Below are 115343 nucleotides of genomic sequence, written 5' to 3' on the forward strand. Positions count from 1 at the left end.
TTGCAAACTAAATTTTTATTACACTAAAAAAATTGCCAGATGCTAAAACGATTCTGAACCGTTTTAGATCTGGCAACTTTTTTATCTATTCTTACTTCTCAACTTCTCAATCGCCTCTTTATTCATATTGGTTACTTTGGTAATCAAGTCATCTGGTAAGCCCTCTTTCAACATCTCTAATACAACTTTTTCTATACCTTTTTCTATACCTTTCCTTTCTCCCTCTTCTCTTATCCGTGTAAAAACGGCTTCCATGGTTGGGGATAGGTCTTCATTGTTAAATTGAACCATCTGCTTAACCTCCTTTTCTATAATCGGAACCATTGTATCGTAAAACTGTTCCGTCAACTCTTTCGGCAGGCGCAATAAATAGTCGATAAAGTAGAATACAGCTAAAATCTCCGTATGCGAATAGCGATCACTTTGCAAAATTTCCCGCATCAATTTCATTTTAAACGTATATCGTTTGTCCGCATCTTCCCGCGTATCGTTCATATATTTTGCTGCAAGGACAACTTTGCTGAAGAGCTTATCCGATTTCTCCAGCTCTTCATTGTCATAATCGCTAAGCTTACAATTAGTATACGCGTAGTGCAACTCCGTGCCAAAATAAGAATAGTGGAATTGAGTCGGGAATGTACTTTGATGCGGTGATGTCATGACGGCGATTGCGACAATCTCCTTATGATAGCGATCATAAATCCGATAAAAGTATTGAAACATGCGCTCAGCAAAGTCCTTTTCATTGTCACTTTGCACTTCCACATGAATCAAAACCCACTTTTCCTCGCCGTCTTTCAAATGCACTTTGACAAGTTGATCCGCCCATTGACGTCCTTTTTTCTTATCCATGATTTTTTGAAAAAGCTCTTGTTGCAAATGCATATACACTTCGATAATGGAGTTTTATCATTTGAAAAGGAGGCAAATTCAAGATTTCCCCCTATAAACGGACCAAATATTTTTTTTGCGCTTATTCAGCTTCGATACATATAGATTAACCTATGAAAATCGCCTACCATCAAAAAAACCACTCCATCGAAAGAAAACCGGAGTGGCATAAATTGTTACTTTATTATACTGGTCCCCAGTTAATCAACACTGCTATACAGAGGACGATTATCGAAATGACAACCCAGATTAAGAAAAGAGGAAGCATCCACTTTGCCCATTTCACATAAGGAACACCTGCAACCGCTAAGCAGGCCATCAAGGTACCTGATGTCGGGAAGATGCTGTTTGTCAATCCATCCCCGAACTGGAATGCTTGGACCGCAACTTGGCGAGTCAACCCAAGCATGTCAGCGAGCGGTGTTAGAATCGGCATGGCGATCATCGCTTGACCACTTCCGGAGGGAACTAAAAAGTTTAGCGCCATATTGGCGACGAACATGCCAATGGCGGCAAGAATCGGTGGTAAATTTTCAAGTGGAAGAGCAATCGCGTAGACGAATGTATCCAGAATATGTGCGTTTTCCATAACAATTAAGATCGCGCGTGCCACACCGATGATCAAAGCTCCGTAGACGAGATTTTTACAGCCCTCCAAAAATGTTAAAGTAATTTTGTTATAGTTCATGCCGGCTAAGATACCAGAACCAATTCCGATGACGATGAAAAATGCCGCCATATGATTGATAGACCAACTGAACTTAATCGTCGCATACACGAAGAAAAGAAGCGCTAGCCCAACAAACAACAAAATCAGTTTATGTCGAGTTGTAAAAGGTTCTTGCAGAGCTTCTTCCGAATTTTCATTCGTTTGCATGTCCAAAATACCGACAAGACTTTTCGTAGGATCATTTAGTATTTTTTTTGCATATAACCATGTATATAAAATCGTAACGCCCACGATGATGACAAAGACAATGACGCGTAATAACATCCCCGAGAAGATCGGTACTTCGGCAATGGTTTGAGCGATTCCAACTGTGTAAGGATTGAGGAAACCGACGTTGAAGCCTGCGAAAGTGGCCCCAAATGTGATGGCAACCGCAATGAGGGCATCCAAGCGAAGTGCTCTTGCGATGATAAGGCCAATCGCGACAAATGGAATGACCGAGTTGGCGACAGCCCCGACCGCCCCACCAAGCGCAAACAATACAGAAATAATGACGATAAGCCAAAACTCTTTCCCTTGCGTTTTGGCGACAGCGCGCATGATCCCGCCTTTGATGGCGCCCGATCTTTCCACAATTTCAAAAGCGCCTCCAGCAAATAATACTAAGAAAATAATACCTCCGGATTCCACCATTCCGTTCTGTAAGGCAAGGAAAAGATCCATAAAGCCTGTTCCATCATTTTCGGCTTTGCTATATGTATTAGGGACGACCCGTTCTACCCCGTCAACGACTTCCCTTTCAAACGAACCGGCTGGAACAAAATAAGTAGCCGCTGCAGCCAATAATAATACGATGAATAAAATAACATATGTATCTGGCATTTCCAGTTTCCATCTTTTCAGATTGCTGTCTTTCATAGTTTCTGTCTCCTCCTAGGTGTATTAATATGACGAAAGATGAATAAATACTCATATTTGAATTTAAATAGAAGTATAATTGTTTTTGAAACATAAATCAAACCCAATTTTAATTCTTTCACTAGAAGCTATATTTAGAACCATTTAGCGTAACAATAATAATTGAATGGAAGCAAACAGGTAACTGGAAATCGAAAAAGGGCCAAGTAATCCGTCAACGATTACTTGGCCCTTTCTTCTAATTTATTTCGTTTGAGAGACAAGCTACGAACTTACAGGCGTCATCGAGTAAAATATCACCACATTCAACAAGCCAATGAATTGAATGGTAATGCCAACAATGCTACAGGTTAAACCCGCAGTCGCCAATCCTCTGCCCTCTTCTTTTGTTTGGGAAATTTCCTTTACTGCTTTCCTTGAAAATATCACCCCGATCACACCAAGAGCTACTCCAATGATGGGGACTAGAATAGAAAGAATACCCAATATTAAAGAAATGATCGCAGGACTATTGGTTTTCGTTTGATTCATCATTCATTTTCCCCTTTGTACATTCGTCTTCTCGATCGTTTCAATTGCTTCATTCATGACTTTCCTCGATTTTCATCTTCAGTAAAAGCACCCGGCTATCTTCTTTGATCATCTGCTTGACTGCCTCTTCATCTTGAAAATCATACGTCCTTATTGCATTACCAGCGGATTGTCTATAGACGGCGAGCAATTTCGTTTCTCCTAATGATAATGCCACTTTTTCATCACCGATCGCATAATCCCATGCACTAAAGCGATTTGGGACATTCAAACTTTCAATTTTAACCGGTGATGTGGATACACTTGGCGCATACAGAAAAAGTATAGACTCCTCTGTGGTCGAATTGATGATGCCAAATCCTAAATGACCTTCTGTCACTTGTTGAGGACTTGACCCGTAGGCTATTTGAGTGAGGGGATCCGGCTCCTTTTCACCATCTTGATAACCTTCTACCCAAATCGTGACCATTCTTTTATCCGCATCAGGCAATCGAAAATTAAAATCAAAAAGAATGCCCAGATTCAAATCTTTAAAGGTATGTATATATTCCGAATCAGCATTAGCTGAAATTGTAGCTGTCTCCTTATTTGGCTTCGTACAGCCCGAAATTAACAAGAAGATAAGTACTGCGATAAAAATTAGTTTAATCTTCTTCAAACAATCTTCTCCCATCTTTAAGGTTTTCGCATCATCATTTCACATGATAAAAATAAGGTCCGCACATAGATTCATGAGTATGTATATAAGTCCAAGTGAAATGCTTATCAAAAATATAAATATCTTGCTGCGAATCAAAATCAGCGGCAATGACTTTATGTGCATGGCTACATTGCATCACATAAGGTGAATTTTGATACATCACATAGAGTTCATCCTTAGATACAGCATCAAAAGCTTTCCGTGCTGCCGTTTCCTTGAAACAATCTTGTTTTTCATAGCTAAAAATATGCCATTTGAATTGGTCGTAATGAATGGATTCCCGCATTTCTTCATTAACATTCTTTGCAAATGTACTATCCCATAAGTCTTTAATTTCTTCTGCTTCTCCAAATAATTCTTCGATCATTACACCTTTGTCCAATAAACTCTTCTTGAACAAGTAGCCCTCATGAATAAATTTGATTGACCAATAGACACTTTCCAACTCTTCTTCTGGTAAATCTTCTAAGATTCCCTCAATTTGAGCCCTGATCATTTGTAGACCTCCTTATCAAAAGATACCTATGTCCGAAACAACCATGAAAGATAATACGTTCATATCGTTTCTTTAAACTCGTTATAAAAATATTTGTAACGATCAAATGTGTCAACGAAAGACATGTGTAAATTATGATATCGCCTTTTTAATGATGCCCTTGAACTGTATTTAGCATTTTTTAATTCCACTATGCTTTCTTCAAGTGCTAAACAGTGTCGCAGTGTGTCTTTTAGGTACTCTTTTGTTTCTGTTGAATATGTTTCATGGAAGGCTAGTTCAATGAGGTGTTCCCTTTTATTTTTCACTTGTACAAGTATTTCTTCAAGGTCTGCTTTCCGCATCGATGTTCCATTTTCATTCAATAACCAATCCTGCTCAAACATATCCATGATATAAGCTGTACGGTTGAAGATTAAATGATCCGTTGAGCCAATTTCTTCATTTGTTTTAAAGGATTGAAGATCTTGCTGGTACTGTTCTACAAAAATAGCATCAGGTTTATAGGTCACTGATTTATCCACACTAAAGAAAGCATATGGGAATACCCAGCTCAGGATGATGACAAGAATAACTCCTCCACCAAGTTGGAACATTGTTTTCCGTTTCATAATTTACCCTCATTTATATAAAGCAATATTTTCCTAAATAGCATCACTCATTCACTAATAAATAACCTCTTTATTATGTCTTACTTTATCTATAAGCTTGATAGAAAAAATGTCAAAGTTTTCTTGTTCGATCTCCCGACTTAATGATAATGGAGACAAATCTTGCATTTCCCCATTCTATGTGGTTTTCCATCTGGGATACGTCAATATCCGTTTCAATGATCACTCGTTTCCGTTCTTTTCCACTTAACGTCACTGCATATGGTGCTCCGTTATTCATGAGTGATTCCATTTGGATATTATCTTCGAATGGATAGCGTTCATAAAATTCAATGTTAAATTGGGTAGTCTTGCTACTGAAATTTTCAAAAGGAAGTTCACATTTTCCATGCAGTGTTGCCTCATTTTTCATCTCGAAGGTACAAACACTTTTATCACTCTCATAGGAAATGGCGTAAATGCCGGTTGCAATCGTTTTTTGAAATAGATTCACTAAGAATAGAGGTGCAAAAACAGCTACCAATATGGCCATCATTACAGAACGAACACGATACTTTTTTAGTGATTTTACGAGTAAATAGAGGCTTACAATTAGCAACAACAATGACAACACGCCAATATAATGAAAGCCATTTACGGTTTTGATCGGTATATTGAACGCTGAAACAACCGCTTCTCCATAAGGGTTTTTATGTGGGAATGGAAAGCTTAACGCCATCGACAGCAAAAAAGGAATGAAGGCGAAATAGAGAAGTTTCTTATTCTTTATCAAGAAAATCCCCCTAACTTTTTAGTAATGTAAAACAATTTATCAGTAAAAATAGTTAGTCCTGATCATAAGCTTATCATGGTTCACTCGACAATTGGATAAATTTAGTGAAAAGAATGAATATCAAATGATCTTTTCAAATTTAAAATGCATGAAAATAGTGTACGGAGTATGTTATCGTAAATCATCGACAACAAAAGACGAGTAGACACATTTAAAAGAAGTGGTGAGGGGTATTTCAATTTTACGTTCAATCCGAAAAATTTATCAGCTTATTGTAGATAAACCTTTTAAAGAAGGGACAATTTTGCACGAACGCTATAAGGTTCTGAAGGTGATAGGGTCTGGAAGTTATGGAATTGTTTATCTATGTAAAGATTTAAAATCACAAGAGAACCGAGTCGTTAAACAGCTTCGTCCAAGTAAACGTCGTCACAGAAAAGAAGTCGAGCTATTTAAAAGTGAAATTGCTCTTTTGCATACCCTGAACCATAAAAAAATGCCAAAGTTATATGAAACCTTTTCAACGGACGGCTATTTCTTTTATGTCATGAGCTTTATTAATGGAGACAATTTGGAAGATCTTATTTTTTATAGCAAGAAAACGTTCAACGAGCAAGAATCCCTACTAATTCTTCATCAACTGCTTGGATTAGTCGATTATCTTCATACAAAAAATATTTACCATCAAGATTTACGAATTCCAAACATTTTACTAAAAAATAATGAGCTCTTTTTGATTGATTTCGGTTTATCACAACAACAAATTCTGAGTGCCCCATCTCAATTATCATCCGGCTCTTTACAGAACAACCAAGAAGATACCCAGGAAATGAAACAACAGGACTACTATGATTTGGGAGAAATACTTTTATATTTGCTCTATACGACGTACCCTTCAAAAAATAAAAAAGCTCTTCCTTGGACAGAAGAACTTTCTTTAATGAAGGAAACCGTTTATTTACTAAAAAGACTCTTACAGATCAAAGAACCTTATTCATCTGTTCGCGAAATTTCAACGGATCTTCATGCTGCACTTAGAGCGAATGAAAGAGAACATTGACCGCAGCGGTACAGGTTAGCTGCTGCTTCGCCCCCTGCGCTTGTAGCGGTCACTTCCACTAAACGGTGACCGGTTGTATCCCCGGTTACTACTACTTCCTTGGCGATAATAACGATTTCTTCGGTCACTACTATCTCGGCGATAGTGGCCATGTCTTCGCTCGCTGCTGCCTTGGGAAAGCTGCTTGATTTGTTTCATTATTTTTTTAAACATTTTCTTCCTCTTTTCATCATTTTTTAGAGCTTGTTCTTTTCCTTTATTTATAATCAATTTTCTAAATGACATTATATTTTTCTTTAAGGGATTGTGGAGCTATTTTTATCATTCTCCCGAGAACAAAACTCGCAACAGCAACATCATCAATGATTCCAATAAAAGTCAGGAAGTCTGGAATCAAATCAAAAGGAAAGAAGGCGTAGGTGAGAATCAGGAAAACCCCAAATACTTTTTTATGAACTTGCACATCCTCTGATACAAAAAACTCTTTTAAAAAAGGGATGAATTTCCAAAACTTCAATATAAATTTAATTCGTTGTAAATACCTGAACAACATGATCACCCTTTTCTAATTATTAACTAGAATTTTCATCCTAAACCTATCATTGGATAATTTGAATGATGTCTTGATTCCTACTCCCAACACCTTTGTCAAAAGTGAGCCTCGTTTTAAAATGATACGATACTTCCTCTGTTGAAACTGGACCAGAAGCTGGCAATTGAAAAGTAAATGGAACTTTATACAATTCCTCTGGTTGAATACGTATTGATGTTAAAATTGTTGTTGAATCGATTACTTTTTCTACATGGACAGTTTGATCATTTAAAACCAAATCACAGTCAATTCGTTTGATCTGTTGTTCGATGCTGCCGCCTTTGATCGAAAAATACCCATGAACAGAATCACCTAGCTTATACATTTTCTTTTGCAAGATAAGATTGATTTGTGCTGAACCTATTCCTAAAAGAGACATGTATTTCCTCAGTATCAACAGGCACCCTCCTGGATTACTTCTCTAAATTTATTATTTTTTCTTCTACGCGCTTCTCAATTTTTTCAATCAATGCCTTATCCTTTAGAATTTCCTCTTTGTTTTCTCTGATTAACTCCGACAAGGATACTATTTTCTTTTTCATGATATGATCACCTCTCTTTGTTGATATAGCTTCGTCCTATTTGTTATCGTGCAAAAAGTTCTGCATTTCCGATGATCCATCGCACGGAGAAAACATCGATTATTCCCAACAAAAAAACCTTTACCAATTTGTATGGTAAAGGTTTTCAAGTGTATAAAAAGGCCCTTACCAATCGGTAAAGGTCTCGCTAACAACGTTACGTTGCCAACAAAGCCGAGAGTGTTAATCCCTGTAATGACGACTTTGCTATAAAAGCTACTCCCCTTTAGGAGAAACTATTCAACTTTAATGAACTAAGCATAAATAATTTTGATAGGTTTGTCAATCGATTCGATTTTCTTTTGTTTCTTTACCTATTCTTCCTCACGATAGCGATGTTAAGGTTTGGTAAATTTCTATAGAATGACTTGGGACATTAGAGCAAAGGTATTATACTCGTGTTGTAGAAAATCAATACTGAGAATCAATATCGGTTTCTGATATTTAGAATTGAGGTGGCAGCTTGGAAGATAAAGTATTACGGAAACTTTTCTCGGTTTTATACACATCCATATTTTACATCACGCAAAATAACATCCCATTTTAGGTATAAGGATGTTGGAAGTGCTAAAGGGACATGGATATAACATTAGCTCAGGTACCCTCTATCCGATCGTTCATTCAATGGAGGCTGATGGACTTCTGATCAGAGAAGATCGAAATGTAAAAGGGTAAATTAGAAAGTATTATACAACGACCGAAAAAGGAAATCTTGTCCTGATTGAAGCTCAAAAAAAGACTATGAGCACTTCAAACAAATAAAAGACTAATAAAAAGGAGTTAATGATGAATCAGAAAAACTCGCAAAGTGGATTAAAAAGACTTCTGGAAATCTTGCTCGTCTCGACTCGACTTGGATTGACATCGTTTGGCGGACCGACAGCCCATTTAGGGTATTTTCATGAAGAGTATGTTCGTAGAAGAAAATGGATGGATGAAAAAAGCTATGCTGATTTAGTTGCTTTAGCACAATTCCTGCCTGGTCCAGCGAGTAGTCAAGTAGGAATCGGGATAGGAGTGATGCGAGCAGGCGTATTAGGTGGGCTTGTATCGTTTATCGGGTTTACACTTCCTTCGGTTATTGCACTTATCCTGTTTGCCTTGCTACTTGAAGGTTTTGATATTGGAAATGCCGGATGGATACACGGGTTGAAAATTGTGGCCGTTGTAGTAGTTGCCCATGCTATTCTCGGGATGTCAAAAAACTTGACCCCTGACTTAAAAAGAAAGACCATTGCTCTATTTGCACTCGTAAGTACGCTTCTTTGGCAGACAGCCTTTACACAAGTCGGTGTCATTTTGATTGCTGCTCTCTTTGGATTCCTTCTATATAAACAACACAAAGAAAACGCGGAATGGAGTTCGACGTTTCCAATTGCTAAAAGTGTTTCAATAATATGTCTGCTGTTGTTTTTCGCCTTGCTTTTCCTTTTACCGATTATTAGAGAAGTCACTGGATCATACTGGGTGGCTCTGTTCGATAGTTTTTATCGATCCGGTTCTTTAGTGTTCGGTGGGGGGCATGTCGTTTTGCCTTTACTGGAACAGGAACTAGTGCCAAATGGATGGGTCAGCGAAGAGGCATTCTTAGCCGGATATGGAGCTACCCAAGCGGTACCCGGTCCCCTGTTTACCTTCGCTGCCTATTTAGGAGCCGTTATGAAAGGATGGCAAGGTGGTTTAGTTGCAACAATCGCCGTATTTTTACCTGCCTTCCTTTTGATACTCGGTGCATTACCTTTTTGGGATGCTTTACGAAGCAATCCGAAAATTAAAGGCGCGATCATGGGCGTAAATGCAGCAGTCGTCGGTATCTTGATCTCCGCACTCTATCACCCAATTTGGACAAGTTCCATCTTAGCACCCGCCGATTTCGCGTTAGCCGCAATTCTGTTTAGTATGCTTGTCTATTGGAAGCTTCCACCTTGGATGATTGTCGTTTCTGGGGCAATAGGCGGTACACTTTTGACATTTCTGTAATTGTCATTCTCTTCGCAATAATATAGAGTCCAAAAGCGCATAAAATCTTTGCGTTTAAGGCGCTTTTGTGTTGTTGTGGATTTAAAATAAAGTCGCGACGTTTATAAAAATGTTGTGCTGTTTTTCTCCCTTAATAATCTTTGTCTAAGAATATTTTTATAGAAATGAAAAGGAATCGATTTTTTTTTACATTCGATCCTTTTCACCCTGTAATCAAGGTTATCTAGATCCATCCTATCTATTTTATATTAATTAGATAGAATAGTGGCGACATCCTTTATTGCCTTTCTGGCCGCTGGACTGATGCCTGCAAGCTGAAAGAAACCGTGGTTAACCCCCAGGTATCGTCGGCATTGTACTTCTACACCTAATTCTAATAAACGACGGAATAATGATTCACCCTCATCGACAAGAGCATCAAATTCAGCGGTTAAAATATGGGTTTCCGGAAGGCCAGCGAAATCATCCCTATATAAAGGACTCGCTTCTGGATGATCGGGATCTACATTGGATAAATAAGCCTCGAATCCACTTAGGAGCGCATCTCGAGTAATAATATAATCATCACCAAATATTTTATAACTATCACTTGAAGCTGTCGCATCTAGCATTGGATAAATGAGAATTTGGCGCTTAGGCATCCATTTCCCTTGTTTTTTGAGTCGCAGACATGTAACTAGAGCAAGATGTCCACCAGCACTGTCACCTGCGATTGTAATGTCGGCGGGATTTCCGCCCCACAATTTGGCGTGCTCTCGGACGATATGTGCGGATTTGAATGCATCATCATGTGCAGCAGGATAAACATGCTCAGGTGCTAATCGATAATCAACGGCAACTACTATACAATTTCCTAAATTAGCCAACATTCTCAATTGACGATCATGAGTGTCGAAATCACCGCTTACAAAGCAGCCTCCATGATAATAAATCAAAATAGGAAGGTTCATTTGATTCGATGATTTATAAATACGAAGTGGTAAGCCATCAATTGTTTGATCAAAAATATCCCATACAGGAACCTCATCTCCAGCAAGGTCGATTGAGTTTAAATATCCCTGCCGACGCTCTTGAATGCTCTGCTTTCTTGCTGATGGACGCCCGGCTTCTATAAACTGCGCAACCAATTTTCGAATACCTGGCTCTAGTTGGTTTAAATGTAACATTTATAAATCCCTCTCAGTTTAATAAATATTTGCTTGATTCAGTACCAATTATAAAGTAATTCTATGTGGGTAACGTTATTTTTCTAAACAGCGAACTTTTTCCATTAAAAGGTTGAAATTATAGCCCGTTTTTTTCCATGACCGCTCAACAATGAGCATCTCTTTTTTCCGTAATGAATAGAGCCATTTTCGGATTTGTCGCGTGCCACATGCTAAATGTGTAGCCAATTCCTCTTCGGATACGTGAAATGTCCATTCATCTGCTTCATATGTAAAAATTGCACAAATGACCCCCCACTCGCCATGAGTGATGCCCAGCTTTCGATAATGACGGGCCAATACCTCCAAGGTCTCAAATGGTGCTACATTCCTTGGCTTCGAAGTGATGGTAGCAGAACCTGCTATGGCCAACTCCATTGGTTGCGTAGTGATCGTTTCCCCTACTCCTCGTTGCAATAAATCCGGCAAGTGATCAGGCTCTAAATAGTCAGAATCAGTCATGACTATGATCCGCTCAATAATATTCCGTAGTTCTCGTATATTACCGGGCCAACTATAGGAATAAAAATAGGTAATCGTCTCTGGAGAAAACACTTTCGTTTTTAAAAACTTTCGATTGAATTCTTCCGTAAAATGCAAAACCAGTGGTAAGATATCTTCCTTACGTTCTCTTAAGGGAGGAATATGGATCGGCACCACATTGAGACGATAGTACAAATCTTCTCGGAATCTCTTTTGTTGAACCTCTTCTGAAAGGTTACGATTGGTTGCCGTAATGACACGCACATCAATTTTGATTGGGGAGGTCTCGCCAATTCTTGTTACTTCTTGTTCCTGTAATACACGCAATAGCTTGACTTGAAGGGCGGGAGGCATTTCTCCAATCTCATCCAAGAAAATCGTTCCACCATTAGCCGCTTCGAATAATCCTTTCTTTCCTTCTCTTAAAGCGCCAGTAAATGCGCCTTTCGAATAGCCGAATAGTTCGGATTCGAGTAAGTTTTCCGGAATGGATCCACAGTTAATTTTAATAAATGGCTTATTAGCACGATTTCCCCATTTATGAATATAGTTAGCAATCACTTCCTTTCCTACTCCAGACTCTCCTGCGATGAGGACGGTAGAATCCACGTCAGCTATTTTGAACACTTTTTGTAACACATTGTTCATATCCTCACTGTTCACAACGATCGATGCAGAAGTCTCGTCATATAAACGCGCATTCAACTGCTCGTTTTTCACCTTTTCACTATTCAATTCTTTCTGCAATGAACTGATTTCGGTGATATCTTCCGAGATGCTGACAATCCGCTGAATCTCTCCAGCGTCGTTCAGAATGGGGATGCCCGTGACCATTAATGTTCTTCCTGTATTGGTCTGTTGGACAATCTGCACGAGTTCTTTTCTCTCTGACACCAACCTTGTAGCCGACCGAGAGATAACACCTTCTTTTTCAACTTGAAAGACACCTTTATCGAAAAAGTCTTTTCCTTCCTTTTCCCATAATGGCTTCCATGACGAGCTCACTCGTAAAGCTTTTCCGCTTGTATCCGAAACAAAAATCACTTCCCGACAATTGTCTAGAATCGTTTTCAAGTCCAATTCCATATTTGTATACTCGGGGAACTGTTTTAATAAAGACAGCGTGGCTCCTTTTGGGAATACAAATGTCGCTGTATATTCCTTGTCTGCCGCCTTGAATGAGGTGGCATGCATTACAAAAGCATCCGAGTCGATAACGGGTTCCTTTTCGGATGACGATTCAACAATATGCACATCTATCTGTAAACTTTTAAGTGCTAGCTCCAGTAAATTCTGCTTATTCAGATCCACGCCCATTACACAGCACCCCTATCGTTTAATAACTTCATCATACCACCCCCGCTTCCTCACTAAAAATGCATCCCCGATGCATCGTACTAAAAAACGAATCGGGGATGCAGAAAAAATACTTAGTCCTTCATTGTGGCTTGTTCAAAAGCATAAGCGATACGATACAAAAGGCTTTCATTCAAAGCGCGGCCCGTCAACTGAAATCCGAGCGGAAGCCCATTGCTGGAAAAGCCACATGGGACGGATATACATGGCAGACCCGTTAAATTAGAAGGGCTCGTTAATTTGTTCAGCACTGAAAAGATATGCGTTTTCTGTTGATCGACCTCCACTTCCCGTTCATATATATCGGATGGTAATACGGGCGTATTGGGAGTAAGGAGCACATCCACTTGTTCAAACACTTTGTTGAATGACTGAATGGCTCGTTTTTTTATTTCCAGTGCTTCCAAGTATTCAAAAGCTTTAACAGCTTCACCCGTTTGGATGCGATTTTTCACCTCAGTTGTCCAACCTTCCTTGTCAAGGTGGAATCTATGTGTTGCATACGCTTCACAGCTCAACACCGTGCGCTGTGCCTGTAATATGCTGTCCATCTGTTCGAGATCCACTGGGCGAACAGAAGCTCCTATACGTTGATAGATAGAAAGGACCTGTTCGATTCTCGCTGCAATCTCATCGTCAATCTGTTCAAAAAAGAAAGTGGAAGGTACACCTATGACGTAACCTTGCAAACCCTCTTCAAGCGTCAGCGTAAAATCTTCTGGTTCCAGATTGACTGAAGAGGGATCTTTTTCATCATAGCCCGCAAGTACATTCAACATAATTGCATTGTCCCGTACTGTTTTTGTCATCGGACCGACATGATCAAGCGTAGGAGACAACGGGTATACACCCCATTTGCTGACTCTACCGAATGTTGGCTTCATACCGACGATGCCGCAAAATGAAGCGGGCACACGGATAGAGCCTCCTGTATCCGTACCAAGGGCTCCATAGCAGAGATGGGCAGCTACAGCTGCGCCCGACCCGCTACTGGATCCGCCCGTTATTTTGGCCGGATTATACGGATTGTGCACGGGGCCAAAAAATGACGTATCGCCTGTCGTGCCGTAAGCGAACTCATGCGTATTTAGTTTTCCAACAATCACCGCGCCCGCCTGCTGTAATTTGGTGACGACTGTCGCGTCATAACTGGGCAGAAAATCTTTATACATATGGGAACCCATCGTCGTCCGGATACCTTTCGTGTAGATCAAATCTTTTAAGCCAATAGGAACACCATGGAGTGGACTTTTGATAACCTCTTGCATAATGGATTTTTCCGCTTCTGCAGCAGCCATCATCGCTTGTTCAGACATTATTGTGATAAATGAGTTCAAATTTGGATCTACTGTTTCAATACGTTCAAGCAGCACTTTAGTCAGTTCCGTCGGCGATAGCTGACGGGAGTGAAGTGCTTGGGATAATGTAGCCAAATCCCATTTCAACACTTCATCCCACCCAAGATTCCCCTTTTCTTTTTGTTCTAGTTGCATAACGACTTCCCCTCCCAATCTTTTTAATAGAATAGACCTCATGATGATTCGTACAAATCAGTTACTCAGACACGATAGCTTGGCTTAGATCTTTTCTGTCTGTTCTGTTCGTCTTATCCGGATTTACACAGAACATCGTCACCATGCCAATCATAACGGCAACAGCCGCTGCCACAAACATAGACGAATAACCGTAATATGTGACGAGAAAACCAGTTAAAGTTGGTGCGATAATCGTAGCAAAATTTGCCACAAAATGAGTCATTCCTCCATATGTGCCCGCTTTGTCAGGCTCGATATCCAAGACAACAGACCAATACACCGTGTTTGGCAACGAATTAAAAGCATTCCCGATTGTCATAAGCGCGAGTACCGCCACAGCGCTACTAGCCGTCGGTATCAATAAGAAACAGGTAGCTGTAAAAGCCAAGCAGACGATTGTAAAATAGGATCGTGCAATTCGTAATTTGCCCGTTTTCCGTCTTAGCAAGTCTGAAATCTTTCCACCTAGAAGAACTGTTATACAAGCACCTGTCCAAGGTATCATTCCGATATACCAGAGTGAAGAAAGCTGGTATCCAAATTCATCCATTAAATACTTAGGCGTCCACGTTAAGAGAAGGAAATTGACATACATATACGAAAAGTAACTAATCGCGTTGAAAACTAGTGCCCGATGCTTGAAAAAGTCATACCATTTAATTGTGTCTTTACTCTCCCCAACCATTTTTTCACCGGGAAGTAAATCTTCTTTCGATCTAATTTTCTCCAGCTCTTCTTTAGATACTTTCAAATTATCTTCCGGCATATTTGTAAATGCTTTTCGAAAAAGCAGTACCCAGACAATCCCCAACAAACCAAGCGCTATAAACATAACTCTCCAGTTGGTGATACTGAGTATCCCAACAATGATCGGCGCTGTTAACAAGGCTCCTAACGGGGTTCCTAAAATCCCCAACCCCACAGCCATACCTCGTTCCTTCGGGGCAGCCCAATTGGCATTTGTCTTATTGATTGTTGAAAAGGCAGGTCCTTCCGCTAAACCGAAGAAAATACGAATGACAGCAAAACCTGTCAAGGCCGAACCCCCGAATAAAGCTAAACCGATTTCCCCTGCAAAAGCAGTCAAAATTACAAAAACAGACCACCCAATACCGACTAACGTGAATACGAATTTAGGTCCTTTTTTATCTGCCAAAATCCCACCAAAAAGTGAACCGATAATATATCCGTATCCGAAATATCCAAGGACCATTCCCCAAGCCATATTATCAAAACCAAATTCCTTTACAATTTCCTCTTGCGCATAGGATATTGCTCCCCGATCAACGTAATTGATGATTGCCAATATCAACATCATGAACATTACTTTGTATCTGTAATTGTTTGCTAGCATACGCCCACCCCTTATCAATTTTCAATGTGGTGAAATCATTTGTTCCGCTGTAATTGGTGAGATAGATTTCACTTAATCCATCTTCCATGGACACAAGTCTCTGTTCCCGCATTCCGTGCATCCCCAAAAAGAATGCGTTTTCAAAAAGCAGCCAAACGAAAAAGAAAGACTCTTCTAAATCAAGAAACTCCTCACAAACCATTCACCATAATTGTGTAATTCAGAAAATTAAACCGACACCTCTCTCTGGAAAAAATGCAATCGGTAAATTCCCCTTTTGCACGTTTTTTTATTTTAAATCTCCCTCTACTTAGCTATTTGCAATTTGTATGCCAACATAAAAAATGGTGAATAACGCTTTAAACTACACTTTACGTGTATTATTTAAATACTATTCTAGGAGTACATGTGCTTAAAAAGAGCAAAAAGGAACTTTTTGGTCCAAAAAACACCTTTAATAAGTGAATTTAAAAAGCCGATTTACTCAACTTGTTGGTTCAAGGATTCACCAGAGGCTTTACCTTGCCGTTGAGTAATATCGGCTATGTTTAAAAATGTATTTCCAGACAATCTTTCCATGCATATCAGGAGAGGCAAGTCCACTTAAAATCATCATTCGAAAAGCGCCTTGTTGGCCCCCCTGAATTTGTATTCGGTATCTTCATGAGGATACAGCCGCAACCAACTGGATTTCAACCGGTGCGTTGCCGGGCAAAGATGCAACGCCAATTGCAGCCCGACTTCCAATCCCTTTGTTTCCTAACTTTTCAAATAAATACTCAGATGCAAAGTCTGCTAAGTTCGCATGGGTTTGAAAGGATTCTTCCGCATTCACATACACAGTGAGTGTTAATATCTGCTCCAGCCGTTCTTGTTCTTCAAGTGTACTGATGGCTGCAGTCAACGCGTTTGCAGCCGCTTGACGAACTGCTTCTTTATAAGATGACACCGGCTCTGCTGTAAGCACTTTTCCACTTTGAATAAGTACACCATTTTTTCTAGGTGTCATCCCAGCAGTATAGATGATATTCCCAAAACGTGATGCCGGAACATAATTGCCCTGCGGAATCGGATTGTTTTGATCACTTAGCGTACTCATTGCGATACGCCTCCACGACTTGGATGACACGGCCAATTGCGTCAACTGCCGCACGATGATCTTGTGAAAAATTGACACGGAAGCTCTCCGTAAACTGCGGGCCGAATTCAGTGCCAGGCGTTACAATGACACCAGCCTGGAGTCGCAGTACTTTCACGAATTCTGTGATTGAAATATCTAATTTAGGAATTCTCGGGAAGAGATAGCTTCCCGCTTCTGTCGCTCGTACTTGAAATCCGTCAGCGGCTCGCAGTTTTGCAACTAAATCATCCCGGATCGCTTGGTGTTGAGCAATTCGCTCGGTCATCCAACCTTCCGGCTCCGAAAACCAAGATTTCAAAACCGCTTGGCTATAACCACCTGCACGAAGAGAAACAATCGCCTGCAATTTTTCCATCCGATCAATAATTTTGGACGATCCGAATGCGACACCTAATCGATATCCACTCAGTGACTCCGTTTTCGACGGCCCCATAATCGTAATGACATTTTCAGGATCTACAATATTTTGCGCGCATAAATGCGTATACGTCCGCCCTTCGAAAATCTGGCGTGAATACAATTCATCAACGATTACAGTCGCCCCGTACTGCTGGGCAAGTTTCGCAATGTCACGGATTTCATCTTTCGAATAAATGACTCCTGTCGGATTATTTGGGTTCGAGAATAAAAAGAGTTTAACTCCCGCTTTAAATGCGTCTTCCAACTGCGTTAAATCCAAACCTGCCAAAGTATCGTTCTTATAATAGTCCAACTGGACCGGAACGACTTCTCCCTCAAAAAATTCGACTAGTTTTCGGTTTGCAAAATAATCCGGTACGACAATCGCAACTTTATCGCCTCTCGAGATAGTCGAGCCCATTGCCAGGAATAGAGCACCTTGCGTTCCAGGCGTAATAATGAAATTCTGATCTGCGTTAATCGTGGAACCTGTAAATGTAGAAAGCTTTTTCGCTACATTCTCACGGATATCAATGCTTCCCCGATACTCCGTGTAGGCCTGCTTCCCGCCAAGGCGAACCCCTTCGTTGAAAACATCCAAAGAACCTGGAATCGGCTCAAAAGCATCTACATCCCCATGTGAAAAATCAACCGGTGTACCTGGTATTTTCTCAAAGCGCAATCCCACTTCATTTGTATCTTGTCGTACTTCTTGTCCAGGTGCATATTCGGCACCAAGCCTTAAAAACTTCTTCTCTAGTGAGCCCATCTTCATCACCCTTTTTTTTTAACTTTGCTTAATTTTTTGTTATTCCTTATAGTATTAATAGTAGTTCTTATCACTCTCCAACTCCAATACGAAAATGTTTATAACGATATATAGTTTTCTTTATACTAAATAAAAGAGGGTTTTCTATGTTAAAAAATATGGAATATGTGTATGCGGTTCATACCAATAAAAGCTTTTCTAAAGCAGCCGAAGAACTCTATATTTCGCAACCTGCTCTTAGTGCAACGATCAAAAAGGTAGAAGAAGAAATCGGTCTTCCGATTTTCGACCGGAGCAGTAACCCGATTCAATTAACAGCGGCAGGCGAATACTATATTCAAAATATAGAAAACATCATGAACGTAGAAAAAGAAATGAGAGCCTATTTCAATAGCTTGTTGGACAGTAACCGGGGGTCTATAAATGTCGGGGGATCTTCTTTCTTTTGCACTTCCATTTTGCCAACGATAGCGCAAAAATTTAAGATGGAATATCCGGATTATACGGTAAACCTTTTGGAGGCGAATGCAGATGATTTGATGAAGTGTCTGCGTACAGACATCGTCGACATCATTATTGATGTTGAAAAAAGGGATCCTAAACTTTTTGAAACTGTTGTGTGGGGAGAAGAACATATTTTGCTGGCGGTTCCGGTATCTTATGAAGTGAATAATCACCTCGAGAGCTATCGCCTAACTTTCGATGAGGCAGCCAGCGGTCAATATTTGAGTGACACATATCCGAAAATAAGTCTGAAAGAGTTTGAAAATGAAAATTTCCTCTTATTGAAAAAAGGAAATGATATGTACCAGAGAAGCCTGAAGATGTGTAGAAAAGCAGGATTTACCCCCACTGTATCCATGTATCTTGATCAGTTGCTAACTTCCTATTATGTTGCTTGCAATGGGAAAGGCGTTGCTTTCGTAAGAGCTGGTGTCACACAATTCTTAGAAGCGACCGATAAATTGTTCTTTTACAAAATAGATGATGAAAATGCATATCGAAATATCATGCTGTATTATAAAAAGTCACATCCACTATCACAAGTCGGTTTGGATTTCATTCAATTTTTAAATGAGAATAAGCTCGTTGGACTTTAACGTAAATCATGAAGTTAAGATAGACAATTTGCCGGGAATCAAAAAATGAACACTCACCAACAACTGCGTGAGTGTTCATCTCCCTTTATTCAACCATTGACCCTTGCTGCAATACTTTGCGTAACTTTCAAAAATTCTTCTATCTCTTCTACCGTATTACAGTGTAAGGGTGATATTCTTACTGCGCCTTCCATTCCAAATGACTCCAACATCCTTTTCGAGTAAATACTTGTTGCAACCCGATCATAGACAAGAACATTTTCATTTCCATATTGACGAACCGCTTCTTGAAAATCTAAATGCTCTATACGCATCGCAATGATCAGATCCCTTTTGGACAAATCTTCATAATCCAGATAGACCGTGACGCCTGGAATCTCTCGTAACCCTTTGACGTTCTCCGTACCGTTCAGCATGGCTTCAAGAAGTGCTTGTTCATGCAAACCAATCCGAGTTATTCCTTCCACATATAATTCCCTTCTATCTTGCTTGTCGGAAAATTGGCTTCCTATCCAACATACATAATTTACAATTTCACTGATGGAAGCAAAATGACCTGGTGCTGGACTGCCAAGTTGTAAATTATCATCTTCCTTTCCAAATAAGCGATGATGTGGAAGTTTTGCAACTCTTTCAGAAAGATAAGCAATCCCAAAGCCTCTTACGCCAAAAAATTTATAGGGGGCTATGTTCATGACATCTACAGGAGTCTTTTCGATATCGATGATGCCATGCGGAGCATGCTGCACAGCATCCACAATGATATATAAATCCGGTTTTATTTTTCTTGCTTCTTTGACAATTGTCTCAATATCCAAAATGGCACCGGAAATATTAGATGCGTAAATTACACTTAACAGACAAGTGTCACTGTCAATCAGCTTTGTGATTTCTTCAACATCAACTCCACCAGTTATAAGATTTGTTGGAGCCACGCGAAGTTCCTTACCTAACTTATTCGCATAAAAAGTTGCTGCGTCAAAAGCGGATGGATGTTCCAATGCAGTCGTCACAATATTGGTGCCTTCAATATTTTCTGCAATCACACCCGTCATTTCAAACATAGCCTGAGAAGCAGTAAGATACGTTGCAATTTTCCCTTGTTTTGCATTAAAAATCGTTCGTATATCGTCAATTCCTTGTTGTTCCACTTCATGTAACAATTTTGCAGTTTCATGGTCGCGTTGAGGATGATCTGGAATCAAGTCAAACTGCGCAAACTTTTCGTTAGCAGTTTTTAACCGATAAGATCCCCCCGCATTGTCAAAAAACAGCCGCTTCTTCCCCGTAAGCGGATCCGTATCAACAAACGCAAATTTCTCCCGAATTTCACTTAGTAATGCATTGCTAAATAATGTTTCATTCTTCAGTTGCACCATTCTTAAAACCCCCGTCTTTAATCGTGATAGAAATGAAACGCATTCCCCTTTACCATTAATTGTTCAATATAGTCCCAATAATAGTACTTATCATTCTTAAACGCCAATACGAAAAAGTTTATAACGATATATAGTTTTCTTTATACAAATCAAAAAAGCGCCAAATCCTGCAGACTCGTTAACAGGTCTACATGATTTGACGCCATCATTTCTACTAATTACCCACCGATTCTTATCTTCTGGCCAATCCTTTCTAACGTCCCTAAAATACTCATAGCGGCTAAATAGCTTGTCTTCGGATTTTCCGGAAGCGGATTATTGGTAATGGAAAATGTCGCTTCACCAAAATCACCGATCACTTCCACATGATGCATGTTTTTATCAATATGCGGATCGGCTACGAGGCGCACACTCGTCTTCTCTATTCCGATCCCTGCCAAGGACAGCACAATGGAGACATTCATGTTTTTTGGAAATTGCCGGATGGCTTCCATCGCTGTCCCTTCAAATACCGTTTTCGCTTCATCGATGTCTTCCTCGATGAGCGAACGGGCAGGTTTCCGAGTTGTCAACGACACGCTTGTCACCGTGCCCAAGGCGTGTGCGTTTTGCAATAAGTCCAGACCACCGATAGCCCCAGACGGCAAATGCACGTTATGCTTGTACGCATGAGCCAGATCACTGATTTCTGTCAACAACGCTTCATCTGCCAATGCCCCCACACTGATTAACACGGCGTCCTTTTTCTTCAGAACAGAGGGCAGCAAAGTTTTCACCGCATCGATATTCGCTGTCTCCACGACTAGATCGATGTCAGAATCGAGAAATTTTTCAAGGTCCGTATACAACGACACCCCATAAGCCGATTCCAACAATCGATACTTTTCCTTGTTCCGTACAAAAACACTTGAAATTCGTAAATTTTCATGCCTATGACGATTTATTTTTTCCAATAAAAAATGCGCAATCGCCCCTGCACCGATTATCCCAATATTCATTGTTACCTCCCCATAGTGCTTCAGCAGTCTATTGATCTCACTTCCTCATATCGTAGCCGCTTTAACCCTATATATCAATTTCTTCAATTAACCGCAGTGATAAACTATTAATCCCCTAAATCTAGTTGTTTACTGTCAGTCACCCTGATAGGATAAAGCGGATACTTATAACAATTTGAAAATCCAACTCATCAAACATTTTACTCAGGATAGATTCTACTGTTTTTCACTCATTTATGTTCTTTATATATTCTTAATAAACAGTATTAAAAAACTGAATATTACTTTGTGAGTATAGTGAATAACTTAAAACTATTTTGATTTTAATCAACTACACAGAAATAAATAGTATTTCGGAATAGAGATGTTAATATTATTTAAAGTGAAAGTTTTACACCACAAGGATAAGGCTAAAATGTATAGAACTTAGAATAGCAATATTTGAAGGGGTAAAACTTTTTCTAAGCAAAGAATGGACAACAGACATGTCCATAATTTTTTAGGGGTGGAACAGTGAAAAAAGGGAATCCATGGGCGTTGATCCCATTTGTTGTTTTTTTGATTTTATTTATTGGTTCAGGGATTATTACAGGTGATTTTTATGCCTTTCCTGTCATTGTAGCCATTACCATTTCAGGCGCTGTGGCTCTGGCGATGAATCGAAAAGTATCGTTTGCGCGAAAGGTTGATATTTTTTGCCAAGGCGCAGGAAATTTAAATGTCATGCTGATGGTTGTTATTTTTCTCTTGGCTGGGGCCTTTTCAGAGGTAGCAAAAGGCATGGGGGCAGTGGACTCCACCGTTAACTTTGCTTTATCGGTCGTTCCGCCAAACCTGATTGTCGTAGGCCTGTTCATCATTGCCTGCTTTATCTCCTTGTCAATGGGTACATCAGTGGGAACGATTGTGGCACTGGCGCCAATTGGTGTTGGGATAAGCCAGCATACCGATTTTTCCATGGCTTTAGTAATGGGGGCAATTGTTGGCGGCTCGATGTTTGGCGATAATTTATCCTTTATTTCAGATACAACCATTACTGCCACTCGTTCACAAGGCGCAGAAATGAAGGATAAATTCAAGGTGAATTTTTGGATTGTGTTGCCGGCAGCTATTGTAACGGGCATTATTTTAGGGGCTATTACAATGGGTGAAACGGCACAAGTGGAGCATTTAAGCTATAGTTGGGTAAAAATTGTTCCCTATGTTCTGGTTATTATTTTTGCGTTAGCTGGAATGAATGTTTTCCTTGTTCTAGCATCAGGGATTATCCTCGCCGGGGCTGTCGGCTTAGCTGATGGCAGCTATCAATTAATGGGCCTTTTTGAAAATATAGGCGGAGGAATGGCAGGCATGTATGAAATGGCCTTTCTTGCGATATTAATAGCTGGAATGGTAGAGGTTATTAAATTTAACGGTGGAGTTGACTTTCTGCTTCACCTTGCGACACGAAGGATTAAATCGAAAAAGGGTGCTGAATTTGGAATTGCCGGACTTGTAGGCCTAACTAATTTATCGACGGCCAATAATACGATTGCTATTTTAATCGCCGGTCCTCTTGCAAAAAATATTGCTGATCAGTATGGGATTGAGCCGCGAAAGTCCGCAAGTATATTAGATATATTCTCCTGTACGATTCAAGGCCTTCTACCATACGGAGCCCAATTCTTAGTAGCCGCAAGCGTAGCTGGAATATCGCCAGTGAGCATACTTCAATACTCTTTTTATCCAATCCTCATAGGAATCTGCGGAATTATTGCTATCCTCGTCGGATACCCGGCAAAAAAGAAAGCTTGAACTTCACCATTTTAAAGAAGACGCAACTTATGTTTTTTTAAAACATAAGTTGCGTCTTCTTTAGTGTTGCCATTTTTGCGAAGTTGGAAGTTTAATATTCATGGGAGTTGGATTTAATCCCTGCCCCACAAAGCGGAATAATGATTTTTTCATCTGGTGCTTTCTCATACTTGAGATAACCCGCGTAGTTCACCGCTGAAGTCACTTCCACATAAAATCCTTTTTCGCTCAGTTGTTCCCGCGCACTTACAATCTCATTTTCTTCAATTTCAATAAACGTGCCATCCGTATGACGCACAGCTTCTAAAATTTGTTTGGAACGCGCGGGTGCTGCAATCGCAATTCCTTCCGCTAATGTCCCTCTATTCGTAAATGCTTGTGCCGATTTGTCCCCGGCTTGGTAGGCATTTACAAGCGGTGCACAATTTGCGGCTTGAATAGCAACGATTTTCGGCATTTTTTCAATCAATCCATTTTCCAGTAACTCTTTAAAGCCATAATATGCACCTAGAAGAAGCGTACCGTTTCCAACCGGGATGATCAACGTATCAGGCGCGCCTTTTAATTGTTCATAAATTTCATAGGCGTATGTTTTCGTGCCTTCATAGAAATAAGGATTATACACATGGCTGGCGTAAAAAACATTTTCTTCCTCCACCGCTTGTTGAGCGGCGGTAGCAATTTCTTCACGTGTCCCGTGAATTTGTTTAATTGTTGCACCATGCGCTTTAACTTGTGCAATCTTTTTTAACGAAGTATCATCGCTAAGATAAATATCGCATGCGATATTGCAACGCGCCGCATAAGCTGCAATTGCCGTGCCTGCATTCCCACTACTATCCGCAATGACTTTGGAAACCCCTAATTCTTTCGCTTTCGTCATTAACACAGCGGCCCCTCGATCTTTAAAAGATAGGGTCGGCATCATATAATCCACTTTTACATATGTATTGGGTTCTTCAGCATCCAGCACGATGAGCGGCGTCTGCCCTTCTCCCATTGTGACATGTTCCCATGTCTTCGAATCAGCTGCAAATGGCATTGTCTCCACATAACGCCATAATGTGTTTGGATAGTTATTCCAAGCTGTCACATCTATTTTGGGTGTATCTTTCACTAAATCAAAGACACCGCCACACGCGCATCGCCATACGGTTGGTGTAATCGCCTGTTCTTCTCCACAATCATTGCAACGATATTGTTTCATCAGTGATCCCCCTCCAACTATCTTTTTATCGAAAACAAGACTCTTTCTACCATGATATCACTTCTACATATAGTATCCTCTTTACCCTCTATATCTTTTTTTGAATAATCGCAGTTCTTCACGAATAGTCTCCCAAAATCTGGTTGATTGCTAGCAGACGCTTTGATACGATGAACTTACTACTTATCCCAAAGGGGTGAACACTTATGTTGCTAGCGCCTTTATTCGAAAATGATGTACCAGCAGCACTCTCCCGCTCTTAATGGAGAGATAACTGCTTCTCTCCGTTAAGGCGTAATTAGCCAAACTAAAACGGAGGGTATAAAATGAAAAATACATTGATCGGTTCTTTATTTTTAATCTTGGCTTCAAGTATCTGGGGAGGCATGTATGTGGTCGTGAAGGTCGTAGTGGCCGTCATCCCCCCATTGGAACTTGTATGGATGCGTTATTTCATCGCACTCATTGCACTCGTCATCATCGGACTGGTGACGAGACAAAATTGGAGAATTCAAAGGCATCACTTTGGCATCATTTTTGCCATTTCACTAATCGGGTACGTCATTTCCATTGTTACGCAAGAAACAGGTACAATGCTCTCCACTGCACAAATGGGTGCGATCATCACTTCGACAACACCCGCATTCATGGTTTTGTTTGCTAGTTTAATTCTCAAAGAACGTTTAACGTTAAAGAAAGCGATTTCCGTTAGTTTAGCCACAATCGGTGTGATCACCATTGTTGGCATTGACGATATTAACATGACCAGCATGCTTGGGGGAATCTCACTGATCATTGCGGCATTAACATGGGCGTTAATGTCTGTACTCATCAAACGAGTCCCGAGCGATTATTCACAAATCGTCGTGACCACCTATGCCACTTTCATCGCTTTTGTTGTGTTAACTCCATTTGTCATCCCAAGATTACCGCAAATCGATCCGAACGATTTGATGGATCCGACCATTTGGGGAGGGTTACTGTATTTGGGGATCATCTCGACATCCATCGCATTTCTATTATGGAATCGCGGATTACAAATGCTAAATGCCTCAAGTGGAGGAATTTTCTTTTTCTTCCAACCCGTCGTTGGAACATTATTAGGATGGCTCATACTAGGTGAAACGATCAGTATCACCTTTTGGATCGGTTCCATTTTAATTCTGCTAGGGGTTTTAATTGTTATAAATGATAGACCAGAAGAACCAAACCATTCTTTCGCTTAATAAAGATGAACACAAGTGGCATCACTCTGCCACTTGTGTTTTTGTTTTCTATGAATAATCATTTACTACAAATAATGGCGTCTCAAGGTAGCCGTAAACTAATATAAATAAATTGTTTCAATATAGTATAATCGAGAGAAAGTTTGTGAAAATGAGGTGGAATTCTTGCAGATTGAATCGATTTTAATAAAAAATTTTATGATGATGTCTTTCGACGAATGGACGGTTGTGTCTAGAGAAGAAATCTTCAAAGAAACAGCTATCATTCTCGTTAACGACTCACATGGCCAAGTGATTGGAGGCATAACTGCGGATAACCCCGAAGAAATTCTAGCGGTTGGAGTTATACCGATTGACCGACTGTATGCGGGAGAGAAGGATTGGGAAGATTACAGTATGATTCTTGCCACAGATGAACATGAAAGAATCATAGGATGCCTCAAACGGGAAGAGCTTGCTTTTGCACTTTATCGTCATTTCAAGGAAGAGGCTTTTTATTTTAAATCGGTTTTATCTTCCCTTCCACTTGAAGTCTCTATGATTGATGAATCCGGAAAAACATGTTTTTTGAATGACCAAGCCTTGAAGATTCACGGTATAAACAGGGAAGATGCCGTCGATTATGATCTGAAGGATTTATATCACAGCTGTCAACTTAACACACTTCTCAATGAAACGGATAAAAAAGTCGTCATGAAAGTGACGGAGGATCGTAAAGGCGCGTATATCCAAACCAATGTTTTGCAAGGGGATCGACTCATAGGGGCCGTTCAACTCTATTGGAAAGCGGAGGAAATCGAAAAGATTGCGATAAATTTGGATCGGTTTATGAATCTGTCGACTGATTTCCAAGCGATTGTTGATGCTTCTTACGATGTGATTTACGTGTCTGACGGAAACGGTATGACCTTACATGCTAGCTCGGCATGCGAAGATCTTTGGGGATATAAATCGGAGGAACTTGTCGGAAAAAGTATTTATAAACTTGAAGAAATGGGCGTTTTTTATCCCTCTGTCACACGACAAGTATTGGAGAAAAAACAAAAAGTACAAGTATTCCAGACGACCAAAAAAGGGCGAAGGCTCGTTTGTATCGGGACTCCGATCAAGGATGAAAAAGGAAATATTATTCGTGTGGTCAACGCATCACGTGACATTACTGAGGAAAATCATCTACGCATGGAATTAGAGGAAATGAGGCTGCTGACAGAAGGTTACAAGCAGCAACTCAGTCAGTTAAAGGGATTGGAAATGGAAAGTGAGTCACTCATCTTAAAAAGCGAACGGATGGAGGGAGTCATGACGCTTGCTAGAAAAGTCGCGGAAGTAGACTCTACCATTCTTATTCAAGGAGAATCCGGTGTAGGTAAAGAAGTGATTGCATCCTATATTCATCGAAAAAGTGAAAGGAAAGACGAACCTTTCATCAAAGTAAATTGTGGTGCAATCCCCGAAAATTTGCTGGAATCTGAGCTATTTGGTTATGAGAAGGGTGCTTTCACGGGGGCTTCCAAAACAGGCAAGCCAGGTTTATTCGAATTGGCCAATAAGGGAACGATTTTCCTCGATGAGATTGGCGAGATCCCTCTTGCCCTTCAAGTGAAATTGCTACGAGTTTTGCAAGAAATGGAATTCACACGCATTGGTGGGACGAAGCCAATATCGGTTAATGTACGCATTATTGCAGCGACTAATCGAAATCTGCAAGAAGAAATGAAAAAAGGAAATTTCCGGGAGGATTTGTATTATCGTCTGAATGTGGTCCCCCTCTTCATCCCTCCTTTGCGGGAAAGAAAAGACGATATTTTAGCACTCACACTCCACTTCATACAGGATTTCAATGAAAAATTTCAAACTTGCAAAACCTTTTCCCCAGCTGTACTTGATCTATTTCAAACGTATGATTGGGCTGGAAATGTTAGAGAACTCCAAAATATGATCGAACGGCTTATTGTGACTGCAGATGCTCCCATCATAGACATTGAGCATCTTCCAGATTCACTTATGGAAGGCAAGAATTTACCTGTGGTCCATGTTACGGACATCATACCGATTAAGGAAGCAATCCATTTAGTTGAATCTCAGTTATTAATGTTGGCTAAAAAGAAATACGGAACAACCGTAAAAATCGCCGAGGCCTTGGAAGTCAATCAATCTACGGTGAGTAGAAAGCTGAAAAAGGTTTGTACCTAATCACACGAATCTCATTATGCATTTCCGCATATTCGTTATGCCGAATTGCAAAACATCCATATAATTCACTATTTCGAGGTAAATTAGGCTGCTCTTTATTGATATCGCATGCGTTTCCCCTACAAAATTATGCGCATCTGCATAATTCATTTTCAAGAGATCAAAGCAAAAAGTGTGTTTACGAGAGTATATTTGCCGAAGAACAGGGAAATATACTCTTTTTTTATTTTTGGCATGGTTTTTGCAATTAAGATAATAGGGCTGTCAATTGAGTGGGGGGAAAGAGTTAAATGATGCTTGTGTCTAGATGAATTGCGCACTAGAGGAGAATGTGAATAGGTTCGCCATTACGACGGCGGTAATCGGAGCATAAAAAGCATTCTCCAAATTATTTAAAAGTGAGTGGAAGGGTTAGGTGTTCAATATGAAGAAAAATTATCGTTATCAAATTATGTTAATGATGGTGCTGATGGTCATCATTAACTATATCGATAGGGGTGCCATTTCGTACGCACAACAAGACATAATCGGCGAGTATGGATTCGATGCGATTTCTTGGGGAGCCGTACTTGGTTATTTTGGATTTGGTTATTTATTTGGTTCACTCTTTGGAGGTATGCTAGCAGATAAAAAAGGGCCGAAATTTGTTTGGATCATTATCGGGATTGGCTGGTCCGTTTTTGTCATTGCTACTGCTTTTGCCGGGGATATCGGTTTGGCACTATTTGGAGGTTCTGCGCTGACTGGATTTGCTGTCATCCGTATTTTATTCGGCTTTGCAGAAGGTCCCACTTTCTCCACCATCAATAAAACAAATGCAAACTGGGCTACACCGAAAGAGCGCGGATTTGCTGTATCTATGGGGCTTTTAGGAACGCCTCTCGGTGCCTTGTTAACGGCTCCAGTAGCGGTAGCACTTTTGTCTGTAACGAGCTGGAAAGTTATGTTTATTATTCTTGGTAGCTTAGGAATCGTATGGGTCATTATATGGTCAAGAATGTTTACAGATTTACCAGAACAAAATCCAAAAGTCTCAAAAGAAGAACTTGAAAAAATCCGTTCTGTTAAGGATTTATTGCCAAATGAAAAAGTGGTTAGTGGACATGATGATTCTATAAAATGGTATCACTTCTTCCAAAACCCAACACTTATTTTTAATGCGCTAGGTTATTTTGCTTTTCAATACATTAACTTCTTATTACTCACGTGGACACCTAAATACTTACAAGATCAATTCGGCTTTCAATTATCTTCTCTCTGGTATTTAGGAATGATTCCTTGGGTCGGGGCTTGTTTCACCGTATTGCTTGGCGGAAAAATTTCGGACTATTTACGAATGAAAACAGGAAGTCTTCGTATCGCAAGATCAGGACTAGCTGTCGTTTCATTGTTATTAACAGCTACATGCTTTATGTTAATCCCGACTGCAGATACGATTGTCGGAGTTATGGTCTTAATGTGTATCGGGAATGCCTTTAATTCACTGCCAAACTCTGTCTATTGGTCCGTCATCATTGATACAGAACCTAGTCGTGCAGGTACATTTGGCGGGATTACACATTTTATCACGAATACAGCAACCATTATCGCACCTATTTTAACTGGATTCTTGGTGATAAGCTTTGGCTACTCTTCGATGTTTGTCGCAGCAGCGATTGCGGCGATTGTTGGTATGGTAGCGATGATCTTTGTAAAACCGGGTCAACGGCAATCTAAAAATAAATTGAATGAAGTGAGTGCTTAAACGGATGGTTTACCCCATTCAGTAAATGACTTTGCACGGAAAGCGAAACGACAGTTTTAGAAGACTCCCACCTCTATGTTCGCGAAAGAGTATGGTCATTTCACGCACTTTTATTTACAAACTATTATCTTTCAAGGAGGCCAAAATCGGCTTCCTTCTCGGATTTTTTAGAAATGAGGGTATTAGATATGAAAAAAATTATTTTATTAACGACTGGTGGAACGATTGCTAGTAAGCCGAATCCTGACACGGGATTGCTTTCTTCAGGTGCATTGACAGGTGAAGAACTTGCAAGCATGTGCAAACTGCCAAGTGCAATCGATTTGACGGTTGAATCCATTTTTCAAGTCCCCAGCAATCAAATGGATGCAGAGAGATTATCGCAGTTGAAAGACAGGATTGAAGCTCTATTAGCTGATCAACATGTCGACGGAGTGGTTGTCACCCATGGTACAGATACGTTGGAAGAGACGGCTTATTATTTGGATCTGGCCATTGCCAATGAGAAACCGGTAATCATAACAGGATCGCAAAGAGGGCCTTTTGAGCTCGGCACCGATGCAATGGTGAATATTCGTCAGTCTATAATAGCTGCTACAAGCGAAAAGCTTAAAGGCTTTGGAACGGTAGTCCTGTTTAATGAGCGCCTTTTTCCAGCTAGATATGTAAAGAAATTCCACGCTTCTAATGTAGATGGATTTACTTCCGAAGGATACGGATATTTCGGTACGGTGGATCAGGATATGGTGACAGTGTACCAAAAACCACTCGATCGGGAGGTGTATTCACTAAAGGAAGGTTTGCCAGTTGTTGATATCATTCCATTTCACCTCGGCGCAGATGATCGATTCATCAAAACTTCCATTTCAACCGGAGCAAAAGGGATCGTTTTGGAAGGTTCCGGAAGAGGCCATATGTCACCTCAAATGGCTGGAGCGATTGCGGAAGCTTGCCATCAAGGTATAATTGTCGTCTTAACAACTAGAGCAGGCGAAGGAGAAGTCCGCCATGTCTATGACTTCCCAGGTAGTGTTTTCGATTTAACGAATAAAGGTGTACTTATCGGCAAAGATTATGACAGTAAAAAAGCTAGAATCAAATTAGCCATTTTGTTGGCGACTGGTGCTACAAAACAAGAGATTGAACAAGCATTTTTAAACTAATAGAAGATACATGAACGTTTCTTCTATCATCTTGAGGAGGAGTAAAATGAAAAAGTGGGAGATATCCGTTATTCCAGGGGATGGCATAGGCACCGAGGTCATGCCAGAAACAATCAGAGTTTTAGACACGCTCGCTGAGATTCATGGCGGCCTTACGTTTAACTATAAAGAATATCCATGGAGTTGTGAGTATTATCTTGAACATGGTGTAATGATGCCCGAAGACGGGCTAAAGCAATTAGCGCAAAGTGATGCCGTTTTTCTAGGGGCTGTCGGAAATCCGAAGCTTGTTCCGGATCACGTGTCTCTTTGGGGTCTGCTCGTGAATATCCGGAGAGGATTCGAACAAGTGATCAACGTTCGGCCTGCAAAACAAATGAAAGGCATTGCCTCTCCACTTGTCAATCCGAACGAATTTGATTTCATCGTAGTTAGGGAAAATAGTGAAGGAGAATATAGTGAAGTCGGAGGGAGAATTCATTCGGGTGAAGATGAAATGGCGATTCAAAACGCCGTATTCACAAAAAAAGGGACTACCCGTGCGATGGAGTATGCGTTTGAATTAGCCAAAACAAGAAGTGGTCTTGTCACGAGTGCCACAAAGTCAAATGGAATTGTCCATTCAATGCCTTTCTGGGACGAAGTATTTCAAGAAACCGCAAAACAATATGGAGATATTCAAACCCAGTCCATACATATTGATGCGCTAAGTGCCTTCCTCGTTTCAAAGCCTCATATGCTTGATGTAATTGTCGCAAGTAATTTATTTGGGGATATTTTAACAGATATCGGAGCAGCCATTATGGGTAGCATCGGAATTGCCCCTGCTGCAAACATTAATATTAATGGGAAATTCCCATCCATGTTCGAGCCGGTCCACGGTTCTGCTCCAGATATTGTCGGCAAAGGGATTGCTAATCCGATTGGCCAAATATGGACAGGTAAAATGATGCTTGATCATTTAGGAGAAGGAGAACTTGGAACGTTATTATTGGATTCCATTGAAGAAGTACTGCAAAATGGGGTTAAGACGCCAGACATCGGTGGTACCGCTTCAACCATAGAAGTAACAAATGAAATTATTAAGCGATTGAAATTGCGGGCTTAATAAGTAGACAAAAAAGCACAACTAGCGAAGTATGGCTAGTTGTGCCCAGCTGATAGGCAAAGTCATTTTTGGCTTTGCCTATTTTACACTTCAAATTCCTTGATCTTTGCATTCGGACTTAATATTTCTTCCGGCTTAAACACTGCCAATGGCTCACCTTTTTTAACTTTATCAACCCAATCATGGTTAGCCAAGGCCCCTTTTCCTAGAGTGACCATATCGGCTTCTCCGTCCGCGATGATTTGATTCGCTTTTTCGGGATCCTCTAAATGACCATTGGCAATGACCGGTATTTTCCCATATTTCTTTGCAAGAGAAGCTAATGATGGGCCATTTGTTTCGAACGCAGGCTTCCATGCTTCATATTCCGTCACATGGATAAAATCAAGACCGGCTTGCCCTAGTCGGCCAAAGATGATTTCAGCATCTCGTTCTTTCCCTACCCACTTATGTTCGAAATCATTCACCTTTCCTTGCGAAATCCGAATCCCGATCGTGAAGTTCTCCCCCACCGCTTCCCGAATCGCTTGGGACACTTTCACCATTAAACGGACCCGATTTTCCGTAGAACCGCCATATTCATCTGTACGCTGATTTGCATAATCTGTCAGAAAACCATCAAGTAAATAACCATTGGCCCCATGAATTTCAATCCCATCAAACCCGACTGCTTGCGCCCGCTTTGCCGCATTCGCAAAGCTTGCAACAATATCTGTAAGCTCTTCTTTCGTTGCTTCTCTTGGAATTTGGTATGGGCCTTCCCCAAAATACATAGCCAGTTGTTCCCCTTTTGGTCGAATAGCGGAAGGGCCAAGTGTCTCTTGCTTAAAGCGGTTTCCTTGAGAAAGAAAACCAGAATGCTGTAACTGCATAAAGATTTTCGCTCCTGCGTGATGAACAGAATCGACTACTTCTTTCCACGCTTCGGCTTGTTCATCATAAACGATACCCGGTTGATCCAGATAGGTTTGGCTATATTGATCATCAATATAGGTTCCTTCTGTAATGATCAGCCCGAACCCGCCTTGGGCAAATGATGTGTAATACGATACCATCTGATCAGTTACCAATCCTTCAGCTGTGGCACTGACGCGTGTCATAGGGGCAACCCCTACCCGATTATTTAATGTTGTATTCCCTACAGTTACAGTCTCAAATAATGATCTTATGTTTGTCATTGTCAAAACGCCTCTTTCCTAATCATTTGTCTTCGTTTCTCCATCAAACTTACTCTATTTCACAACCGTCGATACCACACATCATTCCTTCAGCAATATCCGGTGTTTGTCTCTTCATCTCATCGTCAATCAATTGTTCAAATGTCTCTTTGGAATGCATGCCAGCCACTTTTGTTTCTCCAATGACAAAAGTAGGCACCGAAGTGATTTTCGCTTCTTCGTAGGCATGTTTTAGTGCTTGCTGATGCACTTCTTTGTATTTTCTCGTTTCGAGCGCATCCCGAAATTCTTTTTCGTCTAAACCAATTTCACCTGCTAATTTCGTTAATGTCCCGATATCGCCAATGTCTTGTTCTTCTTGAAAGAATGCACGCAGCATCCGATCATTATAGTCATTGCCCTTCCCTTGTTCTTTTGCATATTGATAACCTTCGAAAGCCAAATGTGTATAAGGTTGAGGCGATACACACGGCAGGACGATATCAATACCCATCCGTTCGGCCATCGGATAGACGGACTGCTTCCATGTACTTTGTAAATAATGACCCTCAGGCTTTAACGTTTCATTTGGATAAGGACGCAACTCGAATGGCATCCATTCCACTTCTACGTCTTTTCCTTTTATCGCTTGTTCCAAAGGTTGTTCAGCAAGAAAACAAAATGGACACACATAATCTGAGTAAACTTTTATTTTTAATGTCATCGCGATGACCTCCTATTGTATTCCGTATACTCTTTTATTGTAATTTCACAGGATTGTTTTGTAAAATAGATATATCCGAACGGTTAGTTCACTAAAATCGAACGAAGGAAGTGTCAATATCGATGGAACTTCGTCATCTGATCACACTGAAGACAATTGTAGAAAGAGGAGGTTTTAAAAAGGCTGCTGAACATCTTGGCTATGCACAATCCTCTGTTACCACACATATTCAAGAATTGGAAGAGGAAGTAGGAAAACCCTTATTTGATCGACTTGGCAAGAAAGTCGTGTTAACGCATTACGGTGAGCGACTTCTTTCCTATGCCGTGAAGATCATTGAATTGCATGCACAAGCGCTCAACACGGATGATGAACCGACAGGCGATCTTGTGATTGGCATATCGGAATCACTGACGATTGGTCGCGTTCCACCTATCCTTCTGGATTATAAAAAGTCTTACCCTAAAGTGAATCTTTCATTAAAATCCATTGAAAATTATCATATTACCTCACAACTTCAAAGTGGCGATATCGATTTAGCATTGGCATTGGAAAGAGAAAATTGGTCCCTGCCAGAAATTTATTGTGAAAAACTGAAAAGAGAAAAGATGGTTTTAATCAGTCCACCAGAGGAAGATGATCATCGAACCGTTCTTTATACGGAAAGATTATGTAGTTATAAATCGGTGTTTGATGAGTATTTAAGATCTAAGCAGATAGATGTGAAGGAAAGTTTGGACTTTCAAAGTATCGAGGCGATTAAGCAATGCGTGAGAAGTGGTTTAGGGATTTCGATGGTCCCTTACTTTTCGGTGAAGGAAGAATTGGAAAGCCATAAACTAAAAGGGGAGGAAGTCGCACCGGAACATCCGGCAATTGCTACATTTCTGGCTTATCATAAGGATAAATGGCTTTCTCCGTCTATGACTAGCATGATTACCTTGATAAGAAGCCATGCAGAAAATTGGATTTGATGTTTTCTTCAATAAGGAGATCATATAATGTTTATATTAAATATTCTTGATTATTCACCTATAGATGAAGGAGCCACTGCGCACGAAGCATTACTGCACACAACAGAATTGGCGAAGCGAGCGGAAGAACTTGGGTATCACCGATTTTGGGTAGCGGAACATCACCATGTATTATCAGTCGCAAGTAGTAGCCCTGAAATGCTGATGATGCATTTAGCTACATCCACTAAGCTTATCCGGATTGGTTCAGGCGGGGTCATGCTTCCTCATTACAGTCCCTATAAGGTGGCAGAAAATTTCCGGATGCTAGAAGCACTGCACCCGAATCGCATTGACTTAGGTCTAGGCCGATCCCCTAGTTATCAAATCGTGAATCGTGCGTTGAACGAAACAAAAGGTAAACGATTATCCTATGAACAACAAGTGCAGGATCTTTATCAATTTCTATCCGATCAGCCTTCTGAAAATCATCGTTTCAACGGCTTGATCGCAACACCAGTTATCGAGACGACACCAGAAATATGGATGTTAGGCAGCAGCTTAGGTAGCGCCCAAATCGCTGCAGAAAATGGAGCGGCCTATGCCTTTGCGCATTTCGGTAAGCCATCTAGCGCAGGGGTGGAAGCTATAGCGCATTACCGAAAACAGTTTAAGCCTTCTCAATTTCTTGAGAAACCGAAAGTCATGATCGCCGTTTTTGCGATTATTGCAGAAACCGCAGAAAAAGCGGAAGCACTCGCGAAAGCTTTTGATCTTTGGTTATTGTTCGTTGAATCGAGCACCCCGCCCCCTTATTATCCATCCATACAAACCGCAATCAAACGAGGCATTAGTTCTAGCGAAAAAGAAAAAGTGATGCAAAACCGGAAACGTATGATTATCGGAACCGCAGAGCAAGTCAAAGAGAAAATTATGCGTACAGCCGATCAGTATCAAGCAGACGAAGTTACCATTATTCCTAACTTCTACGGAGCGAATAATCGAATGGAAGGGATTGCATTATTGGCGAAGGCTTTTGGATTGCAACGATAATCTTGCAACACAATTAGCCTAAATCCCACTGGCATCAGTAGATTTAGGCTATTTGTGCATTTCGTAAATTCGAGACTACGAAATTTTGATCAACTGCCTGTTTTTCTTATTGACCCGTTTCTGCGAAGCGTTCAATTCTTGCACCGATTTCATCGCGTATACGTTGGAAAAATGCCCATTTTTCTTCATCCGTTCCTTCTGCTTTTGCAGGGTCATCAAATCCCCAATGTGCACGTTTTACATGCGACGGTGTCATCGGGCATTTGTCAGCCGCATCCCCACAAAGTGTGACAACAAAATCTGCATGATTCAGGATTTGTGGATCAATGATATCCGATGTTTGATTCGAAATGTCAATGCCTGCCTCATTCATCGCTTTAATGGCATTCGGATTGACCCCATGGGCTTCAATGCCCGCACTGAGCACTTGCCATTCTTTTCCGAGAATATTTTTTCCCCACCCTTCAGCCATTTGACTACGGCATGAGTTACCTGTACATAAGAAATATAATGTCTTTTTTGACATAGTGAAATTCTCCTCTTTTGTGTTTTTCAGACTATCAACAACCATAAATAAAGACCGATTAATGTAATTAAAAGTGTAGGTATTGTGAGAATGATACCGGTTTTAAAATAAGTACCCCAAGATATTTTCACACCTTTTTGCGAGAGGACATGCAGCCATAATAAAGTGGCCAAAGAACCGATCGGTGTGATTTTCGGACCCAAATCCGAACCGATGACATTCGCATAAATCAAAGCCTCCCGGATCGTCCCTGTCGTATTCGTATCCGCAATTGCCAAGGCATTGATCATGACGGTAGGCATATTGTTCATAATTGATGATAAAATCGCTGCGATAAAGCCCATTGCAATCGTCCCTATAAACAGGCCTTGATTTGCAGCCAATTGAATGAGATCGCCAAGCACACTTGTCAGCCCAACATTCCGCAAGCCATAGACAACGACATACATTCCGATAGAAAAGAACACAATAGCCCAAGGCGCCCCTCTCAGCACCTGCCTCGTTTGAACAGCCGGACTTTTCTGTGCCATCACCATAAAGAATATCGCCATGATCCCAGCCACAATCGATACCGGCAACCCTGTAAACTCACTAGAAAAATATCCGATCAGCAATATACTTAACACGACCCAAGAAAGACGAAACATCTTGCCATCTTTTAAAACGTCTTTCGGTTCTTTTAAATCTGCAACGTTATAGTTTTTCGGGATACTTTTACGAAAAAATAAAAACAGGACTATAATACTCGCAACTAAGGCAAATAAGTTCGGTACAATCATGCGAGACGCATATTCGACAAAGCCGATACCAAAATAGTCAGCTGAAACAATATTGACTAAGTTACTTACGACTAACGGCAACGAGGTCGTATCTGCAATAAAACCACTGGCAATGATAAATGGGAAAATCATTTTTTCACTGAAATTCAAATTCCGTACCATCGCTAACACAATCGGCGTTAATATGAGCGCAGCCCCATCGTTTGCGAACAAGGCAGCTACGATCGCTCCCAGAAGACTGACATACACAAACATGCGGATTCCGCTGCCTTTTGCTAATCTTGCCATATGTAACGCAGCCCACTCGAAGAATCCGATCTCGTCTAAAATCAATGAAATAATGATGATGGCGATGAAAGCAAGCGTAGCATTCCACACAATCCCTGTAACGTCGATAACGTCCTGAAAATTAACGATTCCTACTAACAACGCGATGATTGCGCCAATACAGGCAGACCAGCCAATTGACAAATTTCTAGGCTGCCAAATAACAAAAATAAGCGTTACAATAAATATCAATGATGCCGCAATTACTGAACTCAACAAACTTCCTCCTCTTTATTCACAACAAATACGCAAGCCTTGTGCTTCGAGTTCAGTAACTAATCCGTCTTGCCCTGGAAGCTGTTCAAGGATAGCTTGTATAAATGGATAGTCTTCATGATCTACATTGACCGAGTAGAAAACCCACTTTCCTTTGCGCGTTTCTGTTACCAACTCGATATCTCTTAGTTTCCGCAAATGCTGGCTAATTGCTGGTTGACTCATGTTGAAAATCTCCACAAATTCACAGACGCAGCAATCATGTGACTGGAGCAATTTCATCATTGTCAAACGCGTTTGATCCCCAAGCAGCTTTAAGAGCTGTGATGCCCTTTGCATATCTGTCTTCACAGTATGATTCATAGGCCTTCCCTCCATTTCTACACCATCATATAATGATATGCTTATATGAGCAAGTGTTTTTATGATAGTGCAATTGCCATTTGAATGCTGACACAACCAACAATCAAATCAACAGACTGTCAAAAAGCGCCTACAACCGTTATGGTCGTAGGCGCTTTTGTATTGATCAATTACGCCTCGGCGTAATTGCGTCCAGATTTTGAATCGAGCTTGCTCGATTAACTCCTTTCAAAATCTGTGACATCCGCCAGAGGCTTGGGCCAACAGGATGTTGGTCACTCAGGCGTTGTCGCAGGACGCGGCGAACTTAGCCTGAGTTCCTCTAATCAGCAGGGAGTTTGTACTCCCCCTAATTGAAATGCCTTCTGGCATTCATCCCGCCACTTATGGAAGTGGGGGACTTCTGCTGAATCAAGTTAAACGTTCTAAGTAACCTCATTAATCAAAGCAAAATGTGCGGGTACCTCTCAAGAGAATTACGCATGCCCCTGCCTTTGCGGAAAAAAACCTCTTAGTACAATCATTCTTTAGCCGAAAGTTCACTTTCCGTTACCCATTTATGATTGATCACTTCTTCACCGCCAGTAATCGGTGTGTAATTGATCATATAGACAGTCGTTTTTTCGGATGAGACAATTTCAGCTAGAGCCCCCTTCATTCCTTTCATATGATCTGCCTCTATCGTAACTTCAGTTCCGGGTTCAAATTTTTTGTCATCTACATCCTTCATCTCTTCCTGGATCACCCATTTATGATTTTCCACTCTTTCTTCTCCAGTTACTGGGGTATAGGAGATAACATACGCTGTCGTGTCATAAGCACCCACAATCGTTGCAATAGCACCCTTCATCCCCTTCATGTGATCCGCTTTAATAATGGCTTCACTGCCGACTTTGAAGGATGGATTTACTGCTTCTATCAAGTTTACAGGGACTTTACCTACAGTGGAATTCGGATCTATTTTCATGTCTTCCAGTTTAGGTTCGTCCATGTCGTTCATACTATTTTCGTTGCTCTTTTCAGTTCCGCAGCCACTTAAACCGATCAACATGGCGGAACCTACAAGAAATAGTTGCTTCCTCATTTGAATAACACACCCTTCATTTTTCGGAACAACTTCATTGAGTATTACATTTTTTTCATATAGTTTAAGCTACCATTTGACGGCATGCTTCCGCACATTTTCGACAAGATTCAGCACAGCGTTGACAATGATCGTGATCATGTTTTGCACACTCTTCGCCGCATCGTTCGCACACTGCAGCACAAAGTTCTAAAATTTGATTGGTAAATGGGCTATTTCGCGTCATCGCTTGCGCAGCGAATGCACAAATGTCCGCACATTCTCGGTCCAGACGTATACAATCAGCCATCATCTTCAAATCTTCCTCATTTAAGCACGCTGCAAAACAGCTGTTACAGGCTTCCAAACATTCGAGACACGCTTTCAGACATTCTTCATATTTCTGATTCATAGACTCACCTCCAGAAATTTGCACTCGGTAATAATTTTCCCTTTAGCGATGGCCCTAAACTTAAAAAGAGGAAAGCCTTAAAAGTCCTTATTTTCAGTTCTCTTATATTAGAAACGATCCGCCTGTCTGTGCGTACTTACACACACTGACAATGAATGAAATTATTTATGCTTCTACGTTCATTTTCAGTTCCCTTTTGGTCATTATCGTTTCACATCCCACGCCCAATCAGAACCTCTTCTTGATTCGATTGGACAATTGTCTATTGCTGATCATTTTTTAAGCATATGTTAAACAAGTTGTTCAAATAAATATCAGAGGAGTTTGTTGATGTGTGACATGGATATGGATTTAAATCCATCTAATCTCTGCAATGAATTTGCAAGAATTCTTGACTCTACTCCCGGAGTTATCAATGGTGTCTGTATAGCCACTCGATCGAGAACCAATCTACATCCCATTGTATTAGGCAGAAGAGCAGAGGCCTTTATGTTTGTTCCCCAAGCCTTTTCGTTTGAAAATATCGATAGTGAAGGCAGAGGGCTATGCTTAGGTGAGACCGTTCTCCTACAAGAGGAAATCAATCCGTTTATGAGTGTGCTTCGTGAACATGGCATTATTGTGACAGCCGTTCACAATCATTGGCTTTTTGACGATCCGCGCCTCATGTATATGCATTTTGAGTCGATTGACCGTCCCCTTACTTTTGCCAGAAAAGTACGGGATGCCATGCAAGTCCTGATTTCACACGATGTGTTTGGAGTGGAAAATTCGCGTCATGACAGATTCAGTCATAATGATGACCTAAGAGTATTTGCACCTGGATTTACGAATCACGCCAATAAGTCTAACATTTGTGATGAATTCAATCGAATTCTAGGCGGTACAATGCACACATTTGAAAATGGTCAATGTACCGTCATGAAATCCCGTTTAAATATTAAGCCTGAAGTACTTGGTAGACGCGGACGTTCTTTCCTGCTCATTCCACAGATGTTTAGTTTTGAATCCATGACGAGTGATGGTCGTGCACTTTGTAGCGGGGAAACCGTTATTCTTCAAGAGGAAATTAACCCCTTCATTAGTGCACTTCGTCAACATGGGATTATTGTGACAGCTGTCCATAATCATTGGTTATTTGAAAATCCAAGGTTGATGTTCATGCATTGGGAATCGATTGATAAACCGCTCTCCTTTGCAAGAAAAGTGCGAGATGCGTTAAGTGTTCTTACGACTAGGGAAGTTAGAGTAAGAAGGTAATATTGTCCTTTTTCATATCTACATTGGCAAAGGCTTTTGGATTACATTAATAATATTGGAGCACAATTAGCCTAAACCCAACTAGCATCTTTGGGTTTAGGCTTTGATTTGTGCGTTTACTCTTATATAAAAGATTCTAAGTATAATTCAGAGTTCAATAAGATTTCCCCTTGACGCTTCTCTCCGACATATGTATAATTCTAAATCGTAACCATTACTATTTATAAAAAGGAGTGTACGTATGAAAATTTCATTTGCAAAAGGGGTAAGTGTACTGGCTATCAGTTCTTTACTCGTCGCGTGTCAGCCTACAGATTCTTCCGAGGGCGAGTCTACTGATCAATCACCTGTTACTGAAAACTCGGCTACAACACAAGAACAAGTAGCTGAAAGTGAACATAATCATGATCACGATCATAGTCATGCGCATGATGAAGAAACCGAACAAATTTATGCCGGCTATTTTGAAGACAGCCAAGTGAAGGATCGTTCATTGGAAGATTGGCAAGGAGACTGGCAATCGGTCTATCCCTATCTTCAAGATGGGACACTTGACGAAGTATTTACTCACAAAGCAGAGAAAAATAAGGATATGACAGAAGAAGAATATAAAGCGTATTACGAAAAAGGATACATAACAGACGTTGAACGGATTGTGTTTCAAGGGGATACGGTGACTTTCTTTAAAAATGGAGAAGAAAATTCGGGTAAGTATAGCTATGATGGGTACGAAATCCTTACGTATGAAAAGGGAAATAGAGGCGTCAGGTACATCTTTAAACTAGAAGAAGGGGAAGGACTTCCTCAATATATTCAATTTAGCGATCACAATATCTATCCAACTGAATCCGATCACTATCACCTGTACTGGGGTGACGATCGCGAAGCTTTGTTGGATGAAGTGAGTCACTGGCCGACTTATTATCCATCCGAAATAGACGGGCATACGATTGCTCATGAGATGATTGCACATTAAATTAGACGTTTTGTGATGCATGCTAATTTGAGATTGGCTATCTAACTGGTTAAGTTTGATGTAATCTATACTCCCCCTCATTTTCAGTTACTAAAGCGGAATTATATAATAATGATATTGATTTGAGGGGGATTTATTTTGTTAGTAATTGTGGTGTTCTTCGAATAAGATAGCGACTATTACTTTTTAAACTCCGTTTTCAACAGATACGCAACATCGTATTTTTTCAACTCATCTATATGGCTTTCTACGTCTTTGTAAAAATCAGTGGTCAAACTACTCATCATGCCTTCGCTTGAATAACAGATACTCGCCAATACTACTTCTCCTTCAACGATTGAATGGCTTGCTTCTTGAAAGTGGCTCCACACACTGGACATCTCACCCAAATCCCTTGGATCGGAATCGAAACCACGAATAGAACTTGTGCTGCCCTTACTGCTAACCCCGATATTGAATGATGGATACTTCTGATTGCCATCCCTATTTGAATTGGCAAAAACAATAGTGCCGCTTTCCTCTACCGATGAGGTCATAAAGCTGATTTGATCATCCACCAATTTACCCGATTCATATTTTTCAATCCACACCGAGACTTCATCTAAATCATTGTCCACATTGAAATAAAACACAAAGGATTGATCTGAAGTCGTCGAAAGTATGGCGTTTTCCCTCTCGGTTAATTCAGCAACAGAAATCGTATTTGATATTGCATCGTTACTCTTACAGGCACTTAAAACAAAGACCAGTGGAACAAGTATTGCAAACAACTTTTTCAATTTATCATCCCCCTTCCCATAGTGTACTTAAAAACTCGGATTCAACAACCTACTTTGCCATTCTACGGCGATAAATCAGTAGCGTAATCGCATTCAAGAGAATGGTGACGATCAGGAGAGTGGAGACAGCATACGTTACGGCACCCGACGTGTCCATAAGAGCAGACCAGTCCTCAATGTTGACGAGATGATTGTTATAGATTATCTGGAAACTTAGCGAAATCGCACAAGCCATGAGGCTCATCATAGAAAATACGACCCAATTTCGATTATCGTGATTTTTAGATTGCATAAGATTCACAACAGGTAACAGCCAAGCAATCAGTCCAAGTACGAGGCTACCAAGATTCAGTAAACCAATCACATTTCTTTCCCCTTCCAATAAAGTAGTCATACTATTAGGACGTTATCGGCGTGCCTTTAGTTGCATTTACTGGAAATCAATAACTCTCTCCGCTTCCTTTACTTACTGCTACTTTTTGCAAATTCACTAATTCAATAGATAAAGTCCCCCTAGAATTGTAAGGAGAATTTATCATTTTTCAATATAATAACTGCTTCTTCCTTTAGCATCTAATTCATCTATACAACCTAGTAACATTCTTAATTGAAGCGGGTAGCCCATTTGTTAACCTTCTTACATTATTACAGAACAAAATATGTATATTACACTAAAAACAATCGTACTATACATTTGAGCGAATTCTTTCCTCGATGCGTTAGTATGGCCGGAATAGCTCTTTAAGCACCTTTTCCCCGCTGCATTAGCAGGGCTGAGGTGCTTTTGTTATTCCAAAAATCAAAGTGAATAAAGGCACAGACCCAATGTCCATGCCTTTCAGATCCACAGGAGTTCCTCACCTTTTCACACTGCTCGAAACGAGGATCGAACCAATAATGACAATGATGGCACCGACAATAAATTGCAAATTCACCGGTGTGCCGATAATGACAATTTCGGTTACAATCGCCCAAAACACATACGTATTATTGAGTGATTGTCCCCTCGCAGCGCCGATTAAATCGATGGACGAATAATATAACGAGTAATTCGCAGTTCCTAATAATCCTGCGATGACAAGAAGCCAGACAATATTGGATGTCGCTGCTTCGAATACTAAAGGATAACCTTGAAAGAGTGGGACGAGGATAATCCCATAACTGAGAGCGGAAGTGATTTGCCTAATGTTAATCGCATAGAGCGGAATAACTTCCCTACCTCTCATTCCCCAAGCACCGATCACGCCTTCAAGTCCCCAAAAGATCGCGGCCCCTAACGAAAATAAGATACCGATAAAAAAGTTGCTCTCGGCCTCAAACTTCGTTGGTACATAAGCTAATACAATGACCCCGATTATACTTAATACAACGCCAGACCAAGACTTTTTGTTCATTTTTTCCTTCAAGAAAAAATAAGCAAGCACCGCCCCGATGCCCGGAAATATAGAAGCAATACTCGCGGCATAAGTGACGCCTGCATTTTGAATCCCGAGAAAATAAAAGCTCATTGCCAACGGTCCGCCCGATAGCGCCCCTAAGATTAAAATTGCACCACTTTTTGTTTTAAAAATCTTTAAGACATTGATAAATTCACCTTTGAAGATCATCAGCAAGGAAATCCAAATCGAAGAAAAAAAGTCATGCATAAACGCGGCGATAATGGGAGCGAGCATAACAGCTTCTTTGAATGGTGTACTCGCGATAATGAAGCCAATCAGTACGGTATCGACACCCCATGCGATAGCGGAAGTAGCCCCTAAGCCAATCCCTTTTTTAGCCCTTTTAACACTATTTTTAGTCATCGACTTTACCTCTTCTCCCAAAAGTCAACTGTCCGGTATGTCGCACCCAAAATCGCCTGGTGATTTGGTTGCTTAACATTTATATAACCGATAATCAATCTACATAAACGCTATAACGGACCATTCACTAATAATTACAAGTAAAAAAAATTATCAGGAATACATTTCGCAACTTTTTCATGCTGCCATACGTGCTTCTTAATTTGTCTCTTTGGGAAAAGATTATACGCCCTAACCAAAACAGGTTAGGGCGTACACTTTTGGATATGAAGAGTTCTTTTTTGGAGATTGTGCAAATCACTTTATGCTACTGGCTATAAACATCGAGGCATCCCGCTTCATAAAAATATCCTGTCCATGATAAAATGTCTTCATTTCAGTTGAGTTGAATCCAACTTCGGCTAATTTGTTTCTCAGTTCTTCATGTGCAAAACCGTTATGCACTTTCGGATGATTGATGTTTTCGTTTTTGTCAAAATCAATAATAATCAGCTTGCCGCCCTCATTTAACATGCTGAACAAAGTTTGTAAAATTTTCTCCGTGTCCGGAATATGCAGGAGGACTAGAGATATTAAGATGATGTCTGCCTTCAGTTCAGGCGTTTCTCGAGTAAAATCCGCATACAGTACTGTTGCATTGCTAATGCCTCTGTGTGAAATTTTAGCTTGTGCAACTTCCAGCATTTGTTCGGATGAATCGACCAAGAGAATCGAATCCACTATGTCTGATAACTCCAAACTCACCAGACCCGTACCGCTTCCATAATCAATGAGCGATTTTGTTTTACTATCTCCTAATTCTTCCCTTACTGCCTTCACGATCACTTTAGCCAATTCCATTCTCTCTTCTGTATCATATCTTTTTGCCATCTGCTCAAAAACGTTATTGTCCATACTCCAGTCTCCCCTTCATTCAAAATAAAAGCTGCATCGTGTGTCAAATTTTCCAATCGATGACACTTCGTTCATCCTTTAAACACATGCCTCTTATGCCATTTGAAATAAGGCTTATTCTGTTCAGTTCGGGCGATTTTCATTTTTGAACGGATGCTGTATTTTTCATAATCCGCTTCTGGAATCCTTGCTGCAATATGCAGTCTACCCTGTCCATCAAATGCGAGCAATCCATTCTCATAGAGCGCATGATGATTGCAACAAAGCAGGACGCCGTTATACGGATCGACTCGTTCAAGGTCTGTACCATCTTTCCAAGGCTTAGAATAGCTCGCGCGCAGCAATTCGGGTAGCTCAATGTCACAAAGCGCACATTTTTGAGCCCATAGCGGTAGTAAAGCGCGTCTAAATTTTTGTTTCCCTAAGCGGATTTTGGTTTTCACTTCGGTTTCCGTTTCCGTCAGCATCGGAATGAAAGGGTTATGCTCCGTTTGACGGACCGGGCTCATGGCCAACTCCAGTTGTTCGTCATCGATTTGATAAATGTTCGCGTCACTAATGAGTTCCACCAATTTGATGGCTAATTCCTCATTGCACGGATATAAATAGCCTTGATTTCCATTCCCGTCTGCTTGAAACGGGGAATATTTGATGGGCAAGTGTGGCAACAAAACATCGATTTTCGAACGTATATGTATAGGCACTTCCAGTTCATGATAGTCTAATTCCACTAAATAGCCAAGATTCTCCTGCTGCTCGTGAGCGGACGGTCTCTGCGCTATCTGGGATGCGGTTTTAGCCACGCTAATCGCCACAATATTTCCTTTGACATAATGAAAGACGCGGTCCCCTTCTTTCACTTCCTTCACCCGTAGCCATGAATGCGGTAAATTGTCACCGTTACCTTCTTTTCGTGACCAAATCATTCCTAATTCTTTTTCTTCTTGATACGTTTGGCCTTGCATTACAATGAAGCATTGCATCGATCGAACACTCCCTTAGATCTTCTATTATTATCATAACCGCTTCTTGATTTGTTTGCCTGTAATTAGTATGACTAGAAAAGTTTTCTGTCGTTTTAACCCCCACTGATTAAGGGAAGAATAAGGATAGTCTCACTTGTAAACCTTCTAATACTTGTTTTGGCAGCCTTAGATTTCAATATCTTTGCAATATTTTAAACAAAAAGAGGAGGATTCCATGGGACGATTAATTCATTTCTGAATTCACTTAGATGTTACGGAACGAGCGAAGCAATTTTATAGGGAAGTATTCAGATGGTCATTTCAAGATTGGAGTGATTATGCGGGAATGCCTTATTTGAGTGCCGTTACGGGCGATGACAAGGAAATTGGGATCAACGGGGCCTTAATGCAACGACAAAGTGGACTACCTGAAGCAGGTCAAACTTTAAACGGATTTGCTTGTCCAATGGGTATGGAAAACTACGACGCAACGGAAGAGAAAATTTTAGCGAACGGCGAGACCGTCGCCAAACCTAAACATCCCCTCCCCGGCATAGCGTGACAAGACTATTATCTAGATACGGAAGGCAATGTTTTGGCATCCATCAACCTGATGAGAATGCTAAATAGTGTTGATTGTCAAAAGAGGTTGGTCACAGAAATTGATTCTGATTTCTGTGACCAACCTTTTCTTTCCCCTTCATTATTCAAAACTATACTGATTTCCCCTAAAATCGTGGTTAGTTATAGCAGGAGCGGGTAATTATGCACCTAAAACTCTTCATACACAACTGGATCTTGATTTTTGTTTCTTCCATCGGGACGAGTCAGTTCTGAAATTATGCTCATTTCCGTTTCGTCAAGGTTGAAGTCAAAAATTGAGATATTTTCCAGTTGTCGTTCAGGCGATGACGATTTGGGAATTGAAATAGCTCCAAGTTGATAATGCCAACGTAAAATCACTTGCGAAATGGACTTGTCATGATCATCGGCAATCTTTTGAATCGTATTATTTTGTAAGACAGTATTTGCGCGAGCTAATGGACTCCAGGATTGTGTTGCAATGTTATTCTCTACATGCCACTTTCTTAGCTCTGCTTGGTTAAAAAAAGGGTGTAATTCAATTTGGTTTAAGCTCGGTTTCACACCAGTTTCTTTTTCGAGCCGTTCCATATGTTTTGGTAAGAAATTACACACGCCGATTGAACGAACATACCCCCGCTTTCTCGCCTCAATCAATGCTTCCCATGCTTCCACATAATTATCTTGCTGTGGATTCGGCCAATGAATAAGGTATAGGTCATAATAATTCAGATTTGCTCGATATAAGGATTCTTGAATAGTTGGCAACGCTTTATCATAAGTTTGGTAACGCCCTGGTAATTTGGAGGTGATGCGTAAGTCTTCCCGTGGAATCGAACTGCGTCGAACGGCCTCTCCCACAGTCCCTTCGTTTTCATAATTATAGGCGGTATCAATGAACCGATAGCCACTATCAATGGCATTTTTAATGATTTTAGCCCCTTCATCTCCATTTAGAAGATAGGTGCCAAAACCGATAGCTGGTACATTAACTCCATCATTCAGTATAATCTCCGGAATTGAATTATTCAAAATCAGTCATTCCCTTTCATAAAGTGAAACTTCAATCAGTGGGGGTTTTCCTCATCCCCCACTGATTGAGGGGAACACAAGCTAAAAGCGTCACGTCCTGTGACAACGCTTGTGTGACCAACATCGTGTTGGCCCGAACCAATCAGGCTTTTACGGGCAGTTGATCTCCCACCCATCCTTATCGTTTTACTTAAGTCTTGAGGTGGGAGTCTTACTGCCCGTTAAAGCGGGATAAACCTTTAATCGACCTACTTGGTAACCATTTGCTTATCCATAATGATGTTCTGTTTTTCTTCTGCCGACCTTTTAATTGCACTAATTACTTTTAAGGTTTCCAATGCATCTTCACCCGTTACATAAGGTTTTTCCTCTTGGCGAAGTATCGCAGAAAAATGTACAAGTTCTTCTCTGGCAGGATCGTTATCTGTAATATACAAATGTTCTTCTTTAATATGAGAGAGCCAACCAAGCTCTTCTTGCTCGTATCTGTACAGTTTCATACTCGGAAACGTTACACTTCCTTTCGTACCGAAAACTTGGTAACAATCACCATTGAATTGTGTATATTTCGCAATTTCCCAAGCGTTCAAATCATACGCCCATGGAGACGGTGTTCCATCGGATATAAAATAATTCACGAGAATGCCTTGATCCATTTCAAAAGTGACCGAGGCAGTATCTTCAACTTTATTACCTCTAATTCTATTATTCGTAACAGCATAAACTGATTTGATTTCAGAACCGGTAATGTATCTTAATGTATCCACTTCATGAATACCATTTATTAAAAGCGGACCTCCGCCCTTTTCTAACCTCCAAGGCTCTGAAAAGTAGTCATGGTTTTTAGCAAGCGTACACAACATATTGACGCCTACAATATCTCCCAACACTCCTGAGTCAATTACTTCTTTCAGCCTTCTGACTTTACTTGAGAATCTTCTATGGTGTCCGACCAAAAGTTCCACATTATGCTTCTTACACTGTTCAATAATCTCTTGTCCATCCTCTATCGTGGAAGCTATCGGCTTTTCTACGAGTACATGAATACCTTTAGCAGCACATAATTTCACTGCATCTAGATGCAATTCATTGGGTAATGTAATGATGATCCCATCTACATGACAATTATGAATTAGATCTTTGTAATCATTAAATAGTTGAACACCTAATTCCCTTGCTCTTTCCTCTGCTTGTTCACCAAATCCGGCTACCGCAACTAACTCTACATCCGGCATCGTCATAGCATCAACCGCAAACTTATACCCTTGATTAAGACCTAAAATAGCAATTTTCACTTTTTTCATAGTTACCTCCAGATTTTCATATAGTAGTATTATAAATTTCCATCCTGAATTTTCCGATTAGTCTGAATTCTAATTCGATAAAACTTTATCGCCGTATACCTTACTTGAAACTTCTTCTTCGTAATGATTACTTGAATTTTGTCTTCCCGCAACTTCTTCCCAGTAATCTGCGCCCTTAATTCCTAATTTTACCGGATCAAATGTCATTACTTCAACTTTATTTCGTTTTTGAGTCTTATAATCCTGCAAAGTTTTTAAAGCTGGTTTTAGTAAGAGCATTAGCACGATTACGTTTACATATGCCATACTACCGATCGCTAAATCTCCAAAAGCCCAAGCCGTTTCCATTGTAATAATCGTTCCCACAAATGCAAAGATCAGAATGATAAATTGAACGATTAATCTAAAAGTACTTGTATCTCCTAAATTCAAGTCTTCTTTAATATAAGCAAAGCAAGTTTCCGTCTTGTAATAATAAGCCGTCATTGTTGTAAAGCAAAAGAAAAATAGTGTAATCGCTAGGAAAATAGCTCCGAACCCTGTAAACTTCGATTCAAAAGCCAATTGCACAAACTCTGCACCCGCTCCTACTCCTGGTATATTGGCAACGCCAGCACCTTCAACATTATACATCCCTGTGATTAAAATCATAAAAGCAGTTGCCGAACAAACTACCCACGTATCAATATAAACTGCAAAAGCATTCACTAACCCTTGCTCAGCCGGGTGGTTTACTTCAGCTGCAGATCCTTCGAATGTTTCCATACCATGTCCAGCCCCATTGGAAAACACGCCTCGTTGAACTCCCCAAGATACTGCAGAACCAATAAGCCCTCCAAATGTAGCCTCTAGACCAAACGCACTTTTAATAATTAATAAAAACACATCATCCACATAACTCCAGTTAAGCGCTAACAATATAGCACATATGACAATATAAAGTACTCCACTTACAGGAACTAAGATTTCTGAAGCTTTCGCAATTCGTTTAACTCCTCCGATAATGATTACACCAAAGAGCGTAGCTATAAAAATCCCTGTCAGTATTGGAGAAACACCTAAAGCACTCGTCCAAGCGACTGATATCGTATTTGACTGAATCGTCATTAAAAAGAAACCGTTTCCAATAATTGTTGCAAACGCTACAACTAAGCCCAATTTCCTTAATCCCAAGCCTTTTTTAATATAAAACGGCATTCCACCACGATACTCTCCATCGACTTTACTTTTATAAATCTGCCCTAACGAATTCTCGATGTAAGCGGTTGCACTTCCAAGGAAAGCTGTAACCCACATCCAAAATACTGCGCCTGGTCCCCCTAATGCAATTGCAGTTGCAACTCCCGCCACATTACCTGTACCAATCCTTCCAGCTAAAGACATTGAGATAGCCTGAAATGAAGAAATACCACTATCTGTTGCCTTACTACTAAATAGTAACTTCAACATATCTTTGAAGTGTGCAATTTGAACAAAACGTGTAAGTATAGTAAAAACAGCACCCATGGCTAAGAAAAAATAGATAAAATAGATATTCCAAATCATGCCGTTAATTTTTTGCAGAAATTCAATCAACATATACATTGTCCCCCATTCAAATTGCAAGCTCGGTTTTGTGGATGATCCTAGTTTTCAAACTACTCAATTATCACGATCTTTTATTTTCTTAAATTTAAGCATTCTGTTCTACTTTCAAAAAGAATGACATAAAGGAAAAACAAATCGGTCATGGGAAATCTATTTATTCTACCAACTTGTTTTCCTTATATGATCAAACCTTAAATAATTCGTTAAATACAACGGCCACCATCAACTTCCAATTCGACTCCTGTAATAAGGCTTGCCTCGTCAGAAGCAAGAAAAGCAACGGCTTTAGCTGTATCCATCGGTTGAGCGATACGCCCTAGCGGAATGATTTTTTCATCCTCATAAAATTTAATATCTTCAGCAGTTGCCAGAGGCGTATTCGTGATTGCTGGATGAACGACATTCACCCTAATTCCAAACGGTGCCAATTCAAGAGCTATCGATTTTGAAAAAGTCGTTACAGCTCCTTTTGTGGCACCATACACCCCGTTTTCCGGACGTGCACGGACGGCCGCAGTAGATCCCGTTGATATAATGACACCTTTTCCTGCTTTTTTCATGTACGGTGCAACGGCTCTTGTTCCTAGAAAAACCCCTTTCAAATTAACAGCCATTAATCGATCATAATACTCGTCTGTCACTTCTTCTATTGGCGTTGCTTTCGTACCCAAACCAGCATTATTATACATAATATCAATTTTCCCAAAAGTCTTAAAGGTCTCTTCTGCAAGATTATTCATTTGCTCTGCTTTAGTCACATCACAAGCGATAAATTTAGCACGTCCGCCAGATGCCTCGATCTCTCTAGCAACCTCTAACCCTGGGGATGTAGGTAGATCTGCGATTACCACGGTAGCTCCTTCCTTGCTGAACTGTTCTGCAGTAGCTTTTCCAATCCCTGATGCAGCGCCTGTAATAATCGCTACTTTATCTAATAATTTCATTGTAGTTCCTCCATTTCTCAAAATTTTTGAACAGATATTCTATGATTCGGATAATGGATGAACAATCTCTTGTTCATCAATCGGACATGCTTCGTCTTCAACCTCGATAATTATTACACTTCTATTCCACGATAATCATACATTTCCAGTCTATCTAATTCACAAACTATACGTTCTTCTGCTTGATCTTTAATGTAATATTCATCTTCATGGATTTTTTCAATCTGGGAATTGTGAATAAATCCACCTTTCAATATATTTTTTGATGCTAAATAAGTTATAACAGGTTTTAAAGCATAATCTAGCATGAGAACATGTGCATTTGTTCCACCCATTGCAAAAGGAAGAACCGTTTTTCCGTGAAAAATTTTCTCAGGCAACAAATCTAAATACGTTTTTAAAATCCCGCTAAAAGATGATTTATATACGGGTGTAATAATTATTACCATCTCTGCATCTTCGACTTTCTTATGTGCATTTAGAATTTCACGGTCTTCAAAGTTACCTTTAATAAGCGCATCAGAAGGTAAATCACATACAAAGATAGAATGATGTTCATAATGATTGTCTACTAAATATTGATCCACTCTTTTGTATAGACCATACAATCTTGAATTTTTACTATTTCCGCCGTATATCGTTACGACCTTTTTCAAAGTAATCACTGCCTTTCCTCAGGACTTAATGAGTACTTTTAAAACATTCTGTCCAGATTTCATAATAGTAAGGGCTTCATTGGCATTATCTACGTCAACAATATGAGAGATGATCTTCTCTAGACTCTTCTCTAATTTAATAGACAAAGGAATTGAACTTTTAAATTCATGTCGTGTGTATGAACGTGAAGTCAACAATGTAATTTCTTTGTATTGCATCGTACTTAAATCTAGTAACGGTGGCTCCTTAAAGAGTCCGACCAATATAACTTTCCCTTGTTCTTTTACAACTGTAGTCATTTGTTGAGCAGTAATGGGTGATCCTGCAGCCTCAAACACGACATCTACTTTCCCATCAAAGTTATCCATTAAGTACTCGCCTATGTTCTTAATCTTTGTACCATCAATCGTTTTAAAACCAAATTCTTTTGCTATTTTTAACCTATGAGGATTAACTTCTGAAAGAAAAACATCTTTCACTCCCTTTTCTTTAGCGATAAGCCCAAGCATTAATCCAATAGGTCCTCCCCCTAAAATAAGAACGCTGCTATTTTCCTGTAAATCCGCTTTGTTCACTGCTCTATGCGTTACTGATAACGGCTCTATTAGGCATGCTAACTTATCAGAGAGATTATCGGGAACCTTGTGGATATTCTCAAATGGTATAGCGACATATTCTGCAAAAGACCCATTATATTCTATACCAAGTACTTTTAAATTCGTACAAACCTGATGTTGATTATTTTTGCAGGAAATACAATTTCCACAACTGTAAAGAGGGTCTACCACTACTCGATCACCTATCGCTAAATCAGTTTCACCATTAAGCTGCTCTACAACGCCTGAAAATTCATGTCCCATTATAAGCGGGTAGTTAATTCGGTGTTTTAGCCCACCATACGATATCGATAAGTCCGTTCCACAAACACCACTATACTTTACTTTAATAAGTGCATAACCTTCCTCGACCTCTGGTATATTAGCTTCTGAAATATTAATATTTAAGTTCTCATCAATCAGTACCGCTCTCATACAACACCTCATCCTGTAAAAATAGCTTCTTAAAATTTTTCATTTCAAAGTTAGGTGCTTACAACTTCACATTCATTTGTAAGCACCTAACTCATTTAGATTTTCAGAAAAGCCTTATTCATTTATCCGAATGGAAATAAATTTTGTTTCTAAGAATTCTTCAATACCATGTCCACCTTCACGGCCGACACCACTCTCTTTCACCCCGCCGAATGGGGATTCGACAATCGAAGTACTTGAGTCATTGACACCAACAATTCCGTATTCCAATTGTTCCGAAACTCTATATACACGAGAAAGGTCATTTGTATAGAAGTAACTTGCCAATCCATACTCGGTATTATTAGCTTTTTGAAGAACTTCTTCTTCTGAGTGGAAGCGCATTAAAGGTGCAACCGGTCCAAACGTCTCTTCATGAACAATTTTCATATCTTCAGTGACATCAGATAATACGGTAGGGCAATAATAAGAGCCTTTTGCATATTCCCCATCGTTTAAACGATGTCCGCCGTACAACACTTTTGCTCCTTTTTGTACAGCATCATCCACTTGATCTTGAATACCGGAAATTGCTCGCTCGTTTATGACAGGTCCGATTATACTTTCTTCATCTAGACCTAAACCGACTTTTAGCTCCGATACTTTTTGAACGAAAAGACGCTCAAATTCATCATAAATGCTATCATGTATATAAAATCTATTGGCACATACGCATACTTGACCAGCTTGGCGATATTTCAAATAAACGGCATTTTCTACTGCGAGTTCTAGATCGGCATCCTCAAACACGATAAAAGGTGCATGGCCTCCCAGTTCCAAAGAAACCCGCTTAATACTATCTGCTGCGCCTCTCATCAAGTGCTTACCAACTTCTGTAGAACCTGTGAATGTTATTTTTCGTACTTTATTGTTTTCTAGTATCACATTGGAGATTTCATTTGCGTTTCCAATGACCAGATTCGCAACCCCTGTCGGCAATTCACATTCGTCAAAGATTCGAAATAGCTCGACTGCAATACATGGTGATTCCGATGAAGGACGAACGACAACTGTACAGCCTGCTGCCAAAGCCGTTGCAACTTTTCTAGCCATCATCAGAAGTGGGAAGTTCCAAGGTGTAATGACCGCCACGACACCGACTGGTTGCTTAATGGCCATCAAACGCTTATTTGTAATTGGAGATGTGATCGTCTCCCCGTACACACGTCTGGCTTCTTCCGCAAACCATTTGAAGTATTCGCCTGATTTTTTCACTTCTCCCCTAGAGAGCGTAATCGGTTTACCTGTTTCACTCGAAATAACTTGGGCAAGCTCCTCTTGCTTTTCTAGTATTTTGCTTGCAATTCGTTCGAGTACCTCCGCTCGATTAATCGCCGGGATTTTCGACCATTTCACAAATGCTTGATGTGCCGCTTCAATCGCTTGATTTGTTTCTTCTTTTCCTACTGTTTCAACACGTCGAAACAGTTCACCAGTTCCCGGGTGTTTTACCTCAATTGTTTCTTTCGTAGCACTCCATCCGCCATTGATATACATATTTAAAACCTCCATTTGTATAATTTATATTGCTTTTACCATTGGCTCTATTTTCCCTATTCGGGTCAGACACCAACTTTATTGTGCTGTTTTAGTTTTGGAAGCACTTCTTCCTTAAGCAATCTCATTGATTTGTTCCATATTGCTTTGTTATCACCGTAATCGTATCCAGAGATTAGTAGAGTTCCAAAGCCGCCTGCACCGTCATAAAGCTTGTCAATTTGTTTGGCTACCGTTTCAGGTGATCCGACAAACCAGTTGTGCGTTGCCAAATATTCAGCTGTAACATCCTCATCTGGATAATCATCCCGATGCTTGAATCTGTGCATCATTTTCCCTCTCGTATATAACGGAATGAACCATTTCGTCCACGCTTCTCCCATTGCACCGTTGATTGCAAGATCTAGCGCTTCCTCATCCGTATCGGCAACGAGCACATGATGCACGATTCTCCAGTCATCGCGGTTAGGCGTTTTCCCGCTCTCGGCTGCCCCTTCCACAACAGATTCCCAGTGAGAAGGTGCCGTTCTTGCATTCACCCCAAGGCTCATCGGGAGGAATCCATACTTTCCAGCTAGTTTTAACGTACTAGAGTTCGGAGTGGACCCTGCTACGCCAATCGGCGGATACGGCTTTTGGAATGGTTTAATATGCAAGCGTATTGCACCATCAAACATCGTTTCTGGCGTTTTTGCACTCCAATATTTCCCTTTATATTCAAATGGATTTTCTTCTGTCCATAGCTTGAACATGATTTCAAGCGATTCCGCTGTCATTTCCCGATGCTGTCCCGCTTTTCCATCTACACCAAAGAGGTCCCAGTCAGTAGGAACTGCTCCTGGCGCAACCCCTAGCATTAATCTTCCTTGTGCCAGATGATCGAGATAAGCCACACGATGCGCTAATTCAACAGGATGGTGATACGGCAACAAATGCGCTCCTGCCGCTAGTTTAATATTTTTCGTTTGCTGCAATGCTTGGGCAATAACGATATCAGGTGATGGAATCGGTTCCCAAGCAGCTGTATAATGTTCACCAATCCAAGCTTCGGCGTAGTCCAATTCATCCGCATACTGAATCATTTCTAGTGCTGTTTGTGTTGCTTCATATAGTGATTTCTCGGGAGAAACCGTTGGCATTAAGAAAAGTCCTAATTTCATATCTATTTCCTCCTAAATGATTGATAGTTCGTAATTTAATAAACGCAATATTCAGTCTTATTAATACGCTTTTGACAATGATTTTTTCTTGTTCTTTGCTACTATTTTTTGTTGATCAACCCAGTCATTATCCTGACGAAGACGAGCATTTAATTTTTCAAGCTGTTTCTTTACCTCTACAGGTGCCGGCCCACCACTCGTGCTTCTAGACCCTACATTAGCGATTGGATCTAACGCATTTTGAATGGCTTTATTGGATAAACTAATTTCCTTACCAACGATTAACTTTGAAATTTCTTTTATTTTATCGGAATCGATTTGAGTAACCGATTTCTTTTCTTCAATCATTTGACTTACTAGATGCCCTACGATTTGATGGGCTTCTCGAAACGATAGATTTGCATCGCGAACGATTGTATTAGCCAATTCCGTAACTGTTGAAAAGTTCTCTAACGTGCGGAGGAACATTTTCTCTTCGTTAAACTTCAATGTCTTCACTGTCGCCGTCATAAGATGAAGACTCGCTTCCACTTCGGCAAATGCATCCCAAAGATATTTAAAACTTTCAGTAGCATCTCGGCTATGGCCATATGAAGTATTCTTTAAACAGCTTGTTGCTGATACTAATGCGCCCATGACATGTCCCGATTTAGCTTTAATATGCTCCAATGTGATCGGGTTTTTCTTCTGAGGCATAATACTACTACAAGCAGCGACGGAGTCACCCACTTCGACAATGCCAAATTCATCAGTGGCCCATATATATAAATCATGGCTAAAGCGACTTAAATTGTTCATGAGTATATTCATTGATGAAAGTGCTTCTAATACGTAATCCCTGGAAGCAATACTGTCAATCGAGTTGCCCATTGCAGCATTGAACCCTAATAGGTCAGCTGTTTCATGACGATTAATATTAAAAGACGTCGATGCCGTCGCCCCGGCTCCTAATGGAGAAATGTTAATCTGATTGAAGGTTTGTATAAACCGCTCATAGTCTCGTTCTAATGCCGAAAGAATTGCAGATAGGTAGTGAGCAAGTGTGACCGGTTCTGCTGGTTGCAGATGTGTATAGCTTGTCATCACGACGTAAAGTGATTTTTCGGCTATACTTAACAATTCTTTCCTTAGCACGATGATTTGTTCAGCGATATTCAGTAAAAATTTACGGCTATTCATCCTTGCAACCGTTGCATACAAATCATTTCGACTTCTTGCTGTATGCAGTTGACCCCCGATTTCTACTCCAACCTTACGGATAAGGGCTGCTTCTATATTAAAATACAATTCTTCCTTATTCGGATCTAACTCTAAATTCTCTGCACCTTCTTCGATTAATTCATCCAATGCGGTCATAATTTTTTGCCCTATATCATCCGTAATAATTCCTTGTGACATAAGCATCGTCAAATGGGCTTTGTTTACATCCATTATGCTTTCAAAGGAACGGTTCCGTTCAGCCACAAGTGCAGGTGCGAAAATGTATTGAATCACTTCACTGGATATATCAGATTTAAGACGTTCTCTCAAAATTCCCACTCCCTTTACACATTTAATTGGTTTGTTTCTGTCTATAGAAATTTTCAGGTATTGGACCAAATTCTCTACGATGATAAAGCATCGGTTCCTTCTCCTGATTTACTTGAAGATCAATAACTTTCCCGATCAAAACAGTATGGTCGCCCGCTTCAATCGCTTGGAACGTTTTACATTCAAAGACTCCAAATGCACCGTCAATAAGCGGTAATCCATTTTCCGAAACCTGCCAATCACATGTGCTGAATCGATCTTCGACTTTACTTGCGAACGTTTTACAAAGTTCTTGTTGCTCGCCAGCTAACACATGTACCGCGAATTTCCCACCTTCCGTAAACGCTTTCAACGATGATACGCGGTGATCGATGGACCAAAGTAACAGAAGTGGATCAAGTGACACAGAAGCAAATGAATTCACCGTCAACCCGACCGGTTTTCCATCCTTCCCTATCGTTGTAACAATCGTTACGCCTGTAGGATAATTGCCCATTACTTGTTTGAAGAGTTCTTGTTTTTCTGTTATTCGCATGTTTATCGCTCCCTTCTTGAAAGTTCAGTCAATAGTTATTGGTGAAAGTTCCACTTTTACCCCTTACTCAATATTTCAGAAGTCAAAACACTGAAGTTTCACTCTTGTCTGAAACCAGGACCTTGTATCAAAGTATCAATGAAACGTTACTAAAAGTAAAATGAATATTCTTGATACAAATCATTAGTTTTACTTATGAAACTAATTCATCAAGATTCCAGGAACAAAAAAAGACACTCACCTATAATCCTTAGTGAATGTCGATAATTCCTATTCTCCCGGTGGCTTACAACAATTCTCCAGCAAAGACATTATGCATTCTCTTCTACCCACGTTTTCACCATCTCAATAAACTTTTTAGTCGCTGGCGAGACCGTAGAAGTTGTTGCTAATCCAATTAATCGATGACTTGCAACTTCTAATTCCAAGACGGAAATCACTTCGGAATATCCACTTAAAGCCATTTCTGAAAGGATACTAATCCCTAAATCATCCCTGACCATTGAAATGATTGCTTTATCTTGGTCTAACTCATACTTAATCGTCGGTCTAATGTGATGTTGATTAAAAATCCTCATTACATCAATATCTCCGCCTTCACTCAGAATGATGAATGGCTCCTTTTCAATCTGGCTGAATAAGATTTTTTTTTGTTTATGTAATGGATTTTCTTTAGATACAATGCAAAGCATCGAATCTTCCTTCAATGGCATCACATTTAGCGTTTTTGACAATGTTGGGAGAGCTATAATTCCACAATCGATTTCATTGTTCAATAGAGCATTTTCAATCTCCTGGTGACTCCCTAGTAATAACTTTATATCAATATTTGGATTTTCATTCTGAAATAATTTAATGATCTTAGGAAGCCAATGAGATGCTACACTTGTAAAAGTTCCCACCTTAACCGTTCCCACTTCCAAACCTTTTATCGCAGCAACTTCCTGCTCAATTTCTTCATGGATCCGAAGCAAATCACGAATATACCAAATAATCCTTTCCCCGTCGCTTGTTAATTGAATATCTGAACGAGATCTTGTGATTAAAGGTATTCCCCATTCTGTTTCAAGACTTTTAATGGCATGGCTAATCCCCGGTTGCGTTAAACTCAAAGCATCCGCCGCTTTTGTAAAACTTTTCAACTCGATTACCTTATCAAATATTTCATATCGGGAAATTGTCATCCTTCCACCTCATTCATTATTTAGTCTTATGCTGTTCATTATAATCATTCATTTTACTTATGTAAATCAGTGCTTATAATAAAACTAACAATATTAGGAATGATGGAGATTCAACTAAAAATTATTGAAAAAAAGGGGTGTCATTCAATGCATACCATCTTAACGTCCTTTAGTGGAAAAGTTATTCCCGGAAAACAAATAGGTCAAACAATCGGCTTCCAAACTGCAAATTTACAGATTACATCTGGAGTTCCAAAGCTGAGTCACGGAGTATATGCAGTGATGGTTAACTGGCAAGATCATTCATATGTAGGACTTATGAATATTGGAACACAACCAACATTTAAAGATAATTCCAAAACAAGTTATGAAATTCACATACTTGATTTCAATAAAAATATTTATCATGAAACACTTCACGTCAAAATCTATTTTCAAATAAGAAAAGAGGGATCATTTACCAGCATTTCTGGACTTGTTAAACAAATTCACAAAGATATCATTCATGTAAGAAAAGCATTAGCACCTTTATCACAGCAAAACCACAATCAGTTGCCACCTACAAAATCCGAAAACAAGCGTGTAAAATACGATATAAATTCACTCATCCACTTACCTGATTTATCATTTGTACAATGGTTTGACACTGAGTTCGGCATTAATCGTGGAGTTTTCAACACCATTGATGCTTGGTTTTATCAAAAGGGAGTAAAACAGATTACAAAACGTCGGAGATACATCTTGAAATTTATCCTGAATTTGGATCGACACAACGGAAAAAAGCCCAAAGTTACATTTGGGGATGGTGGATTAATCCCAAGCTTGACGAACTTTTGGGAAATTACTACAGAGGACAAATTGAAACAACATGCCTGATCGACTTGATCAAACAATACTGTAGGCATTCTTAAATGGACAATTATTAAAAGTGAATATGCGAAGAGCAAAACTCCTGATAAAACAGCACATCGGGAGTTTTTTTATCTTCCTTACTAAATCGGCCACCACGAAAATCCTACCGTTTACATTGTTATATCCCCACACTATTTTTCGAAAGCAAAATCGGTTTTTAACGAAAGATGTGAGCTACTAGAAACGTTCGATGAGTAGCAAGTTCTTTTATCATCCGGAATTCAGTTAGAACCTATTTTCGTCACTTTCCCTGCAAGTTAACATACATATTGGCAAAGAACCTCCTGCTGCTCGTGAGCGGACGGTCTCTGCGCTATCCGGGATGCGGTTTTAGCCACGCTAATCGCCACAATATTTCCTTTGACATAATGAAAGACGCGGTCCCCTTTTTTCACTTCCTTCACCCGTAGCCATGAATGCGGTAAATTGTCACCGTTACCTTCTTTTCGTGACCAAATCATTCCTAATTCTTTTTCTTCTTGATACGTTTGGCCTTGCATTACAATGAAGCATTGCATCGATCGAACACTCCCTTAGATCTTCTATTATTATCATAACCGCTTCTTGGGTTGTTTGCCTGTAATTCGTATGACTTGAAAAGTTTTCTGTCGTTTTAACCCCCACTGATTAAGGGAAGAATAAGGATAGTCTCACTTGTAAACCTTCTAATACTTGTTCTGGTATTTCCTTGACCTTGATATCCCCACCTAAGAATAGGAGCCAATTGGAGATCTCGGTCAATTCTTCAGGAAGGTGCACATTGATAAACATCTTTAGAATGGCTGTCGTTTGAAAAGGATTCGTATAGGAAATAGACACTGTAAATGGATGATATTTTTTATACTGGGAAATAGCCTTTGGACCAAGTTCAACGACCAAATTGACCGCTTCTTCCTGCTTACTCAGTTTTTCTAAAACTTTTTTCTTACTCAATCGTTTTTTTACTGGGTATAGTTGGACATCGGTGAGATTATCTACAGGAAAAACCCGCCTTTGTTCATCCTTGATATCAAAGCCTTCAATGAGCCAAAAGCCTTTTTCATGGTACAAGTGCAAGAGATAAATCTGATAACAGTTTATCGCCTTCTCTTCGTTAACCGTAATCGATAAATGGCGATCCAATAGAAGGAGTTGGATGAGTTTTTCTAATATGGGATGGGGAAGGTCTGACAGATCAAGTAGGTCGGGATTATCAGGATTAGTTCCTTCAAAAAGCAGGAGTTGATTCAACAGCACAAGGTCATCTTGCTGATTTTCAGAAATGAGGCCCAGTAACTTTTCAGCTAAAGATTGACGGCTCTTTAAATAAGGGAGTTGGTTATTTCTGGTAGCCATAAAGGCGATAAAAAGCGCTTTGATCTCCGTATCGGTAAAGCGGACAGCTGGGAGGACCGAGTTGTTCATCACAAAATAACCGCCATCCCTTCCGACTTCAGCGACAAGGGGCATCCCCATCGCTTCGATTTCTCGTATATCCCGAATAGCGGTTGAACGGGATATATTAAATTCCCGCATGATTTCAGAAATGGTAAAGCGGGCACGGTTGTTGATATACCGCATAATGACATTAATCCGTTCAACTTTTTTCATCGGGGCCTCCTAAACAGTTTCATTTTTTGACATGGTTTAACGTTATTATAAACTCATCGAATGAAAAGACAATTCATTTGATTAATATCTGAAAAGGAAGGTTTTAAATATGGCAGATTATACAATAGAAGAAAAAGATGGCTTTACGGTTTTAGGATTTGGAACGGAGCTAAAAAGCGATTACACAGACTTCGCGGGAATAACGAAGGAAAAGGCCGACTTTTGGCAATCCGCTAGCCAAGACGGGACACTCGATCGTTTAAAAGCCGTTGCGACAAATGACTATATTTTTGCTGTGAATGAAGCGGTGAATAATAAGATGATGCATTATGCTGGCGTCATGACAGAAGAGACATTACCAGAAGCCACCAGAGTCATTCAATTTCCGAAGGGGGAATATGTAGTCGTTAAAGGGGAAGCAAAAACAGCTGAGGAATTGAGTAATACGTTGACTGGTATGGCCTTTGGTCAAGTTTTGCCAGAAGCAACGAATGTTGCCTATGTTGGTGGACCGAATGCAACGGTCGAGATGGGTCAGCGAAACGGCGTCGTTTTTGGTGAAATGTGGATTCCTGTCGTTAGGAAATAAGAGATTCATGACGCCCAGAGCACCAAGCATTCACTTTCCATGTGCGATCAACCAGTAGGTGGTATAATGAACTTCTACGGAATGAATAACCACAATATTCTAAACATAAATAGGAGGACGTTATGGGACGATTGATTCATTTCGAAATTCACGTAGATGAAATGGAACGGGCAAAGCGGTTTTATGGTGAAGTATTCGGATGGTCATTTCAAGATTGGAGTGATTATGCGGGAATGCCTTATTTTGGTGCCGTTACGGGCGATGACAAGGAACTCGGGATCAACGGGGCCTTGATGCAGCGGCAAAGTGCGCCCCCTGAAACAGGACAAGCTTTAAATGGATTCGCTTGTACAATGGGCGTGGAAAACTACGACGCAACGGAAGAGAAAATTTTAGCAAACGGCGGGACAATTGCCAAGCCTAAACATCCCCTTCCTGGCATGGCGTGGCAAGGGTATTATCTGGACACAGAAGGCAATGTTTTTGGAATCCATCAGCCTGATGAAAATGCAAAATAGTGTTGATTGTCAAAAGACGGCGGTCCCAGAAATCAGTGCTGATTTCTGGACCGCCTTTTCTTTCAACCTTTACTCTTCTATCAAAATTCTTTACTCCACTCATTTTCCTCTAATAGTTCACCAGTTTCAGCGACATACCCCACAATAAGCTTGCCTTGTTGCAATTTATCTTCGCTTTTTAGAAAAGAAATGAACTCATTAAAGAGTCGTTCATCTTCGTCACTCTTTTTTCGAGGAATCGTAAGACGAATAGTAGGTGCTACGTCAAAGTCTTTATAACTCCTTGAATCAGTCCAATCAATCCCTAATTCTTTCCCTATTTTATCATCAAAGTACACGTACAAATCCGTTTTTTCTCCAATGTTTTCCCGAATGAAAGGACGTATTTCACTTTCTAAATCACTTCTCCATTTTTCAGCAATATACGTATCCATCATTTGGTTTGTTTGATCGTCCTCATAAACCAAAAACTGAATACCGCTTGATTTGTCTCTAACCTTTGCAGCATATTCAAATCCAAAGTTCCCCATATTATCATACAAAGTATCGTATATCTCGAAGCGATCACTGAAATGATCCTTTAAGTATTCCTCCGCTTGGGCTTTCACCTGTTCTTCTTTTTCTTTATCGGGCTTCATCTCCTGAAGAAAAATAATGACAAGTAGAACGATGCCTACTAGTAACACTCCGAAAACAATAAGCGTCACTTTTAAAATTTTATTCACATAATTCCTCCATTCCTAATAACTTTAGCCACTTTCATTCGTTAATCGAACAATAGTCATAATATTAGGACGTCTATATTGAATTATAAGTTTCTTTTTCAATAAATAGGCAACATTATCGTGCAACCTTACAACGTTATTGCTCGACTAAGATTATCTGAATATAATTCGGTATCTATAACTTAACGGATGTTTTAATGACAAATGATAAGTGTTTGTTATAGGATAATGGAGATACTTGATGGATAAAAGGAGGATGGCCAGACGATGAATGCAGAAACGGTGATGCAGGAGCTTGAAGCACTTGGCAAGGAACGAACGAAAAAAATGTACATGTCCAATGGCGCGCATGAGCCCCTTTTTGGCGTAGCAACGGGGGCGATGAAGCCCATTGCTAAGAAAATAGGGATCAACCAAGCGTTAGCGGAAGACCTCTATGCGACAGGAAATTATGACGCCATGTACTTTGCCGGCATTATTGCAGATCCAAAAGCAATGACTGCTGCAGATTTTGATCGTTGGATGGACTCTGCCTATTTCTATATGCTTTCTGATTATGTCGTAGCTGTCACCTTAGCGGAAACAGCTATTGCACAAGAAGTTGCGGATAAATGGATTGCAAGTGGTGAAGAGTTGCGCATGTCAGCAGGCTGGAGCTGCTATTGTTGGCTGTTAGGGAATCGGGCAGACATTGAATTTTCCGAGAGCAAAATTGCCGGCATGCTGGACGTCGTAAAAAATACCATTCACGATTCGCCAGAACGGACGAAATCCGCCATGAACAATTTTCTATACACAGTCGGCTTTTCCTTTTTACCACTTCATGAAAAAGCAATCGAAACAGCAAAGGCAGTCGGTCCGGTAGAAATCAAACGGGACAAGAAAAAAAGTAGCTTGCTGAATGCTTATGAAAGTATTCAAAAGGAAGTGGATCGGGGCAAAATTGGTTTTAAACGAAAATATGTGAGATGTTGAAAAATGCTGGGTGGGCAACAGGTTCTAATATAATCCGTAATTCAATTGGAACCTGTTTTCCTCACTTTTGCTAGATGATATACATATTCGAATGGAGGCACTCTACATGCAATATGATGTATTTTTATTTGACTTGGACGACACGCTGATGGATTTTAGTGCAGGTGAAAAAAATGCTTTTTCACTTTCCTTTGAATCGAACGGCTACCCGAACGGTTTAAGCGACTACAGAAAGAGCTATCGGGAAATCAGTACAGTGCTTTGGGATGACTTGGAACAAGGGCGTATCACCACAGGAGAACTGAAAACGGAACGGTTCAAGCGTTTGTTCGAACTACATGGCTTGGAAATGGACGCCGCTGTGTTCGGGCAAACATACCTGGATTACTTAGGCAAAGAAGCGCATCTGATTGAAGGCGTTGTAGAAATGCTCGGCGGCCTTGCTGACTATCGATTGGCGATTGTCACAAACGGCTTCAAAGAAGTACAGCATTCAAGAATTGGAAGATCCGTGCTGAACAACACATTCGAAGCAATCATTACTTCCGAAGAAGCCAATTGTCAAAAGCCGAAAGCGGACATTTTCGAATATGCATGCAAGCTCCTGAATGTGACGGATAAGTCCCGCATCCTCATGATCGGTGACTCCCTTTCATCGGATATTTTAGGCGGCAATAACTTCGGAATCGATACGTGCTGGTATAATCCACAACGCAAGGAAAACAACAGCTCGGCAAAACCGACGTATGAAATTCACGATTGGAAGGAATTTAGTTTTGGGCCAGTTGGTGCGATATAATACACTATGGTGAGTGAACGCACAAAACCTTGCTGTTTTAAAATTGCTGTTGGAATCGAAAACGCCTCGGAAGGAAATTTTTCCTTCTGAGGCGTTTTCGATTTTGTTGCTATTTTCAATGATTCCTTTTATACATTTGTATTTTTCATATATTCCACTAGATACCTAGCATCAAAACCTACTCCCTGAAGTAAGGAAGACCCTCTACGTGATTGCCACGGTAAACCTAAAAAGTAAACACCTTTTACTGGGCTAATTCCCCTATTGTGAAGTATCTTTTTTTCTTGATCAAATACACCATCCACTTTTAGCCATTCATATTCTTGTTGGAACCCAGTTGCCCAAATAATATTTTTCACTTTAAGAGCGGTCGAATCTTCAAATGTTACACGATCATACTCCCCATTCACCGCTCTTCCTTTTAACATAACCTTGCACTCTTCAACAGCTTCTTTCAATTCATTCCCGAAGATAGGATCAGCTCTTTTTTGCAGCAAATTTCCGATGAAGGAAGTGTTTGTTGCTTTTAATATTCCCAATTTGTCCAACCACCAAAAAACACTCCGCCCACCGATCGTTAACGGGAAATAGTTTGGCTCTTTACTGATAGACAAATAAGTATCTTTCTCTTCCGATAACTCAACTGCTATTTGGGCGCCACTATTCCCACCCCCAACGACAAGTACATTCCCTGGTAAAAGCTGTTTAGGGTTCTTATACTCAGATGAATGGAGCTGTAGAATATCTTTGTGAAGGGAAGTAGAAAATCTAGGAATCCGCTTCTTTTGAAAGGGTCCTGTAGCAATCACAACATTCTTCGTACTAAAAGTTCCTTTTGTTGTTTCTACGCAAAAACCTTCTTCATTTTTTGTTACAGACAGTACCTCAGTATCAAGTTCAACAGGTAATGCAAACGTTTCTGTATAATGCTTTATGTAATTTGCAATTTCATCTTTTGAAGGAAACCCCTGTGGTTCTCCATCTAGGATAAGGCCAGGCAATGAACTATACATCCTTGGCGTAAATAACTTTAAGGAATCATATCTATTTATCCATACTTCACCTAATGCCTGTCCTTTGTCTACTATTAAAAAACGTTTGTTGTGTTGTTTTAAATAATAGCCCATTGCCAATCCGGCTTGACCGGCCCCTATAACAATTGTCTCATATTGCATATGCTTCTCCCCCTTTACAAGAGTTTTTATTGGGCTCTTTGATTTCTAATTTTATAGCGCTTATAGTTAGGACTGGTATATATAATGAAAGGGGAATAACTACAAATGATCGCCAGAGAAAAACTAGAAAATAATCAAATTTGGCTATATGTCATTGTACTCGTGATCGCAGCCGGATTTGGACTAATCGTTCCAAACGTCGCAGGACAATTCGATATAACGATTTCTGCTGTTATCGCTATTTTGATGTATAGTATGTTTTCGCAAATTCCCTTTACTTCTTTAAAGGAATGGGTTGTGAATCGACGTTTTATCTGGGCTCTCTTAACGGTTAACTACATAGCAGTGCCGATTGTGGTATGGCTTCTATCAAAGTTATTACCCGATTATCCGCCATTATTGCTTGGAGTCTTTTTAGTTTTACTAACACCTTGTATTGATTATGTCATTGTTTTTACGGCACTAGGCCGTGGTAATGAAAAGATTATACTCATGTCGACACCCATTCTTTTCATTACCCAAATGCTCCTTTTGCCTTTGTATTTATGGCTGTTTATGGGGAAAGAAGCAACTGGAATAGTGGAACCAGGCCCATTCTTTGAGGCATTTTTCGGTCTTATCGTTATTCCATTGGGCATTGCGATTGCCATCCAGTTATTTGCAAGAAAAGCACCTATCGGCAATCACATATTAAATCTGTCAGCATGGCTACCTGTTCCGTTCATGGCATTTACTCTTTTTGTTGTCGTAGCATCTCAGATTGGCAAATTATCTACTTACATGAACCTCATCATCAAAGTCATTCCGATCTATATGGCTTTTATGATCATCGTTCCCATTATTTCCCGATACATCGCTCAATGGTTTAACCTCGATACCGGATCAGGTCGTGCCCTTATTTTCAGTGGATCCACACGTAATTCGCTCGTGGTTCTTCCTCTTGCCTTAGCTTTGCACGATGATATCAGCACACTGGTAGCCGCCGTAATTGTAACACAGACGCTTGTTGAGCTTGTGGGTGAACTGATTTACATACGGCTAGTACCGAATTTACTATTGCGTCAAAAATGAAAAGAAGCCAAAGGAAGGACAATAGCGTCTTCTTTTGGCTTCTCAAATCCTATTCCTTACTCAATAGATTTCTTTTGTTTAATGAAAAACATACAGACAGCAATGATCACAAATGCCACAAATGCTAAAAATGGTATCGTCACAAACCCGAACCAATTGATATACTGCGCACTACAAGGCACTCCGCTTACGCAAGGCTTGATGCCTCCAAAACCAGGAATTTTCTGTTCCAAATAATGCATAAAGGATATGCTTCCTCCAACAAGTGCCAGCGGAAGCACGAACCTTTTCACGGTAGTGTCATTTTGAAAAGTGCCAATCCCTAAGATGAAAACAAGTGGATACATGAAGATACGCTGATACCAACATAACTCACATGGAATATATCCTTTGATTTCACTGAAGTACAAACTCCCGAACATGGCAACTAATGAAACAACCCAAGCAACATATAATAGGAATCCCTGTGGTTTGGATTTTTTCCCTTTATTTACCATCAGTCTTCATCCTTGGTCGCTTGCTCGATTGCTGTCTTAATGGCTTCGTAATCAAATGGGTCCTCCATCATTTTTCCGTTTATGACAATGGTCGGTGTCAAAGAAACTCCGACTTCTCTTACTAAATCTTCGTCATGCTTAACGCTCTCCAAAGTCGTCTGTTGTTCCATGTCTTCTTTTAATAGTGCTTGGTCAATTTCAGGGAATCCACCTGCAATTTCAAGGACTCTTTCAGGGGTGATCCATTGTGCATCATGATTTTCAGCTGGCTGCGCATCGAACAAGGCTTGATGAAAATCCCAATACACATCAGCATTTCGTTCCAAAACTGATTCAGCGGCAATTGATCCTAAAGTTGATTCTTTACCGTGGAATAATACGTTCACGAATGAAAATTGAACTGTACCCGTTTCGATATAATCATTAACAAGCTGCGGATAAATCATTTCACCCCATGCCTTACAAGCAGGACATTTGAAATCACCAAATTCTACTACCGTAACAGGAGCATCTTTCTCCCCAAGTAAAGGCTGCCCAGTGATATCGATTTGCTCTATATCCGTTGGCAAGGATTCTTCTTTATTGCTGAATACAACGACCGCCGCTAATATTGCGACTGCCATGAGTGTTAAAACAACTGCAAATTTCATCTTTGAATTCTTATTCTGCTTCATCAAATACCTCTTCTCCCATCTTTATTATAAAACGCTAGCCATTAATCCAAAATAGAGCGAAAGGACACTGAACATCCCCATGAAAAATGGGACAATTGCCGGCGTCTTTTTCCTAAAGCTGTATACGATTAGCCACAAGAAAATAATCGCTACGATAAAAAACAATATGTTTAATGTGTTATAACCAAATTGCAAACGCATTGAAGGTTCAATGATCCCCGTATAAAAATAGTCGAAGATAGCTGAAGGGCCGCTCCCTGCAAGCGTTATCTCGATACTATGAGGTGGTTCCTGTTGCCCTAAGACGCCTGTCGAATCAAACGTAAAGAATAGAAGAACGCTTTCGAACTTCAACCACGGGATTGGATTGATTTGCTCTTGGCGTTTTAATTTACGTTTCATCCAAAACCCGTTTATAAAAGCAAAAAATAAAACAGGGATGATGGTCAGATGCTTCACTAATAGGGCTTGTCCATAAGAGAGCATCCAGACATCGCCATACTCATTTACATCAATCACCAATGTCATCAGAAAGAATCCAGTCCCCACTATCGTAAGAAAACATGCGATGGCCAAAGGAGTAAACCATTTTAAATAAGCTAGCCAGTTCTCTTGGTTTTTTGAACACCAACCGACGATAAGTAAGATTCCGATCCACACTGTAACGGCTAAAAAATGCAATGAGTGAAAAACGAATCCACTCCATACAGTAAGTGATGCTCCGTGACTTGCCCACCCCAATGCCAGAAGTAAAACGAATGTGAAAGCTAAGGAAATGCCAGAAAGTACTTTGCTTTTTAATACCGGGAACAAAGATACAAACAGATAGAAGAAGATGGCAAGAATGACTGTAATATTCCATGCCTTACCTACTTCAAACCCCGTGAGCACATTTTGCATCGTTAGCATCAGACCGATGTCTTCATAAAGAAACAGGATAATCCTTATTACAGGTGCAACCGAAAAGATCACAACCCCTAATACCGCCAATTGAAGTAACCGTTTAGAAATACTAATTTCTGGTTTCAACCGTTCCGGAATGAATTGAATGATAAATGCGCCCATTAATAATGAAAAACAAAGATACAATAGACTTTCAGATATATAAATCCAAATCATTTACTTTTGCCTTCTTCCTATAATCCAGCCAAAAAACCCGCCAGCAATTGTAAATAAAACGACAAGGATGATAACCAGGACATCATTCGAAGCTATCTTTGATGGAACTTCAACTGGCTGCTCTACTGATTTTTCTACTGCTTCTTCGATGGGCTCGGCAGGTATTTCTTGAGTTTCTTCGGACACTATCGGATCCTCTAATTCGGCTTGATTGACTATGAATGAATAAGTCCCCTGAATCGGGTGACCATCTGCGCCTATAATCCTCCAGTCCACTGTATACGTACCATTACTTAATGGCGACAGGAACCCACCTGTCATCATATTCTCATTTACTTGGATAGCACCAACGCTTATTTCCTCATTATTCTCGTTAAAGACTTTCACAGTACTTGTTGTTTCAATTTTCGTATTAAATTCCAGTTCAATTTCATGGACGTCTTCAGCAATCCCTTCACCATCAGCAGGTGAAGAACTCGTTAAACCAGTATGTGCAGATACGGAATTTGCTGAAATGATTAATAATAAAATTGTCAGCAATACAATATTTTTCTTCATATGGGCTCTCTCACTTCCTATGGAAATTACCAACTATCCCATTTCTTATTCATAATTCCAATCTGCTTTAAAAAACTTGTAAGCAATCGATCATTTTCACTTTTCAAGGCATCCTCAGTACATGAAGAATGGGGAGCGTAATCTAAGCTTTTCGCTTCTTGTAATGTCGCTTCTTGCAGAAAGTTCGTTGGGTCTGACTCTTCAAAACAAACGGGAGCTATGTAGGTCTTGTACGTATGCTCTAAAATAACTCTTGTATCTGGTGAAGGATGGGTTTCTATCGGTACGAGCATAGCGATAAGTACAACTATGCCGAATAAGAGAATCACCAATATAAACGGTAGTGCTTTATTTTTTTTCATTCCAAGATTCCTTCCTCGTTAATAATGACCATTTTCCATATGTACCAGTCCATCATTCCCTCGTATGTTGTTGTTATGCCTTCCTCATCATCCCCTTTAAAGATTCATGATATCAGTATCCAAAACGATAAATTTGACACACATATTAGTCGCCGCTAATATGATAATAACAAAACATATTAGTCATGTCTAATACAAGGAGTGGTCTATATCATACAGACAAATTTAGAACTTAAAGTGAAGTTTTTACGAGCATTTGGAGATAAAACAAGAATTCAAATATTAGAGTGCATCAAACAGGAGGAAAAGACCGTCTCACAAATTGTTGAAAGTATAGAAGGAAATCAGTCAAATATTTCGCAACACTTAGCTTGTCTCAGAGGTTGTGGAATCATTGTAGGGAGGCAAGAGGGAAAATACGTCTACTATGGGTTGCGAAATGAGCAAATGAAAGAGTTATTAGACACATTTGATGATGTACTTGGTCAGATTGAAAACAATGTTGCTTGTTGTGAAAATCATATAAGTTAAGGAAGTGCAAAGTATGGGTAAAAAATGCTGTTCTACTAAAGTGGAACCCCTAAAAACCGAGGAACAAACATCCTGTTGCAGTAGCAACCAACCAATTCAAATTGAACAAAAGCAAAGTGAGAAGACAACTTGTTGTAGCAGTAACGCGATTGATTCAGAAGACGCGGGTGACTGTTGTAACAATAATTCAATTATCACAGAGGAAGCACCTAAAGCAACGACTTGCTGTAGCAATAAAGGAGCCGATGAAAATCCGAAAGTTTCAGTCGATTGCTGTGCTAATTCTAGTGAAATTCTAAATCCGGTTCATACAGACCTTAATCAAGGAATCAAAGAGGAGTTTCGGGTTTATGGAATGGATTGCCCCGCTTGTGCGGTAACGATTGAAAAAAGTTTAAGCACTCTTCAAAGCATCAATGGCGTGAACGTGAACTATAGTACTGGAAAAATGCAGGTCAGCGCGACGGAAGAACTTGAATTCGAATCCATCCAAAAACAAATGAAGAAGCTCGGTTTTGAAGTTGAACTTAACAAAGTAAATAACAACTTGAAGAATTACTTTATTGAAGGTATGGATTGTGGATCCTGTGCGTTAACTATTGAAAACCACTTGAACAACCTTACTGCCGTCAAACACGTACAGGTGAATTTTCCAACGGGCAAAATGAAAATTGAACATGAAAACAGTTCAGAGGACATTATTGACGAAGTATCTAAAGTTGGGTTTAAAGCGTCGCTCATCACGTCCAATAAACAGGCGTCCTCCCCTACGCGTTCTAGTAATCAGAATGGGGCTGTCATTTTCTCAGGTATATTAATCGCGTTAGCATTTATCGGTTCTTACACAGGAATTTCTTCTTATCTAACGACTGCCATGTACGCAGTCGCAATGATAGTAAGTGGCTATAAGCCTGTGAGGAGTGCTTATTATGCGATTAGAAGTCGTTCATTGGACATGAACGTTCTTATGTCGGCTGCTGCAATCGGAGCTGCGATTCTAGGCGAATGGCTGGAAGCGGCCACCGTCGTCTGGTTATTCTCCTTAGGTCTCAACTTACAGAACCGAGCCATCGAAAAAACCCGAAAATCAATTCGGGGTCTGATGGATCTTACACCTCCGGAAGCGTGGGTTAAAGTTGGCGATGAAGTGGTTAAGAAACCTGTGGAAGACATATCGCTTCATGACGTCATCCTAGTGAAACCCGGGGATCGAATCCCGTTGGACGGTGATGTGATCGAAGGCGAATCGAGCGTCAACCAAGCGGCGATCACTGGCGAATCGATCCCCGTCGATAAAGTGGAAGGCAGTCCTGTGTATGCAGGCTCCATCAATGAGCACGGCTCTCTCACTGTTAAAGTGACAAAACTGGTGGAAGATACGACCCTCGCCAAAATTATCCATTTGGTTGAAGATGCCCAAGAGAAAAAAGCGCCTACCGAAGCATTTATCGATAAGTTCGCACGCATCTATACACCGATCGTATTCATACTCGCCCTTTTCGTGATGATTGTCCCACCATTGTTGACGTTTGGCACTTGGGAGGAATGGATTTATAAAGGATTAATGCTATTGGTCATCGCTTGTCCTTGTGCGCTCGTTATATCCACTCCAGTTGCAATCGTTACAGCCCTTGGAAATGCCGCTAAAAATGGGGTGCTTATTAAAGGTGGCACATTTTTAGAAAATGCTGGTTCTATTAATGCCATCGCCTTTGACAAAACAGGAACACTGACAGAAGGGAAACCAAAAGTTACGGATGTAATGGTCTTTACTGAGTCAGAAGAAAACATGTTATCCATCGCTCGAACGTTAGAGGAATACTCCACTCACCCAATCGCTACAACGATAGTGGATTACACAAAAGATAAAAATATTCATGCGATGAAAGGTACTCAATTTAAAAACCTTGTTGGAAAAGGTATTCAAGCGACAATTGAAGATGTACCTTACTTTGCAGGAAACTTAAAGTTGTTTGAAGAGATCGGTACTCCTCTTCATGATCATTTAGGACAGATTAGCAGCCTGCAAAATGAAGGAAAAACGATTATCATCATAGGTACAGTTAAGAACGTTTTAGGTATCATTTGTGTTTCGGACACCATTCGAGAGACAACAAAAATGACGGTACAAAATCTAGAAAAAAACGGTGTGCAACAAGTTGTCATGCTTACGGGTGATAATGAAGGAACAGCAAAAGCAATCGCTTCCGAAGCTGGCGTGCATCGATATTTTTCTGAACTATTACCAGAAGAAAAAGTAAAGGCCATCAAACAATTGCAAGATGAAGGCTATCGTGTGGCCATGGTTGGGGATGGCATAAACGATGCCCCTGCATTAGCAACTGCTGACCTTGGTATAGCAATGGGGGGGGCCGGTACAGATACGGCAATGGAGACGGCAGATATCGTTTTAATGGCCGACAACTTAGAGAAACTACCACATACAATGAAACTCAGCCGCAAAGCATTGGCGATTATCAAACAAAATATTTGGTTTTCCTTAATCGTAAAGGCCATAGCTTTACTATTCATATTCCCAGGGTGGTTAACATTATGGATTGCTGTATTAAGTGACACCGGTGCTGCGCTGATCGTTATTTTGAATGCACTTCGACTGTTAAAAATTAAAGGTTAGGGGAAAAATTAATCCTTAATGAAATGGATAGAGTTTATTTAGCTACTTAAAGTAAGTTTTGTTGAATATATACCATAAATAGAAAAAAATCAGCTTTAGGATAGTAAGAGCCATCCCAGATTTACTCGAAATGTGATAAATTGTGCTCTTCTAATGAAGGTCATTCAGTAATTTCTTTCCACTGAATGACCTCTTTTAGATGACATAGTTTCCTCTACTTCATTTACAATATTCGACCATTTTGCTTGTACCCTGGATAGTTATAAGCTATTAAGTTCTATAATAAGTTCTGCTAACCTGATAAGCCCTTTTTCAATCTCTTCCAAGGATGCATAAGCATACGATAAACGCAGATGTTCTAGATTATTTTTATCATAAACGCTTCCCGGATTTAATAAAATGCCTTCCTGAAGGGCTCTATCAAATAATTTTCGTATGGAAATCTCTGGTTGTAATCGAAGCCATATGTAAAATCCCCCGCTTGGAATCGTCCATGTAGCAATTTTAGAGAAATAAGTATTTAAAATGGTAATCGCAAAGTCTCTTCTAACTTTCAATTCTGCCCTGATTTGATCTAAATACTCCTCATACCCTCCGCTCTTTATCCATTGATTCACTACATATTGTGATAGGGAACTCGAACCGTAATCCGTTTGCATTTTTATGTCGGCAAGCCGATCAATAACGGGTTCGGGGCCAACTATCCATCCAATTCGCACCCCCGGACTTAATGACTTGGATACACTGCCCATATACAGTACATTTCCTTGTGTATCATTGGCTTTGATCGGCTTTGCAGGGGGTGTATCCAACCATAATTCACCATACACATCATCTTCAATAATCGGGAGAGCTTCTTTTTTGCAAATGTCTAACAATTGTTGCCTTCTATTTTCAGACATTAATGTCCCCGTTGGATTATGAAACGAGGGAATCGTATAAAGTAACGACGCCTGATGTTGTCGTTTTAAACGACCAATTGAATCATGTTGAATCCCTTCGTGATCTAGAGGGATTCCAAATAGCTTCATACCAGCCGATTGAAACACATGAATTGAATTTAAGTATGAAGGCGTTTCATGAAAGATAACGGACCCTCGTTTTAATAAACCGACTGAAATCAATTGCAGTGCCTGTAACGCCCCTGAGACGATTAATATGGAGGCCGGTCCAGCCTCAATGCCTTTCCTTTTTAAATATTGGCTAATGGTTTCGCGCAGTGCGAGACTTCCTTTTGGCTCTTCATAACCTAATGAAATTGTTTCACCTACCTCCATTTGTAAAAACTGCTTCATTTGCTCATGAGGGAGTAAATCCGGGGATAGTTCCCCTGTGCCTAATCGGATGATCGTAGGATCTGCTTCCGCTTCATTAATTTTTTGGATGAGTTGTATATTAGGCTCGTGAATTCCAGAGCGGACATAACTAGTCCAATCAGGGGGAGGTGTGGAAGCAAGGAGGCTCCACGTATTATTGACGACCGACGTGCCGCTTCCCACTTTTGATTCAATCAATCCATCAGCGGCCAATTCTTCAAGTGCAGTGACAATCGTGCTTCGGTTGACTTCGAACTGTTGGGCTAAAGCTCTTTGTGACGGTATTTTCGTACCGATTGTCCACTCCCCATTCATAATTTTCTTTTTCATATAAGTCGTGATTTGCAAATGTAAAGGTAAGGTTGAAGATTTTTGCGGTTTCCAATCTATCTGAAGCATATTCCCTGCTCCATTCTTTTTCTTCTATTGTAGCAAAATGGTTGGTTCAATTCCCATCCAATTGGTCGGAGACATTTAGAGGAGCCTTCGTTATGCTAATTAGACGAATAAGGAGGAGAAATATAGTGGAACCATTTCTACACGGCATGATGCTTGCTTTCGGTTTAATATTGCCTTTAGGCGTACAAAATGTTTTTATTTTTAATCAGGGGGCGACACATAAAAAACTTTCCAACGCCTTTCCTGCTGTGATCACGGCTGGAATTTGTGATACAATACTCATTTCTTTGGCTGTAGCTGGAGTATCGATTATTATTTTAAGCTTCGACTGGTTGAGGACCTTTCTGTTTTTGATTGGGTTTCTTTTCTTAGTCTATATGGGATGGCTAATGTGGAAAGCCACACCTGAAGTAAAGAAAAATCAAGAAGCCAATCCCTTCTCTGCAAAACGTCAGATTTTATTTGCCGCTTCTGTTTCCTTATTGAATCCTCATGCTATCTTAGACACAATAGGCGTGATTGGGACAAGCTCTTTAGTCTATACAGGGTACGATAAGTGGATTTTTACAATAGCCTGTATCCTGATTTCTTGGATGTGGTTCTTCTCATTAGCCATTACCGGAAAAAAGATCGGTCAAATTGATACAAACGGAAAACTGTTAAAGCGGATGAATCAGATTTCTGCACTGATTATTTGGGGCATGGCCGTTTATATGGGATCTCAGTTATTGATGATTGGAGAATGATTGGTACCACGGACGCTACCTATCGTGTTATTATGGAAGCGAGGACTTTGAAAATGGATTTGTGCATTAAACGAACAGAAATGCACAAATTCGTATTGAAGAAAGGATTTTGCAATCGATCAATTCGTTATTGTCTGTTGCAACAGGAGGATATATGAAATGAGTAACGAAGAGAATTTTTGGCTCGATTTACCGAAGCCGTTTTTTATATTAGCACCAATGGAAGATGTCACAGACGTTGTTTTTCGTCACGTCGTTAGTGAAGCGGCACCGCCTGACGTATTCTTTACGGAATTTACAAACACAGAAAGTTATTGCCACCCGAACGGAAGAGAAAGCGTGCGGGGTCGTTTGACATTTACAGAAGATGAACAACCGATTGTCGCACATATTTGGGGCGACAAACCGGAGTTTTTCAAACAAATGAGCATCGATATGAAAAAACTTGGGTTTAAAGGCATCGATTTAAACATGGGATGCCCGGTACAAAACGTAGCAGCAAACGGCAAAGGTGCCGGATTAATCCGACGTCCTAAAGTGGCGGCAGAAATTATCCAAGCCGCAAAAGCTGGCGGATTGCCAGTCAGTGTTAAAACAAGACTAGGCTACATCGAAGTCGATGAATGGCGCGATTGGTTAACACATGTATTGAAACAAGACATTGCGAATCTGTCCATACACCTTCGGACAAGGAAAGAAATGAGTAAAGTGGATGCACACTGGGAACTGATCCCTGAAATCAAAAAATTACGGGATGAAATTGCTCCAAATACATTGCTAACGATCAATGGTGATATCCCTGACCGTGCAACAGGTTTAAAATTAGTCGAACAATACGGCGTGGACGGTGTCATGATTGGCCGTGGTGTTTTCACCAACCCATTCGCTTTTGAAAAAGAACCGAAAGAACATAGCGTGAGAGAATATCTCGATTTATTACTTTTACAATTAGATCTCCACGATAAATATTCAACTGAAGCCGAACCCCGTCCATTTAAACCGCTCCTTCGCTTTTTCAAAATCTACATCCGCGGATTTAGAGGCGCAGGCGAATTGAGAAACCGATTGATGGATACGAAAACAACGGATGAAGTGCGTCAGTTGGTGCAACAAGTGTTGGATCAGGAATTGGATTGAGGTAGGCATCAAAGGGTGCCAAGTTCTGAATGAATTTAGCATTCAATTAGAACTTGGCACCCTTCGTTATTACAGATAAATATAAGCAATTAGTAGAAACACGCCTATTACGATCATCGCAATACTTTTGGCCGCATTTCCCTCTTTTTTCACCAACTCTTCCACCCATACTACAAGCCAACCAAAGAATAGCAAACCAACTCCTAGGTGTTGTATGATCTTTAATCCCGGAACTGAAGCAGAACCTGTAAAAAATAGAAGCATACCGATGCCGAAAGGTAAAACACCTATGATCGTTAAAGGTTTTTTAAGTTCTTTTATGAACTGGCGTCGCTTGGCTTCTCCCATTTTTCTATAAGAACGCCAAATGATCAGAACAGACACTCCCCATAGAAATACTATATACGCGAAATCAATTAGCCCCATTCAATTACCCTCTCTGATTTGCTTCATAATCTACTACTTTATACTTCATATATGTATCCTAGCATAAAACATCTCCGTAAAAAGTTCATAGAGCCGCATTGTCGCGGGACGTACAAGTACTTTTTCAAATCCAAATAATGAGGAAAAAGCCTCGAAAGGAAATTCTCCCCTTCCAAGGCTTTTGCATTACGTTCATAATTGACGATTTACAATTTCAGCAAAATCCACTTCATCTATTTTGTAGATGTCACAACCTTGCTGACTGATAAACAATCATTTTGTTTCCCGGTGTAATGTATGTTTTTGCAATCTCGGGCAGTATTTCATCAATTCAATCCGCTCTGGGTTCGTTCGTTTGTTCTTGGTCGTAATGTAATTGCGATCCCCTGTTTCAGTACATGCTAACGTAATGTTCACTCTCATTGTCATTCCTCCAAGTATTGTTTTTTTATGCTGTGACTGTGAAAGCAGGAAGCGGGTCGTTCAATGCTTTCCAGTCCATTTTCATTTCCTCTTCTGTTAATAAGCATTGATCCAATGAATTCTCAATGTCTTCACGATCCATGTCAATTCCGATGAGTACAAGCTCCGTCATCCTATCGCCGAACTCTTCATCCCATTTTTCCAGAAGTTCCGGTTCTTCCTGTAGGATTTGATTTCTTTCTTGTTCAGGATACGTCGCGAGCCATTCGCCAGCTCCTTGAAAAATGATGGAAGGCCCGGCTTGTGATAACAAACCGATCATTTCCATTCGGGTCGCCAGCCAAAAAAATCCTTTGGCCCGCACGACTTCCTCCGGCCATTCCTCTAACCACCGCAGCCATCTTTCAGGATGAAATGGTTTTTTCCTGCGATAGACAAAGGATGAAATGCCATATTCCTCTGTTTCTGGCGTATGTTCTTCCGTTAATTCCTTGATCCATCCGGCCCCTTGACTAGCCTCTTCAAAATCAAATAAACGGGTATCCAAGATTTCATCCAATGCGACCTGTGAATGTGCACTTTCAATTATTTTGGCATCTGGATTTAGCCTTTGGAGAACTGCTGTTAATTCCCCAACAGTCTCTTGATCCACCAAATCGGTTTTATTTAAGATCAATATATTGGCAAATTCAATTTGGTCGATTAATAAATCCACCACTTCACGCGTATCAAACTGATCTGTCCCTTGCTTCCGATCCAGCAAATTTTCTCCTGATGAAAAATCTTGCCAAAAACGATTCGCATCCACCACTGTCACCATCGTATCCAGCCGACAATAGTCCGTTAAGTTAATGCCCAGACTTTCATCCACATATGTAAACGTTTGGGCAACCGGAATAGGCTCCGAAATCCCGGATGATTCAATCAAGATATAGTCAATATCCCCTTTCTGAACGAGCCTTTCCACCTCGATCATCAAGTCCTCTCGTAACGTGCAGCATATACATCCGTTTTGAAGCTCCACCAATTTTTCATCCGTTCGTGAGAAACCGCCTTGTTTGACCAAAGCCGCATCAATATTGACTTCGCTCATATCATTGACAATAACGGCAATCTTCTTATTTTCACGATTGGTCAAAACATGATTCAATAACGTTGTTTTCCCCGAACCTAAATAACCACTAAGCACAGTGACGGGTATTTTTCTAGTCAGTTTCTTCACCTCATTTTATAAATCGTAACTATTACGATTTAAATCATAATAAAACTTTTTCACAAATGCAAGCAAAAATAAAAATAAGCGCTTTATTCAAAAGTTAATTGGGGAACTGATCATGCATGGGAGCAGAATTTTACCGTACTCTCCCGCTTCAAAGTATCCGTTGAATAATTGGTTCCGTTACACGTCATTTCATTTTTAACTTGGAAAAAAACTTGCTACAATTCGATAAGAAACAAATTTTGAAGCACTAAATAAATTGGATAGGAAATTTGAGGTGAGTGATGCATGTTAGTGAAAGGGATAAACATAAAAATCCCTATTTTCTATTGGATATTACTGGTTCCCATCTTCTTAGTGGTAAGTTTTAAAAGTTTATTTTGGGATTTTGAGATTCAATATTTTTCCGTCAATCAATTAGAAGATTTTGGTCGTTATATATTTATCTTAGGTGTTAGTTTTACTGAAGCATTCATCTATATGCTTTTAATTCGACTTGTTATATTTCTTTCCAAAAAGACTTTCATAAAACCCAAACAACAACAGTAGTCCTAATGTAACAAACCTATTTTAAAATTTATGGCCATCGCAAAATAGAGATCTTTGGGGAGTACAAGGGACATTAGACACCTAAAAAAAGCCACAATAACCGAATCATCTACGGTTATAGTGGCTTATAACTCACTATCCAATCGAATGCATATCCTTGTAGAAACATTGTATTAATAGGCAAGTTTACATTAACATCCAATTTTTAGGACTCCCATAATTTCAAACAGCTATTGATAATCTAGCTTCTCCAACACTTACTCTTCCGTATTAAAACTCCCTAAAATCATGAAATCCACCACAATTCCACTCACTGGATTTTCCGAACCTAATACACTAATTCCGAGGACTGTTACACCGCTAATACTTGTCACATTTGCAGAGACATATTTTGCAGCGACATTCTTCTCGCGCATTTGGACTCGTGGTCTTGCATTTATCGTAGGATTTGTCGAATATACGCTTGATACGGCATAGTCAATTGTTGTTAAGAATGGATTACCAGTAGCAAGCCCATTATCTGTAAAGTAAAGTGTAGCAATACCATTTGCGTCTGATGTAGCTTGTCCATAAACGATTCGTTTTGCCTTTTTAGGATTCGGCTCTCCTACTTTCAATGCTTGAAAAACGGTTGGTGCCAGTGAAAAAATTTCAAGGCTCATCGCTCTTCTCCCTCTGTCATCCAATGTTTGCTAAAATTCTATACGTTACTATTATATGTATTTTTTATTCGTTTATTACTTTCACTACCTTGAAATGGACAGCAGAAAGATATTGAGATCACTCAACACAAAAAAATTTTCCTTCAATTTCCTCTCGTTTTAATTGATAATGATTATCATTATTGTTATACTAGTTGTAGAGTTCACAACGGACTCTACAAATGAATTCCAGCATACTTTTACTCGACTTTGAAAAGGCCTATGGGAAGAACTCCCCTTATCGACTAATCCGATAAGGGGAGCTCAAACCGTAGAATTCGTTTAATTTTCAAGTCTAGTTTTTGAAAGTATTGCCGGTGCCTCTATTTTTTGCTGCTTTTGAGAAACGACTTCTGTCTCTCTTGTTGGCAGATCTCCCGATGCATCGTTTTCCTGTTGAACCATAATTGATTCATACTCTTTTGTAATCCACTTCACAAAAGAAGCGATCATCAAAAACATAATGAATACTAAAGGCAATGCAGTAATAATCGATAAAGTTTGTAATGCTTCCAATCCATCGCCATACATAAGAACGATCGAAATACTTGTCAACAAAACACCCCAAAATACGCGGTACCACCGCGCCGGTTCTTCACCGATTTGAAGATTTTTAGAAGCTACATCTGATAGCGTATAAGCTGCGGAGTTGACTGTTGTTGCCAAGAAAATGGCCGCGACAAGTAGATACAGAATGAGGATAATGCCACCTAATGGCAATGCCTGTAAAGAAGCAAGAATGGCCGCAGGTGCCCCTTCATTTTGTAAAATGTCTAGCACAGGCACGATTCCCGCCATTTCGTAGAACATACTTGTATTCCCAAAGATTGCAAAAGCAAGCCAACATCCTAATGTTCCACCAATCAATTGTCCAAGGATCAGGCCTTTAATTGTTCTTCCTTTTGAAATCCTTGCTGCAAACATGCCGGTAAATGGCGCATACGAAAACCACCAACCCCAGTAAAACAATGTCCATGCTTCACTAAATCCAGATTTGCCAACCGGATCCGTGTAAAGGCTCATTCTAAAAAAGTTTTGGAACAACACGCCAACGCTGTCTGTAAAGCTGGCAATGATAAATGCCGTCGGGCCAAAAATAAAAATAAACACGGCAATGGCTACATACAAATACAGATTCCAATCACTAAGAAGTTTCAAGCCTTTCTTCAAGCCAAAGTAAAGACAAATAGAGAAAAAGATCATTAAGGAGACGACAATTCCTAAATTAAGTGTAAGCGTTTTCTCAACACCGAAAGTATGATGAATTCCTTCAGCCAATAGCGGTGTACCAAGGGCTAAAGAAGTTCCGATCCCACCGATTAAACCAAACATGAAACAAACATCGATAATTTTCCCAAGCAAGCCATCTGCACGATCACCGATAATTCCTCGACATGCCGTGCTTAGTCTAAATGAGGGATATTTCTTAATATAAACAGCATAGGCAATCGGAATTGACGGAACGCAGTAAATTGCCCAAGCAGAGAATCCCCAATGAAACATTCCATATGTAGGTGCAAAACTTGCTGCTTCTACACTTAAAGGCTCCATGCCATATGGAGGACTTGAATAATAATACGCCCATTCGATAATGCCCCAATACATGATCCCTGAACCAATTCCAGCAGTAAAAATCAAGGCCAGCCAACTAAACGTAGAAAATTCAGGTTTACTATTGCCTAACTTCACTTTTCCATATTTACTGAAGGCAAGCCAAAGTAAAAAACCAAAAATGGCTAAACAGGCCCATAAATAAAGGGGTCCGAAATTGAGTGTAATCGAGTTCAATACTTTGTTTAAAAAAGCAGTACCTTTTGCAGGATTAATTAAAATTGGGACCGTTAATAATGCGACCAATGTCAAGGCGATACTTAAAATCTGTTTATCAATCGTATTGCGTTTCATGCATTCACCCCTAGTTCTTCTGTTCTTTCCACGATTAGAATATTCAGTTTATTATAAGTTGTGTAATTAGACTATCGGTGTGACCCTTTCACACCGATAGTTCTTTTTTATACGTGAGTTGGCATTGTTTCTGTAATAATACGAACGAGTCGGTCCCCAACTTCCGACGTAGACGCTGTTCCTTTCATGTCTGGTGTTAATGTCGTATTTTCCATCAACAGATCTTCAATCGCATCGATCACTAGCTTACCGTAATTGTCATGTCCCAAGTAATCGAGCATTTGACTAGCTGACCAGACAGAAGCTAACGGGTTACCGATCCCTTTACCCGCAATATCTGGAGCAGAACCATGTACCGGTTCAAACATAGATGGAAACTCACGTTCAGGATTCACATTCGCACCTGCCGCAAGGCCGATACCACCTGCCAACGCTGCCCCGATATCTGTTAAAATATCACCAAATAAATTGGAAGTTACAACAACTTCAAATCGTTTAGGATCTGTAATCATCAGCATAGCTGCCGCATCTACGAGATAGGAAGCCGTTTCTACTTCAGGATACTCCGCACTCACTTCCTCAAACACTTGGTCCCAGAAAACCATGGAATAATTTAAGGCATTCGCTTTGCTAATGCTTGTTAAACTACGACCTTGTTTTTTCGCCGTTTCAAATGCATAGCGAATAATGCGTTCCGTTCCTTTACGTGAAAACACAGCATTTTGTAATACTACTTCGTTTTCTTGTCCTTTATACAGCCAATCGCCCGCGCCGGAATATTCTCCTTCCGTGTTTTCACGGATAAACAACATGTCAACATCTTCCCGGTTCACGTTTGCGAGTGGGCAATGCGCCCCTTTTAATAGTTTCACGGGACGGATATTCACATATTGATCGAAGCTTTTCCGGATGATTAATAACAAATCCCATAAGGAAATATGATCTGGAACGCCTGGAAAACCAACAGCTCCCAAATAGATCGCATCAAATTGCTTTAATTGTTCAATCCCATCTTCCGCCATCATGTGCCCAGTCTCTGCATAATACTCGCAGCCCCACGGAAAGTGCGTAAAGTCAAACTGAAAACTGCCGTCTAACTCCGCAACTTTGTGAAGCACTTTAATGCCTTGGTCAATGACTTCCGGACCAATCCCATCCCCTGCAATTACAGCAATTTTATATGTTGTCGTCATCTTTTCAACACCTTCACTCTTGATTCCAAACGATTAGCTTTAACTCCGTCATTTCCTCTACTGCATACTTAATCCCTTCGCGTCCTGTTCCGCTTTCTTTCACTCCGCCGTATGGCATTTGATCAACGCGGTAGGTTGGTACGTCATTAATCATGACACCCCCTACTTCTAGTTTTTTCGATGCATACAAGGCATGTTTTACGTTATTCGTATAAATCCCTGCTTGTAAACCAAATTGCGAATCATTCACCAATTCCACCGCTTCTTCAATTGTAGCAATTTTATTCACGACTACAATAGGAGCAAATGCTTCTTGACACGACACTTTTAAACATGTATCCGCATTGGTAATAATCGTTGGTTCAAGGATGCCGCCTTGCACTTTTCCACCAGTTAAAATGGTTGCATCACTCTGTTTGGTTTCTTCAATCCAACTAAGCGCACGCTCTAATTCACTCGGTGTAATTAAGGAAGAAACATACGTTTCCGAATCAAGCGGATTTCCTATTTTCAGCTGTTTGGTAGCCGCTACGAACTTCTCCACAAATGTATCGTATTGATCTTCATGTACGTACACACGTTGCAATGAGATGCAAACTTGCCCTTGGTTTGAAAATGCACCCATGACACAACGATTAATAATGGCATCGATCTCGATATCTTTGTCGATAATTAAAGCCGAGTTTGAACCGAGCTCTAATGTCGTTTTCTTTAAACCGGCTTTATTGCTAATGCCGATGCCAACGCTTGGACTGCCTGTAAAAGTCACCATTTTCACGCGGTCATCTTCTACAATTACATCACCAACTACGCTGCCAGGACCTGTGACAACGTTTAGCACGCCTGCTGGTAATCCGGCTTCCTCAAACACTTCTGCAATGAATAGAGCAGAAAGCGGTGTTTGTGAAGCGGGCTTCAATACAATCGGATTCCCCGCCGCAATCGCTGGACCGACTTTATGGGCAACTAAATTCAACGGGAAGTTAAATGGCGTAATGGCCCCAATCACACCGATGGGCTCTTTCATCGTATAGCCAATGCGGCCAACACCACCGCTTGCCGCATCAAATGGGATCGTTTCTCCATGAATTCGTTTCGCTTCTTCTGCAGAAAACTTATACGTTTCAATCGTTCTTGCCACTTCGGCTCGTGCAAAAACAATCGGTTTCGCAGATTCTGTCGCAATAATCGTCGCCGCTACTTCAGCCTTTTCTGTTAGGATGTTGACCACATTCTCCAAAATTTGTGCACGCTGATAAGCTGGCATGTCACCGATAACATTCTTTGCTTCATAGGCAGCTCGAATCGCTTCTTTCGTCACTGCTGCGTCCGCCATCGCAATTTCGGCAATTGGTTCACGGGAATAGGGGGAGTAAAGGGTAGCGTAGTTTTCCGTCTCCACCTTTTCTCCGTTAATCCATACATATTTCTTGGTCGTTTTATCTATTAATTTATTCATCGAGGGCCTCCAATACCATTTCATGAAATTGTACAATCGCTTGTTCAGATTTAGAGAATCGTCCTCGTTGAAAAGCGCGTGAACGGAATCCGATTTGCTCTAATTCAACAAGCTCGATATCTTCCGAACGAACTTGTTCAGCAAACGTCATCAAGTCTTTTTCGTCTTGTGAAATTTTATCCAAACTATCTTCGCGGAAGTAATACGTATACACAGCCATTGTCGTTTCGTGATCAATTGGAATCATTTCAATTGATGCCATATTCCCTGGTCCAGGGTAGAATGTTAACATCAGGTTCGGCCATAACCAGAAAAACGAGCCCCCTTGCATTTCAGCATCATTCAAATCGACTTCACCGTACTGTTTATCCGGCTTCACGATAGATCCTTGAAAAGAATAATTTTCGCACGTGATGATTTGGTAATCGTCCATATCCAATGCATCGACAAAACTTGGATGTGCAACATGGCAGTGGTCACATTCCAAATAGTTGTCTATAAACGCTTTCCAATTCGATTTAAAAATGCGTGTTTTACGATGCGTCCGCTTTAAGTCACTTAAGAAATCAAACTTGCTCAAACGGTCAAAGAAATCGCCATAAGACTCACTTAGCGGCTTTGCATGATCATCCAAGTTCACAAAAATTAAAGACTCCAGTACTTCCATTCGAACCGGTCGTAAACAAGCATCTTTCACACATGCTTCCTCTTCTCCACGGAAGTTCGGCGCTTTGTTTAACTTGCCATCTGTTTTGAACGTCCAGCCATGATACATACATTGCAAAATTTTCTTCTTACCCGATTCATTTCTTTCCAGTTTTGTCGCACGATGTGGGCAAACATTATAAAATGCCCGCAATACTTCATCTGTCCCTCGCATTATAATAATCGGCTCATCCATTACGTCCGCAGTAAAAAACTGGCCCACTTTTTCTACTTGACTAATATGACCGACCAGATGCCATGTCTTATCAAAAATGAGCTCTCTTTCTTTCTCTAATACTTTTGGATCTGTGTACATGTCATACGTCATTGTTCTTTCAAAAGTTCTGTTTGTCGCGTTTTGCACTTTGTTGTAAGCCATTGTTTCGTCTCCCCTAACTTTTATAATCGTTATCTATTTGATTGTTTCTCGTACTAACTCGCTTCAACTCTCTGACAATGAAACGGCATGTCTGACATTTTAATGGAATCCGTTGGACATCCCTCCACTGCATCTTCCAAATCCTCGACCAACTCTTCAGGTACTTCCGTAATGCCTTCGTTGCCATCTAATAACGCATAAGACAAACCATCTTCGGTATATTCAAACAGCCCCGGGGCAGTAGGATTACAGGCACCACAAGCAATACAAGTACTTCGGTCTACCATTGTGTATGTCGCCATCTTGAAGCCCTCCTTATCTTTGAATTTAAACGTTGACGGGATCTTTTTTCACGGACGCTTCTTGATCTCCCATAACGGATGTACTGTGAAGCGGTTGCACTTTTGCAGTTGGATCAATATAGACTTTTGCATTGCTCACTGCAACGGGCGCTTCCCCAAACCCACTCGCAATCAGTTTGACTTTCCCGTCATATGTACAAATATCTCCAGCGGCGTAAATGCCTTCAATATTTGTCTCCATTTTTGAATTCACTACAATTGAATTTTTATCAATTTCCAAATCCCATGCTTTAATCGGACCTAAAGAAGAGACAAAACCGTAGTTCACCAGAACGTCATCTACTTCAAGCTCAAGCTGTTCACCGTTTTTCGCTTCTTGAATGATCACCTTGTCAATTTTGTCCGTACCGACAAGTTCAACCGGCACATAAGGAGTCACAATGTCGACCCGCGACTGTTTTAATTGCGCTACACTGTGCTCGTGGGCACGGAATTTATCCCGTCTGTGGACGAGTGTCACTTTTTCCGCAATGGGCTCTAACATCAATGCCCAGTCCACCGCTGAATCACCGCCGCCAAATAACACAACCTTTTTATCTTGAAACTGATTCATATTATTAACGAAGTAATGGAGATTTTTTTGTTGGAATTTCTCTTCTCCGGCGATATTCATTTTTCGTGCTTGGAAAGCGCCATTCCCTGCTGTAATAATAATTGTTCGTGTGTAATGGACACCTTCATTTGTCTTCAATGTAAAAAGTCCGTCTGCCCCTTTTGTCACTTCTTCAACGGATTCTCCAAGACAGACCGTCGTTTCAAACTGATTCATTTGCTCGGTTAGCTGATCAACTAGTTGCTGAGCGCCTACCTTGGGAAAGCCAGCAATATCATAAATATATTTTTCAGGATACAGTGCAGACAGTTGCCCTCCCAATTGCGGCAAGCTTTCAATAATTTTCACTGAAGTTTGTCTCAATCCCGCGTAAAATGCAGTAAACATGCCAACCGGCCCACCGCCGATGATTGTTATGTCAAATACTTCTGAAGAGGTTTGACTCATAACATTGCCTCCTTACCTGTACAGGTTTCATATTCATTCCGAACGCGAGTCAAAGTCCTTACAGAGGAACCTATCCATTGCTTTTGCTCACGTTGCCAAATTATATATGCATCTTTCATGCCAAGTTTAGAAAGTGACGTAAAATTCACACTCCACGCACACTTTCTTATCAATAGCGGTCACACTTGCTTCAAAAGATGCTAGTATCGAGTCAAAAATAACTCAAAAACTATTGAAGTTTTTGCAAAATTGACTCAGAATGAAAGCATAACAACATGTAAAATTTAGATGTCCCGTTTTCTCAGAATGACAGCTAAGGATAAAGGAAAGGAAGGTGAAAACTGCGCTAAAAACTACATGCTAGACAAGACGGAATCGGATAGTGGTGCTAAAGGTTGGTATCCGGTGTTTAGCATAGGAAGTATGTTTTTAGTTGCAGTGTGTCTAATGAAGGAGTATGCGGGGTTAAAAACTACCGAGTTAACACTCGAATCGATTTTAAAAATATTGGATTATTCCTCGGATGAGATTTACGTCGTAGATCGCGATACACGGATTGTTTTTGTCAATAAAAATTGCGAGAAGCATTATGGCCTCAAAAAAGATGATGTCATCGGAAAGTTCAATCATGAGTTATTTGATAAAGGCTATTGGACACCTTCTATCCTTCCTGAAGTATTCAAAACGAAAGAAGCTGTTTCTCTTCGGCAGCAAACCTATATTGGTACAGAGCTCTTAACAAGGGCGATCCCCATCCTGAATGACAGTGGAGAAATCGAGTATATCGTATCGACAGCAACTGAAATCCAAGGGTTTAATCGAATGATTACCGTTAACGAACAGCCACAAGAACAACTGGAAAATCAAAACGCGCTGAATACCATCATTTCCAATAACGAAAAAATTCAAAGCATTTTGCAATTCTGCCAAAAAGTTGCCCCCACTGATTCAACAGTTTTAATTCGTGGGGAGTCAGGAACGGGAAAAGGTGTCATTGCACAACACTTGCATAATAGTAGCCACCGTAGACAGGGACCATTTTTGCAAGTGAACTGTGCCGCAATCCCGGAAGAGTTACTGGAGTCGGAGTTATTCGGTTATGAAAGCGGATCCTTTTCGGGTGCCAGAAAGGGCGGGAAAATCGGCCTTTTTGAAGCAGCGGATACTGGCACAATCTTTTTAGATGAAATCGGGGAGCTGGCGTTGCCGTTACAAGCAAAAGTACTGCAAGTCATCCAAAACAAGCAATTCATCCCGATTGGCAGCAGTACAAGTAAGACCGTTGATGTGAGAATTCTTGCTGCGACTAACCAAGACTTAGAAAAAATGGTGCAACAAAAAACATTCCGGGAAGATTTATACTATCGACTCAATGTGATTGATATTCATCTACCGACGCTTGCGGAAAGACAAGAAGATATTATTCCATTAACGTATCGGTTTTTAAATGAATTTAATAATAAATACAATTTCAATAAGGCCATTTCGGACAATTGCCTACAAGTACTCGTGCATTACTATTGGCCGGGGAATATTCGCCAACTTGAAAATTTAGTAGAACGTTTAGTGATCACGAGTAACGCCATTATTGAAGTAAGCGATTTACCACAAGTTATTACCGAAAGTGTAAAAGAAATTCCCGAGCTCATGTATCCCAATTCCCTCGACAAGGCGATTACAGAAGTCACTCGATCCATGATCAAAAAATCATATATGCTTCACGGCACAACGAGAGGCGTTGCAAAAGATTTGGATATTAGTCAATCCAAGGCGTCTCGATTAATTCGGGAATACTGTTAAGAGGGTCACTAAAAAAGCCACGATCACCGAATAGTCTTCGGGAATCGTGGCTTTTAACTTTTCATTTAATTGTATAGATTTCTTTACGAAGCCAATGATTTCTTACGGAAGTTTCTACTTTTTACGATCTCCCGAATTTCCAACCTGGCATTGAAATCTTTTTGCCTTCTTTCCGTTCTTTCGCATATTCAGCTGTAGCTGTGAACAGAACGTCAGAAGATGAATTCAATGCGGTTTCACAAGAATCCTGAATAACCCCGATGATAAAACCGACACCAACCACTTGCATTGCAATATCATTTGGTATACCAAATAAACTACATGCGAGTGGGATCAGCAAAAGGGATCCGCCCGCAACGCCTGATGCACCTGCTGCCGAAACAGCCGCCACAACAGAAAGTATAATGGCAGTCAGTATATCTACTTCAATCCCAAGCGTGTTTGCTGTGGCAAGCGTCAACACAGCAATCGTAACAGCCGCGCCAGCCATATTAATCGTAGCGCCAAGCGGAATGGAAACAGCATAAGTATCCTCGTCTAACCCAAGTTTTTCTGCCATTTTCATATTGACTGGAATATTCGCAGCTGAACTACGTGTAAAGAATGCAGTGATACCGCTTTCTCTTAAAACCATTAAAACAAGTGGATACGGATTTTTTCGCGTATAGATGAATACGATTAATGGATTCATAACAAACGCGATAAACAACATACATCCCACTAAAATTAAAATTAATTCACCGTAAGTTTTTAAAGCGGAAAATCCTGTCGTTACAATTGCATCAAAAACAAGTCCCATAATACCGAACGGTGCTAAATTAATCACCCATTGTACCACTTTAGTGATCGCATCCGAAAAACTGCCTAGCACATCTTTCGTATTTTGCGTTGCCTGTTTTAATGCAAGCCCTAAAACGATTGCCCACATTAAGATCCCTAAATAGTTGGCACTGATTAAGGCGTCAATCGGATTGGCAACTACGTTAAAGAGTAATGTTTTAATAACTTCCACAATACCTTCTGGAGGAGACAAATCTTCTACCCCTGTTGTCAGTATTAGTTTAACCGGGAACATAAAGCTCGCCACCACAGCGACAACCCCAGCAAATAATGTGCCAATCGCATAAAGACCAAGTATCGATTTCATATTCGTTTTTGTACCGCTCTTATGCGCAGCAATCGCATGCATCACTAAGAATAAGACTAAGACAGGTGCAACCGCTTTTAACGCCCCGACAAACAAAGAACCAAGAATAGAAACCCCACTCGCCGCATCAGGGACGGTTAAAGCTAAGATAAGACCTATAATAATACCGATAACAATCCGCTTTACCAGACTTATCTGATTCCATTTTAAAATTAAACCTTTCATAAACCTACCCTCCAAAATTTTCTGAAAACTAACATGTTAAAACATGTGCAATATGTGCAATCTCCTCTCCTTGTATAAGCATCCTCAACTTATTGACTTTAGAGTAGATTGACACCCTATTCTAACACAATTTTTTAGAATTGCGAAACCGCATTTTTTATAGTTGACCCTATTTCGGGATTTCTGATAAAAATAATAAAAAGCTATATTCTCCTTGAGGATTGCTTCTTTGAACTCTCTATATAAAAATTGCCTCAATTCCTAAACGGAAATAGAGGCATTACCACTTAATTAACTATGCAGACTTCCAGTTAACCAAGGACGTTGTCGATACGGACCTATTGGGATTTGAATGAGGCTGGTTTTTCCTTGTGGACTCAGCTTGTAAAGTTCATCGCATCTATTCGCATCAAACCCGAGGAGTGGGTGCCCTCCTAATCCGAGGGCTGACGCGACGAGCAGGATTCTTTGCACCAGCATACCCGCTTCCATTTGTTGGATGCGGTATCCCCTGTATCCCATTTCCGCTTTGAAATGATTTTTGTCCCCTGCCACATGTAGACAAAGCGGCACTTGGAACATATTCACATTCCCTCCGGACATGCCGTGCTGTAACTGTAATCGCTGATCGCCGAGTTGTACTCGATGTAACGCATGGGTAGAGCTGTCATAGTGATAGGCACCATTCGGAATACCCTCGACATTATACAAACATCCGTAAAGCGAGACACGGGATTTCTTTTTCTTTTGAACGCCATCCAAATCGTTTTGATACGAGAAGGAATCCATCGCGCCCTTCAGCAGTGTGGCAAGCTGAAGTTGACTTACCTTTTCCAAAACGAAATCCATATCCGGTGAAAATCGCTTTCGGCAGACCGACGCAAAATCATACGACAATCGCTCCACAAAAGGCAGGATTACCGTTTGAGCTTCACAATTGATTGGCTCCTCCTTGATCTGCCGAAACGATCTCGCTGATTCCAACATAGACGCTTCATTCATCTTGGTTAACATCGGAAACTCTATAATCCTTCGTGATTGGACATAATGAGTAGACTGAATGGCTGTCAACTCTTGGCATAAGTCAGCGGCAGAGTCATCTCCATCTCTGTTACTTCTGTCGAAGCAGCTTGTTGATTCCGCCGTTAGTGGAATCACCGCATACACACTCTCCTCTTGTTCGGAAAGCCCAAGCAGGTGGTTGATGGCCCGATCCAGGAACTGGAAGTATACCCAAGAGGCGAAGCCAAAACTTTTTGCAACTTCCAATAATTGACCAATCAAAACACCAGTATCCAGCCCTTGAAGACGGTAGGCAAAGTTATTGTATTTAAAGAAATTTTTCCAAAACATTGTAGATACAAAAACGGTACCAAAACAATCGGATAGGTCACAGCGATTCCCAAGTGCCCGGGATATATATGAATCGAAATTTCCTTCTCGTAGCAACACTAAACGATGATGTGCCACATCATAATGGTAAACACCGGCAGGCAAATGCTCTATCTTCAAATAAACATACAATTCGTTTGGATACAGCGCCCCACCGGAAGGAACAAACCGCCGTTTCGACTGCATGAGGTCCATGGCTCGATCGCTGGAATCCAAGTTCATCATAGATTCGCTAAATTGCGTTAGACCAAATACATACCAGAGAAAATGACCGATTTTTCTTAGGTTAGGATTTTCAGTTAATTCCATACTTTTGAGTGTCAACGGTACTTCCAAAGAAAGCGGAATCACAGGTAAGCCACGGTAGAGCTTATACGGAAGCGGTCCATCATCCCAATCCACTTCCCAGTCCGGCGGGCTTACCTTGTCAATGTCAAAATGGAGATTGTGCAGAAATACCTCACGGTTCATCCTCTACCTCCTAACGACTGGTTATGGGAACGGATGCGGATATGGATTGAGCTGTTCAAGTGTTAGCGGTTGTTCCTTGTACCCGAGTTCCATTGGCACCCGGAGCACCCTGTCAAGTCCTGTTATGCGGGTAAGATGTTGCCCAAATGTCATCGGCAGCATCCCCGGAATGAGGACTTTAACGCAAAACAGTCCGTTTTGTTTGATTTCCGGTGTCGTTTGGTCCACCACGATTACATCGAGGTTCAAACTCCCAAACACCTGGAGAATATCCCGCAGATCATCCATGAGGTCTGCATGCACTGCCTCCCATTTGAATTCCTCGTCAAACGTTCGCAATGGGCGATTGTCATCTAACAAAAACTGTAGGCGTTCTTGCGCTTCCGGCAACCCATACAACATCCCATGATCATCCATCTTCCGCACCAAGGAAGAATCTTTGTACATTCGCACATACTCTTCCCGGTTTGCTTCCAAATTCTCGTCAAGTATTCCCATCATGCCTGCCAACTCTTGAATCGAGCTTTTCGCCGCTCGTAGTGGATCCAAATGAGCGCCGGCCGCACTGATAATATTCAACCCCGTTTTTTTCCTATTTTTCGCCAGTACTAAAACACTTGGAATTCCGTTCTCCATCGTCGAGTTATAAAAATGGAGATCATAACCACCAACCGCCCGCACACGGTCAATCATCAACTTTAATTCTTGATCGTTAGTAGAATCAGGGTCCAGACGTGGGAGAGCCAGCTCCGCGTACCAAGTCATCAGAAACGAATCACGCTCTATAACTTCCATAATACCGTAGAAAATGGCCTCCTCTAAACTACCGCCTAACGCACATCCATTGGATGTTTCATAGACAAATCCCCCTCCGCAACCCAAGCTGTAATAAGCCAGCAACTCTGGAACCAGAATAGGACACTCTTTCAAAAACGAATAACCCCAAACCCAATCGATGGAGCGATCCATATCGAACGGTTTGAACGGAAAATCAGGCAGCGCATACTGTTCCTTTGAATGCACACCTACCTTGAGCGGATTAAGCGCTCGGCCTTCCAGATTGCGAAAGCTGTCATGAACCACTGTTCGTTTTCCACTTGGAGACAGACCACAGTACCGCTCCAACCCCTCCAAAATAGCCGTAGCCTCACTAACCTTGTATGAATGCGTTCGGCCTGCCACACCCTCGTCTCCCGTAAACATCGGCAGATTAACACTGACATCGGCAAATGGCAGCGTGAGTTCATACATCTTCCCATTTAAAAAACCAGTCCGCTCATCTAGATAATCCTTGCTTAGCATCTTTTGCAGGTCATCCATGGAACGACAGCGGTAACTGTCCGGACTGATCTTTGGACTAGATTGCAGTGTAATTCGTGCCGCTTCAGGTGAATCATCGGGTACTCGACTACAGACCGGACACAACGGGTCAGGAAGAAATGAGTGCCATGAAGTCTTTAGCGATTTCAGATTGATTAAACATAAACGACCTTCAGAATGAGCCTGATTTCCATCTAGTACGCTTTGTACCTCCGACTCGAGTAGGTGCGCCATTTGCAATAGTCCCGTACGCGATACCCATGCATCACACGAAATTCCCCCGTGAGCCTCAAATCTCTGTTCCAACTCCCACATCTCTTTACGATCTCGTCCGGCTATGAGGCGTCGCTTGTCTGCACACTGGGAGCAGCCTGGTATTTTCGAACGTACGAGTGGCCCAATCACGCCTTCTCCATAGGAAACAAAACCTCGCAGCCAAGGTATGCCGGTTGGCCGCAATACTTCTTCCGATTTTTTATGAATGGAAGGGTTCAAGGTATCGTGCAATACCAAAACCAGATCAGTGGTTTCTGGTACGCCCTCTTCGAAATCGGTGCGGCGTATTACTTCGTATTGAGTAGATAGATCCCCGCACACACGATCAGCCAATAATCCTTCTCCAACAACCAGCACGACGGCACTCAACGGAATCCTCCCTCCTCTCGCAACAACACGCCAAACACCCCTGCGAGTCCCTCTTTCAAAAACGGTTCAAATGCCAGATCACATACGAATAGCCGCTTATGATTCCTTTCTAGGATTTGTCTCGCAGAATGTAAAATCTCGGACTGTCTCTTCTCATCACAAGCGGGGATAACAAGGCTGAGTGGATCCTTTTCTTCCAGTAGAACGGACGAAATTTCCTGTGCTTGCACCGGGTGGGAAGCCGAAAGCCCCTGTTGTAACGCTTTTCGCAACGCCAATGTAATCGTCAAATCGACACCTCCATACCAACCGGCATTCGTTCCGACCCAGATGACAGGGAAACCGTTCACTTCCTTTCCTAAGCCAATCGTCGGTGAGCCATGTATCGTGGTCAGTGCCTCCAAATAAAACCGGCAGCGTTCATCTTCTACCGTGTCTACTTGCAACGGAGCAACCTGATTTTTTTGATTGATCAGCCGCTTGCTTAGTTCTTCGTCCAAACACTTTTGCAATCCCCGGCAAATCCCTTCCGCAACTGTTTCCCCCGCTCCCACTCCGATGAATTCCTTTATTTCTGCCCCTTTTTCCTGATCGAAAGGTAGGGTTGCAGCGAGGAGTCCAACCGCTCGTGTCACATATGATTCTATCCCAGCCAGCCCCGCCTCTCTCCTTGCTTCCTCATGCGTCAAACCTGTGCAAACAATGTCTGGTAAAAGCTCAGCGGGTCCCTTCGACAACATATCGACTGCCTGAACGCGGCACTGGGCTAAAGGCAGCTGCTTTAGATCTCCTTCCTCCCAACTATGAAAAATCCCTGATACTTCCGATGTCAACTGGCTGAAGTAAAGTAACAATCCATTCGTTACATCTTTACTTAAGCTTCGTTCAGGACGCATATCCAAATCTGTTACCCATTCGCTAGACATATGTCCATCCACCAACGGATGAGGAAAAAATGAATGCCAATTTCCTTCCAATGTGTCTAGATCAAGCAGATAAAATAGGTTCCTCAGTTCAGGTTCGGTCACTCCTGTAATCTCTTTAAACAATTCAAATGTGATGACATTGGCTAACATGGCCCCTGCTGTGGCAGAGAAAGCAGTGAACGGCTGCTCTTTGGAAAGTACAGTTCGATGCAGGCGCCTCCACGCAGACTCCCAACACCACTTAGAGTCTGGATGCACTATCGGACCCGCAAGGCCCATCTGCTGGTGGCATATAGCAGGGAGAAACACCTTCTTCTCTTCCCTACAAACATTATGAAGTACTCGGAGTTCCTCAATATCGCCCTCCTGAGACACATACAAAATCGAATCAAACGGTTGAACAATCTCCCGCCAAAACCCTTTCCCCTCCTGCTGCAAGCTGACCTCTTCTACCGCTATCTCGCTGTCTGTTTTACGAGTGTGTGCCACGAGTTCCATCAACCGCCGTCTATTGGTCGACACCGAGTCCGTGATTAGCATATGGAACTTGGGCAATCCAGATTCAAGTAACGAAGAAACCAACGAAACAAAAAAAGGACCAGCGCCAACTACCAACACTTTGGCCTGACGATAGGTTTGAAATCGATATGCACTCGAATCACCTAAATTGTCCAAAAATTCAATTTGGGAGGCATACTTATTCAGAACCTGATCGGCCAATTGATGAGGAAGATCTTGGCTCACATCCCGAACATACGCATTTCGGTACAGTACTTCTGCAATTTCATAGACACGCTCCCGATATGGACCGGGCAATCCATCTGTCAAATCCCCTAACGTGTATTTCCCGTTGAACATCGGTATCAGTTTTTCAATCCACTGAACGATGTCATTTCCATCTACACGAAAAGAACTTTCATTATTCCGAAAATACACACCACTATTTGAATCGGGGAGAAAAAATGTGTCTCTTTTCACTTTCAGGCGCATCATAGGAGTCAAATTTGACATTCCGTTCCTCCTTAACCATAGCTATTTCCAAATCAAACTGACGACTAACACTATCATCCTATGTACCGTAACTTGTTTCATATGTTTACTTTATATAGAAAAGTCCCTGCAACAACTGCAGGGACCTTGGCAATCATGGTTTTTGTTAGAAATCTAGAAATATTAAGCCTGGCAACGGCCACCGCAGCGTCCGCCGCAGCGATCACCGCAACGAAAACAATTAGAGCAACGGAAACAATTGGAACAACGGAAACAGTTAAAGCAGTTAAAGCAACTAAAGAAACAACTAAAGCAGCTAAAACAACGGCCAAAGCCACCGATAATACCGAGCTGCGCAGTTTGAGTTGAATTGGGTCCGTTTGGGTCCCAAGCAACTGCCTCACTCGTATTGAAATCGCCAACATTCAACATCTGGAGATCATTATAGAATTCATTCATTCTTGCCACCTCCTGAAATTATATTAACAAGATGTGCTACGAGCCCAAATATGAATAAGCTAAAATAACTGAGTAATAAGTGCATCTACCAATAGTCCAGATACACTCCTCCACAATTTATGAACATTGGGTGGATAATGCTACTGATTTCAAATAAAAAAAAGTTCCTGATTACGAAGAAAATACAAATTTTGCACTTTCTTCGTAATCAGGAATTTCAGGTTCCTAGTAGAGACCTCTAATCCATATTATTGGAGTGATACGAAATGATAACGAGACATCTTTTAGTTTTATTGTATTATTTTCATGTCAAGAACAAACTTTTGTCTTAAGCCTCTTTTAGCTCTATAAGTGTTTTTGCTTCTTGAACTAAATTTTCCATTGTATCTAATTCATCATCGCTAATCTCAACGAGTTCTTCAAACATTTCAACTGATTCTCTGGAAATGAAGGAAACTTCTTGAATTGTCGCCGCGATTTGTTGTGAGCCTGCAGATAATTCTTCCGTACTTGCAGATGAATTCGCATTATTTTCAGCAATAATTTTTGTAGTAGCTACAATCTTTTCGAACATCTCCCCAATTTCTGTAATCGTTGTATTGGTTTGTTCAAATTCTTTTGTTCCCTGCCCCATGGATAGGACAACTTTGTCCGTCTCTTCTTGAATATTTCTCACAATATTCGACACTTCAGAAGACGACTGACGTGATTGTTCAGCTAATTTACGAACTTCATCAGCAACTACCGCAAACCCTTTTCCGTGCTCACCTGCACGAGCCGCTTCAATCGCTGCGTTCAATGCTAATAAATTAATTTGCTCTGAAATCCCCGTAATTACTTTAACAATGTTACCAATTTCATGCGATTTTTCTCCAAGTACATTGATTGCACTAAATGTGGTATTAATTGTTTGATTAAATTGCTCCATTTTCTCCATCGAATCTTTTAACTTTTCGTTACCGTCTTGTGTTAATTCTAACGTCGTATTCGATTGTTCCGAAATTTGGTTTGACCTTATCGATAGTTCTTCAATCGCCTCTGTTATGTCTACGATAGAAGTAGAAGTCTCTTCAGTGGCCACTAATTGCTTTTTTAATCCTTTACCTACCTCATCTATTGCAGCCCTAACAATATCAGCCTTCTCAGTTGCGTATTCCCCGTATTCCGTAAGATTTCCAGCTTTTTCATTCACAGTTTTTGCATATAACTGAAACTGCTCACTAACCTGATCTGCTGATCGTTCCCCCATTTCGTTTATATCCTCATTATTTATAGGTGAACGACGTTTAAGCGCAAAATATTGGTAAGCAAAATACAAAGATGTACATAATAAAACGACTACTATTCCCAGCAAGATAGTTTCCATAAAAATAATCTCCTATTCTATTAACATTAATGCCGAAATTTTACAGCTCTCTTACAATGATATAAATTCCATCTGCTACAGTCGATGGAATATTGCTTAGTCTCTCATTATTTTCATATGTATGGACAATAAAGTTTCCTTCTACATCTTTATATTTCGTCAAGCCGTGAAACTTTTCCATCAAACGTATTGACTTCGGATTTGTTGCTTCACCTAACACCAGTCTTACGCCTTCTTCTGTTGCTTTCTTTATTAACAGATCGCCTAATCTTTGTACAATATCATGACGATCATACTCAGCGATGACACCTAATAAAAATAAATGCAATACCTCTCCGTCTTCCGGATCTTTTCCATAACGTTTTTTATAATCATCTAGGAAACGTGTATCGATATCCGCTAATACACGCATGACTACATTCATGTCAGCAAATGTACCTTCAAAAATATCGTCTTCGATGATTTCAAGAGCCTTCGTATCCCCGACTAACGCGCCTACGACATTTCGTTCGCTATCTAACGCAACAGCACAGTAGCCTTGGTGAGCAATTGACTCGATATATTCCTTCGTAAATTGATAGAAATCTTCGTAAGGTAATTGTAACGCATACCCGATTATCGGTTCTTGCACCCAATTACCAGCAACATCCACTCCAATGAATGTGCTTGCCAAACATGCTGCTGCCTTTTCTATTAAATCTGGTTGGTCCTCTGTAAGAATGTCATATACATATAAATCTTCTAGTGTCTGCATCGTGATGTTCCTTTCAAAATTTGATTAACGTTAGCGCAAAGTTGTTTCAGAAACATGATCGACTACCGTTCCTGGAAAATCAATGGTCTCTAGCGCATTTCGAACTTGTACTTGAGCAATTTTAGACTTAGGATTTACGATCACATTATCTTTAAAGCCAAGTGAAGCATAAAACATGATCGTTTCCCCTAGTCCTGCTGAAACTTTTGAAGGAAGAGGTGATTGGTAAGTTCCGTCCACTACAAACGTATACGCATTTTTTGGAACTTTTGCTACGGTTTCTTGTAAATCCTTTAAATATTCCGCTACAAGATCTTCTTTAATAAACCCTATTACCTGAACATGTACTTCTTTCTTTGCCTCATAAATTGCCATTTTATATTTTGGCTCATCAACAACTAACATCTTTAATCTCCTCCTCTATTACTAATTTTTTTAACAACTGATATTGTAATCTTCCAGCACTTCTTCTACATGAAAAAACTACCCCGACCAAAAATTAGGGGCAGCCAAATAACCACTTCTTATCTTGGCAACCCGACTATCATTTTCCAAGAGGATTTTAGACTCGTAGCTTTGCGTCCTTATCTTTCGATAAGTTTGCCTTTTTCAATTTAAAGAGAAGTAATCGGAATATCACATTAACCTATCAATATAGTAGTATAAACTACTTGTATAATTTTTTCCATATTAGTCCCTTAGACTGAAAAACTCCATATTCCTAAGGGTATTTCTACTCACTTTCTAAGCTACATTGGTAAGAACAAATAAATTTAAAGGGGGATTGCTCGCCGCCTAGTTCCATATGTTCAAACATCATAAAAAGGCAATCCAATTTGATGTGAATCAACGGATTGCCTTGTATTTATGCTTCAATAGCCTATTATAAAACTGAATATTCAGTCTATTCTACGATGTCTTAATCACTTGAGGGCTTACAGTAGATTCAATATCCTGTGAATCGGAATTACGTTGCAATAGAAATGCAGCGCTAAGAATAAGAATTCCTCCGACTATTTGTATAAAATAAAGATTTTGCCCCAAGACAATAGCTGCTAGTATGGCTCCCATGACCGGTTCGAATATCGCCAAAATCGAAGCTTTGGAAGCCCCTATCATTCTTATACCCGTTAACAGCAACATAGTGGGAAGTGCTGCCGCTACAACACCAGCAAAGATCAATATCGGCCAAAGTGAAGCATCATGAAACGGTTGGAGAATAGCCTCCTTTTCCCCGAAAATAAACCCCATAGTCGCGAATACCGTTCCGGCAGCAATGAGGAAAATTGTCGTAGCATACGATGCAGGAACGCTCGGATAACCTTTACGACCGACAAGAAAATAGACGGACATTCCAATTGCGGCAAAGAGTGCTAATCCAATACCAAGCCAATCAAACCTCATTTCTTCCCCAAACATTTGCCCAACGACAGCGAGACTGCTCCCACCCAGAGCAAATAACAGTGCGATGATTTTTTGCTTATTTAGCATTTCACGTCCCGTAACAGCACTGATCAACGTCACGATTGCTGGGTAGATATAAAATAATAGAAATGCCAATGCTACTGTTAAATGAACGAATGCGTAAAAAATTGCTAAACTATAGGACATAAAAGCCAATGCCGCAATAGACAAATTCCTCCATTGCCATCGAGGAATATTCGACAACACTTTTTTCTGATTCCGTTGGCGGCCTACTCCGAATATGAGAAGTACACACATCGTGATGGCCCCAAAGATTTCTCTCCATGCCCCAAAAGCGATTGGACTCACACCAGCTTCATATGCAATATTGGTCAAGGTTCCTAGGCTCGAAAAGAGTGCTGATGCGAACAGTACTATTAATATTCCCGTAAGTTGTTGTTTTTTCAAATCAGAATTAGAAATCATAGGCTGCCCTAATCCACTTTTCTCCATATTATTGTCCACCTCTCCATTGTCATATAAGGTTATACAATTTTTCACAGAGTCGCCGCACCTTAACCTATCCTTGTTTTCATTCTGGTACTGACTATCCTGAATAAAGTAAAATCATATAATTTATTTTGAACCAACTGTTGGGCATATACTTGATCCTGTCACATGTCTTGCGGCAGTACCTAGCATATAATCAATATTTTCAGATGCCATGGCCATTTTTACGGTTTCCGAACGAATATGCATTAATTCTGCAGGCCAATTTGAGGCAGCAGCCCCGTATATTTTTGACCAAATTTGAGTCTTATCTGCAATCGGTTTCATAATATCTTCCCAATTTTTAAGGGCTGTCTCTATATCATCGTTCTCCAGTTGTTTAGCAAGTTCCAACGCACTTGTCATGCTAACTCCTGCCCCTTGTCCTAAATTAGGCTCCATTCCATGCGCAGCATCGCCAAGAATCGCCACTTTCCCTGCCGACCAGGTTTTTAGGTAAATATAGTAGAAGTATTGATCTAATCTTAAATAATCGATACGTTCTATGACAGATTTCAGGTGGGGGAATGATGAAAGCCAAGCATCTTTATTAATAGGATCAGAAAGTCCTTCGCTATCTGTAGATGGCGATGTCAAATATACATACCGATATTGATCTGTAGATGGAGCTATCCCAATTCGGCGGAAACCATTCCAATGCTCCATTGCGATTCCTATCTCATCTGCATCTGTTTTTGGTATTAAAGCTCTTAATGCTCCATTACTTACTTTTTCAACCGTACACTCAATATGAATCGAATTTCGAATTCTTGAGTTGATGCCATCTGCTGCTACTACTAAATCCGCTTTCACTATTTCCCTATTAGCCAATGTAATCGTTCCTGACGAAGCCGCTGATATCACACGAGCATCCGTCTCTATCCGCACACCTAACTCCTGGGCCTTCCTTACTAGAGCACTATGAATCTCTTTACGCGGTATCACACAGAAGCGATTTTCTTCGCTGAATACTGTGGAATGCAATACATCTTGTGTTTCATCCATCATGTTTAAACTCTGAATAAACTCCACGTTCTGACATACTTCATCAAACACGTCAATCGATTCCAATACTTTCAATCCATTTTCCCACAAATAAAGCCCCGCCCCAATTTCTCTAAGTTCCGAAGATCTTTCAAATATTTGTACATCCCAACCACGTTGAGCTAGTGCTATTCCCAAAGTTAAACCTGATAATCCTGCCCCAGCAATACTTACTCTTTTTTTTGCCATTTTAATGCCTCCTTATAAAATTTCTTATAGGAAATAAAGAAGAAATCCCAATATTTTCCCGGGAAATAATATTGGGATGTGAGGATAGGACTATATAAGATTAGAGATTGAAAGATATTCTTTGATATGTTCCACAACTTTTTCCGGTGATTCAAGGGTAGGAAAATGTGTTTCGCCTGGGATCATCTTAAAATCAAACCAAGTGTTCTGCTCCGCAAATCGACTTTGCAATTCTTCGTAACCATCTTCCGCAGCCTGTGAGTAGATATGCACAATAGGACGCTTCTCTTTTAGAGCCGCCATCCGTTTAAGCGGCGAACCCCATTTTTGATATGATTCTTCGATTACTCGGCAGGAACGTTCCCACATATCGTAGCCGAAACTGGCCATTTCCTTATTAAGATGGTTTTTGACAGCACGATTAGTACTAACACCTTGCCAATGGTTAAATATATTTTGTCTACCTGAAAACCACTGTTCGGGATTTTGCATATCTTGCAAGTCTTTGATAAATTCTTTCCCTGCCTCAGTCATGATCCAATCGATCACTACACTCTGAGGTACTCTGTCCGTTCCTAGGCGATCAGTGATTTCCATATTAGCCCAACCACCATGCGACGTGGATATCGGAATAACTTGTTCGATATCCAACGCATTCAATACGGCAATAACATCGTCGGCCTGGTCTTTAGCACCGAAGTCCTCCAATCTAGATAAAGGATCCGTATGGCCCCTCCAATTCATGCGGACCACTTTATGTTGTTCTGCTAGCAAGTGAACCACTGGGTCGAAGAGTCTATGATCCTGACACCAACCGGACAATAACAGCAATACAGGACCCTCTGCATTTCCGTGGATATCATACGTTATTTCGCAACCATTCATTATAATTGATTCCATAGCACTTTTTTCTTCTTTCAACATGAACATCGTCTCCATTTCTTTCATTTGATTTTAAGGGAACGGAAAGTTTATCTCTTACAATATGAGTGATTGACTTTCACGTTTTCTTGTATTAACTTTACTTTAAGAATATTCGGAGTGTTGTAAACCATTTAACCGTTTTAAAAAAAATAAGAAAGGGGAAAAACAGTGCCAATTATCTTTGATAATCATAGTTACTGGAAAGATTTTTCTTTATATGGGGAAAGGTTGTTCTTTAAAGAAAATTCCTTTGTATATAAAAAAGGGGAGATTGGAAAAGGAATCTATTATATCGAAAAAGGATTGGTAAAGGCAACTTCCATCAATACAAAAGGAGAGGAGATTCTTGTAAATATCTCTTTACCACAACAGTTAATCGGTGTGCAAGCGATGGATCAGATCGTTCACTTTTCATCAACCGAAACCATTAAAGACTCAGTATTATATTTTTTCCCTTGTGAAGTAGTAAATGAGATTATCCACAAATATCCGCATGCCCATCGTTTATTTTTGGGAACTGTCAAGAGCCAAATGAGATGCCTGATAGATAGTATCCACTTCAATAATTTACCTTCGGAAAAGCAATTGGCAAGGTTGATCCTTAATATTTATGAGGATTTCAAGCAGTTAAAAATCTTCTTATCACAAAAAGACCTAATCAAATGCACAGGTCTTACTCGTGTGACAATTTATAAGGTCATGAAGGATTGGAGAGAAAAAGGTTATATCGAGACGATGAGTCATTCATTGATCATAAAGAATGTGAGTGCATTACGGGGACTTGCAGATAGCTATTCCTAAAAAAGATTCTCATGTTAATGAGCCGGGCTTCAAGATAGTTTACAAGGGAGGTTTTGTAATGGAGTTACGATACTCGTGGCAACCATATCTACAATTTGGACAAAGATTAGCGGTAGAAAAAAACACCTATATCTATCATCAACAGGATGAAGGAAAAGGATTCTATTACTTAAGCGAAGGCAATATTAGAATTTCCGTCTCATTTCCTGATGGTCTTGAAAGAACTATCAATTATGTTCCAGTGGGGATGCTCTTTGGAGAAGACGGCCTATATAATGACCCTTACTTAACGACTGCATGTACCGTGAATTCTTGCATCATCTACTACTTTTCTGATAGCGCTTTCACACAAATATGCAATGCCTTTCCTGATGCAAAACATATATTTACTAAATCACTGCTATTTAAATTTAGGATAGTTGCTGAGGTGCTATCATTTACATCCAGTCCGGCAGAACAACAAATTGCTCATTTTCTTATCAAACTTATTAAAGAAAATGGCGAAGATATCCCCTTGAACCAGACGACTTTGGCAAATTATATTGGCGTCTCCCGAATTAGTGTGAATAAGACTTTAAATAATTGGAAAAGAAGAGGAATAGTCGATATTTCTAATAATCGTATACAAGTGAAGGAGTTGCAGAAGTTAAAAGACCTACAGTCAATCAATACGACAATGCCTTATAATCTGGATTATTTATTATTGGGTGTTTAAAAGAAAAAAGAGAGTACGATGGTTAACCACACGTGCTCTCTTTTACGATTAATCATTCAGAAGACTATTGAATGAGTCCAGGATTACTGGCCATGCCCCTGAATCAGGAACAATCAATTCGAAATGTTCAGCGTGAGGTATGGGGATAAAACGAACTGTGTCTCCGGCTGATTTGGCAGTCTTTTCGAATAGCTCACTCATCCCAATCGGTACATTCACATCCAGGCTACCGTGAATAAGAACAAGCGGAACACCAATTGGTAAAAGGGATTTTGGAGAACCTTGCTCATAGCGATACGGATAATTCTCAGGCGATCCACCCATCAAGTCCTTTGTAGGATTATCAATAATTCCGAACGCCGTATCCTTCCATTGATGGATATCATGCATTAACGCCAAATCACTTACACCGGCAAGACTAATCACCCCTTTTATCTTTACAGCGTCTTCTGTACTTGTCAGATTGCTATCTGAACAAAGATTATGCCTTGCCGCAAGCCATAAGGCAAGATGTCCACCAGCGGAATGCCCGATTGTAATTACCGATTCCGTGTTCAGAGGATAGGATTTGGCCAAAGTCCTGACAAAGTCCGCCGCTTTTGCACTATCAAGAAACGTATTTGGCCAACCGCCATCTTCTTGTCCCACACGTCGATATTCAATATTCCAAGTAGCTATCCCATTTTCTGTTAGGGCATTCACAAATGCATTCATATGCTCCAGTTCAAAATGAGCCTTCCAAAAACCGCCATGAATCACAATTGCGACCGGAAATGGACCTTCCCCTTCTGGTATGCGCAAATCCCCAAATTGGTTTGCCTCTTCTCCATACTGAATCCTTTTCACTTTTCTTTTAGTAACAGATTTCATCCCACTCAACTCCTGATTTTGTAATTGAATTTGAATCATGAGTAATTCTAAAACATATAGGGCAAGTTTTACTAGCCCACAATTCAAATACTTCATAATAATAACATTATTAAAATTACTCGCATTACATCAGATGGGCTATGAAACTGTATGCTAGATTTTGACGGCAACCGTTGCGACAACGAAAGGTGCAAAAAAAGACGCCATACCCACTACATCGGATGGCGTCTTGCTATTTCGAATAGCTCTTTATTAAGGGTTCGTTGACCAAAGGCCTGCATGTTTTAAGACAACACGTGGATGAAGTTTCAGCTGGGCAACCATTAAGTCCGCTAAATCTTCTGCTTGCATCACTTTTTCTGGATTACCATCTGTTAGGTTTAGCTCAACAGCCATATCTGTTGCTACCGTACTTGGCGTTAGCGTTGTAACGCGAATATTTTTCTTACGTACTTCAAGCATTAATGACTCACTGAGCCCGATCACTGCAGCTTTTGAAACCGAGTATGCACTTGTGATAGGTGCCCCTTTTTGACCAGCTGTTGAGGAAATGTTAATGATGTCTCCTGTGTTGCGCTCCATCATTTCCGGTAATACTGCACGAGTTGTGTAGTACACACCTTTTACGTTGACATCGATAATATTTGTCCATTCTTCAGGCGTTAAGTCCATGAAGTTACCGAATTTTGAAATGCCGGCATTATTCACTAAAATATCGATTGCCCCAAGCTCGCCACGAATCGATTCAACAGCTGCTGTAATTGAATCTAAATCTGCTACATTCGCCGCAGCAATTGCTACCTTCACATCATATTGTTTCAGTTCTTCTGCAACTTGTTGTAAATTTTCAAGCGTACGCCCAACAAGCCCTACGTGAATACCTTCCTGTGCAAAAGCTAGGGCTGTTGCACGTCCGATTCCACGTCCCGCTCCTGTAATTAACGCCACTTTTCCTGCAATTGTTTGCATGTATTTCTCTCCTTTAGCTAAAATTGATTTATGATTGACGAAATCATGTGTGTTAAACTTTTTAAAATTAATACCCGAGTGGATAAAACCGTTCTGATGGTATAATGAATTAAGCCGTTTTACTCGGAAATGATTCGTCTTTAAGACTAACTTCATTCTACCTAAGGTTTTCTACGTTGTGAAGAATGCACTTTTTTGTGCGGAGGTTACCGAACGGTTACCACTAATCAATTACGCCTCGGCGTAATTGCGTCCAGATTTTGAATCGAGCAAGCTCGATTAACTCCTTTCAAAATCTGTGACATCCGCCGGAGGCTTAACTTGAATCAGCAGGGAGTTTGGGCTCCCTCTGATTGAAATGCCTTCTGGCATTCATCCCGCCACTTATGGAAGTGGGGGACTTCTGCTGAATCAAGTTAAAAAAGGAGTTATTACTCATGTCAGATACATTAAGAAAAGAGATCCAAGAACGAATACTAAATCATGATTATCATTGTGAAAAAGAACTTACCTTATCGATTATTAGTGGGAAATGGAAAGTGGTAATCCTGTGGCATTTAGGTGTAGAAGGCACACATCGATTCAGCGAACTTCAAAGTCTTTTCCCAAAGATATCCCATAAAGTATTAACCAATCAATTACGTGACCTGATAGAAGATGGAATTGTACATCGAGAAGTGATTCCAGAAGTTCCTCCGAAAGTCGAGTATTCCATGACTGAACTTGGGATGACATTATTACCCATCGTTGAGATGATGTATGATTGGGGCAAAAAACGGATCGAACAAATCAAACAGGAAAATGCTTATTTGGAGTGATCAAAAGAACTTGAGTTACCTATACGTTTAGCCAAATACATACCCGAGAAGAAAACCATCCCTCATCATTGATGGCATGAAAGATGGTTTTCTCTCACATTATATGATTTCGAGTTCCAGATTCTAAAATAATTCAAAATTCAATACGTTTCTTCAATTTAACTAACCCTTCCAAGTGCGTAAATAACACCTGCATGGGCACCTTCATGCCAAGCAATGAATTGAACGAGATCATCTATGTCAGCAATCGTCATTATATCCTCCCCAATAACTAATGGTTCTGCCGCATCTCCTACCATTTTCCCCTCTAGAAAATTCGTGATTCTATCGAGTTGGTCACGAATTGCCGCTAGTAACACATCACTTGTCGGCGCATCATCTCCCCAGTCCGCTGGGCTCGTCCCATCTATAAATAACGGAACCCATTCAGGGTGCACAATTTCATAAGCCGGTATAGCTTGTTGGATAAAAGTTTCCATCGTCACGAAAATATGACCTACATGCCATCGAATATTATTATTGAATTCTCCAGGTTGAACATTCCACTTGGCATCTTCAATCCGCTTCACGCGCCCTATCGTATGCATACGCGCCAATCTTAATTGTTGTATCGTTGCGATTAGAATCCTCTCCTCTTTAATGAAGTAAACTATTCAATATTCAAATGGACTAATCTAGAATGTAGGCCAATGAAAACATGGCCTCAATTTTATGAACTCCTTCATTCAATAACTACTATCAGTTCGCAATGCAATTTTTAAATTGTTGCTCTAGCTCATCTTTATTTAAGTTTTTTCCAATAAAAACAAGTTCACTTAATCTTGGTTCACGCTCTTTCCATTTCCGATCTGGTCTTCCTGTAAACAACATATGAAGTCCTTGAAAAACTATTCTTTCATCCATTCCTTGAACGTGAAGAATACCCTTATATCGTAATAAATCTTCCCCTTTTTCTTGCACTAGATAACTCATCCACTGATCTACTTTTTCCATATCCAACGGTTTCTCTTCCCTAAAGGCAATCGATGACACTCTATCATCATGGTGGTGATGGTGATGATCTTCTAAGAAATGGGGGTCAATTTCAAGTTTGCGCTTCACATCAAATGTGTTAATTCCTAAAATATCTTTTAAATTTATATTACAGTTATTGGCACGCAATCGCTTAGCAGCAGGATTTATATTGGTCAGTCTTCTCTCCAATAAATTCAGAGCGTCCTCAGATACTAAATCTGTTTTATTGAGAATGATTACATCAGCGAAAGCAATTTGCTCTTGTGCCTCATCATGACCATCCAAATGCCTAGTAACATGTTTACTGTCTACTACAGTGATAATGCTATCGACTACAAATTTTTCGGAAAGTAACTCATCCATAAAAAAGGTCTGGGCAACAGGTGCCGGATCAGCAAGCCCCGTTGTTTCGATTAAAACTCGATCAAATTTCACATTACCTTGCTCCATTGAAAACACAAGCGTTCGCAGAATACGCATTAAATCTCCACGAACTGTGCAGCAGATACAGCCATTGTTCATTTCTAGGATTTCCTCATCAGCATCCACAACGAGTTGATTGTCTATCCCAACTTCTCCATACTCATTGACAATGACAGCAACCTTTTGATGATGCTTTTCAGTTAGTATGCGATTTAAAAGTGTGGTTTTCCCGGCGCCTAAATATCCAGTCAGAATAGTGACTGGAATTTTGTTTGGTTTGATTAAATTCATTGTTTTCGACTCCATTTATAATATTTTTGATACTTTCTTTACTTTTTCTTTGTCCTTAAAAATCCCAGTGATGGTTTCAGATGAACGTTCAAAACCATGTCCACGAAATGAATGACTTACTTTCTCTATATAATCCTCATTGACATAAAGCGAATCCACAAAGAGGGGAGCATCCTCGGGTGTTAAATGCTTATACCATGTTCCTTTCGGATAGTCGATGACTACACATTTATCATGGCATCTTCCATTACATCGAGTACGCGTTGTGTGAATAACATCATCTAGCTCACGGTCTGAAATTTCTTTTCGAATCGCTTGGGTTAACTCCTCTGCACCGACTTGATTGCAACTGCTACCGTTGCAAATAAGGACGTGATGCTTCGCATTGCTTAAATCCCATGTCGCCATATATGTCTTCCCTCCATATAACACTTAGTTAGTACGGTTTAAAATCGATGATTGTTTCTTTAAACCTTTTCGGACAACCTAGATCCTTAAGCGGATAAAGTATTTTTTTGAAATTAAACTTCAGTAGAAATAAAATCCCGTTAGATGGCTGTTTACCAACTTGCTTTTTTTACACCCGGTAGTTGGCCTTTATGGGCAAGCTCCCGAAAAGCAATGCGAGACATGTTAAATTTTCGCATATACCCTCTTGGTCTTCCCGTCAGTTCGCATCGATTTTTCAACCGTGTTGGGGAAGAATTCTTTGGCAACTTATTTAACGATTCATAGTCGCCTTTCTCTTTCAGCTCTTTACGAAGCGACGCATAACGAGCAACCAGCTCCCGTTGTCTTTTATCTTTTGCTACTTTAGACTTTTTCGCCATTTTATGTCCTCCTTCTAATCAGTAATCATTACGATTTAAAAACGTTTAAAATTTTTTACGTCATTTCTCTATGAAGTGTGATCGGAATCATTTTGATATGCTGACCTTTCATTGTCTTTTCGGCATTCTCGACAAACACTTCAAGCCAAAGTCCAATATAAAAGAATAAATCAGAAACAGCGAGTACAATCATATTCTTTAGAATCAAACGTACCCTCATCTGCCCCGGGTGGATAACTAGATTGTCCATCGACCGCGCGCCTCAACAATCCATACTGTAAAATATTGAAGCCCTCACCTTGTAAATAGTAATGATTTCGATTTACGTGTTTATTTATCATACATAGAATTTTTTTTATTAGCAACTGTTTTTATTCTGTAATTTGAAAATGTAATCCTTAATTTTTTGATTCTCTTTGTAAAGAACCTTCCCCCTCAATGATAAAATGATTCCAAATATAGTTACTACAATTATTACGGAGAAATTCTTTTCCGCCTCTTTTCATAAGCTTGATCAGCTATTAAAACCAAAAAAAGCAGCATTTCCCCAAAAGAGAAAATGTCTGCTTTTTATAGCTTCTATATCAAACGCAACCCGAAATCAAACTGATCAAGCAACTCTATTGACAGAACCCGTTGCATCTTCGTCATGTTTGTATTTGAAACTGATCGCAAAAATGATTCCGAGAACAATGGTATAGGCTGCAAAAACTAACCAGATCTGCTGCCAGTCTTTTACGCCGTCAACCGTTAAATAATCCACTATTTTCCCACTAATCACGGCACCTAAATAGGCACCGATTCCGTTCACCATTGTCATAAATAAGCCTTGTGCACTCGCACGAATTCGACGATCCACTTCTTTTTCTACAAAAATCGATCCAGAAATATTAAAGAAGTCAAACGCGGCACCATAGACAATCATGGATAACAGTAATAGGATGAATCCTCCACCGGAAGGGTCTCCATAAGCCAAGAAACCAAACCGCAATGTCCACGCAGCCATACTCAACAGCATAACCGTTTTAATTCCGAATTTACGTAAGAAAAACGGTATGGCAAGAATAAAGAACACTTCTGCAAACTGGCCGATCGATAATAAAATAGCCGGATATTTCACTGCAAGACTTTCTTTATAATCAGGATTTAATGCAAAGTCATGCAAGAACGGGTCAGCAAAGGCTAGGTTAATTTGCAGTGCAGCACCTATCAGCATAGCAAAGATGAAGAAGATGGCCATTTTCTTTTGTTTAAACAGGACAAACGCATCCAGTCCTAAAAGATGGACCAACGACTTTTCCTTCTTAACGTTTTCTATTGTACAATCAGGCAATACCAATGAAAATAATGCAAGTAAAAGGGCAGCCCCCGCTGCAATGTATAACTGGATATTACTTAACTCAAATCCGCCAAGACTAATGGTCCACATCGCTAGAATAAAACCAATGGTTCCGTAAACCCGAACAGATGGGAAGTTTTTCGTGCTATCGAGTCCTTCTTTTTCTAAACCGAAATAGGAAATGGTATAAGACAATGAAATCGTCGGTATATAAACCATCGCGTTAAAGAACATCACCCAAAACATCAGGGTTGGGTTCGAAGTTTGTGCCGCGATCAATAAGGCAATCGCTCCAAGAAAATGACAAATGCCATACAATCGATTTGCTTTTATCCATCGGTCAGCAATAATCCCGATAAGACTGGGCATAATTAGCGAGGCAAGCCCAGAGGAGCCATAAACGGCGCCAACTTGTGCGCCAGAAAAATGTAAAGTATTGATCATATATGAACCAAGTGTAATCAGCCAACTTCCCCAAACAAAAAACTGGATAAAAGTCATTATTTTAAGTCGTGATTTAATTGTCATTTTTTCCTCCTGCTAGGCGTAAGTGCCAAAGCTTCCCTTTTCGAATTATAGGGCTTTTTTTGCTAATTCCGTCATGTAATCGAAGAATGCATCGCGATCCACGTCATAAACCACATTCACCGGTCGGCCATCAGGTGTTTCCACTGTACGTCCTTGACTCGGTCCATCTGTGATGACAATACTATTAACCGTTTGTACTTTCACAAGGTCACTGTTGCCGAGAAACGCAGTCGTTAAGACGTCCCATAGATAGTAGGTAGAATTTGTTGAAAAATGAACGAGCGGCGGCACCATCGCATAACACTGTCCGAGGAAATCAACCCCGATATACTTACGCTCTTTTGCCCAACGTTCACGCACATCTGGAGTTAGCGGTACTTGATTGGTACTTTCGAGCGCGACTAAATCAATTTCAATGTTCGTTTCCCATACGCGAGCAGCGGCTTCGGGATCCCAAAACACATTCCATTCGGCCGTTCCATCATGTTCAGGTTCGTGCACATTTCCAGCTTCACGGAATGTACCGCCCATCCAAACGAGCCTTTCGATTTTCTCTTCAATCTCTGGCGCTTCATCCAATGCCCGGGCAAGGTCCGTAAGAGGTCCTGTAAATAATAAAGTCGTTTTTTCTGTAGTATTTCGAATCGCATCGATCATATGAAGATGTGCCGGCTTTTCTGCTACTGGCGTAATCACTTTTCCAGATTCGTTTAAAATCGGTAGTGCATCTACATAGAAAGCGTGCATGCGCCAATCTTTCGGAAAAGGATTTTTTCCGCGTGAATTTGACTCAGCTACATCAAGGCCGCCGTTGCCAAAGCGATCGATAATTTTTCGGCTTGCAAATACCGCTGGCTCCAAATAACAATCAGCTGGAATTACCGATACACCCGTCAATTCGACATTATCCATTTCAAGTAATAAAAATAATGAAATAAGATCATCGACGCCACCATCATGATTAAAGTAAATATGTTTTTTAGCCATTCCAAATTCGCATCCTTCTCATTTTATTTGAATTGTTGGTTAGTAAAAGTGTGGTTCACTGCCATGGTTTTGAAGTATTCCTCTCCAAAACAGTTCTCTAAAGTCTCTCCGATTCCAGGGTTCTTTAAAAGGATTCAGGATACTCTTATATGTGCTGGAATTTCCCCTTCCTAATATTCGAGTAAAATGCAAAAAACCCGGATAGATATCTACCCAGGTTACGGATTTACATGTAGAAGGAGTGGAATGTAGTGAATAGCAAATATAGATTTCCAGTCATTCTTTCATGTAGTCCGGTAGTTTACGGTCACCAGGTAGAAACGCTTAAGCCATATTCTTAAGCATATACATTCAATAAGCTTCTATTTGTTTTTTTGAACTTAACATTTATAGCATTAAAATCTTGAAATCGTCAATGGAAAACACGAAAGTTTTTATTTTTTGATAATTAATCGTTCGGATATTACTGGTTCCCACGCTATTTTAGGGAAACAATCTAGCGCTAACTCTGATACTTCTCATTTACCCGCAATAATCGCAGTTAAACGCCTTCACTATCGGATAACCAATGCACCTTCGCTTCACCTCACCAATACAAAAATGCCCTGCAGAGATTTCTCTCCACAGAGCATTGATTGTCCTACTCACCGACAAAAAGAAGTAACCGGCACAGGGAACATAATACCTTTAACCTACTGGATTAAATTTTGTTTGATCAAAAGAACCTGCTCCTCAGATAATTCTGTTGCTTCGACTATATCTTGAATTTCCATCCCTTTTGCTAGAAGACGGCGCGCAATCTTCTCTTTTTCTTCTTGCTGACCTTCTTGCCGCGCCTCCATTTCACGCAGTTCCGCTTCGCGTATCATAGCTTCTTCATCGAGAACGTGTTTCATCCGGGCTTCATATGCGATCATCTCTTCCTGGTTTCCACTTAGTGTTTCCCAGCTTTGAAAGGCAGTGCGTAAAGTTTCATCGTTCATCGCAATCTCCTCCAGTTCCTTGAAAATATCTTCATAGACTTTCCCATTTCGATGATCGACAATACCCAATAATAACAACCATCTTGCAAGCAAATCATCCCATGGGTTTAACTTATTTCCTTTCCAGTCACGGATAAGTTTCGTCATTTCAATGAAGTGGAATTCCATTGCATCCGTCAATTTGAAATTTTCCTCATCCTCATATAGATGATAACTCGTATGGAAACTTTCCGTTTGATCAAATATAGAGAAGTTTAGGATATTGATCGCAATGACAGGACGCAGTTCTTTATAGCCCATTCTTGGTTTCATTGGGGCACGGTAGACGCCAGCCCAATAATAAATTGAGCGCTTAATCATATCGTATTTATTGGTAAATTGTATTTCAACATTGATCCATTCACCTGAGTTTGTCAAGACTAATAAATCTAATCGAGACTGCTTGTCTTCCTTATGCTCTCCGCCTGCTTCAATATTTTGAAAGGAGATATCTCTGATACTGTCCCACCCGGTTCTTTGCAAAATAGCATTTAGAAACACTACGGTGATTTCCTTGTTTTTCTCACTTCCGAACAATTGTTTAAAGGCATAGTCAACTTTCAGATCCATCAATCGGTCCAATGAAATCCGCTTCAATACTTTGTAGCGCATGACTAAATTCACCTCATTTTCAGTTATCATTAGTATAGCATCTATGAAATAAAAAAGAGATTACAATACCTATTCTGTAGTTTGACTGAAAAAATTTCTATCTACTATTACTGTATAAAATCTGCATCATTCACTTCCAAAACCATAACGGGTTCTTCATCCTCCAAGATATACGAATCGAATGTTAATTGATCATAAAAAGAGGCTAATCTTTCAATATTTTTTTTGCGCTTTACTTTATGTTCTTCACTATAATCAACTTCCTCTATTGATGAAGGCTTTAAGATAATATAATCAATCTCTAAAATTTCACATAATTGAATGAGTTCTTTAATCGCAGCTTTCCCATACCCTTTATTACGATGATTTGGCTTTATTGAAATCGTATTTAACATAAGAATTTTAGGGTTCCATCCTTCAATTTCTTCTTTAAATAGTTTCGTAAATATAGACATTAGCCATACTTCATCACCAGATGCAGCATCCGCAGCATCCAATAGTTGATTTTTATTCAATAGATTAGAATTGTATATTCTAAAATATATATAACCTATTCTCTTCTCGGTTTCTTCTGTATTAAGAA

At 40.3% G+C, this 115343-nt stretch carries 111 protein-coding genes, 2 pseudogenes and 3 riboswitches (1 of these 116 only partly in view); of the genes and pseudogenes, 29 read left to right on the forward strand and 84 right to left on the reverse strand.

All coding sequences use genetic code 11. From position 1 onward, the window contains the following. Positions 1–81: 81 nt before the first annotated feature. The 7 genes from ACFPRA_RS21225 to ACFPRA_RS21255 all read right to left on the reverse strand — a co-directional run bounded on the left by ACFPRA_RS21225 (position 82) and on the right by ACFPRA_RS21255 (position 5589). Positions 82–879 (reverse strand): Rpn family recombination-promoting nuclease/putative transposase, encoded by a 798-nt coding sequence (locus ACFPRA_RS21225; RefSeq protein WP_381439176.1) that lies wholly within the window; start codon positions 877–879, stop codon positions 82–84. 196 nt (positions 880–1075) lie between these two features. Beyond that, positions 1076–2479, reverse strand: a complete 1404-nt coding sequence (locus ACFPRA_RS21230; protein WP_381439179.1) for a YfcC family protein — start codon at positions 2477–2479, stop codon at positions 1076–1078. A gap of 264 nt (positions 2480–2743) precedes the next feature. Further along, on the reverse strand, positions 2744–3010 hold the full coding sequence (locus tag ACFPRA_RS21235) for a DUF4190 domain-containing protein (RefSeq protein WP_381439181.1): 267 nt from the start codon (positions 3008–3010) through the stop codon (positions 2744–2746). A 49-nt stretch (positions 3011–3059) separates the two neighbouring features. After that, positions 3060–3668, reverse strand: a complete 609-nt coding sequence (locus tag ACFPRA_RS21240) for a hypothetical protein (RefSeq protein WP_381439183.1) — start codon at positions 3666–3668, stop codon at positions 3060–3062. 34 nt (positions 3669–3702) lie between these two features. Then, positions 3703–4206, reverse strand: a complete 504-nt coding sequence (locus tag ACFPRA_RS21245; RefSeq protein WP_381439185.1) for a DUF4275 family protein — start codon at positions 4204–4206, stop codon at positions 3703–3705. 59 nt (positions 4207–4265) lie between these two features. After that, entirely contained in the window at positions 4266–4817 is a 552-nt protein-coding gene (locus tag ACFPRA_RS21250) for a hypothetical protein (RefSeq protein WP_381439187.1), read from the reverse strand. Between the two features lie 112 nt (positions 4818–4929). Further along, positions 4930–5589, reverse strand: coding sequence for a hypothetical protein (locus ACFPRA_RS21255; RefSeq protein ID WP_381439190.1), 660 nt, complete (start codon positions 5587–5589; stop codon positions 4930–4932). Positions 5590–5893: 304 nt separating this feature from the next. On the opposite strand from ACFPRA_RS21255, the gene ACFPRA_RS21260 reads away from it, so the two are divergent. Next, positions 5894–6649: a protein kinase domain-containing protein gene (locus ACFPRA_RS21260; RefSeq protein WP_381439193.1), complete on the forward strand. Its 756-nt coding sequence runs from the start codon at positions 5894–5896 to the stop codon at positions 6647–6649. A 274-nt stretch (positions 6650–6923) separates the two neighbouring features. Here the strand turns inward: ACFPRA_RS21260 and ACFPRA_RS21265 are convergent, their stop codons facing one another. The 3 genes from ACFPRA_RS21265 to ACFPRA_RS21275 are packed head-to-tail and all read right to left on the reverse strand — an operon-like array spanning position 6924 to position 7783. After that, positions 6924–7202: a YkvA family protein gene (locus tag ACFPRA_RS21265; protein ID WP_381439195.1), complete on the reverse strand. Its 279-nt coding sequence runs from the start codon at positions 7200–7202 to the stop codon at positions 6924–6926. A gap of 46 nt (positions 7203–7248) precedes the next feature. After that, complete coding sequence (locus tag ACFPRA_RS21270) at positions 7249–7638, reverse strand: sporulation protein (RefSeq protein ID WP_381439197.1); 390 nt, start codon at positions 7636–7638, stop codon at positions 7249–7251. Between the two features lie 16 nt (positions 7639–7654). Beyond that, the gene (locus tag ACFPRA_RS21275; protein WP_381439199.1) at positions 7655–7783 is read right to left on the reverse strand and encodes an FbpB family small basic protein; all 129 of its coding nucleotides are present in this window, start codon (positions 7781–7783) and stop codon (positions 7655–7657) included. Between the two features lie 502 nt (positions 7784–8285). Here ACFPRA_RS21275 and ACFPRA_RS21280 point away from each other — a divergent pair. Together ACFPRA_RS21280 and ACFPRA_RS21285 are read left to right on the forward strand one after the other, a co-directional pair. Further along, positions 8286–8592: pseudogene (locus tag ACFPRA_RS21280) on the forward strand (PadR family transcriptional regulator). A gap of 16 nt (positions 8593–8608) precedes the next feature. Beyond that, on the forward strand, positions 8609–9802 hold the full coding sequence (locus ACFPRA_RS21285; RefSeq protein WP_381439201.1) for a chromate transporter: 1194 nt from the start codon (positions 8609–8611) through the stop codon (positions 9800–9802). Positions 9803–10050: 248 nt separating this feature from the next. Here ACFPRA_RS21285 and ACFPRA_RS21290 read toward each other — a convergent pair whose 3' ends face one another. From ACFPRA_RS21290 to ACFPRA_RS21315, 6 genes are all read right to left on the reverse strand, one after another. Next, entirely contained in the window at positions 10051–10968 is a 918-nt protein-coding gene (locus tag ACFPRA_RS21290) for an alpha/beta hydrolase (RefSeq protein WP_381439204.1), read from the reverse strand. Positions 10969–11043: 75 nt separating this feature from the next. Then, a complete protein-coding gene (locus tag ACFPRA_RS21295) occupies positions 11044–12807 on the reverse strand; it encodes a sigma-54 interaction domain-containing protein (protein WP_381439206.1) in 1764 nt (587 codons plus the stop codon). 113 nt (positions 12808–12920) lie between these two features. Then, positions 12921–14339, reverse strand: coding sequence for an amidase (locus tag ACFPRA_RS21300; RefSeq protein WP_381439208.1), 1419 nt, complete (start codon positions 14337–14339; stop codon positions 12921–12923). A 61-nt stretch (positions 14340–14400) separates the two neighbouring features. Beyond that, positions 14401–15735 carry an MFS transporter gene (locus ACFPRA_RS21305; protein WP_381439210.1) on the reverse strand — a complete coding sequence of 445 codons (1335 nt, stop codon included), beginning with the start codon at positions 15733–15735 and terminating at the stop codon, positions 14401–14403. A 661-nt stretch (positions 15736–16396) separates the two neighbouring features. Then, complete coding sequence (locus tag ACFPRA_RS21310) at positions 16397–16834, reverse strand: RidA family protein (protein ID WP_381439213.1); 438 nt, start codon at positions 16832–16834, stop codon at positions 16397–16399. Next, positions 16818–18044: a pyridoxal phosphate-dependent aminotransferase gene (locus tag ACFPRA_RS21315; protein WP_381439215.1), complete on the reverse strand. Its 1227-nt coding sequence runs from the start codon at positions 18042–18044 to the stop codon at positions 16818–16820. Before ACFPRA_RS21315 ends, ACFPRA_RS21310 begins: the two co-directional genes overlap by 17 nt. A gap of 146 nt (positions 18045–18190) precedes the next feature. Between ACFPRA_RS21315 and ACFPRA_RS21320 the strand changes: the two genes are divergently transcribed. Next, positions 18191–19144, forward strand: a complete 954-nt coding sequence (locus ACFPRA_RS21320) for a LysR family transcriptional regulator (RefSeq protein WP_381439217.1) — start codon at positions 18191–18193, stop codon at positions 19142–19144. An 89-nt stretch (positions 19145–19233) separates the two neighbouring features. Here the strand turns inward: ACFPRA_RS21320 and ACFPRA_RS21325 are convergent, their stop codons facing one another. Together ACFPRA_RS21325 and nadX are read right to left on the reverse strand one after the other, a co-directional pair. Beyond that, positions 19234–20523, reverse strand: a complete 1290-nt coding sequence (locus ACFPRA_RS21325) for an aminotransferase class V-fold PLP-dependent enzyme (RefSeq protein WP_381439220.1) — start codon at positions 20521–20523, stop codon at positions 19234–19236. 218 nt (positions 20524–20741) lie between these two features. Beyond that, on the reverse strand, positions 20742–21521 hold the full coding sequence (gene nadX / locus ACFPRA_RS21330) for an aspartate dehydrogenase (RefSeq protein ID WP_381439222.1): 780 nt from the start codon (positions 21519–21521) through the stop codon (positions 20742–20744). A 513-nt stretch (positions 21522–22034) separates the two neighbouring features. Here nadX and ACFPRA_RS21335 point away from each other — a divergent pair. Continuing rightward, on the forward strand, positions 22035–23315 hold the full coding sequence (locus tag ACFPRA_RS21335; RefSeq protein ID WP_381439224.1) for a Na+/H+ antiporter NhaC family protein: 1281 nt from the start codon (positions 22035–22037) through the stop codon (positions 23313–23315). Between the two features lie 91 nt (positions 23316–23406). Here the strand turns inward: ACFPRA_RS21335 and ACFPRA_RS21340 are convergent, their stop codons facing one another. Then, positions 23407–24522 carry a threonine synthase gene (locus ACFPRA_RS21340; RefSeq protein ID WP_381439228.1) on the reverse strand — a complete coding sequence of 372 codons (1116 nt, stop codon included), beginning with the start codon at positions 24520–24522 and terminating at the stop codon, positions 23407–23409. A 326-nt stretch (positions 24523–24848) separates the two neighbouring features. Here ACFPRA_RS21340 and ACFPRA_RS21345 point away from each other — a divergent pair, with 326 nt between their 5' ends. The 5 genes from ACFPRA_RS21345 to ACFPRA_RS21365 all read left to right on the forward strand — a co-directional run bounded on the left by ACFPRA_RS21345 (position 24849) and on the right by ACFPRA_RS21365 (position 31956). Next, the gene (locus ACFPRA_RS21345) at positions 24849–25748 is read left to right on the forward strand and encodes a DMT family transporter (RefSeq protein WP_381439230.1); all 900 of its coding nucleotides are present in this window, start codon (positions 24849–24851) and stop codon (positions 25746–25748) included. Positions 25749–25913: 165 nt separating this feature from the next. Next, the gene (locus tag ACFPRA_RS21350; RefSeq protein ID WP_381439232.1) at positions 25914–27941 is read left to right on the forward strand and encodes a sigma-54 interaction domain-containing protein; all 2028 of its coding nucleotides are present in this window, start codon (positions 25914–25916) and stop codon (positions 27939–27941) included. Positions 27942–28365: 424 nt separating this feature from the next. Further along, the gene (locus tag ACFPRA_RS21355; protein ID WP_381439234.1) at positions 28366–29685 is read left to right on the forward strand and encodes an MFS transporter; all 1320 of its coding nucleotides are present in this window, start codon (positions 28366–28368) and stop codon (positions 29683–29685) included. A gap of 188 nt (positions 29686–29873) precedes the next feature. After that, positions 29874–30848, forward strand: a complete 975-nt coding sequence (locus ACFPRA_RS21360; protein ID WP_381439236.1) for an asparaginase — start codon at positions 29874–29876, stop codon at positions 30846–30848. A 46-nt stretch (positions 30849–30894) separates the two neighbouring features. Further along, positions 30895–31956, forward strand: a complete 1062-nt coding sequence (locus tag ACFPRA_RS21365) for a tartrate dehydrogenase (protein ID WP_381439239.1) — start codon at positions 30895–30897, stop codon at positions 31954–31956. Between the two features lie 83 nt (positions 31957–32039). Here the strand turns inward: ACFPRA_RS21365 and ACFPRA_RS21370 are convergent, their stop codons facing one another. Continuing rightward, positions 32040–33134 (reverse strand): NADH:flavin oxidoreductase, encoded by a 1095-nt coding sequence (locus ACFPRA_RS21370; protein WP_381439241.1) that lies wholly within the window; start codon positions 33132–33134, stop codon positions 32040–32042. Between the two features lie 49 nt (positions 33135–33183). After that, positions 33184–33837: a DsbA family oxidoreductase gene (locus ACFPRA_RS21375; protein ID WP_381439244.1), complete on the reverse strand. Its 654-nt coding sequence runs from the start codon at positions 33835–33837 to the stop codon at positions 33184–33186. 122 nt (positions 33838–33959) lie between these two features. Here ACFPRA_RS21375 and ACFPRA_RS21380 point away from each other — a divergent pair, with 122 nt between their 5' ends. Further along, positions 33960–34811, forward strand: a complete 852-nt coding sequence (locus tag ACFPRA_RS21380; RefSeq protein WP_381439246.1) for a LysR family transcriptional regulator — start codon at positions 33960–33962, stop codon at positions 34809–34811. 27 nt (positions 34812–34838) lie between these two features. Next, complete coding sequence (locus ACFPRA_RS21385) at positions 34839–35843, forward strand: LLM class flavin-dependent oxidoreductase (RefSeq protein ID WP_381439248.1); 1005 nt, start codon at positions 34839–34841, stop codon at positions 35841–35843. A gap of 106 nt (positions 35844–35949) precedes the next feature. On the opposite strand, the gene arsC is transcribed toward ACFPRA_RS21385, so the two are convergent. From arsC to ACFPRA_RS21410, 5 genes are all read right to left on the reverse strand, one after another. Continuing rightward, on the reverse strand, positions 35950–36369 hold the full coding sequence (arsC, locus tag ACFPRA_RS21390; RefSeq protein WP_381439250.1) for an arsenate reductase (thioredoxin): 420 nt from the start codon (positions 36367–36369) through the stop codon (positions 35950–35952). 26 nt (positions 36370–36395) lie between these two features. Beyond that, on the reverse strand, positions 36396–37691 hold the full coding sequence (locus tag ACFPRA_RS21395; protein WP_381439253.1) for an arsenic transporter: 1296 nt from the start codon (positions 37689–37691) through the stop codon (positions 36396–36398). Between the two features lie 15 nt (positions 37692–37706). Next, entirely contained in the window at positions 37707–38054 is a 348-nt protein-coding gene (locus ACFPRA_RS21400) for an ArsR/SmtB family transcription factor (RefSeq protein WP_381439255.1), read from the reverse strand. Between the two features lie 520 nt (positions 38055–38574). After that, positions 38575–39138, reverse strand: a complete 564-nt coding sequence (locus ACFPRA_RS21405) for a YdhK family protein (protein ID WP_381439258.1) — start codon at positions 39136–39138, stop codon at positions 38575–38577. A gap of 64 nt (positions 39139–39202) precedes the next feature. Continuing rightward, on the reverse strand, positions 39203–39529 hold the full coding sequence (locus ACFPRA_RS21410; RefSeq protein ID WP_381439260.1) for a four-helix bundle copper-binding protein: 327 nt from the start codon (positions 39527–39529) through the stop codon (positions 39203–39205). Positions 39530–39868: 339 nt separating this feature from the next. Between ACFPRA_RS21410 and ACFPRA_RS21415 the strand changes: the two genes are divergently transcribed. Both ACFPRA_RS21415 and ACFPRA_RS21420 read left to right on the forward strand, forming a co-directional pair. Next, entirely contained in the window at positions 39869–40789 is a 921-nt protein-coding gene (locus tag ACFPRA_RS21415; RefSeq protein ID WP_381439997.1) for a DUF1259 domain-containing protein, read from the forward strand. Positions 40790–41030: 241 nt separating this feature from the next. Beyond that, complete coding sequence (locus ACFPRA_RS21420; protein ID WP_381439262.1) at positions 41031–41765, forward strand: metal-binding protein ZinT; 735 nt, start codon at positions 41031–41033, stop codon at positions 41763–41765. A 179-nt stretch (positions 41766–41944) separates the two neighbouring features. Here ACFPRA_RS21420 and ACFPRA_RS21425 read toward each other — a convergent pair whose 3' ends face one another. From ACFPRA_RS21425 to ACFPRA_RS21445, 5 genes are all read right to left on the reverse strand, one after another. Beyond that, entirely contained in the window at positions 41945–42544 is a 600-nt protein-coding gene (locus tag ACFPRA_RS21425; protein ID WP_381439264.1) for a hypothetical protein, read from the reverse strand. A gap of 49 nt (positions 42545–42593) precedes the next feature. Next, complete coding sequence (locus ACFPRA_RS21430; protein ID WP_381439267.1) at positions 42594–42908, reverse strand: hypothetical protein; 315 nt, start codon at positions 42906–42908, stop codon at positions 42594–42596. Positions 42909–43401: 493 nt separating this feature from the next. After that, positions 43402–44346, reverse strand: coding sequence for a DMT family transporter (locus ACFPRA_RS21435; protein ID WP_381439269.1), 945 nt, complete (start codon positions 44344–44346; stop codon positions 43402–43404). A 297-nt stretch (positions 44347–44643) separates the two neighbouring features. Further along, a complete protein-coding gene (locus tag ACFPRA_RS21440; RefSeq protein ID WP_381439270.1) occupies positions 44644–45240 on the reverse strand; it encodes a class I SAM-dependent DNA methyltransferase in 597 nt (198 codons plus the stop codon). Positions 45241–45311: 71 nt separating this feature from the next. Next, a complete protein-coding gene (locus ACFPRA_RS21445) occupies positions 45312–46223 on the reverse strand; it encodes an HNH endonuclease (RefSeq protein WP_381439272.1) in 912 nt (303 codons plus the stop codon). A 241-nt stretch (positions 46224–46464) separates the two neighbouring features. Between ACFPRA_RS21445 and ACFPRA_RS21450 the strand changes: the two are divergent. After that, positions 46465–46835: pseudogene (locus ACFPRA_RS21450) on the forward strand (VOC family protein). A gap of 141 nt (positions 46836–46976) precedes the next feature. On the opposite strand, the gene ACFPRA_RS21455 reads toward ACFPRA_RS21450, so the two are convergent. The 11 genes from ACFPRA_RS21455 to ACFPRA_RS21505 all read right to left on the reverse strand — a co-directional run bounded on the left by ACFPRA_RS21455 (position 46977) and on the right by ACFPRA_RS21505 (position 59287). Then, positions 46977–47819, reverse strand: a complete 843-nt coding sequence (locus ACFPRA_RS21455) for an aldo/keto reductase (protein ID WP_381439275.1) — start codon at positions 47817–47819, stop codon at positions 46977–46979. 248 nt (positions 47820–48067) lie between these two features. Further along, entirely contained in the window at positions 48068–49123 is a 1056-nt protein-coding gene (locus ACFPRA_RS21460; protein WP_381439277.1) for a Gfo/Idh/MocA family protein, read from the reverse strand. Between the two features lie 69 nt (positions 49124–49192). Then, the gene (locus ACFPRA_RS21465; protein WP_381439279.1) at positions 49193–50701 is read right to left on the reverse strand and encodes an alanine/glycine:cation symporter family protein; all 1509 of its coding nucleotides are present in this window, start codon (positions 50699–50701) and stop codon (positions 49193–49195) included. Positions 50702–50913: 212 nt separating this feature from the next. After that, on the reverse strand, positions 50914–51654 hold the full coding sequence (locus tag ACFPRA_RS21470) for an SDR family oxidoreductase (RefSeq protein ID WP_381439282.1): 741 nt from the start codon (positions 51652–51654) through the stop codon (positions 50914–50916). Between the two features lie 113 nt (positions 51655–51767). Then, on the reverse strand, positions 51768–52319 hold the full coding sequence (gene ssuE / locus ACFPRA_RS21475) for an NADPH-dependent FMN reductase (RefSeq protein WP_381439284.1): 552 nt from the start codon (positions 52317–52319) through the stop codon (positions 51768–51770). A 9-nt stretch (positions 52320–52328) separates the two neighbouring features. Then, positions 52329–53342: a zinc-dependent alcohol dehydrogenase gene (locus ACFPRA_RS21480; protein ID WP_381439287.1), complete on the reverse strand. Its 1014-nt coding sequence runs from the start codon at positions 53340–53342 to the stop codon at positions 52329–52331. Between the two features lie 114 nt (positions 53343–53456). Then, positions 53457–54878, reverse strand: a complete 1422-nt coding sequence (locus tag ACFPRA_RS21485) for an NAD-dependent succinate-semialdehyde dehydrogenase (RefSeq protein ID WP_381439290.1) — start codon at positions 54876–54878, stop codon at positions 53457–53459. Between the two features lie 65 nt (positions 54879–54943). Then, positions 54944–56038, reverse strand: a complete 1095-nt coding sequence (locus ACFPRA_RS21490) for an LLM class flavin-dependent oxidoreductase (RefSeq protein ID WP_381439292.1) — start codon at positions 56036–56038, stop codon at positions 54944–54946. A 60-nt stretch (positions 56039–56098) separates the two neighbouring features. After that, entirely contained in the window at positions 56099–57568 is a 1470-nt protein-coding gene (argH, locus tag ACFPRA_RS21495) for an argininosuccinate lyase (protein WP_381439294.1), read from the reverse strand. 22 nt (positions 57569–57590) lie between these two features. After that, positions 57591–58103, reverse strand: coding sequence for a flavin reductase family protein (locus ACFPRA_RS21500; RefSeq protein WP_381439296.1), 513 nt, complete (start codon positions 58101–58103; stop codon positions 57591–57593). Between the two features lie 311 nt (positions 58104–58414). Further along, entirely contained in the window at positions 58415–59287 is an 873-nt protein-coding gene (locus tag ACFPRA_RS21505) for a LysR family transcriptional regulator (protein WP_381439298.1), read from the reverse strand. A 147-nt stretch (positions 59288–59434) separates the two neighbouring features. Here ACFPRA_RS21505 and ACFPRA_RS21510 point away from each other — a divergent pair, with 147 nt between their 5' ends. Beyond that, the gene (locus ACFPRA_RS21510) at positions 59435–60163 is read left to right on the forward strand and encodes a riboflavin kinase (protein WP_381439300.1); all 729 of its coding nucleotides are present in this window, start codon (positions 59435–59437) and stop codon (positions 60161–60163) included. 293 nt (positions 60164–60456) lie between these two features. Here ACFPRA_RS21510 and ACFPRA_RS21515 read toward each other — a convergent pair whose 3' ends face one another. Together ACFPRA_RS21515 and ACFPRA_RS21520 are read right to left on the reverse strand one after the other, a co-directional pair. Beyond that, positions 60457–60717 (reverse strand): hypothetical protein, encoded by a 261-nt coding sequence (locus tag ACFPRA_RS21515; protein WP_381439302.1) that lies wholly within the window; start codon positions 60715–60717, stop codon positions 60457–60459. Positions 60718–60826: 109 nt separating this feature from the next. Beyond that, complete coding sequence (locus ACFPRA_RS21520) at positions 60827–61789, reverse strand: helix-turn-helix transcriptional regulator (protein ID WP_381439304.1); 963 nt, start codon at positions 61787–61789, stop codon at positions 60827–60829. Positions 61790–61898: 109 nt separating this feature from the next. Between ACFPRA_RS21520 and ACFPRA_RS21525 the strand changes: the two genes are divergently transcribed. Further along, a complete protein-coding gene (locus tag ACFPRA_RS21525; protein ID WP_381439306.1) occupies positions 61899–62378 on the forward strand; it encodes a GyrI-like domain-containing protein in 480 nt (159 codons plus the stop codon). Between the two features lie 122 nt (positions 62379–62500). Next, positions 62501–62896, forward strand: a complete 396-nt coding sequence (locus tag ACFPRA_RS21530) for a VOC family protein (protein WP_239391046.1) — start codon at positions 62501–62503, stop codon at positions 62894–62896. 80 nt (positions 62897–62976) lie between these two features. Here ACFPRA_RS21530 and ACFPRA_RS21535 read toward each other — a convergent pair whose 3' ends face one another. Then, positions 62977–63621: a hypothetical protein gene (locus ACFPRA_RS21535; protein WP_381439309.1), complete on the reverse strand. Its 645-nt coding sequence runs from the start codon at positions 63619–63621 to the stop codon at positions 62977–62979. A 267-nt stretch (positions 63622–63888) separates the two neighbouring features. Here ACFPRA_RS21535 and ACFPRA_RS21540 point away from each other — a divergent pair, with 267 nt between their 5' ends. Both ACFPRA_RS21540 and ACFPRA_RS21545 read left to right on the forward strand, forming a co-directional pair. Beyond that, the gene (locus tag ACFPRA_RS21540) at positions 63889–64596 is read left to right on the forward strand and encodes a DNA alkylation repair protein (RefSeq protein WP_381439311.1); all 708 of its coding nucleotides are present in this window, start codon (positions 63889–63891) and stop codon (positions 64594–64596) included. Between the two features lie 106 nt (positions 64597–64702). Further along, a complete protein-coding gene (locus tag ACFPRA_RS21545) occupies positions 64703–65395 on the forward strand; it encodes a YjjG family noncanonical pyrimidine nucleotidase (RefSeq protein WP_381439313.1) in 693 nt (230 codons plus the stop codon). Between the two features lie 128 nt (positions 65396–65523). On the opposite strand, the gene ACFPRA_RS21550 is transcribed toward ACFPRA_RS21545, so the two are convergent. Next, entirely contained in the window at positions 65524–66570 is a 1047-nt protein-coding gene (locus ACFPRA_RS21550) for a flavin-containing monooxygenase (RefSeq protein ID WP_381439315.1), read from the reverse strand. A 105-nt stretch (positions 66571–66675) separates the two neighbouring features. Between ACFPRA_RS21550 and ACFPRA_RS21555 the strand changes: the two genes are divergently transcribed. Continuing rightward, positions 66676–67641, forward strand: coding sequence for an arsenic resistance protein (locus ACFPRA_RS21555; RefSeq protein ID WP_381439318.1), 966 nt, complete (start codon positions 66676–66678; stop codon positions 67639–67641). Positions 67642–67697: 56 nt separating this feature from the next. Here the strand turns inward: ACFPRA_RS21555 and ACFPRA_RS21560 are convergent, their stop codons facing one another. From ACFPRA_RS21560 to ACFPRA_RS21580, 5 genes are read right to left on the reverse strand one after another with little or no spacing between them, the layout of a single operon-like run. Beyond that, entirely contained in the window at positions 67698–68138 is a 441-nt protein-coding gene (locus ACFPRA_RS21560) for a disulfide oxidoreductase (protein WP_381439320.1), read from the reverse strand. Beyond that, a complete protein-coding gene (locus ACFPRA_RS21565) occupies positions 68138–68812 on the reverse strand; it encodes a DsbA family protein (protein WP_381439322.1) in 675 nt (224 codons plus the stop codon). Before ACFPRA_RS21565 ends, ACFPRA_RS21560 begins: the two co-directional genes overlap by 1 nt. 24 nt (positions 68813–68836) lie before the next feature. Beyond that, positions 68837–69931, reverse strand: coding sequence for a copper resistance D family protein (locus tag ACFPRA_RS21570; RefSeq protein WP_381439324.1), 1095 nt, complete (start codon positions 69929–69931; stop codon positions 68837–68839). After that, the gene (locus ACFPRA_RS21575) at positions 69932–70489 is read right to left on the reverse strand and encodes a copper resistance CopC family protein (protein ID WP_381439326.1); all 558 of its coding nucleotides are present in this window, start codon (positions 70487–70489) and stop codon (positions 69932–69934) included. Positions 70490–70515: 26 nt separating this feature from the next. Further along, entirely contained in the window at positions 70516–70851 is a 336-nt protein-coding gene (locus tag ACFPRA_RS21580) for a hypothetical protein (RefSeq protein WP_381439328.1), read from the reverse strand. Between the two features lie 210 nt (positions 70852–71061). Between ACFPRA_RS21580 and ACFPRA_RS21585 the strand changes: the two genes are divergently transcribed. Continuing rightward, on the forward strand, positions 71062–71382 hold the full coding sequence (locus ACFPRA_RS21585) for an ArsR/SmtB family transcription factor (RefSeq protein WP_381439999.1): 321 nt from the start codon (positions 71062–71064) through the stop codon (positions 71380–71382). Positions 71383–71395: 13 nt separating this feature from the next. Continuing rightward, positions 71396–74017, forward strand: coding sequence for a heavy metal translocating P-type ATPase (locus tag ACFPRA_RS21590; RefSeq protein ID WP_381439330.1), 2622 nt, complete (start codon positions 71396–71398; stop codon positions 74015–74017). 260 nt (positions 74018–74277) lie between these two features. Here the strand turns inward: ACFPRA_RS21590 and pdxR are convergent, their stop codons facing one another. Next, positions 74278–75732, reverse strand: a complete 1455-nt coding sequence (pdxR, locus tag ACFPRA_RS21595; protein ID WP_381439332.1) for a MocR-like pyridoxine biosynthesis transcription factor PdxR — start codon at positions 75730–75732, stop codon at positions 74278–74280. Between the two features lie 125 nt (positions 75733–75857). Between pdxR and ACFPRA_RS21600 the strand changes: the two genes are divergently transcribed. Together ACFPRA_RS21600 and ACFPRA_RS21605 are read left to right on the forward strand one after the other, a co-directional pair. Next, entirely contained in the window at positions 75858–76478 is a 621-nt protein-coding gene (locus tag ACFPRA_RS21600; protein ID WP_381439334.1) for a LysE/ArgO family amino acid transporter, read from the forward strand. Between the two features lie 159 nt (positions 76479–76637). After that, positions 76638–77615 carry a tRNA dihydrouridine synthase gene (locus ACFPRA_RS21605; protein WP_381439336.1) on the forward strand — a complete coding sequence of 326 codons (978 nt, stop codon included), beginning with the start codon at positions 76638–76640 and terminating at the stop codon, positions 77613–77615. A gap of 69 nt (positions 77616–77684) precedes the next feature. On the opposite strand, the gene ACFPRA_RS21610 is transcribed toward ACFPRA_RS21605, so the two are convergent. The 10 genes from ACFPRA_RS21610 to ACFPRA_RS21655 all read right to left on the reverse strand — a co-directional run bounded on the left by ACFPRA_RS21610 (position 77685) and on the right by ACFPRA_RS21655 (position 87936). Then, the gene (locus ACFPRA_RS21610; RefSeq protein ID WP_381439338.1) at positions 77685–78041 is read right to left on the reverse strand and encodes a hypothetical protein; all 357 of its coding nucleotides are present in this window, start codon (positions 78039–78041) and stop codon (positions 77685–77687) included. A gap of 273 nt (positions 78042–78314) precedes the next feature. Then, entirely contained in the window at positions 78315–78464 is a 150-nt protein-coding gene (rpmG, locus tag ACFPRA_RS21615) for a 50S ribosomal protein L33 (protein WP_381439340.1), read from the reverse strand. 25 nt (positions 78465–78489) lie between these two features. Beyond that, positions 78490–79677 carry a GTP-binding protein gene (locus tag ACFPRA_RS21620; protein ID WP_381440001.1) on the reverse strand — a complete coding sequence of 396 codons (1188 nt, stop codon included), beginning with the start codon at positions 79675–79677 and terminating at the stop codon, positions 78490–78492. Between the two features lie 812 nt (positions 79678–80489). After that, a complete protein-coding gene (locus tag ACFPRA_RS21625; RefSeq protein WP_381439342.1) occupies positions 80490–80894 on the reverse strand; it encodes a hypothetical protein in 405 nt (134 codons plus the stop codon). A 321-nt stretch (positions 80895–81215) separates the two neighbouring features. After that, positions 81216–82838, reverse strand: coding sequence for a BCCT family transporter (locus ACFPRA_RS21630; RefSeq protein ID WP_381439345.1), 1623 nt, complete (start codon positions 82836–82838; stop codon positions 81216–81218). 107 nt (positions 82839–82945) lie between these two features. After that, positions 82946–84031, reverse strand: coding sequence for a tartrate dehydrogenase (locus ACFPRA_RS21635; RefSeq protein ID WP_381439347.1), 1086 nt, complete (start codon positions 84029–84031; stop codon positions 82946–82948). Between the two features lie 13 nt (positions 84032–84044). After that, the gene (locus tag ACFPRA_RS21640; RefSeq protein ID WP_381439349.1) at positions 84045–85490 is read right to left on the reverse strand and encodes an aldehyde dehydrogenase family protein; all 1446 of its coding nucleotides are present in this window, start codon (positions 85488–85490) and stop codon (positions 84045–84047) included. Continuing rightward, positions 85483–86574: an aromatic ring-hydroxylating oxygenase subunit alpha gene (locus tag ACFPRA_RS21645; protein ID WP_381439351.1), complete on the reverse strand. Its 1092-nt coding sequence runs from the start codon at positions 86572–86574 to the stop codon at positions 85483–85485. The genes ACFPRA_RS21640 and ACFPRA_RS21645 overlap by 8 nt, the downstream gene beginning before the upstream one ends. Positions 86575–86627: 53 nt before the next feature. Further along, complete coding sequence (locus ACFPRA_RS21650; protein ID WP_381439353.1) at positions 86628–86876, reverse strand: ferredoxin; 249 nt, start codon at positions 86874–86876, stop codon at positions 86628–86630. A 25-nt stretch (positions 86877–86901) separates the two neighbouring features. Next, positions 86902–87936 carry an NAD(P)/FAD-dependent oxidoreductase gene (locus tag ACFPRA_RS21655; RefSeq protein WP_381439355.1) on the reverse strand — a complete coding sequence of 345 codons (1035 nt, stop codon included), beginning with the start codon at positions 87934–87936 and terminating at the stop codon, positions 86902–86904. A 447-nt stretch (positions 87937–88383) separates the two neighbouring features. Here ACFPRA_RS21655 and ACFPRA_RS21660 point away from each other — a divergent pair, with 447 nt between their 5' ends. Then, a complete protein-coding gene (locus ACFPRA_RS21660) occupies positions 88384–89736 on the forward strand; it encodes a sigma-54 interaction domain-containing protein (protein WP_381440003.1) in 1353 nt (450 codons plus the stop codon). Positions 89737–89857: 121 nt separating this feature from the next. On the opposite strand, the gene sstT is transcribed toward ACFPRA_RS21660, so the two are convergent. The 11 genes from sstT to ACFPRA_RS21715 form a co-directional block, all read right to left on the reverse strand. Continuing rightward, on the reverse strand, positions 89858–91108 hold the full coding sequence (gene sstT, locus ACFPRA_RS21665) for a serine/threonine transporter SstT (protein WP_381439357.1): 1251 nt from the start codon (positions 91106–91108) through the stop codon (positions 89858–89860). A 291-nt stretch (positions 91109–91399) separates the two neighbouring features. Continuing rightward, positions 91400–92971, reverse strand: coding sequence for a SagB family peptide dehydrogenase (locus tag ACFPRA_RS21670; protein ID WP_381439359.1), 1572 nt, complete (start codon positions 92969–92971; stop codon positions 91400–91402). A 21-nt stretch (positions 92972–92992) separates the two neighbouring features. Then, positions 92993–94936: a TOMM precursor leader peptide-binding protein gene (locus ACFPRA_RS21675; protein WP_381439362.1), complete on the reverse strand. Its 1944-nt coding sequence runs from the start codon at positions 94934–94936 to the stop codon at positions 92993–92995. Further along, positions 94933–96873 carry a putative thiazole-containing bacteriocin maturation protein gene (locus ACFPRA_RS21680; RefSeq protein WP_381439364.1) on the reverse strand — a complete coding sequence of 647 codons (1941 nt, stop codon included), beginning with the start codon at positions 96871–96873 and terminating at the stop codon, positions 94933–94935. The genes ACFPRA_RS21675 and ACFPRA_RS21680 overlap by 4 nt, the downstream gene beginning before the upstream one ends. Positions 96874–97035: 162 nt before the next feature. Next, positions 97036–97311 carry a heterocycloanthracin/sonorensin family bacteriocin gene (locus tag ACFPRA_RS21685; RefSeq protein ID WP_381439366.1) on the reverse strand — a complete coding sequence of 92 codons (276 nt, stop codon included), beginning with the start codon at positions 97309–97311 and terminating at the stop codon, positions 97036–97038. Positions 97312–97496: 185 nt separating this feature from the next. Beyond that, positions 97497–97596, reverse strand: a riboswitch (purine riboswitch). A gap of 43 nt (positions 97597–97639) precedes the next feature. Next, positions 97640–98677: a methyl-accepting chemotaxis protein gene (locus ACFPRA_RS21690; protein ID WP_381439368.1), complete on the reverse strand. Its 1038-nt coding sequence runs from the start codon at positions 98675–98677 to the stop codon at positions 97640–97642. A 40-nt stretch (positions 98678–98717) separates the two neighbouring features. Beyond that, positions 98718–99431 carry a hypothetical protein gene (locus tag ACFPRA_RS21695; protein ID WP_381439372.1) on the reverse strand — a complete coding sequence of 238 codons (714 nt, stop codon included), beginning with the start codon at positions 99429–99431 and terminating at the stop codon, positions 98718–98720. 30 nt (positions 99432–99461) lie between these two features. Beyond that, positions 99462–99836, reverse strand: coding sequence for a hypothetical protein (locus tag ACFPRA_RS21700; RefSeq protein ID WP_381439374.1), 375 nt, complete (start codon positions 99834–99836; stop codon positions 99462–99464). A gap of 123 nt (positions 99837–99959) precedes the next feature. Beyond that, positions 99960–100046, reverse strand: a riboswitch (cyclic di-GMP riboswitch). 294 nt (positions 100047–100340) lie between these two features. Next, positions 100341–101348: a DMT family transporter gene (locus tag ACFPRA_RS21705; RefSeq protein WP_381439376.1), complete on the reverse strand. Its 1008-nt coding sequence runs from the start codon at positions 101346–101348 to the stop codon at positions 100341–100343. 123 nt (positions 101349–101471) lie between these two features. Beyond that, a complete protein-coding gene (locus ACFPRA_RS21710; RefSeq protein ID WP_381439378.1) occupies positions 101472–102617 on the reverse strand; it encodes an FAD-dependent oxidoreductase in 1146 nt (381 codons plus the stop codon). 90 nt (positions 102618–102707) lie between these two features. Then, positions 102708–103541 carry an alpha/beta fold hydrolase gene (locus ACFPRA_RS21715; protein ID WP_381439380.1) on the reverse strand — a complete coding sequence of 278 codons (834 nt, stop codon included), beginning with the start codon at positions 103539–103541 and terminating at the stop codon, positions 102708–102710. 168 nt (positions 103542–103709) lie between these two features. Between ACFPRA_RS21715 and ACFPRA_RS21720 the strand changes: the two genes are divergently transcribed. Beyond that, entirely contained in the window at positions 103710–104342 is a 633-nt protein-coding gene (locus ACFPRA_RS21720) for a Crp/Fnr family transcriptional regulator (protein ID WP_381439382.1), read from the forward strand. Between the two features lie 58 nt (positions 104343–104400). Beyond that, positions 104401–105057 (forward strand): Crp/Fnr family transcriptional regulator, encoded by a 657-nt coding sequence (locus tag ACFPRA_RS21725; RefSeq protein WP_381439384.1) that lies wholly within the window; start codon positions 104401–104403, stop codon positions 105055–105057. A gap of 48 nt (positions 105058–105105) precedes the next feature. Here ACFPRA_RS21725 and ACFPRA_RS21730 read toward each other — a convergent pair whose 3' ends face one another. Both ACFPRA_RS21730 and ACFPRA_RS21735 read right to left on the reverse strand, forming a co-directional pair. Continuing rightward, positions 105106–105927 carry an alpha/beta hydrolase family protein gene (locus tag ACFPRA_RS21730; RefSeq protein WP_381439387.1) on the reverse strand — a complete coding sequence of 274 codons (822 nt, stop codon included), beginning with the start codon at positions 105925–105927 and terminating at the stop codon, positions 105106–105108. Positions 105928–106179: 252 nt separating this feature from the next. Continuing rightward, complete coding sequence (locus ACFPRA_RS21735; RefSeq protein ID WP_381439389.1) at positions 106180–106896, reverse strand: 3-ketoacyl-ACP reductase; 717 nt, start codon at positions 106894–106896, stop codon at positions 106180–106182. Positions 106897–107333: 437 nt separating this feature from the next. Between ACFPRA_RS21735 and ACFPRA_RS21740 the strand changes: the two genes are divergently transcribed. Beyond that, on the forward strand, positions 107334–107714 hold the full coding sequence (locus tag ACFPRA_RS21740) for a winged helix-turn-helix transcriptional regulator (protein WP_381439391.1): 381 nt from the start codon (positions 107334–107336) through the stop codon (positions 107712–107714). Between the two features lie 158 nt (positions 107715–107872). Here the strand turns inward: ACFPRA_RS21740 and ACFPRA_RS21745 are convergent, their stop codons facing one another. From ACFPRA_RS21745 to ACFPRA_RS21785, 9 genes are all read right to left on the reverse strand, one after another. Continuing rightward, positions 107873–108310, reverse strand: a complete 438-nt coding sequence (locus ACFPRA_RS21745; protein WP_381439393.1) for a DinB family protein — start codon at positions 108308–108310, stop codon at positions 107873–107875. Positions 108311–108452: 142 nt separating this feature from the next. Further along, positions 108453–109442 carry a CobW family GTP-binding protein gene (locus tag ACFPRA_RS21750; RefSeq protein WP_381439396.1) on the reverse strand — a complete coding sequence of 330 codons (990 nt, stop codon included), beginning with the start codon at positions 109440–109442 and terminating at the stop codon, positions 108453–108455. A gap of 15 nt (positions 109443–109457) precedes the next feature. After that, positions 109458–109850: a (2Fe-2S) ferredoxin domain-containing protein gene (locus ACFPRA_RS21755; RefSeq protein WP_381439398.1), complete on the reverse strand. Its 393-nt coding sequence runs from the start codon at positions 109848–109850 to the stop codon at positions 109458–109460. Between the two features lie 152 nt (positions 109851–110002). Further along, positions 110003–110272, reverse strand: a complete 270-nt coding sequence (rpsN, locus tag ACFPRA_RS21760) for a 30S ribosomal protein S14 (RefSeq protein ID WP_381439401.1) — start codon at positions 110270–110272, stop codon at positions 110003–110005. Positions 110273–110327: 55 nt separating this feature from the next. After that, positions 110328–110522, reverse strand: coding sequence for a hypothetical protein (locus ACFPRA_RS21765; RefSeq protein ID WP_381439403.1), 195 nt, complete (start codon positions 110520–110522; stop codon positions 110328–110330). Positions 110523–110882: 360 nt separating this feature from the next. Then, positions 110883–112139, reverse strand: coding sequence for a nucleoside permease (locus ACFPRA_RS21770; protein WP_381439406.1), 1257 nt, complete (start codon positions 112137–112139; stop codon positions 110883–110885). A 45-nt stretch (positions 112140–112184) separates the two neighbouring features. After that, positions 112185–113126, reverse strand: a complete 942-nt coding sequence (locus ACFPRA_RS21775) for a nucleoside hydrolase (RefSeq protein WP_381439410.1) — start codon at positions 113124–113126, stop codon at positions 112185–112187. Between the two features lie 269 nt (positions 113127–113395). Beyond that, positions 113396–113497: riboswitch (purine riboswitch) on the reverse strand. Between the two features lie 321 nt (positions 113498–113818). Then, complete coding sequence (locus ACFPRA_RS21780) at positions 113819–114790, reverse strand: Rpn family recombination-promoting nuclease/putative transposase (protein ID WP_381439411.1); 972 nt, start codon at positions 114788–114790, stop codon at positions 113819–113821. Positions 114791–114867: 77 nt separating this feature from the next. Further along, a protein-coding gene (locus tag ACFPRA_RS21785) for a GNAT family N-acetyltransferase (RefSeq protein ID WP_381439413.1) crosses the window boundary here: on the reverse strand, positions 114868–115343 show its end. It continues 520 nt past the right edge of the window; only the last 476 of its 996 coding nucleotides appear in the window; the start codon falls outside the window, past its right edge; the stop codon is at positions 114868–114870.

This window comes from Sporosarcina soli, from assembly GCF_042655805.1.
In the GTDB taxonomy this organism is placed as follows: Bacteria; Bacillota; Bacilli; order Bacillales_A; family Planococcaceae; genus Sporosarcina; species Sporosarcina soli.

Excerpts from the sequence above, each read along its gene's own strand:
- ACFPRA_RS21625 (WP_381439342.1), bottom strand. The coding sequence starts at position 80,894 with ATGAGCCTTGAAATTTTTTCACTGGCACCAACCGTTTTTCAAGCATTG.
- ACFPRA_RS21670 (WP_381439359.1), bottom strand. The coding sequence starts at position 92,971 with ATGAACCGTGAGGTATTTCTGCACAATCTCCATTTTGACATTGACAAG.
- ACFPRA_RS21610 (WP_381439338.1), bottom strand. The coding sequence starts at position 78,041 with ATGGGGCTAATTGATTTCGCGTATATAGTATTTCTATGGGGAGTGTCT.
- ACFPRA_RS21490 (WP_381439292.1), bottom strand. The coding sequence starts at position 56,038 with ATGAAATTAGGACTTTTCTTAATGCCAACGGTTTCTCCCGAGAAATCA.
- ACFPRA_RS21375 (WP_381439244.1), bottom strand. The coding sequence starts at position 33,837 with ATGACATTAAAAATAAAAGTTTACTCAGATTATGTGTGTCCATTTTGT.
- ACFPRA_RS21440 (WP_381439270.1), bottom strand. The coding sequence starts at position 45,240 with ATGGACAATAACGTTTTTGAGCAGATGGCAAAAAGATATGATACAGAA.
- ACFPRA_RS21570 (WP_381439324.1), bottom strand. The coding sequence starts at position 69,931 with ATGATTTGGATTTATATATCTGAAAGTCTATTGTATCTTTGTTTTTCA.
- ACFPRA_RS21775 (WP_381439410.1), bottom strand. The coding sequence starts at position 113,126 with ATGGCTAAAAAACATATTTACTTTAATCATGATGGTGGCGTCGATGAT.
- ACFPRA_RS21765 (WP_381439403.1), bottom strand. The coding sequence starts at position 110,522 with ATGGACAATCTAGTTATCCACCCGGGGCAGATGAGGGTACGTTTGATT.
- arsC (WP_381439250.1), bottom strand. The coding sequence starts at position 36,369 with ATGTCAAAAAAGACATTATATTTCTTATGTACAGGTAACTCATGCCGT.
- ACFPRA_RS21420 (WP_381439262.1), top strand. The coding sequence starts at position 41,031 with ATGAAAATTTCATTTGCAAAAGGGGTAAGTGTACTGGCTATCAGTTCT.
- ACFPRA_RS21555 (WP_381439318.1), top strand. The coding sequence starts at position 66,676 with ATGATCGCCAGAGAAAAACTAGAAAATAATCAAATTTGGCTATATGTC.
- ACFPRA_RS21340 (WP_381439228.1), bottom strand. The coding sequence starts at position 24,522 with ATGAAACAATATCGTTGCAATGATTGTGGAGAAGAACAGGCGATTACA.
- ACFPRA_RS21690 (WP_381439368.1), bottom strand. The coding sequence starts at position 98,677 with ATGGAAACTATCTTGCTGGGAATAGTAGTCGTTTTATTATGTACATCT.
- ACFPRA_RS21650 (WP_381439353.1), bottom strand. The coding sequence starts at position 86,876 with ATGGCGACATACACAATGGTAGACCGAAGTACTTGTATTGCTTGTGGT.
- ACFPRA_RS21480 (WP_381439287.1), bottom strand. The coding sequence starts at position 53,342 with ATGAGAGCGGTACTGATTGATGAGAACTTAAATATTAATATTTCAGAA.
- ACFPRA_RS21590 (WP_381439330.1), top strand. The coding sequence starts at position 71,396 with ATGGGTAAAAAATGCTGTTCTACTAAAGTGGAACCCCTAAAAACCGAG.
- ACFPRA_RS21740 (WP_381439391.1), top strand. The coding sequence starts at position 107,334 with ATGTCAGATACATTAAGAAAAGAGATCCAAGAACGAATACTAAATCAT.
- ACFPRA_RS21515 (WP_381439302.1), bottom strand. The coding sequence starts at position 60,717 with ATGCAATGCTTCATTGTAATGCAAGGCCAAACGTATCAAGAAGAAAAA.
- ACFPRA_RS21715 (WP_381439380.1), bottom strand. The coding sequence starts at position 103,541 with ATGTTGAAAGAAGAAAAAAGTGCTATGGAATCAATTATAATGAATGGT.
- ACFPRA_RS21755 (WP_381439398.1), bottom strand. The coding sequence starts at position 109,850 with ATGGCGACATGGGATTTAAGCAATGCGAAGCATCACGTCCTTATTTGC.
- ACFPRA_RS21305 (WP_381439210.1), bottom strand. The coding sequence starts at position 15,735 with ATGCTAGCAAACAATTACAGATACAAAGTAATGTTCATGATGTTGATA.
- ACFPRA_RS21695 (WP_381439372.1), bottom strand. The coding sequence starts at position 99,431 with ATGCAGACACTAGAAGATTTATATGTATATGACATTCTTACAGAGGAC.
- rpmG (WP_381439340.1), bottom strand. The coding sequence starts at position 78,464 with ATGAGAGTGAACATTACGTTAGCATGTACTGAAACAGGGGATCGCAAT.
- ACFPRA_RS21660 (WP_381440003.1), top strand. The coding sequence starts at position 88,384 with ATGAAGGAGTATGCGGGGTTAAAAACTACCGAGTTAACACTCGAATCG.
- ACFPRA_RS21750 (WP_381439396.1), bottom strand. The coding sequence starts at position 109,442 with ATGAATTTAATCAAACCAAACAAAATTCCAGTCACTATTCTGACTGGA.
- ACFPRA_RS21710 (WP_381439378.1), bottom strand. The coding sequence starts at position 102,617 with ATGGCAAAAAAAAGAGTAAGTATTGCTGGGGCAGGATTATCAGGTTTA.
- ACFPRA_RS21525 (WP_381439306.1), top strand. The coding sequence starts at position 61,899 with ATGGCAGATTATACAATAGAAGAAAAAGATGGCTTTACGGTTTTAGGA.
- ACFPRA_RS21245 (WP_381439185.1), bottom strand. The coding sequence starts at position 4,206 with ATGATCAGGGCTCAAATTGAGGGAATCTTAGAAGATTTACCAGAAGAA.
- ACFPRA_RS21565 (WP_381439322.1), bottom strand. The coding sequence starts at position 68,812 with ATGAAGCAGAATAAGAATTCAAAGATGAAATTTGCAGTTGTTTTAACA.
- ACFPRA_RS21325 (WP_381439220.1), bottom strand. The coding sequence starts at position 20,523 with ATGGTGCAACTGAAGAATGAAACATTATTTAGCAATGCATTACTAAGT.
- ACFPRA_RS21355 (WP_381439234.1), top strand. The coding sequence starts at position 28,366 with ATGAAGAAAAATTATCGTTATCAAATTATGTTAATGATGGTGCTGATG.
- nadX (WP_381439222.1), bottom strand. The coding sequence starts at position 21,521 with ATGAATATTGGGATAATCGGTGCAGGGGCGATTGCGCATTTTTTATTG.
- ACFPRA_RS21700 (WP_381439374.1), bottom strand. The coding sequence starts at position 99,836 with ATGTTAGTTGTTGATGAGCCAAAATATAAAATGGCAATTTATGAGGCA.
- ACFPRA_RS21730 (WP_381439387.1), bottom strand. The coding sequence starts at position 105,927 with ATGAAATCTGTTACTAAAAGAAAAGTGAAAAGGATTCAGTATGGAGAA.
- ACFPRA_RS21770 (WP_381439406.1), bottom strand. The coding sequence starts at position 112,139 with ATGACAATTAAATCACGACTTAAAATAATGACTTTTATCCAGTTTTTT.
- ACFPRA_RS21520 (WP_381439304.1), bottom strand. The coding sequence starts at position 61,789 with ATGAAAAAAGTTGAACGGATTAATGTCATTATGCGGTATATCAACAAC.
- ACFPRA_RS21485 (WP_381439290.1), bottom strand. The coding sequence starts at position 54,878 with ATGTATATCAATGGCGGATGGAGTGCTACGAAAGAAACAATTGAGGTA.
- ACFPRA_RS21605 (WP_381439336.1), top strand. The coding sequence starts at position 76,638 with ATGAGTAACGAAGAGAATTTTTGGCTCGATTTACCGAAGCCGTTTTTT.
- ACFPRA_RS21460 (WP_381439277.1), bottom strand. The coding sequence starts at position 49,123 with ATGAAAAAAGTGAAAATTGCTATTTTAGGTCTTAATCAAGGGTATAAG.
- ACFPRA_RS21540 (WP_381439311.1), top strand. The coding sequence starts at position 63,889 with ATGAATGCAGAAACGGTGATGCAGGAGCTTGAAGCACTTGGCAAGGAA.
- ACFPRA_RS21370 (WP_381439241.1), bottom strand. The coding sequence starts at position 33,134 with ATGACAAACATAAGATCATTATTTGAGACTGTAACTGTAGGGAATACA.
- ACFPRA_RS21365 (WP_381439239.1), top strand. The coding sequence starts at position 30,895 with ATGAAAAAGTGGGAGATATCCGTTATTCCAGGGGATGGCATAGGCACC.
- ACFPRA_RS21465 (WP_381439279.1), bottom strand. The coding sequence starts at position 50,701 with ATGTTGATTGAATTTCTGCAAAAAATTAACGGCATGATTTGGAATATC.
- ACFPRA_RS21380 (WP_381439246.1), top strand. The coding sequence starts at position 33,960 with ATGGAACTTCGTCATCTGATCACACTGAAGACAATTGTAGAAAGAGGA.
- ACFPRA_RS21500 (WP_381439296.1), bottom strand. The coding sequence starts at position 58,103 with ATGCGAATAACAGAAAAACAAGAACTCTTCAAACAAGTAATGGGCAAT.
- rpsN (WP_381439401.1), bottom strand. The coding sequence starts at position 110,272 with ATGGCGAAAAAGTCTAAAGTAGCAAAAGATAAAAGACAACGGGAGCTG.
- ACFPRA_RS21310 (WP_381439213.1), bottom strand. The coding sequence starts at position 16,834 with ATGAGTACGCTAAGTGATCAAAACAATCCGATTCCGCAGGGCAATTAT.
- ACFPRA_RS21400 (WP_381439255.1), bottom strand. The coding sequence starts at position 38,054 with ATGAATCATACTGTGAAGACAGATATGCAAAGGGCATCACAGCTCTTA.
- ACFPRA_RS21345 (WP_381439230.1), top strand. The coding sequence starts at position 24,849 with ATGAAAAATACATTGATCGGTTCTTTATTTTTAATCTTGGCTTCAAGT.
- ACFPRA_RS21360 (WP_381439236.1), top strand. The coding sequence starts at position 29,874 with ATGAAAAAAATTATTTTATTAACGACTGGTGGAACGATTGCTAGTAAG.
- ACFPRA_RS21315 (WP_381439215.1), bottom strand. The coding sequence starts at position 18,044 with ATGGGCTCACTAGAGAAGAAGTTTTTAAGGCTTGGTGCCGAATATGCA.
- ACFPRA_RS21235 (WP_381439181.1), bottom strand. The coding sequence starts at position 3,010 with ATGAATCAAACGAAAACCAATAGTCCTGCGATCATTTCTTTAATATTG.
- ACFPRA_RS21735 (WP_381439389.1), bottom strand. The coding sequence starts at position 106,896 with ATGCAAACAATTGCAGGAAAAGTGGCGTTAATTACAGGAGCGGGACGT.
- ACFPRA_RS21685 (WP_381439366.1), bottom strand. The coding sequence starts at position 97,311 with ATGAATGAATTCTATAATGATCTCCAGATGTTGAATGTTGGCGATTTC.
- ACFPRA_RS21645 (WP_381439351.1), bottom strand. The coding sequence starts at position 86,574 with ATGGCTTACAACAAAGTGCAAAACGCGACAAACAGAACTTTTGAAAGA.
- ACFPRA_RS21295 (WP_381439206.1), bottom strand. The coding sequence starts at position 12,807 with ATGGGCGTGGATCTGAATAAGCAGAATTTACTGGAGCTAGCACTTAAA.
- ACFPRA_RS21385 (WP_381439248.1), top strand. The coding sequence starts at position 34,839 with ATGTTTATATTAAATATTCTTGATTATTCACCTATAGATGAAGGAGCC.
- ACFPRA_RS21635 (WP_381439347.1), bottom strand. The coding sequence starts at position 84,031 with ATGACGACAACATATAAAATTGCTGTAATTGCAGGGGATGGGATTGGT.
- ACFPRA_RS21290 (WP_381439204.1), bottom strand. The coding sequence starts at position 10,968 with ATGTTACATTTAAACCAACTAGAGCCAGGTATTCGAAAATTGGTTGCG.
- ACFPRA_RS21445 (WP_381439272.1), bottom strand. The coding sequence starts at position 46,223 with ATGCAATGCTTCATTGTAATGCAAGGCCAAACGTATCAAGAAGAAAAA.
- ACFPRA_RS21510 (WP_381439300.1), top strand. The coding sequence starts at position 59,435 with ATGCATACCATCTTAACGTCCTTTAGTGGAAAAGTTATTCCCGGAAAA.
- ACFPRA_RS21435 (WP_381439269.1), bottom strand. The coding sequence starts at position 44,346 with ATGACTAAAAATAGTGTTAAAAGGGCTAAAAAAGGGATTGGCTTAGGG.
- ACFPRA_RS21265 (WP_381439195.1), bottom strand. The coding sequence starts at position 7,202 with ATGTTGTTCAGGTATTTACAACGAATTAAATTTATATTGAAGTTTTGG.
- ACFPRA_RS21505 (WP_381439298.1), bottom strand. The coding sequence starts at position 59,287 with ATGACAATTTCCCGATATGAAATATTTGATAAGGTAATCGAGTTGAAA.
- ACFPRA_RS21300 (WP_381439208.1), bottom strand. The coding sequence starts at position 14,339 with ATGCAACTAGAACAAAAAGAAAAGGGGAATCTTGGGTGGGATGAAGTG.
- ACFPRA_RS21545 (WP_381439313.1), top strand. The coding sequence starts at position 64,703 with ATGCAATATGATGTATTTTTATTTGACTTGGACGACACGCTGATGGAT.
- ACFPRA_RS21725 (WP_381439384.1), top strand. The coding sequence starts at position 104,401 with ATGGAGTTACGATACTCGTGGCAACCATATCTACAATTTGGACAAAGA.
- pdxR (WP_381439332.1), bottom strand. The coding sequence starts at position 75,732 with ATGCTTCAGATAGATTGGAAACCGCAAAAATCTTCAACCTTACCTTTA.
- ACFPRA_RS21560 (WP_381439320.1), bottom strand. The coding sequence starts at position 68,138 with ATGGTAAATAAAGGGAAAAAATCCAAACCACAGGGATTCCTATTATAT.
- ACFPRA_RS21780 (WP_381439411.1), bottom strand. The coding sequence starts at position 114,790 with ATGATAACTGAAAATGAGGTGAATTTAGTCATGCGCTACAAAGTATTG.
- ACFPRA_RS21630 (WP_381439345.1), bottom strand. The coding sequence starts at position 82,838 with ATGAAACGCAATACGATTGATAAACAGATTTTAAGTATCGCCTTGACA.
- ACFPRA_RS21575 (WP_381439326.1), bottom strand. The coding sequence starts at position 70,489 with ATGAAGAAAAATATTGTATTGCTGACAATTTTATTATTAATCATTTCA.
- ACFPRA_RS21470 (WP_381439282.1), bottom strand. The coding sequence starts at position 51,654 with ATGAAATTATTAGATAAAGTAGCGATTATTACAGGCGCTGCATCAGGG.
- ACFPRA_RS21705 (WP_381439376.1), bottom strand. The coding sequence starts at position 101,348 with ATGGAGAAAAGTGGATTAGGGCAGCCTATGATTTCTAATTCTGATTTG.
- sstT (WP_381439357.1), bottom strand. The coding sequence starts at position 91,108 with ATGAAAGGTTTAATTTTAAAATGGAATCAGATAAGTCTGGTAAAGCGG.
- ACFPRA_RS21655 (WP_381439355.1), bottom strand. The coding sequence starts at position 87,936 with ATGAGTCAAACCTCTTCAGAAGTATTTGACATAACAATCATCGGCGGT.
- ACFPRA_RS21680 (WP_381439364.1), bottom strand. The coding sequence starts at position 96,873 with ATGTCAAATTTGACTCCTATGATGCGCCTGAAAGTGAAAAGAGACACA.
- ACFPRA_RS21640 (WP_381439349.1), bottom strand. The coding sequence starts at position 85,490 with ATGAATAAATTAATAGATAAAACGACCAAGAAATATGTATGGATTAAC.
- ACFPRA_RS21550 (WP_381439315.1), bottom strand. The coding sequence starts at position 66,570 with ATGCAATATGAGACAATTGTTATAGGGGCCGGTCAAGCCGGATTGGCA.
- ACFPRA_RS21275 (WP_381439199.1), bottom strand. The coding sequence starts at position 7,783 with ATGAAAAAGAAAATAGTATCCTTGTCGGAGTTAATCAGAGAAAACAAA.
- ACFPRA_RS21230 (WP_381439179.1), bottom strand. The coding sequence starts at position 2,479 with ATGAAAGACAGCAATCTGAAAAGATGGAAACTGGAAATGCCAGATACA.
- ACFPRA_RS21320 (WP_381439217.1), top strand. The coding sequence starts at position 18,191 with ATGTTAAAAAATATGGAATATGTGTATGCGGTTCATACCAATAAAAGC.
- ACFPRA_RS21530 (WP_239391046.1), top strand. The coding sequence starts at position 62,501 with ATGGGACGATTGATTCATTTCGAAATTCACGTAGATGAAATGGAACGG.
- ACFPRA_RS21250 (WP_381439187.1), bottom strand. The coding sequence starts at position 4,817 with ATGAAACGGAAAACAATGTTCCAACTTGGTGGAGGAGTTATTCTTGTC.
- ACFPRA_RS21415 (WP_381439997.1), top strand. The coding sequence starts at position 39,869 with ATGGATATGGATTTAAATCCATCTAATCTCTGCAATGAATTTGCAAGA.
- ACFPRA_RS21405 (WP_381439258.1), bottom strand. The coding sequence starts at position 39,138 with ATGAGGAAGCAACTATTTCTTGTAGGTTCCGCCATGTTGATCGGTTTA.
- ACFPRA_RS21580 (WP_381439328.1), bottom strand. The coding sequence starts at position 70,851 with ATGAAAAAAAATAAAGCACTACCGTTTATATTGGTGATTCTCTTATTC.
- ACFPRA_RS21410 (WP_381439260.1), bottom strand. The coding sequence starts at position 39,529 with ATGAATCAGAAATATGAAGAATGTCTGAAAGCGTGTCTCGAATGTTTG.
- ACFPRA_RS21285 (WP_381439201.1), top strand. The coding sequence starts at position 8,609 with ATGAATCAGAAAAACTCGCAAAGTGGATTAAAAAGACTTCTGGAAATC.